This is a genomic window from Actinophytocola sp., from assembly GCF_036378875.1.
Lineage (GTDB): Bacteria > Actinomycetota > Actinomycetes > Mycobacteriales > Pseudonocardiaceae > Actinophytocola.
The window spans coordinates 1-115,343 of sequence record NZ_DASUVO010000032.1 but is presented as its reverse complement, the minus strand read 5'-3'; the positions used below and the strand labels follow the sequence as shown (position 1 = coordinate 115,343).

The 115,343-nt window shown below is 69.4% G+C and carries 100 protein-coding genes and 1 pseudogene (1 of these 101 running past the window's edge); 43 read left to right on the top strand and 58 right to left on the bottom strand.

What is annotated here, in order from left to right:
• A protein-coding gene (gene metX / locus VF106_RS09070; RefSeq protein WP_330839153.1) for a homoserine O-acetyltransferase MetX crosses the window boundary here: on the bottom strand, positions 1–633 show its 5' portion. 558 nt of this gene lie to the left of the window's left edge; 633 of the gene's 1,191 nt are visible here — the first part of the coding sequence; its start codon is at positions 631–633; its stop codon lies off the left edge, out of view.
• Between the two features lie 97 nt (positions 634–730).
• Here metX and VF106_RS09065 point away from each other — a divergent pair, with 97 nt between their 5' ends.
• The 4 genes from VF106_RS09065 to VF106_RS09050 all read left to right on the top strand — a co-directional run bounded on the left by VF106_RS09065 (position 731) and on the right by VF106_RS09050 (position 5,535).
• Positions 731–1,288 (top strand): OsmC family protein, encoded by a 558-nt coding sequence (locus tag VF106_RS09065; protein WP_330839152.1) that lies wholly within the window; start codon positions 731–733, stop codon positions 1,286–1,288.
• 5 nt (positions 1,289–1,293) lie between these two features.
• Positions 1,294–2,553, top strand: a complete 1,260-nt coding sequence (locus VF106_RS09060; protein WP_330839151.1) for an NAD(P)-binding domain-containing protein — start codon at positions 1,294–1,296, stop codon at positions 2,551–2,553.
• 108 nt (positions 2,554–2,661) lie between these two features.
• Positions 2,662–3,672: a LacI family DNA-binding transcriptional regulator gene (locus VF106_RS09055; protein ID WP_330839150.1), complete on the top strand. Its 1,011-nt coding sequence runs from the start codon at positions 2,662–2,664 to the stop codon at positions 3,670–3,672.
• 33 nt (positions 3,673–3,705) lie between these two features.
• The gene (locus VF106_RS09050; RefSeq protein ID WP_330839149.1) at positions 3,706–5,535 is read left to right on the top strand and encodes an RICIN domain-containing protein; all 1,830 of its coding nucleotides are present in this window, start codon (positions 3,706–3,708) and stop codon (positions 5,533–5,535) included.
• 11 nt (positions 5,536–5,546) lie between these two features.
• Here the strand turns inward: VF106_RS09050 and VF106_RS09045 are convergent, their stop codons facing one another.
• The 5 genes and pseudogenes from VF106_RS09045 to VF106_RS09020 form a co-directional block, all read right to left on the bottom strand.
• The gene (locus VF106_RS09045; RefSeq protein ID WP_330839148.1) at positions 5,547–7,088 is read right to left on the bottom strand and encodes a trypsin-like serine protease; all 1,542 of its coding nucleotides are present in this window, start codon (positions 7,086–7,088) and stop codon (positions 5,547–5,549) included.
• Between the two features lie 71 nt (positions 7,089–7,159).
• Complete coding sequence (locus tag VF106_RS09040) at positions 7,160–7,633, bottom strand: hypothetical protein (protein ID WP_330839147.1); 474 nt, start codon at positions 7,631–7,633, stop codon at positions 7,160–7,162.
• Positions 7,630–9,041 (bottom strand): annotated as a pseudogene (locus VF106_RS09030) (ATP-binding protein). Before VF106_RS09030 ends, VF106_RS09040 begins: the two are co-directional and overlap by 4 nt.
• On the bottom strand, positions 9,038–9,727 hold the full coding sequence (locus VF106_RS09025) for a response regulator (RefSeq protein ID WP_330839144.1): 690 nt from the start codon (positions 9,725–9,727) through the stop codon (positions 9,038–9,040). The pseudogene VF106_RS09030 and the gene VF106_RS09025 overlap by 4 nt, the downstream one beginning before the upstream one ends.
• A gap of 47 nt (positions 9,728–9,774) precedes the next feature.
• Positions 9,775–10,956: a hypothetical protein gene (locus VF106_RS09020; protein ID WP_330839143.1), complete on the bottom strand. Its 1,182-nt coding sequence runs from the start codon at positions 10,954–10,956 to the stop codon at positions 9,775–9,777.
• A 68-nt stretch (positions 10,957–11,024) separates the two neighbouring features.
• Here VF106_RS09020 and VF106_RS09015 point away from each other — a divergent pair, with 68 nt between their 5' ends.
• The gene (locus VF106_RS09015) at positions 11,025–12,593 is read left to right on the top strand and encodes a DUF1593 domain-containing protein (protein WP_330839142.1); all 1,569 of its coding nucleotides are present in this window, start codon (positions 11,025–11,027) and stop codon (positions 12,591–12,593) included.
• Positions 12,594–12,597: 4 nt separating this feature from the next.
• On the opposite strand, the gene VF106_RS09010 is transcribed toward VF106_RS09015, so the two are convergent.
• Positions 12,598–13,353 carry a cytochrome P450 gene (locus VF106_RS09010; RefSeq protein WP_524535851.1) on the bottom strand — a complete coding sequence of 252 codons (756 nt, stop codon included), beginning with the start codon at positions 13,351–13,353 and terminating at the stop codon, positions 12,598–12,600.
• Between VF106_RS09010 and VF106_RS09005 the strand changes: the two genes are divergently transcribed.
• Positions 13,309–13,803: an ATP-binding cassette domain-containing protein gene (locus VF106_RS09005; protein ID WP_330839141.1), complete on the top strand. Its 495-nt coding sequence runs from the start codon at positions 13,309–13,311 to the stop codon at positions 13,801–13,803. The genes VF106_RS09010 and VF106_RS09005 overlap by 45 nt on opposite strands.
• Here VF106_RS09005 and VF106_RS09000 read toward each other — a convergent pair.
• Positions 13,798–14,418, bottom strand: a complete 621-nt coding sequence (locus tag VF106_RS09000) for a maleylpyruvate isomerase family mycothiol-dependent enzyme (RefSeq protein ID WP_330839140.1) — start codon at positions 14,416–14,418, stop codon at positions 13,798–13,800. The genes VF106_RS09005 and VF106_RS09000 overlap by 6 nt on opposite strands.
• 75 nt (positions 14,419–14,493) lie before the next feature.
• Here VF106_RS09000 and VF106_RS08995 point away from each other — a divergent pair, with 75 nt between their 5' ends.
• Both VF106_RS08995 and VF106_RS08990 read left to right on the top strand, forming a co-directional pair.
• Entirely contained in the window at positions 14,494–14,931 is a 438-nt protein-coding gene (locus tag VF106_RS08995; protein WP_330839139.1) for a MarR family winged helix-turn-helix transcriptional regulator, read from the top strand.
• A 132-nt stretch (positions 14,932–15,063) separates the two neighbouring features.
• Positions 15,064–16,902 carry an alpha-L-fucosidase gene (locus VF106_RS08990; protein WP_330839138.1) on the top strand — a complete coding sequence of 613 codons (1,839 nt, stop codon included), beginning with the start codon at positions 15,064–15,066 and terminating at the stop codon, positions 16,900–16,902.
• Here VF106_RS08990 and VF106_RS08985 read toward each other — a convergent pair whose 3' ends face one another.
• The 6 genes from VF106_RS08985 to mobA all read right to left on the bottom strand — a co-directional run bounded on the left by VF106_RS08985 (position 16,903) and on the right by mobA (position 27,721).
• On the bottom strand, positions 16,903–18,801 hold the full coding sequence (locus tag VF106_RS08985) for a molybdopterin biosynthesis protein (protein ID WP_330839137.1): 1,899 nt from the start codon (positions 18,799–18,801) through the stop codon (positions 16,903–16,905).
• Positions 18,798–20,018 carry a molybdopterin molybdotransferase MoeA gene (locus VF106_RS08980; RefSeq protein ID WP_330839136.1) on the bottom strand — a complete coding sequence of 407 codons (1,221 nt, stop codon included), beginning with the start codon at positions 20,016–20,018 and terminating at the stop codon, positions 18,798–18,800. The genes VF106_RS08985 and VF106_RS08980 overlap by 4 nt, the downstream gene beginning before the upstream one ends.
• Positions 20,015–21,760, bottom strand: a complete 1,746-nt coding sequence (locus VF106_RS08975; protein ID WP_330839135.1) for an NAD(P)H-dependent oxidoreductase subunit E — start codon at positions 21,758–21,760, stop codon at positions 20,015–20,017. Before VF106_RS08975 ends, VF106_RS08980 begins: the two co-directional genes overlap by 4 nt.
• 281 nt (positions 21,761–22,041) lie before the next feature.
• A complete protein-coding gene (gene fdhF, locus VF106_RS08970; protein ID WP_330839134.1) occupies positions 22,042–24,990 on the bottom strand; it encodes a formate dehydrogenase subunit alpha in 2,949 nt (982 codons plus the stop codon).
• Positions 24,991–25,062: 72 nt separating this feature from the next.
• Complete coding sequence (locus VF106_RS08965; RefSeq protein ID WP_330839133.1) at positions 25,063–26,859, bottom strand: aldehyde ferredoxin oxidoreductase family protein; 1,797 nt, start codon at positions 26,857–26,859, stop codon at positions 25,063–25,065.
• Positions 26,860–26,875: 16 nt separating this feature from the next.
• Positions 26,876–27,721 (bottom strand): molybdenum cofactor guanylyltransferase, encoded by an 846-nt coding sequence (mobA, locus tag VF106_RS08960; protein WP_330839132.1) that lies wholly within the window; start codon positions 27,719–27,721, stop codon positions 26,876–26,878.
• Between the two features lie 298 nt (positions 27,722–28,019).
• Here mobA and VF106_RS08955 point away from each other — a divergent pair, with 298 nt between their 5' ends.
• The 3 genes from VF106_RS08955 to VF106_RS08945 are packed head-to-tail and all read left to right on the top strand — an operon-like array spanning position 28,020 to position 29,958.
• Complete coding sequence (locus VF106_RS08955; protein WP_330839131.1) at positions 28,020–28,766, top strand: hypothetical protein; 747 nt, start codon at positions 28,020–28,022, stop codon at positions 28,764–28,766.
• 53 nt (positions 28,767–28,819) lie between these two features.
• A complete protein-coding gene (locus VF106_RS08950; RefSeq protein WP_330839130.1) occupies positions 28,820–29,401 on the top strand; it encodes a dienelactone hydrolase family protein in 582 nt (193 codons plus the stop codon).
• Positions 29,401–29,958, top strand: a complete 558-nt coding sequence (locus VF106_RS08945) for a GNAT family N-acetyltransferase (protein WP_330839129.1) — start codon at positions 29,401–29,403, stop codon at positions 29,956–29,958. Before VF106_RS08950 ends, VF106_RS08945 begins: the two co-directional genes overlap by 1 nt.
• A 12-nt stretch (positions 29,959–29,970) precedes the next feature.
• Here the strand turns inward: VF106_RS08945 and VF106_RS08940 are convergent, their stop codons facing one another.
• A complete protein-coding gene (locus tag VF106_RS08940) occupies positions 29,971–32,199 on the bottom strand; it encodes an ATP-binding protein (protein WP_330839128.1) in 2,229 nt (742 codons plus the stop codon).
• Between the two features lie 164 nt (positions 32,200–32,363).
• On the opposite strand from VF106_RS08940, the gene VF106_RS08935 reads away from it, so the two are divergent.
• Positions 32,364–32,816 carry a carboxymuconolactone decarboxylase family protein gene (locus tag VF106_RS08935; protein WP_330839127.1) on the top strand — a complete coding sequence of 151 codons (453 nt, stop codon included), beginning with the start codon at positions 32,364–32,366 and terminating at the stop codon, positions 32,814–32,816.
• Between the two features lie 23 nt (positions 32,817–32,839).
• Positions 32,840–33,268 carry an iron chaperone gene (locus VF106_RS08930; protein ID WP_330839126.1) on the top strand — a complete coding sequence of 143 codons (429 nt, stop codon included), beginning with the start codon at positions 32,840–32,842 and terminating at the stop codon, positions 33,266–33,268.
• 16 nt (positions 33,269–33,284) lie between these two features.
• Here VF106_RS08930 and VF106_RS08925 read toward each other — a convergent pair whose 3' ends face one another.
• From VF106_RS08925 to VF106_RS08910, 4 genes are read right to left on the bottom strand one after another with little or no spacing between them, the layout of a single operon-like run.
• On the bottom strand, positions 33,285–34,433 hold the full coding sequence (locus VF106_RS08925; protein ID WP_330839125.1) for an NAD(P)/FAD-dependent oxidoreductase: 1,149 nt from the start codon (positions 34,431–34,433) through the stop codon (positions 33,285–33,287).
• A 59-nt stretch (positions 34,434–34,492) separates the two neighbouring features.
• Positions 34,493–35,335, bottom strand: a complete 843-nt coding sequence (gene sigJ / locus VF106_RS08920) for an RNA polymerase sigma factor SigJ (RefSeq protein WP_330839124.1) — start codon at positions 35,333–35,335, stop codon at positions 34,493–34,495.
• Between the two features lie 15 nt (positions 35,336–35,350).
• Positions 35,351–36,244 carry a M56 family metallopeptidase gene (locus tag VF106_RS08915; protein ID WP_330839123.1) on the bottom strand — a complete coding sequence of 298 codons (894 nt, stop codon included), beginning with the start codon at positions 36,242–36,244 and terminating at the stop codon, positions 35,351–35,353.
• Complete coding sequence (locus tag VF106_RS08910; RefSeq protein WP_330839191.1) at positions 36,241–36,606, bottom strand: BlaI/MecI/CopY family transcriptional regulator; 366 nt, start codon at positions 36,604–36,606, stop codon at positions 36,241–36,243. The genes VF106_RS08915 and VF106_RS08910 overlap by 4 nt, the downstream gene beginning before the upstream one ends.
• 82 nt (positions 36,607–36,688) lie before the next feature.
• Here VF106_RS08910 and VF106_RS08905 point away from each other — a divergent pair, with 82 nt between their 5' ends.
• Positions 36,689–37,846, top strand: a complete 1,158-nt coding sequence (locus VF106_RS08905) for an MFS transporter (protein ID WP_330839122.1) — start codon at positions 36,689–36,691, stop codon at positions 37,844–37,846.
• Here VF106_RS08905 and VF106_RS08900 read toward each other — a convergent pair whose 3' ends face one another.
• On the bottom strand, positions 37,847–38,452 hold the full coding sequence (locus VF106_RS08900; RefSeq protein WP_330839121.1) for a CGNR zinc finger domain-containing protein: 606 nt from the start codon (positions 38,450–38,452) through the stop codon (positions 37,847–37,849).
• 97 nt (positions 38,453–38,549) lie between these two features.
• On the opposite strand from VF106_RS08900, the gene VF106_RS08895 reads away from it, so the two are divergent.
• The 3 genes from VF106_RS08895 to VF106_RS08885 are packed head-to-tail and all read left to right on the top strand — an operon-like array spanning position 38,550 to position 40,384.
• Positions 38,550–38,999: a VOC family protein gene (locus VF106_RS08895; RefSeq protein WP_330839120.1), complete on the top strand. Its 450-nt coding sequence runs from the start codon at positions 38,550–38,552 to the stop codon at positions 38,997–38,999.
• Between the two features lie 24 nt (positions 39,000–39,023).
• Positions 39,024–39,932 carry a pyridoxamine 5'-phosphate oxidase family protein gene (locus VF106_RS08890; RefSeq protein WP_330839119.1) on the top strand — a complete coding sequence of 303 codons (909 nt, stop codon included), beginning with the start codon at positions 39,024–39,026 and terminating at the stop codon, positions 39,930–39,932.
• On the top strand, positions 39,929–40,384 hold the full coding sequence (locus VF106_RS08885; protein WP_330839118.1) for a nuclear transport factor 2 family protein: 456 nt from the start codon (positions 39,929–39,931) through the stop codon (positions 40,382–40,384). The genes VF106_RS08890 and VF106_RS08885 overlap by 4 nt, the downstream gene beginning before the upstream one ends.
• Before the next feature lie 332 nt (positions 40,385–40,716).
• On the opposite strand, the gene VF106_RS08880 is transcribed toward VF106_RS08885, so the two are convergent.
• On the bottom strand, positions 40,717–42,249 hold the full coding sequence (locus VF106_RS08880; protein ID WP_330839190.1) for an FAD-dependent monooxygenase: 1,533 nt from the start codon (positions 42,247–42,249) through the stop codon (positions 40,717–40,719).
• Between the two features lie 73 nt (positions 42,250–42,322).
• Here VF106_RS08880 and VF106_RS08875 point away from each other — a divergent pair, with 73 nt between their 5' ends.
• The 4 genes from VF106_RS08875 (at position 42,323) to VF106_RS08860 (ending at position 47,158) form a co-directional block, all read left to right on the top strand.
• On the top strand, positions 42,323–42,904 hold the full coding sequence (locus VF106_RS08875; RefSeq protein WP_330839117.1) for a TetR/AcrR family transcriptional regulator: 582 nt from the start codon (positions 42,323–42,325) through the stop codon (positions 42,902–42,904).
• A 138-nt stretch (positions 42,905–43,042) separates the two neighbouring features.
• Positions 43,043–43,903 carry a hypothetical protein gene (locus VF106_RS08870; protein WP_330839116.1) on the top strand — a complete coding sequence of 287 codons (861 nt, stop codon included), beginning with the start codon at positions 43,043–43,045 and terminating at the stop codon, positions 43,901–43,903.
• A complete protein-coding gene (locus tag VF106_RS08865) occupies positions 43,900–44,880 on the top strand; it encodes a hypothetical protein (RefSeq protein WP_330839115.1) in 981 nt (326 codons plus the stop codon). The genes VF106_RS08870 and VF106_RS08865 overlap by 4 nt, the downstream gene beginning before the upstream one ends.
• Before the next feature lie 4 nt (positions 44,881–44,884).
• Positions 44,885–47,158 carry a hypothetical protein gene (locus VF106_RS08860; RefSeq protein ID WP_330839114.1) on the top strand — a complete coding sequence of 758 codons (2,274 nt, stop codon included), beginning with the start codon at positions 44,885–44,887 and terminating at the stop codon, positions 47,156–47,158.
• Here the strand turns inward: VF106_RS08860 and VF106_RS08855 are convergent.
• The 4 genes from VF106_RS08855 to VF106_RS08840 all read right to left on the bottom strand — a co-directional run bounded on the left by VF106_RS08855 (position 47,100) and on the right by VF106_RS08840 (position 53,363).
• Positions 47,100–48,305: a cation:proton antiporter gene (locus VF106_RS08855; RefSeq protein ID WP_330839113.1), complete on the bottom strand. Its 1,206-nt coding sequence runs from the start codon at positions 48,303–48,305 to the stop codon at positions 47,100–47,102. The two genes, VF106_RS08860 and VF106_RS08855, sit on opposite strands and share 59 nt — an antisense overlap.
• Before the next feature lie 84 nt (positions 48,306–48,389).
• Positions 48,390–49,421, bottom strand: a complete 1,032-nt coding sequence (locus VF106_RS08850) for a hypothetical protein (protein ID WP_330839112.1) — start codon at positions 49,419–49,421, stop codon at positions 48,390–48,392.
• Positions 49,418–53,137, bottom strand: coding sequence for an FxSxx-COOH system tetratricopeptide repeat protein (fxsT, locus tag VF106_RS08845; protein ID WP_330839111.1), 3,720 nt, complete (start codon positions 53,135–53,137; stop codon positions 49,418–49,420). The genes VF106_RS08850 and fxsT overlap by 4 nt, the downstream gene beginning before the upstream one ends.
• A 46-nt stretch (positions 53,138–53,183) precedes the next feature.
• Positions 53,184–53,363 (bottom strand): FxSxx-COOH-like cyclophane-containing RiPP peptide, encoded by a 180-nt coding sequence (locus VF106_RS08840; protein WP_330839110.1) that lies wholly within the window; start codon positions 53,361–53,363, stop codon positions 53,184–53,186.
• 172 nt (positions 53,364–53,535) lie between these two features.
• Between VF106_RS08840 and VF106_RS08835 the strand changes: the two genes are divergently transcribed.
• The 5 genes from VF106_RS08835 to VF106_RS08815 all read left to right on the top strand — a co-directional run bounded on the left by VF106_RS08835 (position 53,536) and on the right by VF106_RS08815 (position 57,623).
• Positions 53,536–54,702, top strand: coding sequence for an FxsB family cyclophane-forming radical SAM/SPASM peptide maturase (locus VF106_RS08835; protein ID WP_330839109.1), 1,167 nt, complete (start codon positions 53,536–53,538; stop codon positions 54,700–54,702).
• Positions 54,699–55,958: an aKG-HExxH-type peptide beta-hydroxylase gene (locus VF106_RS08830; protein ID WP_330839108.1), complete on the top strand. Its 1,260-nt coding sequence runs from the start codon at positions 54,699–54,701 to the stop codon at positions 55,956–55,958. The genes VF106_RS08835 and VF106_RS08830 overlap by 4 nt, the downstream gene beginning before the upstream one ends.
• 99 nt (positions 55,959–56,057) lie before the next feature.
• The gene (locus VF106_RS08825) at positions 56,058–56,573 is read left to right on the top strand and encodes a hypothetical protein (RefSeq protein ID WP_330839107.1); all 516 of its coding nucleotides are present in this window, start codon (positions 56,058–56,060) and stop codon (positions 56,571–56,573) included.
• A 96-nt stretch (positions 56,574–56,669) separates the two neighbouring features.
• Complete coding sequence (locus VF106_RS08820) at positions 56,670–57,131, top strand: MarR family winged helix-turn-helix transcriptional regulator (protein ID WP_330839106.1); 462 nt, start codon at positions 56,670–56,672, stop codon at positions 57,129–57,131.
• A gap of 69 nt (positions 57,132–57,200) precedes the next feature.
• On the top strand, positions 57,201–57,623 hold the full coding sequence (locus VF106_RS08815) for a DUF6069 family protein (RefSeq protein WP_330839105.1): 423 nt from the start codon (positions 57,201–57,203) through the stop codon (positions 57,621–57,623).
• Here VF106_RS08815 and VF106_RS08810 read toward each other — a convergent pair.
• The 8 genes from VF106_RS08810 to VF106_RS08775 are packed head-to-tail and all read right to left on the bottom strand — an operon-like array spanning position 57,620 to position 70,041.
• Positions 57,620–58,438 carry an MBL fold metallo-hydrolase gene (locus VF106_RS08810; RefSeq protein WP_330839104.1) on the bottom strand — a complete coding sequence of 273 codons (819 nt, stop codon included), beginning with the start codon at positions 58,436–58,438 and terminating at the stop codon, positions 57,620–57,622. The genes VF106_RS08815 and VF106_RS08810 overlap by 4 nt on opposite strands.
• A 24-nt stretch (positions 58,439–58,462) precedes the next feature.
• Positions 58,463–60,376 carry a glycoside hydrolase family 127 protein gene (locus VF106_RS08805; RefSeq protein WP_330839103.1) on the bottom strand — a complete coding sequence of 638 codons (1,914 nt, stop codon included), beginning with the start codon at positions 60,374–60,376 and terminating at the stop codon, positions 58,463–58,465.
• Complete coding sequence (locus tag VF106_RS08800) at positions 60,373–62,373, bottom strand: TIM-barrel domain-containing protein (protein WP_330839102.1); 2,001 nt, start codon at positions 62,371–62,373, stop codon at positions 60,373–60,375. The genes VF106_RS08805 and VF106_RS08800 overlap by 4 nt, the downstream gene beginning before the upstream one ends.
• A gap of 1 nt (position 62,374) precedes the next feature.
• Complete coding sequence (locus tag VF106_RS08795; protein ID WP_330839101.1) at positions 62,375–63,193, bottom strand: carbohydrate ABC transporter permease; 819 nt, start codon at positions 63,191–63,193, stop codon at positions 62,375–62,377.
• Positions 63,190–64,152 (bottom strand): carbohydrate ABC transporter permease, encoded by a 963-nt coding sequence (locus tag VF106_RS08790; protein ID WP_330839100.1) that lies wholly within the window; start codon positions 64,150–64,152, stop codon positions 63,190–63,192. The genes VF106_RS08795 and VF106_RS08790 overlap by 4 nt, the downstream gene beginning before the upstream one ends.
• Position 64,153: 1 nt before the next feature.
• On the bottom strand, positions 64,154–65,392 hold the full coding sequence (locus VF106_RS08785; RefSeq protein WP_330839099.1) for a sugar ABC transporter substrate-binding protein: 1,239 nt from the start codon (positions 65,390–65,392) through the stop codon (positions 64,154–64,156).
• A 16-nt stretch (positions 65,393–65,408) separates the two neighbouring features.
• The gene (locus tag VF106_RS08780; protein WP_330839098.1) at positions 65,409–66,458 is read right to left on the bottom strand and encodes a LacI family DNA-binding transcriptional regulator; all 1,050 of its coding nucleotides are present in this window, start codon (positions 66,456–66,458) and stop codon (positions 65,409–65,411) included.
• Between the two features lies 1 nt (position 66,459).
• Entirely contained in the window at positions 66,460–70,041 is a 3,582-nt protein-coding gene (locus tag VF106_RS08775) for a LamG-like jellyroll fold domain-containing protein (protein WP_330839097.1), read from the bottom strand.
• A 254-nt stretch (positions 70,042–70,295) separates the two neighbouring features.
• Between VF106_RS08775 and VF106_RS08770 the strand changes: the two genes are divergently transcribed.
• On the top strand, positions 70,296–71,243 hold the full coding sequence (locus VF106_RS08770) for a GNAT family N-acetyltransferase (RefSeq protein ID WP_330839096.1): 948 nt from the start codon (positions 70,296–70,298) through the stop codon (positions 71,241–71,243).
• Between the two features lie 7 nt (positions 71,244–71,250).
• On the opposite strand, the gene VF106_RS08765 is transcribed toward VF106_RS08770, so the two are convergent.
• The gene (locus tag VF106_RS08765; RefSeq protein WP_330839095.1) at positions 71,251–72,087 is read right to left on the bottom strand and encodes a M23 family metallopeptidase; all 837 of its coding nucleotides are present in this window, start codon (positions 72,085–72,087) and stop codon (positions 71,251–71,253) included.
• Positions 72,088–72,309: 222 nt separating this feature from the next.
• Between VF106_RS08765 and VF106_RS08760 the strand changes: the two genes are divergently transcribed.
• Positions 72,310–72,681: a hypothetical protein gene (locus tag VF106_RS08760; RefSeq protein ID WP_330839094.1), complete on the top strand. Its 372-nt coding sequence runs from the start codon at positions 72,310–72,312 to the stop codon at positions 72,679–72,681.
• Between the two features lie 41 nt (positions 72,682–72,722).
• Here the strand turns inward: VF106_RS08760 and VF106_RS08755 are convergent, their stop codons facing one another.
• Positions 72,723–72,980: an amphi-Trp domain-containing protein gene (locus VF106_RS08755; RefSeq protein WP_330839189.1), complete on the bottom strand. Its 258-nt coding sequence runs from the start codon at positions 72,978–72,980 to the stop codon at positions 72,723–72,725.
• A 164-nt stretch (positions 72,981–73,144) separates the two neighbouring features.
• Here VF106_RS08755 and VF106_RS08750 point away from each other — a divergent pair, with 164 nt between their 5' ends.
• Positions 73,145–74,797: a peroxidase family protein gene (locus VF106_RS08750; RefSeq protein WP_330839093.1), complete on the top strand. Its 1,653-nt coding sequence runs from the start codon at positions 73,145–73,147 to the stop codon at positions 74,795–74,797.
• Between the two features lie 94 nt (positions 74,798–74,891).
• Entirely contained in the window at positions 74,892–76,100 is a 1,209-nt protein-coding gene (locus VF106_RS08745) for a sialidase family protein (protein WP_330839092.1), read from the top strand.
• 21 nt (positions 76,101–76,121) lie between these two features.
• Here VF106_RS08745 and VF106_RS08740 read toward each other — a convergent pair whose 3' ends face one another.
• The 5 genes from VF106_RS08740 to VF106_RS08720 form a co-directional block, all read right to left on the bottom strand.
• A complete protein-coding gene (locus VF106_RS08740) occupies positions 76,122–77,849 on the bottom strand; it encodes a tetratricopeptide repeat protein (protein ID WP_330839091.1) in 1,728 nt (575 codons plus the stop codon).
• A 79-nt stretch (positions 77,850–77,928) separates the two neighbouring features.
• The gene (locus VF106_RS08735) at positions 77,929–78,372 is read right to left on the bottom strand and encodes an SRPBCC family protein (RefSeq protein WP_330839090.1); all 444 of its coding nucleotides are present in this window, start codon (positions 78,370–78,372) and stop codon (positions 77,929–77,931) included.
• A gap of 2 nt (positions 78,373–78,374) precedes the next feature.
• Complete coding sequence (locus tag VF106_RS08730) at positions 78,375–78,722, bottom strand: ArsR/SmtB family transcription factor (RefSeq protein ID WP_330839089.1); 348 nt, start codon at positions 78,720–78,722, stop codon at positions 78,375–78,377.
• Between the two features lie 73 nt (positions 78,723–78,795).
• Positions 78,796–79,254: an SRPBCC domain-containing protein gene (locus tag VF106_RS08725; RefSeq protein WP_330839088.1), complete on the bottom strand. Its 459-nt coding sequence runs from the start codon at positions 79,252–79,254 to the stop codon at positions 78,796–78,798.
• 129 nt (positions 79,255–79,383) lie between these two features.
• Positions 79,384–80,154 (bottom strand): class I SAM-dependent methyltransferase, encoded by a 771-nt coding sequence (locus VF106_RS08720; RefSeq protein WP_330839087.1) that lies wholly within the window; start codon positions 80,152–80,154, stop codon positions 79,384–79,386.
• 101 nt (positions 80,155–80,255) lie between these two features.
• Here VF106_RS08720 and VF106_RS08715 point away from each other — a divergent pair, with 101 nt between their 5' ends.
• From VF106_RS08715 to VF106_RS08700, 4 genes are all read left to right on the top strand, one after another.
• Entirely contained in the window at positions 80,256–82,592 is a 2,337-nt protein-coding gene (locus tag VF106_RS08715; RefSeq protein ID WP_330839086.1) for a CDP-alcohol phosphatidyltransferase family protein, read from the top strand.
• A complete protein-coding gene (locus VF106_RS08710; protein WP_330839085.1) occupies positions 82,589–83,293 on the top strand; it encodes a creatininase family protein in 705 nt (234 codons plus the stop codon). The genes VF106_RS08715 and VF106_RS08710 overlap by 4 nt, the downstream gene beginning before the upstream one ends.
• A gap of 149 nt (positions 83,294–83,442) precedes the next feature.
• Positions 83,443–84,021, top strand: coding sequence for an RNA polymerase sigma factor (locus VF106_RS08705; RefSeq protein ID WP_330839084.1), 579 nt, complete (start codon positions 83,443–83,445; stop codon positions 84,019–84,021).
• A 1-nt stretch (position 84,022) separates the two neighbouring features.
• Positions 84,023–84,982: a CU044_5270 family protein gene (locus tag VF106_RS08700; RefSeq protein WP_330839083.1), complete on the top strand. Its 960-nt coding sequence runs from the start codon at positions 84,023–84,025 to the stop codon at positions 84,980–84,982.
• Positions 84,983–85,071: 89 nt separating this feature from the next.
• Here the strand turns inward: VF106_RS08700 and ribA are convergent, their stop codons facing one another.
• The 6 genes from ribA to VF106_RS08670 form a co-directional block, all read right to left on the bottom strand.
• Complete coding sequence (gene ribA / locus VF106_RS08695) at positions 85,072–85,701, bottom strand: GTP cyclohydrolase II (protein ID WP_330839082.1); 630 nt, start codon at positions 85,699–85,701, stop codon at positions 85,072–85,074.
• Positions 85,698–86,648 (bottom strand): lysylphosphatidylglycerol synthase transmembrane domain-containing protein, encoded by a 951-nt coding sequence (locus tag VF106_RS08690; protein ID WP_330839081.1) that lies wholly within the window; start codon positions 86,646–86,648, stop codon positions 85,698–85,700. Before VF106_RS08690 ends, ribA begins: the two co-directional genes overlap by 4 nt.
• Complete coding sequence (locus VF106_RS08685; protein WP_330839080.1) at positions 86,645–87,682, bottom strand: glycosyltransferase family 4 protein; 1,038 nt, start codon at positions 87,680–87,682, stop codon at positions 86,645–86,647. Before VF106_RS08685 ends, VF106_RS08690 begins: the two co-directional genes overlap by 4 nt.
• Positions 87,679–88,077 (bottom strand): 6-pyruvoyl trahydropterin synthase family protein, encoded by a 399-nt coding sequence (locus VF106_RS08680; protein WP_330839079.1) that lies wholly within the window; start codon positions 88,075–88,077, stop codon positions 87,679–87,681. Before VF106_RS08680 ends, VF106_RS08685 begins: the two co-directional genes overlap by 4 nt.
• A gap of 21 nt (positions 88,078–88,098) precedes the next feature.
• A complete protein-coding gene (locus VF106_RS08675) occupies positions 88,099–89,064 on the bottom strand; it encodes a zinc-dependent alcohol dehydrogenase (protein ID WP_330839078.1) in 966 nt (321 codons plus the stop codon).
• Positions 89,065–89,235: 171 nt separating this feature from the next.
• A complete protein-coding gene (locus tag VF106_RS08670; protein WP_330839077.1) occupies positions 89,236–89,391 on the bottom strand; it encodes a hypothetical protein in 156 nt (51 codons plus the stop codon).
• A 17-nt stretch (positions 89,392–89,408) separates the two neighbouring features.
• Here VF106_RS08670 and VF106_RS08665 point away from each other — a divergent pair, with 17 nt between their 5' ends.
• The 3 genes from VF106_RS08665 (at position 89,409) to VF106_RS08655 (ending at position 92,638) form a co-directional block, all read left to right on the top strand.
• On the top strand, positions 89,409–90,026 hold the full coding sequence (locus VF106_RS08665; protein WP_330839076.1) for a hypothetical protein: 618 nt from the start codon (positions 89,409–89,411) through the stop codon (positions 90,024–90,026).
• Positions 90,027–90,262: 236 nt separating this feature from the next.
• On the top strand, positions 90,263–91,642 hold the full coding sequence (locus tag VF106_RS08660) for a glycoside hydrolase family 10 protein (protein ID WP_330839075.1): 1,380 nt from the start codon (positions 90,263–90,265) through the stop codon (positions 91,640–91,642).
• A gap of 162 nt (positions 91,643–91,804) precedes the next feature.
• Positions 91,805–92,638 (top strand): alpha/beta fold hydrolase, encoded by an 834-nt coding sequence (locus VF106_RS08655; RefSeq protein WP_330839074.1) that lies wholly within the window; start codon positions 91,805–91,807, stop codon positions 92,636–92,638.
• Positions 92,639–92,706: 68 nt separating this feature from the next.
• Here the strand turns inward: VF106_RS08655 and VF106_RS08650 are convergent, their stop codons facing one another.
• From VF106_RS08650 to VF106_RS08640, 3 genes are all read right to left on the bottom strand, one after another.
• The gene (locus VF106_RS08650) at positions 92,707–93,351 is read right to left on the bottom strand and encodes a lytic polysaccharide monooxygenase (protein ID WP_330839073.1); all 645 of its coding nucleotides are present in this window, start codon (positions 93,349–93,351) and stop codon (positions 92,707–92,709) included.
• Positions 93,352–93,382: 31 nt separating this feature from the next.
• A complete protein-coding gene (locus VF106_RS08645; protein ID WP_330839072.1) occupies positions 93,383–94,771 on the bottom strand; it encodes a glycoside hydrolase family 6 protein in 1,389 nt (462 codons plus the stop codon).
• A 344-nt stretch (positions 94,772–95,115) separates the two neighbouring features.
• Positions 95,116–96,051, bottom strand: a complete 936-nt coding sequence (locus VF106_RS08640) for a glycoside hydrolase family 6 protein (protein WP_330839071.1) — start codon at positions 96,049–96,051, stop codon at positions 95,116–95,118.
• A 269-nt stretch (positions 96,052–96,320) separates the two neighbouring features.
• Here VF106_RS08640 and VF106_RS08635 point away from each other — a divergent pair, with 269 nt between their 5' ends.
• The gene (locus tag VF106_RS08635; RefSeq protein ID WP_330839070.1) at positions 96,321–97,352 is read left to right on the top strand and encodes a LacI family DNA-binding transcriptional regulator; all 1,032 of its coding nucleotides are present in this window, start codon (positions 96,321–96,323) and stop codon (positions 97,350–97,352) included.
• A 338-nt stretch (positions 97,353–97,690) separates the two neighbouring features.
• Here the strand turns inward: VF106_RS08635 and VF106_RS08630 are convergent, their stop codons facing one another.
• Positions 97,691–100,261, bottom strand: a complete 2,571-nt coding sequence (locus tag VF106_RS08630) for a glycoside hydrolase family 9 protein (RefSeq protein ID WP_330839069.1) — start codon at positions 100,259–100,261, stop codon at positions 97,691–97,693.
• Between the two features lie 240 nt (positions 100,262–100,501).
• Between VF106_RS08630 and VF106_RS08625 the strand changes: the two genes are divergently transcribed.
• Entirely contained in the window at positions 100,502–101,551 is a 1,050-nt protein-coding gene (locus tag VF106_RS08625) for a lytic polysaccharide monooxygenase auxiliary activity family 9 protein (RefSeq protein ID WP_330839068.1), read from the top strand.
• 57 nt (positions 101,552–101,608) lie between these two features.
• Here the strand turns inward: VF106_RS08625 and VF106_RS08620 are convergent, their stop codons facing one another.
• A complete protein-coding gene (locus tag VF106_RS08620; RefSeq protein ID WP_330839067.1) occupies positions 101,609–102,151 on the bottom strand; it encodes a hypothetical protein in 543 nt (180 codons plus the stop codon).
• A 159-nt stretch (positions 102,152–102,310) separates the two neighbouring features.
• Between VF106_RS08620 and VF106_RS08615 the strand changes: the two genes are divergently transcribed.
• The 4 genes from VF106_RS08615 (at position 102,311) to VF106_RS08600 (ending at position 106,191) form a co-directional block, all read left to right on the top strand.
• Complete coding sequence (locus VF106_RS08615; RefSeq protein WP_330839066.1) at positions 102,311–104,269, top strand: glycoside hydrolase family 9 protein; 1,959 nt, start codon at positions 102,311–102,313, stop codon at positions 104,267–104,269.
• A gap of 251 nt (positions 104,270–104,520) precedes the next feature.
• Entirely contained in the window at positions 104,521–105,276 is a 756-nt protein-coding gene (locus VF106_RS08610) for an SDR family oxidoreductase (protein WP_330839065.1), read from the top strand.
• Entirely contained in the window at positions 105,273–105,665 is a 393-nt protein-coding gene (locus VF106_RS08605; RefSeq protein WP_330839064.1) for a sigma factor, read from the top strand. The genes VF106_RS08610 and VF106_RS08605 overlap by 4 nt, the downstream gene beginning before the upstream one ends.
• 13 nt (positions 105,666–105,678) lie before the next feature.
• Entirely contained in the window at positions 105,679–106,191 is a 513-nt protein-coding gene (locus tag VF106_RS08600; RefSeq protein ID WP_330839063.1) for a sigma-70 family RNA polymerase sigma factor family protein, read from the top strand.
• Positions 106,192–106,552: 361 nt separating this feature from the next.
• Here VF106_RS08600 and VF106_RS08595 read toward each other — a convergent pair whose 3' ends face one another.
• From VF106_RS08595 to VF106_RS08565, 7 genes are all read right to left on the bottom strand, one after another.
• Positions 106,553–107,572 carry a LacI family DNA-binding transcriptional regulator gene (locus tag VF106_RS08595; protein ID WP_330839062.1) on the bottom strand — a complete coding sequence of 340 codons (1,020 nt, stop codon included), beginning with the start codon at positions 107,570–107,572 and terminating at the stop codon, positions 106,553–106,555.
• Positions 107,569–108,468, bottom strand: coding sequence for an ABC transporter ATP-binding protein (locus VF106_RS08590; RefSeq protein ID WP_330839061.1), 900 nt, complete (start codon positions 108,466–108,468; stop codon positions 107,569–107,571). The genes VF106_RS08595 and VF106_RS08590 overlap by 4 nt, the downstream gene beginning before the upstream one ends.
• Positions 108,469–108,586: 118 nt before the next feature.
• A complete protein-coding gene (locus tag VF106_RS08585) occupies positions 108,587–109,540 on the bottom strand; it encodes an ABC transporter ATP-binding protein (protein ID WP_330839060.1) in 954 nt (317 codons plus the stop codon).
• Entirely contained in the window at positions 109,540–110,496 is a 957-nt protein-coding gene (locus VF106_RS08580; protein WP_330839059.1) for an ABC transporter permease, read from the bottom strand. Before VF106_RS08580 ends, VF106_RS08585 begins: the two co-directional genes overlap by 1 nt.
• Positions 110,496–111,482, bottom strand: coding sequence for an ABC transporter permease (locus VF106_RS08575; protein ID WP_330839058.1), 987 nt, complete (start codon positions 111,480–111,482; stop codon positions 110,496–110,498). Before VF106_RS08575 ends, VF106_RS08580 begins: the two co-directional genes overlap by 1 nt.
• 7 nt (positions 111,483–111,489) lie before the next feature.
• Positions 111,490–113,211 carry an ABC transporter substrate-binding protein gene (locus VF106_RS08570; protein ID WP_330839057.1) on the bottom strand — a complete coding sequence of 574 codons (1,722 nt, stop codon included), beginning with the start codon at positions 113,209–113,211 and terminating at the stop codon, positions 111,490–111,492.
• Positions 113,212–113,225: 14 nt separating this feature from the next.
• Positions 113,226–115,130, bottom strand: coding sequence for a glycoside hydrolase 5 family protein (locus VF106_RS08565; protein WP_330839056.1), 1,905 nt, complete (start codon positions 115,128–115,130; stop codon positions 113,226–113,228).
• Between the last annotated feature and the right edge of the window lie 213 nt (positions 115,131–115,343).

The window sequence follows — 115,343 nt, the reverse complement described above, 5'->3', positions numbered from 1 at the left end:
CCACGCCATGCCTTGTGGGTGGAGGGCGTGGGTGCTGGCGATCACCACGATCGAGTCCACCTGATCGGGGTACAGGATCGCCCATTCGAGGGCCTGCATCCCGCCGAGCGAGCCGCCGGCCACCGCCGCCAGCCGCTCGATGCCCAGCGCGTCGAGGAACGCGCGTTGGGCGCGGACCATGTCCGCCACCGTGATCACCGGGAAGTCCGGACCGTACGGCCCGCCGGTCGCGGGGTCGGTCGACGACGGCCCCGTCGTGCCTCGACAGCCGCCGAGCAGGTTCGTGGACACGACGAAGAACCGGTCGGTGTCGAACGCCTTGCCGGGACCGATCATCCCGTCCCACCAGCCGAGTGTCTGGCCGGCCGCGCCGTCACGGTCCTCGGCGGCGAAGCCGTCGCGCGTGCTCGCTTCCGGCTGTGCCGAGGAGAAACCGGCCGCGTGGGCATCGCCGCTGAGCGCGTGACAGACCAGTATGACGTTGTCGCGCTTGGGCGAGAGCGTGCCGTAGGTTTCGTACGCGACACGAACCGGATGGAGCTCTCGACCGCAGTCGAGCCGCACCGGCTCCGGCAGGTCGAGGTATCGCGTCTCCACCTGGCCTACCGAACCGGCCACCAGCGTCGACACCATGGGCCGCATCATAGCCAGAACGACCTGCGGCGCGACCGGGAGCAACGGACATCTCGGACTCTGAGACGCAGGTCAGAGGGGGTGTACGGTCCGTCGCATGACGACGATCGACGGCATCGACAACGGGGTCAACGTCCAGGCGCTGCTCGACGCACGAGAGGCGCTCAAGGCCGCCCCCGAGGCCGCCCAGTTCACCTGGCGCTCGACCACCCGGTGGGAGAACGGCGTGCACAGCACGACGACGGTCAAGGACTTCGCCGGACTCGGCGCGGAACAGAGCCACAAGGCCTCCTCGACGTTCACCGCCGACCACCCCGAGGTGTTCGCGGCGGAGGACCACGGCATCACGCCGATCGAGTACCTGCTCGTCGGCCTGGGGAGTTGCCTGACGGCTGGCGTCGCGTCCGTCGCGCAGAACCGAGGGATCCAGCTGCGCTCGGTCGAGGCCAGGATCGAGGGCGCGCACGACATCCGCGGGATCCTCGGCGCCGACAGCGACGTCCGCAACGGCTACAACGGCATCAAGGTGACGTTCAACATCGACGCCGACGCGTCCAAAGAGGACATCGAGGCGCTGGTCGCCCAGTCGCAGAAGCGTTCCGCCGTGTTCGACGCGCTGACCAACCCCACGGACGTCACCGTCGAGGTCGCCTGAGTTCCTTGGCGCACACCACCACGGTCGTCATCGGCGCGGGCCACGCCGGCCTGGCCGCGAGCCACTTCCTGTCCGAGCGGGCGATCGACCACGTCGTGCTCGAACGCGGCGAGGTGGCGAACTCCTGGCGCCGTGAACGCTGGGACTCGCTGCGGCTGCTCACACCCAACTGGCAGAGCCGATTACCGGGCCACCGTTACGAGGGCCCGGATCCCGACGGCTACATGACGATGGGCGAGGTGGTCGAGTTCATCGACCGCTTCGCCGCGCTCTCGGACGCTCCTGTCCGCACGGGCACCGCCGTCACGTCGGTGCGGCGCACCGACGACGGGTACCACGTGACGACCGACGACGGTTCACTTACGTGCCGGACGGTGGTCATCGCGAGCGGAGCGTGCAACCAGCCGGCCGTGCCGGGAATGCGGGAGGCGGTGCCCGCCGCCGTCGAGCAGGTCACGCCGCTCACCTACCGCGGTCCCGATCAGCTACCCGACGGCGGCGTGCTCGTCGTCGGCGCCTCGGCGAGCGGTGTGCAGCTGGCGGCCGAGCTGCGCCGCTCAGGCCGGCCGGTGATCCTCTCCACGGGGGAACACGTGCGGCTGCCGCGCACCTACCGCGGCCGCGACGTGTTGTGGTGGATGGACGCCTCGGGTGTGTGGGACCAGCGGTACGACGAGGTGCCCGACCTCCCCCGGGCCCGTCAGCTCGCCTCGCCACAGCTCGTCGGCGCCCCGGAGCGGGCGACTCTCGACCTGAACGCGCTCACCGCCATGGGCGTGGAGCTGGTCGGCCGTGCGGCGACCGTGCGGGACGGCGAGATGCTGTTCTCCGGCGGGCTCGGCAACGTCATCTCGCTGGCCGACCTCAAGATGGACCGCCTGCTGAACACCTTCGACGAGTGGGCCGCCGGCACCGACGCCGATGTCAAACCTCCCGAACGCTTCGAGCCGACCCGCGTGCCCGAGTCGAAGCGGTTGCGGCTGGACCTGCGCGGCGGGGAGATCCGAACCATCGTCTGGGCAACGGGTTACCGCCCGGACTACACCTGGCTGGATGTTCCTGTGGTCGACGGGAAAGGCCGGTTGAGCCACGACGGCGGCATCGTCGACAGCCCCGGGTTGTACGCACTGGGACTTCCCGTGCTGCGCCGCCGCAAGTCCACGTTCATCCACGGCATCGAGGACGACGCACGTGAGGTGGTCGACCACCTCGCCCGATACCTGGCAACGCTGTCGTCAGGACCCGATCGAATCGGTTCGACATAGCGGCGTGCCGAACATTGCGGCAATCAAAGGGCTAATTGACATGCACTGTGCGTGATCCTACGATGATGTCGAATCGATTCGCTACCGGAGGCTCGTGAGGAGCTCAAGGTGAACATCGGTGAGATCGCCCGCCGGGCTGGTGTGTCCCGCAGCACCGTCTCCTACGCGCTCACCGGAAAAAGGGCCGTGTCCGAGGTGACCCGGCAGCGGATCCAGGCGGTCATCGACGAGCTGGGGTACCGGCCCAACACCGCGGCCCGTGCGCTGCGGGAGGGGCGGACCCGCACACTCGGCCTGGTCATCCCGCCCGCGAGCCTGCGGCTGACCGACATGCAGCTTGGTTTCGTCGCCAGCGTCGTGGAGGCCGCCGCCAGGCTCGACCTCGACGTGCTGCTCTCCCCCTCCGGCGGGGAGCATGACCGGTCGTTCGAACGGATCGTCGGTGGCCGGCGGGTCGACGGCGTCATCCTCATGGAGATCCGCCTGGAGGACGACCGCGTCACCCGGCTACAGCAAGCCGGCCTGCCGTTCGTCACCATCGGCCACACCGCCCATCCGGACGGCACCTGCTGGGTCGACCTGGACTACGCGACGCTGGTCGCCCGGTGTGTGCACCACCTGGCCGACCTCGGGCACCGCCACCTTGCGCTGGTCAACCGGTCCGCCGAGCTGGTCGCCGCCGGGTACGGCCCGGCCCAGCGCGCGTCGACCGGCTTCACCGAGGCCGTCGGCCGGCGTGGCCTGACGGGCATCGACCTGTGCTGCGCCGACGACGCGCCAAGCGGGGAGACCTGCGCCGAACAGCTGCGTGCCGAGCACCCCGAGGTCACCGCCGTTGTCACGATCAACGAGGCGGCGCTGCCAGGCATCCAACGCGCCCTCGAACGGGCGAACCTTGTCGTGCCTCGAGACCTGTCCATCGCCGGTGTCGTGGCCCGGCACTGGGCCGAGGACTTCCGGCCACCGCTGACCGCCGCGGACGTTCCCACCGAGATGGGCGTCCACGCCGTCGACCTGCTCTCAGAACGCATCGCCACACCCGATGCCCCGGCCCGGCACCTACTGCTCACCCCGCCGATCTCCCTGCGGGACAGCACCGGCCCCGCGCCGGCCCGGTAAACCCTGCACCTTTGTCGAGGAGTGTGAACGACGATGTTCGCTCCGCAAGCTCCGCTCAACTGGCGGCGTGCCGCCGGCCTGCTCACCGTCGGCGCGCTGATCGCCGCGTCCCTGCTCACGATGTCCGCACCGGCGCGGGCCGCGGACGAGTCGATCACCGTCAACTTCTCCGTGGCGGGCGGCTCCCCCACCTACCGGGCGTCCGGGTGGATCTACGGCATGTCCGAGAACGCCGCCGCGCCCGCGGATCACTTCTATCGGGACGTCAGGTTCCGGTACATGCGTGCCGGCGGCGCCCAACTCGACAGCCCGGGCGGTTGGGTGTCGGGAAGGTACGACCGTCGGTGGAACGCGACCCGCGCCCAGCTGCTGCGTACCCGGTCGCTCGGCGGTGAGTTCATCCTGCTCATCCACGACCTGTGGGGCGCCGACGGCTTCCCGATCTCCCGCTTCCCCGGCGACAACGGCAACTGGACCGACTACGACAACTTCCTTACCCGCCTGATCAACGATGTGCGCGCCACCGGCGCACCGGTGCAGTGGGACCTGTGGAACGAACCGAACATCACCCTGTTCTGGAACCGCCCCCAGGCCCAGTACTTCGAACTGTGGCGACGGACCTACCAGCGCGTCCGGGCCGCGTTCCCCGGCCAGCTCATCGTCGGACCGAGCCACGCGGGCGTGCCCACCACGTCGGCAGGCTGGTGGACCCAGTACCTCGACTTCGTCCGCGCCAACAACGTCGTGCCCGACATCGTCAGCTGGCATGCCCTGCCGAGCGACCCGGTCGCCAACGTGGCCGCCGCCAACACCACCCTCGACGCACGGGGCATCCCGCATCCACGGCCCTACCAGATCAACGAGTACGGGGCCTCGAACGAACAGAACCCCGGTGACGGCTCCTGGTACATCGCGCGCCTGGAACGCGCAGGCGCCGACGGTCTGCGCGCCAACTGGGCGAGCGCGGGGAACCTGCACAACGACCTCGGCAATCTCCTCGTCCGCAACTCGGCGGGTCAGCACCAGCCGAAGGGCGAGTGGTGGGTCTACCGGTTCTACGGCTCGCAGTCCGGCCAGATCGCGTCCGTCACGCCCAGCCCGGCCTACGACGCGTTCGCGACGAAAGCCAGTGGGGTGGCGAAGATCCTCGTCGGTGGGGGCGGCACCACCGGCAACATCGCGGTCAACCTACAACGCCTGGACACCACGAGCGGCATCGTGGCGAACAACCAGATCCGCGTGATCGTCCAACGCATCCCCCACAACAACGGCGGCGCGGTCGGAGGCCCGGTCACCATCCAGAACTCCGTGGTGACCCTGTCCGGCAACGCCACGACCGTCAACCTGCCCCACACCAACGCGGACGACACCTTCACCATCACGCTCCAGCCGCCCTCGGACGGCGGGTTCCAGTCCGTCGCCGTCGCCCAGCACTCCCAGCAATGCCTGGACAACACCAACCTGAGCACAGCGGACGGCAACCAGCAACAGCAGTTCTACTGCGAGGGCGGCGACCAACAGCTGTGGAACTTCCGTCCGGTCGCCGGTGTCGCGGGCACCTACACCGTCGTCAACCAGCAGTCCGGGAAGTGCCTCGCCGTCACCGGCTCATCCACCGCCGACGGCACCCCGGTCACACAGTCCACATGCGACGGCGGCCTCAACCAACAGTTCGCCACGCGCAAGGTCACCTACTCGGGCAACGACACGCACGACTTCCAACTCCTCGCCCGCCACAGCGGAAAGTGCGTCGACGTGAGCACCATCTCCACCGCCGCGCGCGCACCCGTCCACCAGTGGACCTGCAACCCGCCCAACCAGAACAGCCCACTCAACCAGACCTGGCGCCTCTGGGGCCGCTGAAGCCCGACTTCTCAGTGTCGCCCGGTGGAAAGCGCACAGTCCCGGTTGGACAGATCCAGCTTCGACCCCTTGGTCAGACAGGCCGCGATCTGGTGAACCTGCTGGCCGTAGCCACGACCCTGCACTGACGTCACGGCCCCGTCCTGGCCAACCTCGCAGGGGTTGTTGTCGGTGCACTGTTCGCCGGCCTCGTTGTGGGTGTTGTGGATCCCCACGACTGTGGTGCCGTCGGGGGCCAGTAGCGCCGACCCGGACGTGCCGTGCCAGGGCGCGCAGTCGGCGCTCGTCGCGTAGCGGATCGAGTTGTCCTGTTGGTAGCCACCTTCGCGCAGGTGCGTGACCACGGCCTCGGCGGTGCAGTTCAAGCGGCGGCTGGTGAAGGCCATGGTCAGCGCGGCACCGGCGCGCACGGGGGTGGCGGTGAGCTGGAAGATCTTCGCGCCATCGGCCGTGAGCTGCGCGTAGGTCTTGTCCAAACGGTAGAGCGCGATGTCGGTGCCGGTCATCGTCGCGTACAGCAGTCGGTTCGCGCGGGCGGTGGCCTGCGGGTAGCCCTGACGGTCGGCGATCGGCACCTCGCGGTCCGCGGGCTGGTCCACCAGCGCGGTTCCGGGTGCCGGCCGCTGGCCCTGCACGCAGTGACCGTTGGTCAGCAACAGCGCGGGGTCCTTCGGTCGCGAAGCGGGAGCGCGGACCACCGAGCCCACACAGCCATACAGTTCCACCGCGCCTTCCACGTTCGGGACCGGGTCGTCGGCGGGCACGTTGGTGCCGTTGATGATGCCGTTGATCCAGCCGGCGTGCCTGGTGACATCGGTGTACAGCACCGGCTCGCCAGGACCGCTCGGGCCGCTGACCACACCGGCCAACGCCCACCGGTCGCCGTCGCGGATCAGCGCGGGACCGCCCGAGTCCATGTTGCTCGCGGCGACACTGCCGTCGCGGCTGCCGACGCACAACTCTCCGCTGGGCGCGGCCGACGAACAGGTCGAGATCGGCTGCACCACGGTGTCAGCCTCCCGCAACCGAGAGGGAAAACAGGATGGGTCGTTGCTGTCGTCGCAGGTCATGCCCCAACCCAGGATGCGGACGGGCGTGTTGTCCGGTGGCGTGGTCGCGGCGATGCGCACGGGTGTGGCCCGAACAGGGGTCCGCAGGTGCAGCAACGCCAGATCCTTACCCCAGAAACCACCGTCGTCGCCGCTGGTCGCCAGCCGGTAGTAATGGTCGACCTCGACGAGCGCGCCGCCGGACGTGGTGTCCAGTGAACCGATCCGGACCCGCCACCCACGCGGGACACCCACTTTCGCCCCGGTCGGGTTCTTGCCGGCGCAGTGGCTGGCGGTCAGTACCCATTGCGGTGCGAGGACCTCTACCCCACAGCCGTGTTTGTCCGGCCTGGGTGGCGCGGGAAAGGAGGGCTGGAACGAGCCCATGAAGGAGTAGGCCTGGGTCGACTCGGTGCCACCCACGATGGCCTGCGTCGGCGAGGCGACCATCAGTGCGGCCGGCAGCGCGAGCACGACACCGAGCAGTAGAGAACGGTTTCGCATGCGCCTCACGGTGCTCGGACGATGTCCGCGTTCCACGATCATCGTGTAACAGGTCCGGTACAGCGATCACGTCACCGGACGCACGCCTGGGGTTCGCGGCTCTGTCCCCCGCCCGTGACCGTGACCGACACCTGCCCGGGTGGGCTGTGGTCGGGGAACACCGCGACGACGGTGGTGCACGTGATCTGTTCGAGCGCGGCGGCGGACAGACCCGACACGTCACCGCCCAGCGTCACCAGGATCTCGGTCTCCGAGGACGTCACCGCAAGGGCGCCCATGTTCGCCGGAACGTCGCTGCCGAGCCCCTCCAGTCGCTCCTCGGGCGTCGGACCCGCCGCCAGCAACGTCAGCGTTTCGACCGGTGAGAGCTGTTGCCCGGTTGGTCGTAGCACCGGGGTGACGTCGCCGGCGGACAGCAGGTACAGCTCGGCCCCTTCAGCGGGCCCGCTCGGCGCCGGGATGCCCGTGATGACCCCGCTGGGGCGGACACCGCAACCGGCGACGAGAACAACGAGCACGACGCCGACGAGCCGCCCCCAGGTCACTGCTCGCTCCCGGAGTTCCTCGGCAGCCGCAGGGTGAACAAAGCTCCGCCCTCGGGACGGTTGTCCGCCACGAGACTCCCGAGGTGCAGGCGGGCGTTCTCCCATGCGATGGCGAGGCCGAGCCCGCTTCCCGCGGAGCGCGCCCTGGCCGTGTCGGCCTTGAAGAACCGGCTGAACACGTGGGGCAGGATCTGGTCGTCCATTCCCGGGCCCCGGTCACCGACTTCCACAGTGATCCAGTCCGGTTCCGCACGCAGTCGAACCGTGACCGGCGGCGCCCCGTGCCGGAGCGCGTTCCCGACGAGGTTCGCGACGATCACGTCCAGTCGGCGGGAGTCCAGGCGAGCAGCCACGTCCTGCGGCAGATCGAGCTCCACCGTTCCAGCCAGTTTCGGGACCGCAGAGTGGCGCGAACGGCCTCGCCGACGTCCACGTCGTCCAGGACGAGTGCCGCGGCACCGGAGTCGAACCGGCTGACCTCGACCAGATCGTCGACCAGCCTGGTCAGATTGCGTGTCTCCTGGCTGACCAGGCCGGCCGCCGTCCTGGTGTCCCCGGTCAGACCCGGCGCCTCCTCGTCCAGCACGTCGGCGACCGCGGTCATCGCCGCCAGCGGCGTGCGTAGCTCGTGTGACACGTCGGCCATGAAGCGCCGGGCATCGGCCTCCATCCTGCGCAGCTCGCCGACATGCCGTTCCAGCGACGCGGCGGTGTCGTTGAAGGTGGTCGCCACGTCCGCCAGTTCGTCGGAGCCGCGTACCGCCAACCGGGTCGTCAGGTGTCCTTCCCCCAGGCGTCTCGCGGCGCTGCCCAGTTCACGGACCGGGCGCAGCACTCCGTTCGCCGCGATCAGTGCCAGAGCCGTCGCGAGGACAAGGCAGAGCCCGCCGATCAGGAGCGCCATCATCGCGAGCCTGTCGATGCTCTGTTGTTCGGGAAGCAGGCTCCGGATGCTGTAGATCTCCAACCCGGACGGCGTCGACATCCCGTTCGGACGTGTCAGATCCAGGCGGGTGCCGATGACCAGGCTGGGCTCGCCGTCGTTGGTGACGCGTTGCCAGACGACGCGACCGTCACGCACCGCGCGGCGCAGTTCCGGCGGGACCGCGTCCGGACTCAGGCCGGTTCGCGAAGTCCGGTCGCCGTAGACGGCCATGGCGGTGTCGTACCGGTCGGAAAGGGAGCCGGCGATCTCGTCGAGCCGGGCCTGGCTCGGCGGCAGATCCCGCAGGGGGAACAGGTTTTCGAGCTGATCTGTCAGGTCTCCCACGGCCGTGTCATGAGACTGCCGCAGGATGACGTCGCGGGCCTGCAAATACAGTCCACTCGCGACTCCCGCCGCCGTGGTCGCGGCGAGCAGCACGAACGCGATCAGGAGCCGGCTTCGCAGACCCCCATGGCGATTCACAGGGGCCCGAACCGGTAGCCGAAGCCTCGTACCGTCTGCACGTAGACCGGCGAGGTCGCGTCGTCCTCGATTTTCGCGCGGAGTCGTTGGACGCACGCGTCGACCAGCCTGGAGTCCCCGAGATAGCCGTGCTCCCACACGGTTTCCAGCAGCTGCTGACGGCTCAGCACCCGCCCAGGAGCGCCGGACAGTTCGAGCAGCAGCCGTAACTCGGTCGGGCTCAGCCCGATCGCCGTTCCGTCCTTGCTGATCACCAGCCCGGCACGGTCGATGGTCAGATCACCGTGCCGTTCCAGCGCAGCCCTGCTGCCGACCGGCTGCCGCGCACCGGTTCGCCGCAGCACCGCACGGATGCGGGCCTCGAGAACCCTGGGCTGCACCGGCTTGACGACGTAGTCGTCGGCCCCCGCCTCCAGTCCCACGACGACGTCCATGTCGTCGTTGCGGGCGGTGAGCATGATGACCGGCAGGTCCCCCAACGCTCGGATTCGCCGGCACACCTCGAATCCATCCATCCCAGGCAGCATGAGATCGAGCACCACCACCTCGACAGCCGCCGCGACGATCCGGTCCAGCCCCTGCTCGCCGGTCTCCACCGCCTCCACCGCATGCCCCTGGCGAGTCAACGCCAGACGCAGACCAGCACGAACGGCCTGGTCGTCCTCGATCAACAACACGCGAGACATCTGTCCACTATGGCAGTGCGCGATGATTCGACGGCGGGTCCGCCTGGTCAGCCCGCTCGCCAGACAAACGCGTGGTTGTCGTCGTTGGCGGTGTTGGCGTTGCCGATGATCGTACCGGCGTCGTTGATGGCGTAGGCGATGCTGTAGGTGCCGCCGCGAAGGAGACCGAGGTTCGTGGCGGTGCCGTTCGACGCCCATCGGACCGCTCGGGTCGAGTTCAGGTCGCTGAACAGGTCCGAGTCGCCGACCACGGTGCCGTCCGCGTTCATGTCCCTGCCGAAGGACCGGTCGTACCGGGGCAGGGTGCCGAGATCGGTGACGGCGCCCGTTGGTGCCCAGCGCACGGCGTGCGGTTGGTTGCTGGTGCCCGCGTAGCCCGCGATCACGCCGTTGTCGTTGATCGCCATGTGGTAGCTCCAGTTGCCGCCGGGCAGATCGGCGAGCACGGTGATGGCGCCCGTCTGCGACCAGCGCACCGTGCGGAGTTCGTCGCTCGTGGATCCGTTCGCGTGGCCGACGACCACGCCGGCGTCGTTGATGTCCTCGGCGTACGAGTAGACACCGCCGCCGAGCAGATCGAGGACGGTGACCGTGCCGTCGGCGTTCCAGCGCGCGGCACGACGCTCGCCCGCGATCCTGACGTGTCCTGCGATGGCGCCGTGGTCGTTCACGGCCCACGCCACGCTTTCGGTGGCGCCGGGTGGCTGCGCCAGACCGGTGGCCGCACCGGTGCCGACGTCCCACCGCACGGCGTGGTCCTCGTAGACGTACTCACCGATCGACTTCCTGGAGTAGCCGACGACGGTGCCCGCGTTGTTCATGTCCCGGCTGATCGGGATGTGGTCGCCGGGCAACGGGAGCAACCTGGTGATGGCGCCGTTGGGGCCCCACCGCACCGGCTTCGCGTCGGAATCACCCCTGACCGCGCCAGAGTCGCCGATCTGGTAACCGGCGCTGGAGGAGTCACCGGGCAACGTACCCAGGTCGGTGATCACCCCGCGACTGTCCCACGTCACCGCGTGCCAGACGTTGGGACTCACGCCCGAGGTGCCGACGATCGTGCCGGCATTGTTGATGTCCTCGCCATTGCTGAAGGTGCCGCCGGGCAAGGTACCGAGATCGACGATTGTCGCCGCTGACGCGGCCGCCGGGACCGCGACGGCGAGCGCTCCGGTAATCCCGCCAGCCGTGACCACCGCAAGGAATCTTCGGATTCGTTGGTGCGACATGGATCCATGCTGCCGCACGTTCTCATTGCCGGACAACAGGATCTCCTACCTAGGGGTACTGTCGGTTCATGCGTCGATTCGCTCGGCCGACCGCCAGGCTCTTTCGTCAACGGCGTTGTCTCGCGGTTTTCGCCGCGCTCGCGGGGATCGCGGCGTCGATGATGGGTGGCACCGCGGCGGCGACACCGACGGATCATCCACGCGGCGGCGACAAGCCTCGCGTCATTCTCATGGCCGATCCGGAACTGGACGACCAGAACACGCTCATCCGCTATCTGCTGTACAGCAACGAGTTCAACACCCAGGGCCTGGTGTACTCCAGCAGCGGCGTGCACTGGGCCGGCGACGGGGCTGGCACGACCTGGTTCGTGCCGGGACGCGAGTACACCCGGTTCGGCCTGAACCTCTTTCCGTGCACGTCATGGCGGTGGAAACCGGGCGAGCGCTTCATCGACGACGCGATCGGCATCTACGCGAGCGTCTATCCCAACCTGCGGGCGCACGCTCAGGGCTACCCGACCCCGCGGGAGCTGCGGTCCAGGATCCTCACCGGCAACATCGAGTTCGACGGTGACATCTCCACGGACAGCCCCGGATCCGAGCTGATCAGGCGGACATTGCTGGACGACCGGCCCGGTCCCGTCTACCTGCTCACCGGAGCGGGCCAGAGCACGATCGCCAGGGCACTGAAGTCGATCAAGGATCAGTACCAGGGCACGCCGCGGTGGGATGCCATCTACCGGAAGGTGTCACAGAAGGCGATCATCCAGTCCTTCGGGGACCAGGACGACACCTACGCCAACTACATCGGGCCCAACTGGCCTGATGTGCGGTTCCGCCAGATGTCCACCAACGTCTGGGGCTACGGCGCCCGCGGCGCGGTACTCCCGGAGGACAGCGGGTACCTGTCCGCCGAGTGGACGAAGGCCAACGTGTCCGATGTCGGCCCGCTCGGCGGGTTCTACCGCGTCTGGGGCGATGGCAGGCAGATGGTCCCCGGTGACATCTTCGACCACTTCGGCTTCTCCGGTCTGACCACCGAACAGCTCAGGGCAATGGGCTACGTGGTCTGGACCCCTCCCCAACCGAAGGGCTCGTGGATCTCCGAGGGTGACACCTCGATCTTCATGAACCTGGTCGACAACGGTCTGCGCGGTCACCTCGACCCCAGCTACGGTGGCTGGGGCGGACGCAACGGCCCCGACACCGACCCGAGCGGCCAGCCGTCCACGAACTACGCGGCGAGCCGCTGGTTCGGCGCCGCCCAACAGGACTTCGCCGCCAGGCTCAAGTGGACGGTCACGCCGAAGTACAGCAGGGCGAACCACGAACCGACCGCCGAGGTGTCCGGACCGCTGAACCGGACCGTCGCCCGCGGCCAGTCGGTCGTCCTCAACGGACTCACGCGCGACCCGGACGGCGACCGGTTGGCCAGCACATGGTGGCAATACACCGATGCGGACACCTACCCTGGCACCGTCACGCTCACCCAGTCCTCACAAGCACACCGCTCGACCGCGAAGTTCCACGTTCCCCAGGACGCGGCACCCGGCCAGACGATCCACCTGATCCTGCAGACCACAGACAACGGCTCACTCACGTCCTACCAACGTGTCGTGCTCACCGTGACGGACTGAACGGTCACAACAGCACGGGCACGCTCTCGACCCCACCCGCGATCCTGTTGGTGCGGACCGCGATGTCGTCGACGTCGACGGCGAGCCGCATCGTCGGGAAACGGCGGAACAGCGCGGGAAACACGGTGCGCAACTCGATGCGGGCGAGGTTGGCGCCGATGCACACGTGCGCGCCGTGGCCGAAGGCGACGTGGATGTTGGGTGAGCGGTCCGGGTCGAACCCGTCAGGTTCGGTGAAGACGGACTCGTCCTGGTTCGCGGCGTCGACGGACACGAGCACCAGGTCACCGCGTGCGATGTGGACGCCGCCGATCTCGACGTCCTCGTGCGCGTACCGCAACAGTCCGCCGGCGCTGCTGGTGGCCGACAGACGCAGGATCTCCTCAACGGTCTGCTGCACCTGCCCGTCCGGGTCCGCCACGAACCGGTCGCGTCGGCGCAGGTCGCTGAGGAGGAACAGCACGCCGAGCGCGATACGGGTCGAGGTCGTCTCGTGGCCGGCGAACAGCAGGCCCATGGACAGCCGCGCCAGGTCCTCGTCGGTGAACGTGGGATCCTCGGCCTGCACGGCGACCATGTCGGAGATGACGTCCGGCTTGGGGCCCTTCCGCTTCGCCGCCGCCAACTCGGCCATATAGACCATGAACTCCCCCATCGCCAGCTGGCCGTCGGCGCCGCCGTCGAGCACGGCGATGCGTTCCGACAGCTGGCGGAAGTGGGCGCGGTCGGCGAAGGGAACCCCGAGCAGTTCACAGATCACCAGGTGCGCGACCGCGTCGCCGACCTCTTGCGCCGCGTCGGCCTGCCCGAGGACGCCGCCCGCCGCTACCCCGGCCAGTTCAGCGGCGGTCAGCGGCAGCGCATCGCCATCGCCAGAGCCATCGCCTGGCAACCAACGCTCATCGTCTGCGACGAACCGACCAGCGCGTTGGACGTCACCACCCAGGCCACCATCCTCGAACTCCTCGCCGAACTGCAACACACCCTCGGCTGCGCCTACCTGTTCATCACCCACGACCTCGCAGTCGTCAGGGAGTTCGCCGCGCGCACCGTCGTCCTGCGGCATGGACACATCGTCGAGGAGGGCGCCAGCACACAGGTCTGCGACCACCCACGCCACGAATACACCCAGCAACTGGTCGCGTCCGCCCCGGTCCCGGACCCGATCCTGCAGCGGCGCAGGCGAGAGCAACGGCTGGCCCGGTCATGACAGTGCTGTCACTCCGGCACCGGTCAGTTTGGACAGTGTCGCGGTACGGCCGGCCAGTAGCGGCAGCAGCGCCGCGATCGGCCCGCTGATCTCCGCGCCGTCGCCGACCGACCAGTCGACGTCGGTCGCCGTGAGCCGGAACCCGCGCAACCGCCTGCGTGGCCGGAACGGGAACCACATCCCCCACAGGTGGTCAGCCGATGCCAGCGCCGCGTCGAGCGCCATCGGATGGTCGCGCCCCAGCGGCACGGCGATGTCCTGTGTGTGCACCTGAACGTCCATCAACGCGTCGGCGAGCGTCTGCCCGGGCGCCAGCCGCCGGGACCCGACGTGCCGACGCAGATCGGCAACGAGCTGTTCGGTCGGCACGGTCGCCTTGCGGCGGGACGTGTTGTCCACCACCCGGTTGAAGCTGCCGCGAGCACGCGCGAACTCGACGATCGCCCCGCCGATCCCCATCTCGGGCCCGAGCGTGAGGTGCGCGGCGACCTCCCGAACCCGCCAACCCGCGCACAGCGAAGCGTGCTCCCACTCCGCCGGCGTGAGCGACTCCAGCAGACCGGCCGTCGCCGTCCGCTCACTGTCCAACGCCTGCCACATCGCCGCACGGTCCACGAAACGCCTCCGGTGGATTTGGTACGATCGACTGACTAATTTAATCAGAGAATCTGACTAAGTCAACGGAGTGCCATGCCCGACGACGAGCTCAACATCGGTCTGCTGCTGTTCATCCCGTACCGCTCGCTGGAGAGCAGGGTGTTCCAGGCGATCGCCGACGCGGGCTTCGACGACCTCACCCTCGCCCAGGCCAAACTGCTGCAACGCATCGACCCGGCCGGCAGCCGCCTGACAGCACTGGCCGCGTCGGCGCAGGTGACCAAGCAGACCGCCGGCTTCCTGGTCGACCAGCTGGAACGGGCCGGTTACGTGGAACGGGTCCCGGACCCCACCGACGCTCGCGCCCGCCTGGTCCGCCTCACCGATCGCGCGGCCACCGCCGTCCCTCTCGGCGCCAAGGTGATCGAGGAGATCGAGGCCGAGTGGACCGCACATCTCGGCCCTCGGCGGATGACCCAACTCCGCGACGCCCTGACCCGCCTCCGCGAGATCACCGACCCCTACCGCTGACATATCCATCCGATGAATCAAGGCATCGTTCCTCGCCAGGCCAAGACCTTTCCGCCTGTCTCGCTGTTTACATCGGATGTATGAGCCTTTACGGTGGGTGAGTGACTGTCGACCCCTCGTAGTGGAGGTGTCATGTTCCGTCGCTCCATCGGGAGTGCCCTGCTCGCCGCGGCCACGGCCGCCGTACTCGCAGGCGGCGTACCCGGTCCCTCCGGCGCCGCACCCGCGACCGACGATCTCCCCCGGCCCGCCGCCGGGCCAGGGACCAACCACGCGATCGACGACCCCTTCACCGCGACCAGGACACAGTGGTGGCGGGAAGATCGTTTCGGCATGTTCATCCACTTCGGCGTGTACTCCCACCTCGGCGGCGAGTACGCCCGTCCGGACGGCACGGTCTGCCAGGACGCGGAGTGGATCAAGCGCGACTGCGCGATCCCGGACGACGAGTACGAGCGGATCGCGAAACGGTTCAACCCGGCCGACTTCGACGCCGACGCGATCGCCCGCGCGGCGAAGGACGCAGGCCAGAAGTACATCGTGATCACGTCGAAGCACCACGACGGCTATGCGTTGTGGCCCACCAGGGTCAACCGGTGGAACCTGCGCGACCACTCGTCGTTCGACAAGCGCCGCGACATCTTCGCCGAGCTCAAGGCGGCGACCGAGCGGCACGGCATCAAGCTCGGCTTCTACTACTCGATCTGGGACTGGCACGACCCGGACTTCGCCGACCCCGCGACCTTCCCCCGCTACAAGAAGCGGATGTACGCCCAGCTCAAGGAACTCGTCGACCGGTACGACCCCTCGGTGTTCTGGTTCGACGGCGAGTGGAGCACCGACCGCCCCAACAACCCGTGGCAGACCCAGGACGGCGAGGGACTCGAGGCCTACGTCCGCACGCTCGACCCGAACATCGTGGTCAACAACCGGGTCGGCAAACGCCGCCTCGCCGACGGCGACACCGGCACACCAGAGCAGACCATCCCGACGACGCCGGTCACCGGGCAGCTGTGGGAGTCCTGCATGACGATCAACGGCTCCTGGGGCCACGCCGTGTGGGACAACCGGTGGAAGTCGCCGACCGACCTGACCCGCAACCTGATCTCGATCGCCAGCCGCAGCGGCAACTACCTGCTCAACGTCGGACCGGACGCCCGTGGTCGCATCCCGACCGAGGCAACGGACCGATTGCGCGCCATGGGCGACTGGCTGCGCCAGAACGGCCAGGGCGACGCGGTGTACGGCGCGGGCACGGCCGGCGTGGTGGCCGAACCGGCGTGGGGCGCGGTCAGCCGGCGCGGCGACACGCTGTACGCCTCGGTGTACCAGTGGCCGGGCGCGGGTGGCTCGCTGACCCTGAATGCCTTGTCCCCCTTCGAGATCACCGGCGCCCGGGTGCTCGGCAGCGACGCGCCGGTCGGCGTCACCCGCAGCGGCGACACGGTGACGATCACGCCGACCGGCGGCCCGACGAACCCGGTGGCCACGGTCGTCGCGATCGACGTGACCCCGCCCGCGGCGGCGCCACCCGGCACCGGCACCGGGCTCACCGCCGGGTTCTTCGCCAACCGCAACGGCGGCGGCACCCCGACGGTCAGCCGCGTCGTGCCGCAGGTCAACTTCAACTGGAAGTACACCGGGTCACCGGATCCGAAGATCCTCAGCTCCGGTTTCGCCGCTCGTTTCACCGGGTTCCTCGAACCCCGGAACACCGAGACCTACCAGCTCAGCACCCTCACCTCCAACACGGTTCGGCTCTGGATCAACGACCGGCTGGTGATCGACGACTGGGTCGAACACGGCCCGGTGATCCACTCGGTGTCACTCCCCCTCGTCGCCGGACAGCGCTACAAGATCCGGATGGACGTCAAGAAGGAGTCCAACGAGGCCGCGGCGAAGCTGCTGTGGTCCAGCCCCAACACGCCACAACAGGTGATCCCGACCGCTCAGCTCTACCCAGCCGGCTGATCACCGGATCCGCCTGCCGGTCTCCACGCACGAATAGCCGCCCAGGGCCTCGACCTGCTCACGGAAACGCTGCCTGCCGAGCAGTGTCCACAGTGGTGTTAGGCGGTCGTCGGTGAGGTCGTTTGTTCGCAGCACGAGGTCGTAGGGCTCTTGTGTGACAGGGACGAAGTCGAGGCCGAAGGCGCGGGCGGCCGCCAGGATCCCCATCCCGGTGTCCGCTCGGCCGGCCGCGACGGCGGCGGCCACCGCGAGGTGGGTGTGCTCCTCACGCGTGTAGCCGGGGACGTCGGCGGGGTCGATGCCGCGGCGGGCGAGTTCGTGGTCGAGGAGTACGCGGGTGCCGGCGCCGCGTTGGCGGTTCACGTACCGCAGGCCGGGGCGGGTGAGGTCGTCGATCTTCGCCAGTTCCAGCGGGTTGCCGGGGGCGACGATCAGGCCCTGGTCGCGGTGGACGAGGCGGATCACGGCGATGTCGGGGCCGAGCAGCTTGTCGACGTAGGGCAGCGTGTACTCGCCGGTCGCCGGGTCGAGCAGGTGTGAACCGGCGATGTGGCACAGACCGTCCCGAAGCGCGACCAGCCCGCCCAGTGAACCGACGTTCGACGAGGCCAGGGTGATGAGCGGGTCGTCGGCCCGCAACGCCGACGCGGCGAGGTCGAGCACGAGGTCGTGGGAGCCGATCGCGACGATCGTGCGGTCGATCTCGCCAAGGCCACGCAGCAGTTCGACCCGCACCTCCGCACCGGCGTGGTGTCCCTCCACTCCGGACGGCACGATCAGCAGCCCGTCCGCACGCACCAGGGACGTCAGCACACCCGCTCCTCGCGGCAACGGCGTCGCGACGACTCGATCACGCACCCGGCCGAGGCGTACCCGGACCCAGTCGTCCATGCCGATGGCGGAAGGAAGTTTGCGTGCCAGGTGTGCCGTGGTCGACGGACGTTCCCTCGGCGCCGCGCCTTCCAGCTCCGCGAGCAGCGGCGCGGCGAAGATGTCGAACGTGAGCGCCGCGGACACCGGGTAGCCGGGCACGCCGATCACCGGCGTGGCGTCGACCGCGCCGAGCACCACGGGGTGGCCGGGGCGGACGGCCACGCCGTGCACGGCGAGTGTGCCGGCGCCGGCGACCACGCGTGCGGTGTAGTCGTCGCGGCCCGCGCTGGAGCCCGCGATCAGCAGGACGAGGTCGGCGCCGGCGGCCGCGGCACGCAGCGCGGCGGTGATGGCGTCCGGGTCGTCGCGCACGATGTCGGTGACGCGGGCCTCGCAACCCACCTCGCGGGCCTGCGCGGCGAGCATCAACGAGTTGGTGTCCAGGATGTCGCCCGGGGCGAGGGACGCGCCGATGGGGCGGATCTCGTCGCCGGTCGGGATGACCGCCACGACCGGGGGCCGGCGCACCGCCAGTTCGACCACGCCGGCCGCCGCGCTGGCGGCGACGTCGACCGGTCGGAGGCGGTGCCCTTCCGGGAGCAGCAGCTCGGCGGCGCTGATGTCCTCGCCGATGGACCGGACATGCTGGTACGGCGGGACGGCGGCACGGATCTCGGCCGCCTCACCGACGCGGTGGACGTGCTCGCGCATGACCACCGCGTCGTAGCCGGCGGGCATCGGGTCGCCCGTGTCCACGACCTCGAAGTCGGTGAGCAGCACGGGCGTGGTCTCGGCGGCGCCCACCGTGTCGGCGGCACGGACCGCGATCCCGTCCATGCCGGCGGAGTCGAACGCGGGCGAGGACCGGCGCGCCCAAACGGGTTCGGCGGTCACCCGGCCGACCGCCTGGCCCACCGGCACCCGCACGACGTCCACGCGTGGCGGGCAGCCGGCCGCCGCGCGCGCCTCGCGCCAGGCGGTGTGGGCCGCCGCGGCGGGGACGTCGGACAAGAAAGGGCTGTTCATCGGTACAGCGTCACCTCGACCTCGGTGCCGGCGTCGAGCCCGGTCGCCGGTTCGGGCACGACCAGGTAGCCGTCGGCGCGGGTGAGCACGGACAGCAGCGCGGACGGACCGAACACCGGCTCGGCCACGCCGTCCCGCAGCTGGACCTGGACCACGTCGAGCCGGCCGGTGGCCGAGGCCAGGTCCCGGGACAGCCGGGCCAGGGTGCTCGGTGCTGGCGGCGGGTGCTCGCAGCCGGACAGCCGCCACAGCAACGGAATTCCGACCTGGCCGAACACGACCAGCGCGGACAGCGGGTTGCCTGGCAAGCCGATCAACGGGATGCCGCCGCAGTCCGCGAGAAGCGTCGGCTTGCCCGGCTTGATGGCGAGGCCGTGGCACCACACCGATCCGACCGCGGCGACCGCACCGGCGGTCTCGTCGCGAGCGCCGACCGACGAGCCGGCCGAGACGACCACGAGGTCGGCGGTGGGCAGCACCTCGGCGAGCTTGTCCTTCAACACACCCGGTTCGTCGCTGACGATGCCGGCGACGACCGGCTCGCCGCCTGCGTCGGTGACCAGGCCGGCCAACGCCGAGGCGGTCGCGTCCCGCACCTGCCCGGGTAAAAGCTCCACTGTGGATGGTGGGACGACCTCGTCGCCGGTGGAGATGATCACGACGCGCGGCCGGGCGTGCACGGCCACCGTCGTGACGCCGGCGGCGGCCAGCAACCCGAGATCGGGCGCGCGCAGCGGGCGACCGGCTGGCACGAGCGGCGCACCGGCGGTCACGTCCTCGTCGGCCCGGACGAGTCCGCTGCCGGGTGCGACCGGCCGCGTGATCTCGATGGTGCCGGGCATGGTCTCGGCGGTGTACTCGACCATCACCACGGCGTCCGCGCCGTCAGGCAGTACTCCCCCGGTCGGCATCGCGACGCACCCGCCGGCCCGGACCGCGACGTCCGGCGCCGCACCCATCGACACCGCGCCAAGAAGGTCCAGATAGGACGGCAGGCCGTCGGACGCGCCGTAGGTGTCGGCGGCCCGCACCGCGTATCCGTCCACAGTGGATTTCACAAAGCCCGGCAGCGGTGCCGGGGAGGCCACGGCGGCGGCGGGGACCCGGTGCAGCGCGTCGGCGAGCGGCACGTGCTCCACCGGCGTCCGGTGGTCAGGACGGAAACCCGCAAGGGCCTCGGCGACGGTGCGGGCGGTGAAGAACTCCCGGCCGGTCAACGATTCGGTTGCTCCTTGTCACCGTCGGGGCGCGGTTGCGGCCGGGCCGCGGCGCCGCCCTTGTCCAGGCCGAGGACCGACACCACGGGGCCGAGCGCGACCTGCCCGAGCCCACAGATCGACGTCTTGCGCATCGCTTCCTCCAGTCGCAGGACCTGCGTGCGCTGGGTGTCGTCGAGCGTGGAGGAACCCGTGTCCAGCTGCTCGCGTAACAGCGTGTGCGCCTTGGTGGACCCCACCCGGCAGGGCACGCACTTGCCGCAGGACTCGTTGCGGAAGAAGCGGAGCACGTTGGTCGCGGCCGCCAGCAGGTCGGTGCCCTCGGCCATCACGACGAGCGCGCCGGAGCCGAGCATGGTGCCGGCCTTGGCGAGCGTGCCGAAGTCGAGTTCGAGGTCCAGTTGGTCGGGGCCGATGAAGTTCGACGACGCGCCACCGGGCTGCACCGCGCCCACCGACGCGCCGCCCTCGACCCCGCCGGCGAGGTCGATGAGCGCGCGGACGGTGGTGCCCATGGGCACGCAGTACACGCCGGGGTTCGCGACGTGCCCGGACACGGCGAAGAACTTCCAGCCGACCGAGTCCCCCAACCCCTGGGCGCCCCACCACTCGGCGCCGCGTTGCAGGATCACCGGCACGTCGGCGAACGTCTCCACCGAGTTGATCAGCGTCGGCCGGCCGTGCAGGCCGTAGTTGCCGGGGAACGGCGGTTTGTTGCGCGGTTCGCCGCGGTGCCCCTCCATGCACTCCAGCAGCGCGGTCTCCTCACCGAGGATGTAGCCGCCGGGCGAGACGAAGATCTCCAGTTCGAGCCGTCGCCCGCTGCCGCAGGCGTCCGGCCCGATGACGCCGGCCGCGCGGAGGGCGTCGATCTCCGCGCGCAGCACGCGTTCCTCGGGCCCGTACTCGTGGCGGATGAACACCCAGCCCTGCTCGGCGCCCACCACGGCCATGCCGAGCAGCAGGCCTTCCAGGACGAGGTGTGGCTGGTCGGCGAGAATCTGGCGGTCCTTGAACGTGCCGGGCTCGGACTCGTCCGCGTTGCAGATCGCGTACTTGACCGGGTCGTCGGCGCCCGCGACCAGCTCCCACTTCTTGCCGGTGGGGAACCCGGCACCACCCATCCCCCGCAGCCCGGACTCGGAGAGCGTCGACACGACCTCCGACGCGCTCAGCTCGCCGGCGAGCAGTGCCCGCAGCGACGCGTACCGCTCCGACCCCCTCGGGTACGGGTCGTTGGGCCACGGCTCGGCGCGGGAAGCGGCAACAGCCTCGGCCACCCCGTCCCCACGGGCCGCGGCGACCAACGTGTCCACTTCGGACGCCGGGGCCGGGTGCTCGTTGACGTCCACGGCCGGGGCCACCTCGCAGCGGCCCAGACAGGACACCTCGACAAGCTCGACATCGGTGTCCTCGCCGTACTGCCGTTTGACCTCGGCGATCCGGTCCTCCCCGCCACGCAGCCAGCACGACAGGTCGTGGCACACGTGCAAGGCGACCTTGGGCGGCGGCGTGGTGCGGAAGTGCGGATAGAACGAGACAATGCCCTCGATCTCGTATCGCGGCCTACGCACCTCGCGGGCCAGCTCCTCCAACTCCTCGCGGGGCAGCCAGCCAAGACGGGCCTGGATCGCGTTGAGCGCGGGGATGAGGGACGGCCCGGGGAACTTGCCCGCCCGCGCCTCGACTCCCGGCACCCACCGGGCCCGGGCACCAGCAGCCCTTTCGGGACTCAGTGTCATATCACCGCTCCCAACCTCGCGCGCCCGACCGGCCGGAACTGTCGGTGCCCGTTGATAGCGTGACAACAGGGGTGACGGCGTCCCCGGGGAGCCGGCTGCCCTCCGGGATTTGCCTTCGCGATTCGCGGTCGCCCACGGTCATTCCATCGCTCCCAACCTCGCGCGCCCGACCGGTCGGAACTGTCGGTGCCCGTTGATAGCGTGACAACAGGGGTGACGGCGTCCCCGGGGAGCCGGCTGGCCTCCGGGATTTGCTTTCGCGATCCGCGGCTGTCCCACGGTCATTCCGGGGCTCCCAAGCTCGCCGGTTGTGTCACGTGTTCGGCACCCAGAGCCTCCACCTGCACCGCGCAGAACTTGAACTCGGGGATCTTGCCGAACGGGTCGATCTCGTCGATGGTCAGCAGGTTCGCCGCCGCCTCGCGGAAGTGGAACGGGATGAAGACGTTCCCCAACTGCTCGCGGTGGGAGATCCGCACCCGCAGCTCGATCACGCCTCGCCGGGACCGCACCCGCGCCAGCTCGCCGTGCGCGAGGCCGCGGTCGGCCGCGTCCTTGGGGTGCAGGTACACCTCGGCGATCGGCGCGATCGTGTCGAGCGCGAAGGAGCGGCGTGTCATCGACCCGGTGTGCCAGTGTTCCAGCAGCCGCCCGGTGTTGAGCACCAGCGGGTACTCCGCGTCCGGGAGTTCCTTGGCTGGCAACCACTGCGCGGGCACGAGGTGCGCGAGCCCGTCGTCGGTGTTGAACCGTTCGTCGAACAACACGATGGTGCCGTCGGAGTGGTCCGGGTCCTCGTTCGGGTACAGCTTCCCGGACAGGCCGAGGTTGTCGTGGCGAAGGTTCGCGTAGGACGGCATCAGCGCGACCATCTCGTCGAAGATCTCGCTCGGTGACGTGTACTGCCAGTCCAACCCGACGCGCTGGGCGATGTCCTGGATCACCTCCCAGTCCACACGAGCCTGGCCGGGCGGGTCCATCACCTTGCGGCCCAACTGGACGCGCCGGTCGGTGTTGGTGTAGCTGCCGTCCTTCTCCAGGTACGACGACGCGGGCAGGATGACGTCGGCGAACTCCGCGGTCTCGGTGAGGAAGATGTCCTGCACGACGAGGAAGTCCAGTGCTGCCAATGCCTTCCGGACCTTGTTGATGTTCGGGTCGGACAGGAACGGGTTCTCGCCCAGCATGTACATGCCGCGCACACCAACGGGTTTGAGCACCGACCCGATGATCTCGGTGACCGTGAGGCCGCGGTTGGGGTCGAGCGTCGCGTCCCAGGCCTGTTCGAACCGCAGGCGGGTCGTCTCCGCGTCCACGCCCTGATAGTCCGGGTAGAACATCGGGATCAGGCCCGCGTCCGACGCGCCCTGCACGTTGTTCTGTCCCCGCAAGGGATGCAGGCCGGCGCCAGGCTTGCCGACGTTACCGGTGATCGAGCACAGCGCGATCAGGCAGCGGGCGTTGTCGGTGCCGGTCGTGTGCTGCGAGATGCCCATGCCCCAGTAGATGACGCCGGCCTTCGCCTCACCCCACACTCGCGCGACCTCACGGATCAGGTCGGCGTCGACGCCGGTGATCTGCGCGGCCCGCTCGGGCGGGTAGTCGGCGACCGTGCGAGCCAGCTCGTCGTAGTTGGACACCCGCTCGGCGATGAACTCGCGGTCGATCAGCCCGAGGCGGATCACCTCGTGCATGATCCCGTTGTAGAACGCCACGTCCGTGCCCGGCTTGACCTGGCAGTAGTAGTCGGCGTGCTCGGCGACCGTGCTGGCGCGCGGGTCGACGTAGACGATCTTCGTGCCGCGGCGGCGGGCCTGCTTGAAGAACGAGCTTGCCACCGGGTGGTTCGCCGTCGGGTTGGAGCCGGTGATGATCACGACCTCGGCGTTGGCGACGTCGCCGTAGGTGGTGGACACCGCGCCGGAGCCGACGCCCTCGAACAACGCGGCGACCGACGACGCGTGGCACAGGCGCGTGCAGTGGTCGACGTTGTTGGTGTTGAACCCGGCGCGGATGAGCTTCTGGAAGAGGTAGGCCTCCTCGTTGGAGCACTTCGCCGAGCCGAATCCGGCGATCGCACCGGGCCCGAGCGTCGAATGGATCTCCTTGAGCCTGCTCGCGACGAGCGAGAGGGCCTCCTCCCAGGTCGCCTCGCGGAAGTGCGGCATGACCTCGTCGTAGTCGACGAGCCCGCCGGGCTTGCGGCGACCGTCGCGGCCCATCTTCTTGTCCCCGCGACCGCCGCCGCTGCGGTTGCCGCCCCCGACCCGACCCCGGTCGTTGTCGCCCCGGACATCCGAGGACAACGGACCCTTGGGATACGACTCCGCACGACGGATCAGCGGCACGGTCAGGCGTTGCGGCGAGGCCGCGTAGTCCCAGCCGTATCGGCCCTTCACGCACAGCCGGCTCTTCGACCCGGGCTGGTCACGCCCCTCGGCGAAGGAGATCGCGCCACGCTCGCGGTCGACGTAGTAGGTGAGCGCGCAACCGACACCGCAGTACGGGCAGACGCTGTCCACCGCGTCGAGCTGCTCGCGTGGCTGGATCGGGATGTTGTTGATGGGCTTGTTGGTCAGCGCGCCCGTCGGGCAGGCCTGCACGCACTCACCGCAGGTCACGCAGGAGCTCTGGCCCATCGGGTCGTTGAAGTCGAACGCGATGAGGGTCGAGTAGCCCTTGCCGGACCGGCCGATGACGTCGTTGCCCTGGATGTCGTCACAGGCGCGAACGCAGCGGTCACACAGGATGCACGCGTCGTGGTTGACCTCGATGACCGGGTTCGACAGGTCGACGCCCCGCCCGGAGCCGCAGGGCAGCTCGGTGGTCTCCTTGGCCACGTCGAACTGGTCGGCCAGCTCGAGCAACAGGTTGTCGCCGGTCTTGTTCTGCTTCGGGTCGTCCGCGCGGGCCGGCTGGTCGGCGATCAGCAGCTCGGTCAGCGTGGCGCGGTTGCGCTGGATCTCCTCGGTGTCGGTTTGGACGGTCATGCCGTCCTCGCACGGCCGCACACACGCGGCGGCGAGCACCCGGCCTCCGGTGTCGACGACGCACATGCGGCACACGCCGACCGGGTCGTAGCGTTCGTCGTGGCACAGGACCGGGATGTCGACGCCGGCCTGTTTGGCCGCGTCGTAGATCGTGGTGCCCTCCGGCACGGTCACCGAGCGGCCGTCGATCTCCGCCGTCACCGTCCGCACGGACGTATCCGGTTCCTCGAGAGTCGTCATCGTCGCTCCACCTCTCGGCATTGCATACAGCATACCGTTGCGGCTCTCGGCCTGTCAGACCCGACGCTATGCCTACAGGTGAAGATCCGCCAGATCCGCTGGTGCCACTCTGCCTTCCTCATCCAGACCGCGGGCCTCGTAGTAGCCGGCGACCATCGACCGCAGCCGGTCCGCGGTGAGCGAGACGACGCGCCCCGAGGAGAGTTCGAGTGGCGTCTCGAGCAGCCGGGTGGGCAGCGTGTCGTCGGCCGCGGTGGCGCCTTCGCGCAGGTTGAACGCCCGCTTGGCGCGGACGATCCTGCGCGCGGCGGTCCGCAGTTCGCCGGCGTCGATGTCCCAGCCGGTGACCAGAGCCAGCAGCCGCGACCACTCGGTGAACGGGTCGGTGAACACCCCGCGCAGGAACTTGCAGAGGATCATCGAGTCCATCACCGCGGCCTTGTCCTCGGTCTGGACCGCGGCGGCCACGTGCGCCGCGCCGCCCGCGAACCGGTCGAGGTCGCCGGACAGGTCCGCCTCGTACGCCCCGGAGCGGTTGTGGTCCGCGCCCCGTGCGTTGACCGCCAGGCCGAGCGCCATCGACTGCAGGCTGCGCGGCTCGTAGCCGGGCATCTCCAGGCCCTTGACCTGTGGGGCGAAGTCGATCGAGCCGTGTCCCACCCGTTCCGCGGCCCGCCGGGAGCCCTCGGCGAGCAGCTCCCCCAGCCCGGGAGTACGCGCCCCGATCTCGTCCAGCGCACGCAGCAGAGCCGCGCCGTCGCCGAACGTCAGCCACGGCTCGTCGATCAGTCCGCGCTCGACGCACTCCATGGCCCACGCGATCGTCCCGCCAGCGGAGATGGTGTCGATGCCGAGCTCGTCGCACCGCGCGCTGGCGGCGAACACGTCATCGGGGTCGGACACCCCGCACAGCGGGCCGAGCGCGAAGACGTTCTCGTACTCCATGCGCTGGCTACCGCCGCCCTTGCGGGCGTAGATGTGCTCGCAGCCGATCGAGCAGGAGGCACAGCTGTTGCGGGCGACGCCACGCAGCTCGTGCAGTTCCTCGGCAGCGAGCCGGGGCGCGTCCTCGAAGGTCGCCGCGGTGAAGTTACGGGTCGGCAGCGTGCTGACCGCGTTGAACGCCAACAGGTTCGCGAGCGTGCCCAGCTCGCGGTACTTCGCGGTGGCCGGCCCGAAGCTACGACTACGCAGGTCCTTCGCGGCGGCGAGCACCCGGGCGTGGTCGGCGACGTCGACCTTGGTGGCCGCCTTCACGAGCACCGCCTTGACGTTCTTGGCGCCGAGCACCGCGCCGAGGCCACCGCGACCGGCGTGCCGGCCGTCGTGGCTGATGGTCGCGTACCGCACGCCCCGTTCCCCCGCAGGCCCGATCGCGGCGGTGCGCCAGCCGCGGCCGAACCGCTCCTTGACCTGGGCCTCCGCGTCGGCGGCTGACAGCCCCGCGAGTTCGGGCGCTGGTTCGAGCCGTGGTCCGTCGCCGTCGATCAGCAGGACGGACAGCGCGTCGGCATGTCCTCGGACGACGATCGCGTCGTGGCCGGTGAGCTTGCCGGCGATGGCGAACTGGCTGGACGCGAGCGCGTCGGTGAGCAGCCCGGTCAGCGGCGACTTCGCCACGACCGCGAACTTGGCGCTCGTGGTCAGCGGCGTGCCGACGAGCGAGGAGAACACGAACGCGAGCGGCGCCTCCGGCGCGAGCGGGTTCACCAACGGCGGCGCGAGCCGGTGCATGAGCCACGTGCCGAGCCCGACCCCGCCCAGATAGGCCCGCAGGACCCGGTCATCCAGTGGGAGCGGGACGCCGGTCGCGTGGTCCCCGCGCACGTCCACGACGAGCGCCTGCCCGAAGAAACCACCTGGCGCCATACGTCGACTGTATGCCCTACCCGCCCGCGTCCGCCGACAGGAAGGCGACGGTGTCCCCCGCGACCAGCGGCAACCGGCCGTCCTTGGTCACCTGGTCCCCGTTCAGAGCGGCCACAACGTGTCGATCCAGCGTCAGTCCGACCGCCTCCGCCGCGGCGCCGATCGTGGCGGCACGCACGGTGCGCGGTCGTTGCCCACCGCCCTTGGCCAGGACACCGAACCGCTCGACCACGACCTCGGGCGGTTCCCGGTCCCGGGCGGACCGGAACTCCTCCGGGGTGTTGACGTTCACCACGGACTCCAGGTCCGGGTCGTACTTCGCGAGCGTGGCGTCCGCCAGGAGGGCGTCGTCGTCCAGCTGGGTCACCGCGCAGTGCTTGAAGATCATCCCGGGCCGCTGGTTCCCCTGCGCCAACAGGTCCGCGACCAGTCCGGCGATCCTCGTCCGGTAGGCGGCGGCCAACGGCTGCCGAAACCCGCGCGCCACCGGCAGCACGACCTCCACGTCCGCGGTGAGCGCGGCCAACACCCGCCGGACATAGGCCGGATGCAGGAACGGCAGATCGGTGGAGCACACGAAGGCGGCCTCGGCGCGGTCCTCGACGGCCGCCAACCCGGCCGCCAGCCCCTGCATCGGACCGAGCCCTTCAACCGGGTCCTCGACGACCGCGACACCGGCCGGTAGCTCGGGCAGCTCCTGCCCCGGCGCGGACACGACCACGACCGGGCCGTCGACAGCCCGGCCGAGCACAGCGGCCGCCCGGTACAGCAGGGTCGAGCCGTGCCACTCCAGCCCGGCCTTCGACGCACCCATCCGCGAGGAACGTCCACCCGCGAGCACCACACCCGCCGCACTGCCCATCCTCCCGATGGTAGTCAGGCTCTGTCGACCTGATGCCGCGCGGCTTCCTCACCAGCGGGTCCAACCCCGGTGGTTCTTTTCCTGACTTCCCTTCCAAGTCGACAGGAATATCCGTCAGCCGGTAACCGTAATGCGGCGTCGGCTCGGACAGATACCTCGGGTGGCACGAGATCCACTGGAAGGGAGATTTCGTGACTGAAAACCCCCCGCCGGTCCGGCCGCCGAAGCCTCGGTGGTATTCCGCGTCCTGGTGGGCGAGTATCGCCACGGTGGCGGCCGCCGTGATCGCGTTCGGCGCGTGGTGGTTTCCGCGGTCATCGGACGATCCACCGCCCAGTCCGCCGCCGACGAGCACGCCTCGGCGACCGGCCCGGTCGAAGGACCGTTGTCGGTGGCCGTGTTGGCGGGCTGGGACGATACCGAATGTCCGACGCGTTTCTTCCTCCCCCAGGATGTCGACGAGCTCGGCTCGGACATACCTCTTCCGGACGAGTACGCCTTCGATGAGGCCTACGAGGCGTACATGAACTCGTTCAGTGCCTGGGTCACGTCAGCCGGCGGGTGGCAGGCGAAGAACAGCGTTCGGTTCTCCGTCGAGGGCAATCTGAGCAGGGCGACCATTCTCACGGGAATCCGGGTCAACCTCGTTTCCCGCGCGGCGTTGACGAGCAGGACGGTGGTGTCCATCGGCCAGTGCGGCGCACCGGCTCCACCGCGTTACTTCAGCGTGGATCTCGCGCCGACACCTCCACGCGTGCGGGCGCTACCGGGCGAGGAAATGGACGACGAAGGCAATTTCGTGCCTGTCGACGCGGTCGACTTCCCGTTCACCGTCTCGGAAACCGACCCGGAGATCTTCGACCTGAAGGTCGAGCCCGGACCGGTGTGCGACTGTCAGTGGACCGCGACTCTTTCCTACGTACAGGCGGGCCGGTCCTACACGACCACGATCGACGATGGCGGCAAACCCTTCCACGCGGTACCGACCGATGACGTCCCCGAGTACACGGTCATCAACGGCTACCTGGAGCGTGTCGAAAAGTAGGCGGCCAACTCCGTCGCTCGACGCTGTTAGGGTTCGTTCGCGTCGGGTCTCCAGTGGAGGTTGGTATGGCCGAGGTTGTCCTGTTCCATCACGCTTTGGGGCTCACGCCCGGAATAACCGCCTTCGCGGACGAACTGCGAGCGGCAGGCCATACCGTGCACACACCGGACCTCTTCGAGGGCAACACGTTCGCGACCCTCGAGGAGGGCGTGGCCCACGCCCAGCAGGTCGGCTTCGGTGAGGTGATCGAACGCGGCACACGGGCGGTCGACGAGCTACCCACCGACGTGGTCTACGCCGGGTTCTCGATCGGCGTGCTCCCGGCGCAGAAGCTGGCGCAGACCCGGCCCAGCGCGCGGGGTGCGCTGCTGTACTACTCGTGCGTTCCGGTCACGGAGTTCGGTCCTACCTGGCCCGACGACGTGCCGGTCCAGGTGCACGGCATGGACGCCGACCCGATCTTCGTCGACGAGGGCGACCTCGACGCGGCCAAGGCGCTCGTCGCGTCGGCAAAGGACGCCGAACTGTTCCTCTACCCCGGCGACCAGCACTACTTCGCCGACCGCACACTCCCGTCCTACGACGCCGACGCGGCCGCCCTGCTGCTGGACCGCACACTGGCGTTCCTGCGGTGATGCACACCAATCCGCTCGACGAGACGACCTGGCCCGACTTCGCCGAGTTGGTCGAGCGGCACAACGGCGTGTTCGGCGGGTGCTGGTGCATGTCGTTCCACGCGGAGGGCAAGGAACGCACGGAACGACGGTCCACCAAGGAAACCCGCGTCCGGGAAGGCCGAGCACACGCGGCGCTCGTGTACGACGGACCGAAATGTGTTGGCTGGTGCCAGTTCGGACCGACCGACGAACTGCCGCGCATCAAACACCAACGCGCCTACCTCGCGTCGCTCGACGTCCTGCCGGACTGGCGGATCACGTGTTTCTTCGTCGACCGCGGACACCGCCGCGGCGGCGTAGCCTCGACCGCACTCGACGGCGCACTACGGGAGATCGCCCGCCTCGGCGGCGGGACCGTCGAGAGCTATCCCGAGGACGCCGCCGACCGCTCGGTGTCCTCGTCGTTCCTCTACAACGGCACAGTGGCCATGTTCGAACGCCACGGCTTCGAACGAACCCGCCAGCTGGGCAAGAACCACTGGGTGGTCACCAGAACCGTAGCGGCAGCTGAATGATCCCTGCTCTCGCTAACTCTCCATCATGGCCTCACTGGCCGCGCGTGCGCGCTTTTCGTCGTGTGGGCGGCCCAGCTCTCGCGCGATCGTGACAACCCGGTCGAGCAGGGCTAGCGCCTCGTCGTGGCGGCCCGCCGCGCGGCAGGTCTCGGCGTAGGTGTGCAGGAAGTCGATCTCCATCTGCACCTCGGCCAGCGGTTCCAGCAGTTCGAAGGCGCGCCGGTGGTGTTCGAGCGCCTGCTGGGCCTGCCCCATGACGCGCAGTGCCACACCGAGATAGTTGTGGCACCACGCCTGGTTGTGTCGAAGGTCGTTCTGCTCCGCCAGCCGCAGCGCCTCGTGCAGCGCGCGCAGTGACTCCGTGGAGTCCGTCGAGGCGAGCGCGACGCCGAGGGTGACCAGTCCGGTGATCCTGGCGGGTCCGTCGGCCAGTGCGAGGGATGCCCTGGCGAGTTCAGCCGCTTCGCCGTGTCCGCCGAGGTGGAGTGTCACCCAGCCGTCGAAGGCCAGCGCCTGTGACTGTCCGGCGCGGTGCTCGACCTTCTCGAACAGTTCGCGGGCCAGGCGGAACTGGGCCTGTGCCGCTTCGAGGTCGCCGAGATCCCGGCGCACGAAGCCGATCCGCAAAGCCAGACCGGCGGCGAGGGCGGTGTCGTCCGGCTCGGCCTGTTCGTAGGCGGTGAGTGCCTCGGCGAGGCGTCCGGCGGCGGCCTTGGCGAAGCCGAGGTCCGAGAGCAACGCGGCCCGTTGCTGGTCGCGGCCGAGGCGTCCCGCGGCGGCCGCGGCGGCGTCGAGCAGGCGTACCTGGTCGTCGGTGCCGCGGTGGCGGAAGAACCAGACCCGCATGGACTGCGGCAGTTCGGCCACGACCTCGTCCATGCCGAGCCGCACGGCGGCGTCGAAACAGGCGATCAGGTTGACGTACTCGAGGTCGAACCAGGCCATGGCCTTCGCCGGATCGCCCGGCTCCGGAGCGCTTCGATGCGGTGAGGGCAACGTCCGGTCGTGGGCGACCGCCTGTGCCAGGTAGTGGCTCAGGACCCGGCGCAGAGCGGCGTCGGCCAGTGGTTCCTCGTCGGCGGCGAGGTCCGCGGCGTACCGCCGGATCAGGTCGTGCATCCGGTACCGCCCCGGCGAAGGCTCCTGGACCAGGTGGGCGTCGACCAGTTCCTCGAGCACCGCGTCGGGTGGCATGTCCGCGAGCGCACCCGCCACCGCGGCGTCGAAGTCGGCGCCGGGCAGCACACCCAGCAGCCGGAACATACGGCGCTGGTCGGAGTCGAGCTGCTGGAGCGACATGCCGAACACGGAGTCGAAGCGGCCGACGTTGTCGCGCAGCCGCTCGGCCAACACCGCGACCGTCCAACCTGGACGGTGACGAAGCCTGGCACCCGCCATCCGCAACGCCAGCGGGAGCCCGCCGCACTGCCGCAGTACCTGGCCGATCGCGTCGTCGTCGGCGAGGGTGAGCCCGGCGGCCCGGCCGAACAGATGCGCCGCGGCGTCGTCGGCGAGTGGGGCCACAGAGACGGGCGGCACCCCGTCCAGGCTGACCAGCCGCGATCGGCTGGTGACCAGGACCGCGGACTTCCCCGCGCCGGGCAGGAGTGGACGCACCTGCTCCGCGTCGACCGCGTTGTCGAGCACGACGAGCGCCCGTCGGCGGGACAGCTCCGAGCGCCAGAGCGCCGCGCGTTCGTCGGCGCCCGCCGGGAGATGGGTGATGTCCAACGCGCCCAGCAACCGGGCCAGCGCGACCTGGGGCTCCAGCGGCTCCTGGCCGGGGGTGAAGCCGTGCAGGTCGAGGTAGAGCCCGCCGTCCGGATACATCGGCGCGACCCGGTGTGCCACGTGGACGGCCAGGCTGGTCTTGCCGACGCCGCCCATGCCGTCGATCGCGACCGCGCCCGCGGTGCGCAGCAGCTCTTCGACCAGCGCGTACTCCGCCTCCCGGCCGGTGAAGTCGATCAGGTCGGCCGGCAGGTCGTTGCGACGTGGCGCCGGCGCGGCGCCGGCTTTGGCCGCCTCGGTCCACATCGCGCGCAGTGGCCGGGGGTCGCGGCCCACGACCCGGCACAGCGCCACGACTGCCTCCCACGGCGGCACGAGCCGACCGGTCAGGTAGCGGGACAGCGACGAACTGCTCAGCCCCGCCTTGGTGGCGAGAGCACGCAGGCTGAGCCCGCTCAGCTCCTTGATCCGGGCGAGCTGGGCGACCAGGCGTTCCTGGGGGCTTGACACGTGCGTCACGGTAGCCGTCCCAGCCCACGCGAACGGATCGGTGCCGTGTTGGCGCTGGTAGAGCCCGTTTCGGCTGTCCCACGGTGTCCCACGGACCGCGCGGGGACGGACGCGCCGATGGTCGGATTGCTCCTGTCAGGAACACGACGACGAGGGAGAAAGCGATGGCGACCGAGCGGATGCCGAACCCGGCGGTCCTGGTCCCCGGGGCGATGGCGGCACTGGCGGCCGTCGACGAGGCCGTCGCCGGCGCCGGGTTGGACGCCAAGCTGCTGGCGCTGACCCACCTGCGAGCCAGCCAGATCAACGGCAGCGGCCCATGCGTGACCGGCGGTGCCCACCAGGCCCACCAGCACGGCGCGACCGCGGACCAGGTACATGCCGTCGCCGCCTGGCGGGAGACGCCCTACTTCGGTGACGACGAGCGTGCCGCGCTGGCCCTCACCGAGGCCGTGACCCGGCTCGCGGACCGTCCGGACCCGGTGCCGGACCAGGTGTGGGACATGGCCGCCAAGCACTTCGACCAGAAGGAGCTTGCCGCGCTGCTGCTCAACATCGCGATCACCAACGCCGTCAACCGCCTCAGCACGTCGACCCGCCAGCAGGCGGGCGAGTAACACGCCACGGAGAGGGAAAGACCATGTCAACCACGAAGAAGTACGACGGTTTCACCGAGGACGAGCGCGACGCGATGAAGCAGCGTGCCAAGGAACTGAAGGCTCGGCGGGGCGCGAAGGCCGACACCGAGGGCGACGTGCTCGCGAAGATCGCCGAGATGTCGGAGACCGACCGCGTGCTCGCCGAGCGGGTGCACGCGGTGATCAAGGCCTACGCGCCGGAGCTCACGTCGAAGCTGTGGTACGGGATGCCCGCGTACGCCCGCGACGGCAAGATCGTCTGCCACTTCCAGCCCGCGGCGAAGTTCAAGTCCCGGTACGCCACACTCGGCTTCAGCGACGAGGCGAACCTCGACAAGGGCGTCATGTGGCCGACCTCGTTCGCGCTGACCCAGCTGACCGCCGACGACGAGGCGAAGCTCGGCGCGCTGGTGAAGAAGGCGGTCAGCTGAGTCGTGGCCCCGGGGTTCACGCGGCGGCGTCCCCCGCATCCCGAGGGAAGAAGGGCAGTTCGAGGTAGACCCGGTCGGCGGCGGCGAGGATCGTCCCGGCGTCGTCGACCGGCGGGTGGATGTGCTGGTTGATCCGCTTCTTGACGGCCGCCCCGTCGGCGCCGGAGGCCATCACCCTGCGGTCCCAGCCCCGGGTGAAGATCGCGCCGGCGGCGCCAAGGTCCAGGCAGGTGACGTACGGGCCGGGGGTGAAGTCGCGCAACGGCACGCCGAGCAGCTCGGCGGCCGCGTTGTACCCGGCGACCTTGCCGAGTGGGGTGGCGTGTTGGCAGGCCTGCATGACCGTGTGCTCGGCGTCGAACGCCGCCGCGGCCGTGTCCCCGGCGACGAACACGTCGGGAAGGGCGCGCAGCTGGTTGTCCACCGGCACCCGGCCGAGGTGGTCGAGGTGGTCCGAGATCTGCCGGGTGAGCCCGCTCGCCCTCATCCCCACCGACCAGACCACCGCGTCCGCCTCGACCCTGGTGCCGTCGGACAGGACGGCGTAACCGTCGCCGACCTCCGTCACGGTCGTCATGAGGCGCCGGTCGATGCCCAGTTCGTCCAGTGCCGCCTCGATCTCCGCACGCGGGCCCGGGCCGAGCTGGTGTCCGACCACCTCCGACCGATCCACCAGCAGTACCCGGCCCCGGGCGGCCAGCGCGGTCGCGGCCTCCAGACCGACGAACCCGGCGCCGACGACCACGGCGGAGTAGTTCTCCCGATCACGCAGATGGTCGGTGAGCCGCCGGGCCCCGTCCAGGGTGTCGATGTCGAAGAGTCGTTCGGCTCCGGGCAGGCCCTGGGGCTGAACGAGGGTGCTGCCGGCCGCCAGCACCAGGCGGTCGTAGCCGATCTCCGCACCGTCGGCCACCACCACACGTCGGTCGGTGTCGATCGTGCTCACCGAGGCCCGCACGTGCTCGACGTCGATCGGGCCGAGGATCCTGCTCAGCTCCACCGTGGCCAGGTCCGGGTCCGGCTCGTACAGGCGGGGCCGCAGCACCAGGTGCTCGTTCGGTGCGATGAGCGTGATGCGCAGGTCCGCGTCCCCGCGTGCCAGGGCCGCGCCCGCCGCGCTCCACACGCCCGCGAAACCGCCTCCGATGATCACAACGTGTGCCACTGTCTCGTCCTCTCCACCCTCCTGGACCGGAGGATTCGCAGGGAGACAAGACAGCCCGGTCAGATGTGACCGAACTTCTCGGGATTGGCCAGTCGCCGCCACGCCGTGATCCGACCGTCGGCGATCTCCACGGTGTCGAGCCAGACCAGCTCGCCGCCACGGTAGGTCGCCATTGCCGGGTACCCGTTCACCTCGATGATCCGGAACGCGTCGGGCCGCCTGAGCTCGATCTGCCGGACCGCCAGCTTGGCGATCGTCTCGGCGCCATGGACCGGCCTGCGTGCGGCGGTCACCTTGCCGCCGCCGTCGGCGACGTAGACGGCGTCGGGATGCAACAGCTCGACGAGCCTCGCCATGTCCCCCGCGTCGGCGGCCGCCTTGAAAGCCTCGAGCACGCGTTCGGTCTCCGCTCTGGACGCGCGTGGTCGCTCCTCGACCGCGGCGACCCGCGCTCGCGCGCGGGAAGCGAGCTTGCGGCTGGCGGCGGGCGTGCCGCCGAGCACCTCGGCGATCTGGTCGAACGGGAGGTCGAAGACGTCGTGCAGGACCAGCGCGACGCGTTCGGCCGGGGTGAGCGTCTCCATGACGACCAGCATCGCGGTGCTCACCGACTCGTCCATGAGCACGCGGTCGGCGACGTCAGGCCCGGTCAGCAACGGTTCTGGCAGCCATGGCCCGACATAGGACTCACGCCGGACGCGTGCCGACTTCAGCACGTTGTATGACATCCGGGCGGCCACCGTCACCAGCCAGGCGCGCAAGTCCCGCACCTGCGACAGGTCGGCTGAGGAGGCCCGCAACCAGACCTCCTGCGTCACGTCCTCGGCCTCCGCGACGGAGCCGAGAATCCGGTACGCCGCCCCGAAAACGGCGGGACGATGCGATTCCCAGTCGGTCACCATGCCCGTCTCCTTCGGTCAGACGACCAGGAAGCTCAGTGGGGTCGACACCAACACGACCCCACTGACCAGTGCCAGCCAGCGCACCCACAGCGACAGCGGGTCCAGGCCGCGGCTGAGCCGGGAAAGTCGTGCTTCGACGGTGCCGTCGACGATGCCGATCGCACCCGGGGGCGGGCTGACGGCCGTGCGGCTGAACCTGCGCAACGCTTGGGCGAGCGATCCGGCGCTCTGGTCCCGGCACGCACCCTCATCGGCACGCATCTCCACCAGCAGGGCCACGGCCTCGTCGGCCACTGTCGCGAGACGGCTCCTCGGCACCAGGCGCCGCAGCGCGGTGAACGGCAACAGCACCAGGTCATGCCGCTCGCGGGCGTGTGTCTGTTCGTGGGCCAGCACCGCCGCGAGCTCCTGCTTCGACAACGTCGACAGCGCGCCGGAGCTGAGCACGACCCGGGCGCGCAGGCCGGGCAGGCAGTAGGCCACGGTCAGCGGGTGGTCGAGGATCAGCACCCCGGGCAGCCCAGAGTCCTCACGGGCGACCAGCGACAGCATGTCGCGGTGCCGGCGCCGGATGCGGAGCACCCGCACCCATGACCACGCCAGTGTCACCACCATCCCGACCGCCAACGCGAAGCCGGCGATCAGAGCGACCGCGTGCGGCACGGTGAAGCCCGCCGCCGGACGGCCCTCCAGCCAATGGGCGAGCGCCGACGGGATGTCCCTCCCGTACGGCCCCAGGCCGATCGCGAACGCGGCCCCGACCGCACACAGCACCCACGTGAGCATCAGCATCTGCCACAACAGGATCCCGATCCGCGGCGAACGCCACAGCCAGCGCGCCCGTGCGAGCGGTCGCACCAACAGCATGCACAGGACCAGGGTGACCAACAGATGCACCGCGGCGTTCATGCCGGGCCTGTGTCGTCGCGCTGCTTCAGGGCCTCGCTGAGCACCTCGACCTCCGGCTCACTCACCGACATCGCGAACCGGGTCAGTGCGGCCGACCGGTCACCGGTGAGGTCGAGCGCGTCCAGCATCAGCTGCGCGATGTAACCCTCCCGGTTGGACACCGCCTCGTACCGCCAGGCGCGGCCGTCCCGCTGGCGCCGCACCACCTTCTTCTTCTCGAGGCGGTCGAGCACGGTCATCACGGTGGTGTAGGCGAGGTCCCGGGCCGCGAGCGCATCGACGACGTCCCGAACGAGGACCGGCACACCGCGGTCCCACAGGACCTCCATGACCGTTCGTTCCAGTTCGCCCAGCCTGCCCACCACGACATCCTCCAGACACGCGCGTTCCGCCGGCCCCAGATACTACAACGTGTAGTAATCTCCCCGGGGCTGCCGAGAGGAGGTGGGTCCGATTTCTGGAACGCGAGCGCAGCTCGCCCTGTACGCCACGGTGTTCGTCGACCTGCTCGGCTTCACGCTGGTCCTGCCGTCGTTGCCGTTCCGCGTCACCGATCTGGGCGGCGACGCGTTCTGGCTCGGCGTCGTGCTGACGAGCTACTCGCTGTGCCAGGCGGTCGCGGCCCCCGTGCTCGGCCGGCTCGCGGACCGGTACGGACGGCGCAGGCTGCTCCTGCTCAGCCTGGCCGGCTCGACGGCGTCACTGGCACTGATGGGCTTCGCGGGCTCCCTGTGGCTGCTGCTCACGGCCCGGGCGGTGGCCGGCTTGTGCGGCGGCAGCATCGGTGTGGCGCAGGCGTTCGCGGCCGACCTCGCGGGCCCGGCCGGCCGCACCCAGGCCATGGGTCGGGTGGGTGCCGCCATCGGGCTCGCGTTCACGATCGGACCGGCTCTCGGCGCCCTCGCCGCTCCCCTGGGTTTCGCCGGCACCGCACTGATCGGCGCCGGTATCGCGGCGGCCAACCTCGTCGCCGCCGCGGTGGTCCTACCGCCGGGCAGAGCGGGCGCCCCGCGACGGCCGAGGGCAGGCCGCCGAGTAGCGCCATGGCCACTGCTCGCCGCCGGTTTCGCCACGATGGCCGCGTTCGTCGGCATGGAGACAACCGTTGCCTACCTCGCCGCCGCCCGCTTCGACGCGGGTCCCGCGCTGGTCGGCGTGCTCCTTGCCGCCGCGGGTCTCGTACTGACCGTGATGCAGGGCTTTCTGGTGGCCCCGGCAGCACGCCGGTGGGGCGAGACGAGGGTCGGCACCGCCGGCGCGGCGCTCATGGCCGGCGGGCTGCTCGCCATGCCGTTCCTGGCGGAGCTCCCGTTCGTCGCGGCCGTACTCGTGGTGTCGGCCGGCAACGGCCTGGTCACCGTGGCGGCGGCAAGCCTGTTCGCCGCGGCCGGCCCGCCGGAGGAAACCGGCGCCCGCATGGGCCAGGGCCAGTCGGCGGCCTCAGCCGCCCGGGCGGCCAGCCCACTGGCCGCGGGCGCACTCTTCGACATGGCCATGCTTGGGCCATACCTGCTGGGAGCGGCACTGTCCGCCGGCGTGGCCGCCGTCATGGCGGCGACGACAGCACGCAGCCCGGAGTACGCGAACCACACCGACAGCTGATCAGATGGGTTCTGTTGGGCGTTGCGTCTTGGCGTAGTGGCGGGCGGCCCGGGCGCGGTTGCCGCAGCCGGCTGAGCACCAGGCTCGGCGGGGGTTCTCGCGGATGAAGTAGAGCCGGCACCCGGGGCCGTGGCAGGCACGCAGTTCGTGTCGCAACGGACCGGTGAACAGGTCGATGGCGTCCTCGGCCACCGCGGCGAGTACCGCGCCGACCGGCCGGCCGTCGGTGCACACGGTGGCGTGCGGTTCCGGGTCGGTCCGCAGCTCGCGCCACCACGGCGTGTCGCGTGCGCTTCGGTTCAACGCGGCGACGGCGTCCGGGTCGGCGTCGCGGTGCTCGACCACCACGGCGGCCAGCGACCTGATCGCGTCGCGGAGTTCCCGTGCGCGGGTGAGGTCGTGGTCGGTCACGCCCCCGATGTCCTCGTCGGTCAGGGGCAGCGCGTGCCGCGTGCGGGTGTCGCGTAGCCAGGCGGCCAGGTGTTCCCGCGTTTGGAGACCGTCGTGGGGGTGACCACGCACCGCGTAGGCGGTGTTGCCCAGCTCGATCGGCAGCGGCTCGCCCAGCAGCGGGGCGCCTCCGTCGGCGAGGCCGGCCACGTTCATGTTTCTAACGATAGCGCGGGCTTGATCTCGTTAGAAACCTGTGCCAAGGTTCTAATGGTTCAAGCATGGTCAAATCGTTAGAACTTGGAGGATCTCCATGGGCAAGCCGGCTTTGCGGACCGGGCACATCGGGTTGAACGTGACCGACCTGGGGCGTTCAATCGCCTTCTATCGCACGGTGTTCGACTTCGACGTGCTCGGCGAGCAGACCGAGGGCGACCGCCGATACGCCTTCCTCGGACGAGACGGCGCGTTGGTCGTGACCTTGTGGGAGCAGAGCGGCGGCCGGTTCGCCACCGACCTGCCGGGCCTGCACCACCTGTCGTTCGAGGTCCCGGACATCGAGGCGGTCCACCGCGCGGAGACGACACTGCGGGACCTCGGCGTGGCGTTGGTCCACGACGGGATCGTGCCGCACGGCGAGGGCGCGTCCTCCGGTGGCGTGTTCTTCACCGATCCGGACGGCGTGCGTCTGGAGATCTACGCGCCAACCGGGGCCGAGTCGGCGAAGGCACCCACGGGCTCCCCGACCTGCGGTTTCTTCTGATCGGTCGAGTGGCGGAGGTGCACGATGTATCACGAAGGCGAACGTGCGGTGCAGCGCCGCGCTGGGGTGGCCGCCGACGAATGGGGTTCGGCCCGTGTGGGGGCGACCATCCCTCCCGTGGCGGCGAAGTTCCTTGCCCAGCAACGGATGATGGTGATCGGAGCGGCCACGCCCGGTGGTGCGGTGTGGGCGAGCCTGCTCACCGGACCACCGGGATTCATCACCACCTCCGGTGACCGCACCGTCGTGGCGGCCGCACTGCCAGGCGCGGGCGACCCCCTTGCCGGTTTGTTCGAGTCCGAACGGGACATCGGCCTCCTCGCGATCGAACCAGCCCGCCGGCGCCGGATGCGGATCAACGGCAGGGCCCACGCCAACAACGGCAGACTGACCGTCCACACCGAACAGGTGTACGCGAACTGCCCGAAGTACATACAGGTCCGAACCCCTCACGGTGACGGCCCCACAGCGGTGTCGGCGCGGCGCGCGCCAGTGCTCACCGACGAGCAGCAGCGCTGGATCGCCGCCGCCGACACGTTCTTCATCACCTCGCACGCGGCCGGGCTGGGCGTCGACACGTCCCACCGCGGCGGCAACCCCGGCTTCGTGACGGTGACGGGGAACCGCCGGCTCAGCTGGCCCGACTACACCGGCAACTCGATGTACATGACGTTGGGCAACCTCGACCTCGACCCCCGCGCCGGCCTGCTGTTCCTCGACTGGGAGCGCGGCCACACACTGCAGCTCACCGGCCGCGCACACGCCGACTGGGACCCGGGCCGAGCCACGGAGGTGCCGGGGGCACAGCGGATGGTCGACTTCGAGGTCGACCAGGTCGTCCAGATCGACGAGGCCAGCCCCCTGCGCTGGTCGTTCGGCGAGTACTCCCGGTTCAATCCGTCACCGGGACCTGTCGCGAAGGAGCACACATGACCCGGCCACCTCTGCCACCGTTCACCGCCGAGACCGCGCGGATGAAGGTGCAGGCCGCCGAAGACGCCTGGAACACCCGTGACCCACAGCGGGTGGCACTCGCCTACACACCGGACTCGGTATGGCGCAACCGCGACGAGTTCCTCACGGGACGGGACGAGATCATCACGTTCCTCACCCGCAAGTGGGAGAAGGAACTCGACTACGCACTCCGCAAGGACCTCTGGGCATTCACCGAGAACCGAATCGCCGTACGATTCCAGTACGAATGCCGCGACGCCGCTGGACAGTGGTGGCGCAGCTACGGCAACGAACAGTGGGAGTTCGACACCGAGGGCCTGATGCGCCGCCGTGAAGCCAGCATCAACGACCTCCGCATCACCGCAGACCAACGCCGCATCTTCGGCACCCGTCCCACCAGCGAGCACGGCACACCGCTCCCACTCGCCTGACGCATGCCCTTTCGTCGTCGGCTGCCGGCGGTGCTGTGTCATCCGCTGGCGTAGGTTGGTTGCGTTCTACGACCGCCGAAGTGGTTGCCCTGCATGGGTGGTCGGGGGCGATCGACGCCGTGCCTCGCCGGCAGTTCACGAGTGGTGTGCGTAGGCGCGGCGAGGCACGGCAACGGGCCATGTGGTCACCTTGGCTACCCGGCGAGGGTTGGGGGAAGGTCGGGGTCGCCTACAGGTTCCGGTTCGTAAGGGATGCGGAAACCGTTCTTGGCGACCCAGACCAACCCGAGACCGTCCGGGTCTGCCTCGACTCGCCACCCGCCGTGAAGCGTTCAGCCCGGGCTGAACCAGCGGGCGAGGGCGGCTTTCAGGCCATCAGGGTCCGCCCCTGCCCAGGCGACATAACCATCGGGGCGGATGAGTAGTGCGGGTGCCGGAGCGTCGTCGGCGGTTGCGGTTACCCGGCGCACGCGGTCGCTCCACGGTTCGGCGATCGCGGCGAGGGAGTGCTCGCCGGTGAGGTCGAGTAGCAGAGGGCGGGCGTCGTGCAGAAGCTCGGCGAGGCGTCGGGGGTGGCCGTCGTTGGTGGTCAGGTCAAGGGGTGGCACGAACCAGCCCGTTGGGGCGGCGGGGTTCTCCTCGCCCATGTCGTAGCGAACGTCGGCGCCTGCCATCAGTGCGGCGATCGTTCGCACGTTCTCGGGACGCCCCAGTAGTTCCCCGAAGAGCTGGCGTAGGGCGGTGACGTCGCCTCCGGGTGCCATGAGCGCGGTCCTGTCCGCCTGGGTGGCCATGAACACGCGTTCGCCGCTTGCGTGGCGTTCGGTTTCGTAGCTGTCCAGTAGGCTTTCCGAGGCCCATCCCCGCAGTGTGGCGGCGAGTTTCCAGGCCAGGTTGGTCGCGTCCTGCAGTCCCAGGTTCAGTGTTGGCCCGTGGCTGACATGCGCGGCGTCGCCGGCGATGAAGACTCGACCGGCGCGGTAGCGGTCAGCGAGTCGCGTGTTCCGGCCGCATGTGCGGCGAAGCAATGTGGGCGCACCCTCGGGCGGCGGGGTCAGGGGCAGGCGCACTCCGATGACCCGTTCGATGCTGTCCTCCATTTCGGACAGTGTCATCGGGACACCCGGGCCGGGGAAATCGCCTGCCGGGTCATGTTTCCATTCGACCGTGTTGACGAGCGGCCGCTCCGGATCGTGCGCCAGGAGCGTGAAGACGCCATGGTCGGTGCGATGGAAGTGCGCCGGGATCTCGCCGTGGCCGTCGATCGCGACACGGCCACGCGGCGCGACACGGAACCGGTCGCTCGGTCCGATCAACGCCCACCGCTCCACGACGTTGTCGTCGCGGACGCCGGGGAAGGCGATTCCCGCCTGTTTCCTGATCGGACTGTGGCTGCCGTCGCAGCCGACGAGGTACCGGGCGGTGAAGGTCGTCTCGGTGCCGTCGCAACCGCGTGCCACGACGTCGACCTGATCGTCGGTTTGGCTGTATGACTGGACTTCCCAACCGCGCCGGACATCCGCGCCGAGTTCGGTCGCGCGCTCGGTGAGCACACGTTCGAGATGGCGCTGGGCGACCGGCAGGAGGTACATCGGGTTCTCGTCGCCGAGGACGCGCAGCGGCAGCGGCAGACCGCCGAAGAAGAACCCGGGTGCGGGCTCCGGCGCTCCCCGGCCCCCGCACCGCTCGAAGAGGCCGCGGTTGTCGAACAGCCGCACGACCTGGCCGGCAAGGCCGTGCGCCTTGTCCGCCAGGTCCGGTTCCGGCCGTTGTTCCAGCACCAGCGGCTGGACCCCCGCGAGGCGAAGCTCGCTGGCGAGGAAGAGACCGACCGGTCCACCGCCGACGATGATGACGTCGAACATCACTGATGCCGCCTTAAGATACACGGATGTTTCTAACGGACGGCACCGTATCCAGTCGGGATAAGATACGCAAGTGAATCTCAAGTCACGTCGACGCGGCCCCGCGCTCGAGGACGCGATCCTCGACGCCGCGTGGGACGTGCTGGTCGAGCAGGGCTACCACGGCTTCACCTACGAGGCGGTCGCCGCCCGCGCCGGGACGAGCCGGCCCGTGCTCTACCGACGCTGGCCGCAGCGCGACGACCTGCTGCTGGCCACCATCACGAAGTTCCGGCGGTCACAGCAGGTCGAAGTGCCCGACACCGGCAGCCTCCGCGACGACGCGATCGGCTTCCTGCGCAACGCCGACGCCGGCCTCACGCACATGATCACGCTGATCAGCGTGCAGCTGATGGACTACTTCCGCGACACCGGCACCAACTTCAGCGAACTGCGCGACACCCTCGGCGCACCGGGCCGACCGGCGCCCCTGGAGATGATCGTCGCCCGCGCGGTCGAACGTGGCGAACTGCCCGACGTGCCGCGCTCGTCCCGCGTGGTGAACCTGCCCTTCGACCTGTTCCGCCACGACGTGCTCATGACACTGCGCGCGTTGCCCGACGAGTCGATCGTCGAGATCGTGGACGAAGTCTGGCTGCCACTGCTGGCGACATAGCACCACGAAATCGACACGGAATCCCGAGAAGTCGACGTGAACCGGAATTGCCGGGCCGATAAAATGCTGAGCGGAAACGTAACGACGCTTACACGGTCAGCGAAGTGACGACCGGGCGCAATGGCGGAAGGGGGGCTCGTGGCGGGTGCTGGTGGGCTCACGGCGTTGCGCCGGTTGTGGTCCACTGGCGTACGGCGGTGGGTGATCATCTCCGCGCTGGCGATCGCGTTGGCGCTGGTCGTGGGACTGCCGACGCTGGGCACCTCGCAGGGGACCCGGGACGCGCGGGACGTTTTCTGTCTGCAGCCGAGCGAGCAGGGCGCTCTCGCCGACGCGGCGGTGTCCCTCGGCGTCGCTCGGCAGGGCAGCACGAAGAACCGGGTCCTGGTGGGGGACGACGCCGTGTCGGTGTTCGACTGGCGGGACGAGCACAACGACGACTTCGTCCGCGCCTGTGACGCGTTGGCGGCGATGCGCGGGAAGTCAGCGACGGGAACGTCCGTCAACAGCATCGTGTTGCCACTGTTGACCGTCGTGCTCACGTCCGCGCTGACCTTCGCCAGCACCCGGCGGCAGAACAGAACCACCCGAGGGCAGGCCGACGCCGGCGAACTGCGCACCGCGGTAGCCGCCTACAGCAGCGCCGCCAACGAGTACCTCGACAGTGTGGTTTCCTTGCCCTCCGGTCCCGCCACCGAGATGGAAGCGGCGCGGGAGGTGCTGGTCGGACGCCTGGGCGCAGTCGTCGAGCGGGAACCCGACTGGCTCGCCGTGCGGGACGTCGTCGACCTGCTGCGACACGGGGAACTGGGCCCAGTGCTGGATTCCGAGCTTCGAGACATCAAGGCCGCCGGGCCGCGCGGGCGGAGAATCGCGGAAACGCGTGCTCGGATCAGGGAAGTGTCCACCATCGGGTTTCTCGTCGCGGACGCGCTCGCCGAGCACGGCGGGGTGGACGGCCGGTTGACCCGGCCGCTCGCGGAAGGTGCGCGGCCGTGAGCGAGCCGGGGCCGGACGGCGGAAACACCAGGCAGATCAACCCGTTTCTCATTCCCGGCCGCGAGGACGCGCCCATGAGCGCGCTGTGCCCGTGGCGGGAGAGCTCACACGCGGATCTCTACATCGAGATCGACAACTACGCCCCCGCGTTCGCCGACTTCCAGGCCCAGTTCACCACGCCGTCGTTGCTGATGGAGAACTCGCGCCTCGCGCTCGTCACCGGTGACTCCGGCTGCGGGAAATCGGCTCTGCGTAACCAGTGTGCGTACTGGTTGTCAGACCAGCTGGCCGCGAACGGAATGCGGGGCGAGATCATCGACCTGTCCCGCGCCATCGACCTCGCGGACCGGAAGAACTCGGTCATCGACATCAACAAGCGGATCACCCACGTGGCCACCACGCTCGTCCAGCGCATGGCCAGACTCGATCTCATCGACGCGGAAACCAGGGACGCGTTGGCGAAGCTGCCGAGCCCCGAACTGGTCTACGCGGACCTCGGCACCGCCATGGACGGCAAAGGGCGGCCCGATGTCGTCCTGATCCTCCTGCTGCCCTCGGCGGACCTCCAGAGTGAGATCGAACAGTACGCCACGATGCCCGCGCCGCGGGTCATGTTCTTCGCCGAGTCGTCCTACGTCGGCTCGCACCAGGTCACCTCGATCGGCGGCGGCAACGATGTCGAGGTGCCTCCCGCGACGATGACGGTCGGCGAGCTGAGCGCCGAGGACATCCGACTGTTCATCGAGACCCGTTATGAACAGCGCAGAAACGACGGTGTCTTTCCTCGGTTGGACGATGACGTCATGGATCTGTTGACGTCGACCAGGAAGACTTCCGTCGCGATGTTGCAGGACACGATGACCGGGTTGTACAACCATGCCCGACGGTCTCCCGACAATTACACGATCGAGGCGACGATTAGCGCTCATGACTTAACTCGTTATAGCCTCCACAAAATCAGGTCCATGATGGGATGAAGCAATGACCGGAAACGGCAGCCGGTACGCTGGCAACCCGTTCTCGCCGCTGTCCGTGGCCATCACCACGGACACGGTGTCAGAGGACCCGACGATCGAGACCGCTGCCGTGCGCAGAGCGGAAAGCCTGCTCAAGGAGTACCTCGGGGCCTCGGCGCTTGCCGGCGCCGGCAACGTGCTCGCGGTCTCCGGCGAACACGGGACCGGCAAAACCCATCTGGGCATGCGGCTCGTCCGTGTCGCGAAGGCCGCGGACCCGCCGGCCAACGCGATGTACCTCGACGTCGCCTCGGACCGGTTCACCGGGCTGTACAGCCGTTTCATCCGCAAGCTGGGCCGGGACGGCGTGCGTGCGCGGGTCAACGACTTCTACGCCGACGTGGTCGCCGACTCGCTCGCCACCGGCACCACCATGGACATCGCCACGCTGGTGCGTAACCGCGAGGTCGCGCCGGACAAGGTCGTCGGCGGTTACCAGATGATGGAGAGCGCGCTGCTGCGTCAGGTCGCCGAGAGCCTGAACGAGGAACTGGGGACCATCACCGAGGACCCCGCGTACGGCATCGCCCTCACACTGCTGCTGCGCCCCGGCTACGACGACGCCGTGTGGGACTGGCTCAACGGCAGCGCCCCGCACGCGGCACTGGTCGAACGCGGCATCACCAACCGCATCGACGACGAGGTCTCCGCGCTGGACGCGATGGGTGTGTTCGCGCTGTTGCACGGCCGCAAGGGCCGGCGGTTCGTCCTGGTCATCGACGAGATCGACAAGATCCTGACCGGCAGACCCATCGAGATGGCGGTCAGCAAGGCACTCCAGCGCCTGCTGCAGGTCTTCCAGCAGGCTGGCGCGTTCCTCGTGCTCAGCGGGCTGCCCGAGTTCCGCCGGGCGCTCGACGAGGACGTCCGCGAACGCCTCGGCGAGACCGTCACGATGCCGCCGCTGTCCGCCGTCGACGTCATCGCGTTCATCGACCGTGCCCAGCAGGGCGAACCCGACCTGCCCGACGTCGAGTTCCAGCCGGCGGCCGTCGAGCGCATGGTCCGCCTGGTCAACGGCAACCCCCGGCAGATCTTCAACCTCTGCCACGCCCTCTACCGCACCGCCGTCGAGGAGTCGCGGCCCGTCGACACCGTGATGGTCGAGGACGAGGTGCGGGGCCAGGCCAGCGACGTGACACTGGCGGAGGTGTCGGCCGCGGTCCGGGACCTGCTCAACCGGGCGAGAATCCCGTACTTTCCCGGGCTCCACTTCGGCACCCGCAACTCGCGCGCGGACTTCTGGATCGAGACCGGCCGGGACTCGGGTTTCGCGATCATCGTGGTGGACTCGGTGTTCACCGGCGGTCTCGAGGGGTTGCGTTCGCGGTTGGACGCCGTGCGTACGGCACGCAGGGCCGTCGAGGTGGTGCTGGTGGTGGCGAACGTCCTCGATCCCGACGCCGCGGCCGAACTCACCACGCATGTCGTCGACCGGCCCGTGCTCTACGACCGGCGGTCGTTCGCCGAGGCGCTCCAGCCGATCCTGCGCTCGCTGGCCGAGCGGTTCACCAATCTCGGCGGCACCAACGCGCTGCCCGCGATCCGCGAGTGGCTGGTCCGCATCGACATGGACAACAGCACCACCCATCAGATGATGGAGCGGCTGGGTCGCGAGATCGACCGGCTCACCGAGGACACCGCGGTGCAGCTGGCGACGTTGCGCGACCGGGTGAACGTCGTCAACCTGACCGCGCCAGCCGACCCAGCCGAGGAGTCGGGACGCGGTTTCCCCGCGTCCGTCGCGCAGCTGTTCCACGACGCGCTCGCGACACTGGACCGTTTCGGTCACCCGGACGCGTTGTTCGACCGCGTCTACACCCGCGCCGAGGACTCCAGCGACCACTACCGCCGCGTCACCCAGCTGCTCAACCGCCTCGCGGCGACCGGGGTGTACGAGGCCGCCGGCACACTGTCGATGCTGCGCCGCTGGATCGTGGCGTTCTCCACCGCGGCCGCGAGCTGGTACGTGACCGAGGGGCGGGACGCGCGGGAGGCCGGTCCAGCTCGCAGCCGGTTCGACGCGCTGTGCCGGACCTACGAGCGGGTTGCCGAAACCATGCCGATCAGCCGGATGACGCCGCTGTTCCGGCTGGTGGCCGAGGGCGAGTTGGAAGGCACGGGTGGCCGCGTCGCCGACCGCACGATCCAGGAGCGGGTCACCGAGTTCACGGAACAGTTCAGAGCTTTGGGCGTGCAGGTTCGGCGGACAGTGCTCGCCGAGCTCTCGTCGCCCTGATGTTCATGTGCGCGGCCACCATTACCCAAACCGGCACTGGCACCGGCACCGGCGCCTGCTTCTCCAGCCGCGTCACGACCGCGCTACCCACGCCGTAGAGCACGTTCGTCACCACGATCGCCGGTGCGATGACCGCTACCGCGCCAGGAAAGTCGGGTTCCAGCACCAGCGCGAGCACGATCGCGGTCAGCCCGTTCTGTTGGCTGAGCGCGAGGTAGAGCCGGTCGAACCGGCCCCGTCCCCTGGAGAGCAGCCCACCGGCCAGCATCTGCGCCACATACGCGGCGATGCCCAGCACAACACCCTTCACGACCGTGCCCGCGGTCAGCAACTCGGTCGTGCCGGCCAGCACCACCCCGAGCGCGCCCGTCGCGACCAGCAACGCACCGAACACGAACCCGGTCGCCGTGCGCCGCCACGCCAGGTACGGGCGGAAGAACAACCCGATCAGCGCGATCCCCAGCATCAGCGACTGGCTCACCCCGAACACCGCGTACACGAGCGCGACCACGGCGACCGCGACCTGCCCGGCCCTGGCCACGAGGTCGGCCTTGGCGAGCCGCGAGGGCAGGCCGGTGCGCCGCGCCACCCACCACACCGCGTAGGCGGCGCAGGCGAAGAGGAGGTTCAGCGCCAGGTCGACGACGAACGCGGCCGCGGGCGAGGTGACCGCGTCGGCCGACGAGCCGATTCCCGCTGCCCGCAACGCGAACATCGACAGGTACACCGTGAGCAGCACGGTCACCGGGTCGTCGAACGCGGCCCACGCGTTCAGCACCGCGCGGGTCGACGATGACATGTGCCGGCGCCGCTGTGCCGAGGCGACCGCGAGCGGGTCGATCTGGGCCACCGCGACACCGAGCACGAGGCTGGCGGGTTCCGGGTACAGCACCAGCATGACCGCGGCGATGAACACGACTTTCGCCATGACGCCGATCGACAGCGCGAGCAGCACGGTCCTGCGGTTGCTCCGCAGCTCACCGACGTCGATGTCCCTTGTGCTGCCGTACAACCCGATGGCCAGCAACGCCAGGATGAAGTAGTGGTAGGCCGGGGTCAGGTAGACGTCGTCGACATGGAGGGCACGACCGCCGAGCCAGCTGGCGCCCAGTACCGCTACCAGTAGCGCGCCTCTGCTGAGGGCCATCGCGCGTCCCCACGTTCGAAATCCGTGGGCACGATTCTAACCGCCGCGACGAATCAGCCGACAGAGCCGGCCGTCCCCATTTTCTCACTCGGTGGGGTGGAACTTTCCGCATTCCGCGGCGAGCTGGGCCATGCGGAGATCCATGTGACGCACGCGTGGCTGGTGCAGCGTCACGCCAACGAGGTACACCCGGCTGGTGACCCGGAAGTAGTACACCGCACCCTGTTCGACGTCGAGGACGACGCGCTTGAGCCGGCCATTCAGCATGTGTGCGCTGACGCGGGCGAGCCGGGTGCGAATCCCGGCGAGTTGTTTGCAGAGTTCCCGGTAATACCGGCGCCGGTACTCCGGCGTGACCGGTCCGGGGAAGTACATGCTCAACGCGGGGTGTTCGAACACGTCGGCGAGGAAAACCGTTTCGTCGTCGACACAGTACGCGACCAGATGCAGTGCGGGTGCGCTGAGCGCGGACAGGCAGGCGTCTTCGATCTCACGTGGGAGACGGCTGCGGCGCCGGTCGACGTGCGGCTCGATCGACCGGGTGTCCTCGGCGGGATCGGCCTCCGACTCCGTCTCGTAGCCGCCCGGGTTCTGGCTCGGCAGGCCGACGTGGTCACGCAGGTTCCTGACCAGTCCGGCGAGTGTGCGGTCGACGCTGTTCGACTCGTCGATGTAGTCGTGGAGGCCGGTGTAGGTCACGGCGACCACGAACTGTGCGCGCACCACGAGATCGCAGACGATCTCCGCGTCGTCGGTCCGCAGCACCGTGCGGATGAGCGTGCCGGTGTGCGCGCGCAGGAGCCGCTCGTTCAGCCGCTCGAACTCGCCGCACAGCTGCCGACCGAGCCTGCGCAGCCCTGGCCGCGCCTCGGTGTGTGTGTCCGGCGGCGCGTGGTCCGCGTCGTCGAACACGTCCAGCGCGAAGTCCAGTACGCGGTCGGTGTAGTACGCCAGGTGATGTAGCCCGACCGTGTCGGCGACCGCCCGCGCGCAGATGCCGAGTAGCGCTCGCTCGCGCGGATCGTCGATGTGCCCGCCGACATGCGCGGTGATGTCCGGTACCCGACTGCCCGCCGCCATCTCGGCCCCCATCACGTGTCTCCGGTCGTCACTCATGGCATCGAGATGTCGAGATCGAGCGTGCGCACGCCAACGCTCCGGTCCCCCGCGCTGATCTGTCGCGCGTTCGTCGAGGCGATGTCGAGGTAGTAGTGGTGGCCTGGCAGGAAGTCGGCGCACGCCCGGCTCGCGCCGGCCGCCGCGGTGCGTGCCTGTTCGTGCCGGCCTGCGGCGGACAGCACGACGGCGTGGTTGACCTGGGCCGCGAGCGTCAGCGGATGACCCGGCCCCAGATGCTCGGTGAGCACCCGCAGGCCCTCGTCGCTCGGTGCGAGTGCCTCCGAGGGCCGGCTGTCGGCCATGAGCGCGACGGCCAGCATCGCGCGGCAGACCGCGGGGTGCGGGTGGGCGTCCGTGATGCCGGGCAGGCGGGACAGCACGTCGAGGCATTCGGTGATGGCGGTGACGGCGTGGCCGGCCGCCCCGGTCGCCCGGTGCGCGTTGGCGTAGCTGAGCTTGCACGCGACGACCTGGAGGTGCTCGTCACCGAACAGGTCCCGCAACGCGACGAGTGCCTCTCCGTTGCGGCCCCTGGCCATCGTGGTGTCGCGGTGCGGGTCGAGGCGCTCGCTGATCGACCGCAGCCACGTCACCAGCGGGCTCGCCTGCGACGGCGGCGGTTTCATGGCCGACGCCAGCTCGTGTGCTCGGGTGAAGGTGGCGACGGAACGGTCGAAAAGTCCCATGGCCCGCTGGTACACCCCGAGGTTCGCGAGCGCCTGCCAGTTGTGCGGGTCGTCGGGACCGAACAGCCGGTCGCGCCGCGCGCAGTGCGCCTCGCCCTCCGCGAGGGCGGTGGCGATGTCACCCGCGTGGAAACGGGACACGGCAAGGTTGTTCTCCGCGAGGAGCGTCTGCGGGTGGTCCTCACCGAAGGCCGCGCGTAGCCCGTCGAGGGTGACGATGTCCTCGTCCATCGCGTCCTCGAGCCGGCCGAGCGCACGCAGGTCCGCGCCGAGCCCACGCGCGGTCAGCAGGGACCGGTAGTGGGCGCGGCCCTGGTGCCTGCGCTGCATGTCCAGTGCCGCGCTGTCCAGCCGCAGCGCCATGTCGTACTGGCCGAGCGCGCGGTACAGGTTGGCGAGCTGGCCCGCGAGCATGCACACGTACGGGTCGGTTTTGGTGTGTGCGGCCAGCCACCGGTCGTAGAGCTGTCGGGCGGGCGCGAGCGCGACCTCCCAGACGTCGGGCTCGAACGTGCGGTACAGGTACCTGGTCTGGTTGACCAGCCAGTGGCGGACGTCGGTGTCGGCGCTGTCCTGCGCGCCGGTCGACATGACGTGCCGGTTCAGCTCGGCGTACCGGCCCATCGTGGTCGGCTGGTCCTCCTCCTGCTCGGTCGGCGCGTAGTTGGCGAGGGCACGCAGGACGTGCTCGCGCAGGATCGGGGCGAACGCCGCCGGCAGCTGGTCCTGGAGCGCCCTGCGGACCACGCGATGCACGATCAGCGTCCGCGTGCGGCCCCAGTCGACCCGGAACAGGCCGATGCGGGCGCCTGCCGCGATGAGCACGTCGATCTCGGCGGCGTCGACGGCGAGCGGCACGGCGTCGCGGCCGCCCACCCTGATCAGCTCCCGCCGGACCGCCTTGGAACGCAACAGCCCGAGGCTCACGCCCTCGGGCGACAGCAGCGCGCAGAACTGCGCCAGGAGGAGCGTGAGCCGTCCGCTCTCGCTCACGGTCAGGCTCTCGGACATGACCGCGAGCACCCTGGCCACCGCGTTCGGCCCGGCCGACGGGCTGCCGAGCCGCGCGACGAACGTGTCGACCACCGTGCGCGTCTCGGCCGTGGCGAGCTGCGGGTTCACCTCGTCGGTGCGGATCACCTCGGTGAGCCAGGCCGCCGACAGCTCCATGGCGAGCGGGCTGTACCCGACCGCCGCGGCGAGGTCGTGGAGCTTGCCGGTGTCGGTGAGCTGTGGCAGGCGCCCGGCGAGGAGCGCCGCGTTGTCCCGCTCGGGCAACGGGGACACGACGAAGTCACCGGCGTCCTCACCGGTGGCCGTGGTGATGAGCACGTGGCAGCGGCCGGGCGGCGGGAGCAGGTCGGCGTACGCCTCGGGGAGGTCGCCGTCGTCGAAGACCAGCAGCCACCGCTTCCCGACGAGGTCAGAGCCGAGCAGCGCGAGCGGTCCAGGGACGTCCTCGTCGGTGACCTCGCGCAGCGCGCGGCCGAGCGCGACGATGCTGGCGAGCACGGACACCCGGTCGTGCGCGGAGATCCACCACACGACGGCGTACGCGTTGGCGTAGCGGCAGGCGTACTCGCGGGCCAGCGCGGTCTTGCCGACGCCCGGTGCGCCGGTCAGCCGAACCGGGGCGCCGTCGCCGTACAGCAGCCGGTCGCGCAGCCGCTCTAGCTCGTCCGCACGCCCCACGTGGGCGTTGTGGGCCGGCGGGATGTGGAGGATGTCCGGCGCCTCGGCCGGGTGCCGCACGGCGAGGGGCGGCGCGTCGTCCGCGGCCGCCGGCCTGAGCCCGAAGTACCCGTGGAGCCTGGCGGCCGCCACCACCGGGTCGAGCCCGGCGAGCCGCAGCGTCGCCATGCCCGGCAGGGACGGCACCGCGTCGTCGACGATCACCTGGGTGGCGGTCGCGGCGCGTGCCGCGGCCGCCTGGAACTCGGCGGTCGCCTCGGCCTCGTCGCTGCCGACCACCACCAGTTCCGGTGCCGGTGACTCGTCCAGCCACGCCGCGTTGGTGCGAAGCGTGCCGACCTCGGCGCCCGCGGCCCGCAGGTGTGCGGTGATCCAGTCCGCCCACAGGCGGTCGGCCGGGGTGTTGGCGACGAGGAACCGCGGCGGTGAGCCCGCGTCGGCGAACCCGGTGGCCCGCCGGTAGCGCGCGAAGACGGCCGCCGGCAGCTCGCCGAGCCCCGTCACCGCGTCGAACGTGACCGCGGCCGCGAGCGCGGCGTAGGCGGGCACGACGTCCGGCACGTCCAGGAACAGGGCGAGCACCGGGGTCGACGGGGCGATGTCGGGCACCGACAGAACCCCGCCGGGCCGCGGGTTGTCCGCCAGCAGTTCGGCGAAGTGCGTGTCCGCGTCCTCGCCGGGGCCTGCGGACAGACGCAACGGGACGACCTGGATGCCGCCCGGCGCGCGTCGGTGGAGCGACCGGCCGATGCGGTCCGCCTGGCGCAGCGTCGCGACCCGGTGGGAGAAGCACACGACGGCGGCGTCGCACATCGTGGCGACCGAGTTGAAGATCGCCTTGGTCTCCTCGTCGGACTGCTCGCGCAGCGACGGCGCGTTGATCAGCACGTAGTCGTACGGCGAGTGGACGAACGAGTCGCGCAGGCGGTCGGCGTCGCCCCGGCGGGCCGCGGCCAGCCACCGCCGCGGTTCGAGCTCGGACCGCTCGAGCGTGAGCACGTCGATCATGCCCTGCCCGGCCGGCAGCGTGAACCGGTCGAGAGTGGAGTCCCTCGGCGAGGTCCAGCTGAAGGTGATGGCGTACTCGCGTTCCAGTTTCGCGCCGGCCAGCTCGCGCAACGCGCCCTGTTCCGCCGCGAACGGGGCGAGGTACTCGGCCACCCGGTAAACCGCTTCCGGCAGGTCGAGAACCAGGACGGACCGGTCGTTGCTGGCCAGCAGGCAGGCCAGGTTCGCAATCGCGCCTGCCCGGTCGACCGCGTCGTCCGCGGACACGAACGCCACGAGTATCGCCTGCCGCCTCGGCTCCACCGCCGCACTTTGTTGACTGGTCATCACTACTCAGGTTGCCATCGGTCGGCGGAGGATTACAGGCGTGGGCTTAAAGGGCGTTCTGGAACATGGAGAACAGGCGTGCCTCGGAATCCGGCGCGAGCAACGCGCGGCGGAGCGTCTCGCGTAACACGTTGTCGGGCAAGGCCGCGACCTGGTCCAGCGACAGGGCGGTGACGTCGACGAGATCGGAGACAAGATCGGACTCGATTTCCGGAACATGGTCCACCTAGCCGCCTCCGGCAGATTATCGTCACTCCTCGTGGCGAAGCAGGTCGGTATCATATCAACACAGACGCGGTGCGGACCTTCGCCAGGACCGCGGGTGGTGTTTCTTGTCATCAATTTGTCCATCCGCTGACGGCCCACGCGCGCCATGGTTTGTTCGGGGAGGTGCGATCATGGGCCCAGCCCGCGATGAGACTTTGCAGCCGTTGCGACAGTTCGTGCTGAAGATCCACAGTCGGTGCAATTTGTCCTGCGATTATTGTTATGTGTACACAATGGCGGACCAGGGTTGGCGTACCCGCCCGCGCGTGCTTTCCCGGGAACTGCGCGAACAGGCGGCCGCGCGAATCGCCGAACACGCGCACCGCCACGACCTGCCCGAGGTGCGGATCGTGCTCCACGGCGGCGAACCGCTGCTGGCCGGCACGGCAGCCATCGCCGACTGCGTCCACACCCTCCGTGCCGCGCTCGGCGACCGCACGCACGCGCTGATCACGGTGCAGACCAACGGAACCCTGCTCACGGAGCGCCGCGTGCGGCCACTCGCGGACCTGGGCGTCCGCTTCAGCGTGAGTTTCGACGGCGTCCCCACGAGCCTGGACCGCCGCCGCGACCATCGCGGGCGCGGCAGTCACGATCTTGTCCTCGCCGGGCTGCGTACCCTGCGGGAACCCCGTCTGCGCGACCACTTCGCCGGCATCCTCGCCACGATCGACCTCGCGGCCGACCCGGTCGAGACGTACGAGGCGCTGGTCGCGCAGGCGCCGCCGACGGTGGATTTCCTTCTGCCGCACGGGAACTGGACCACGCCGCCGCCCGGCCGCGTGCCAGGCCGCCCGGCCACCCCGTACGGCGACTGGCTGGTCGCGGTGTTCGACCGCTGGTACCACGCACCGGCGCGGGAGACCTCGGTTCGCATGTTCGACGAGATCATCCGCGGGGTGTTCGGCGGCACGCCGGAGGTGGAAGGGCTCGGGCTCGCGGCGCCCGCCATGGCCGTCGTGGAGACCGACGGCGCGATCGAGCTGTCCGACACGCTCCGCTCGACCTACCCCGGCGCGGCCAGCACGGGCCTGGACGTGTGGCGGCATTCGTTCGACGCGGCGCTGCGGCTGCCCGCGATGCGTGCGCAACGCCTTGGCGCGCGGGGACTTCCGGCGGCCTGCCGCGGCTGCGGGGTGCGCAGGGTGTGCGGCGGCGGGCTGCGTGCGCACCGCTACCGGGCCGGCGCGGGCTTCGACAACCCGTCGGTGTTCTGCCCCGATCTCCTGCGGTTGATCCGGCACATCCGGGACGTGCTGGCACACGACGTCGCCGCGATGCTCGGGCCGGCCCGATGACCGACGTGTCACGGCTTCGGTTGTCCGCGCAGGAGTTCGCCGAGCTGGCCTCGGGTGGCGGCGACGCGGCGGTCGTCGAGCGGCTGCGTGTCGCGAACCGCAGCAGAACGTTGCTGGCCATCGCGTTCCTCGCCACCGAGACCGCGCACGCGAGCCACCCGGACACGGACGTCGTCGAGCGGGCCTACCGGGTGCTGACCGAGGCACGCGAACACGACCAGGACGCGGTGTGGCACGTGGTCGACGAGCCGGAGGTGACGCTGTGGGCGGTCGGCGCGGCGCGGGAGCTGGTGCACGGCGGCACCCGGTTCCCGCCCGCGCTGCTGGCGAACGTCGCCGCGGCCGCGGCCGTGCGTGCCGGTGTCGACGCCGACCTGCCCGCGCCGGACTCGTCGCGGTTGCCGCTGCCGTCGCTGGGCACCGTGACGACCGGTGGTCTCCAGATCCGCGTTCGGCCCGACGGCGTCCATGTCGGCGCGGTCCGGCTACCGGCGGACTTCCGGACGCCGGCGCCGGGTTGGGCACCGCTCGCGACCGCGCGACTTGGCACCAGGACCGTGACGTTCGACCGGTGGCTGCTCACCGCGCCTCCGGCACCGTTCGACACCGACGTGCTGACCTCGACGGACGCGGACGCGTGGAGCCGCGTGCTGTCCGGTGCCGTCGACCTGCTCGGCAAGCACGGCGTGGCCGACTCGATCGTCGCGGCGGTCCGCACGATCACCCCACTGCGCCAGTCGGGCACCGTGCCAGCGAGCGCGACGCTGTCCGACGCGTTCGGGTCCGTGCTGATGTCGCTGCCGCCGGACGCCCGCTCGGCCGCGCTGGCGCTGGTGCACGAGGTCCAGCACGCCAAGCTCACCGTCGTGCTGGACCTGTTCCCACTGCTGGAAACCAGTTCGGCGCAGCGGTTCTACGCCCCGTGGCGCACGGACCCGAGGCCGCTGCTCGGCCTGCTGCACGGCGCGTACGCGTACGTCGGCGTGGTCGGCTTCTGGCGGCGCCAACGCATGCTCGACACCGAGGCGGCCGACGTGCACGAGGCGGAGGTCGAGTTCGCCCGCTGGCTGACCGCCACCGAGGAAACCGTCGCGATGCTCGTCGAGCGCCCCGAGCTGACCGACCAGGGCCGCGCTCTCGTCGCCGGCATGGCCGCGACCCTCACCGGGTGGGCCGATGAACCCGTCTCCCCCACGGCCCGCGCCGAGGCTGAACGACTGCGCCTGGCACACCGCACCCGCTGGCAGAGGGCTTGATCCACATCGCCGTAGGCCGCCATGCTGGTCACAGGCACCAAGCGGTTTCCATGCCTTCAGCGGGAGGGGTCCCCGGCACCACGGTCTAGCCTCACTCGCGTGAGTGAGGCTGAACTGGGTCCCGTACGGGGGACGTATCCGACCGACAATCGGCGCCGCGGCTGGATCGCGACGATCCTGCTCCTGGTCGGCGTGCCCGTCACCGCTCTCGCTGTGGTGTTCTGGGTGGCTGTCGAGGACATGAGCGGGAAGACCCCGCAGACCGGCGGTGATCCGCTGCTGTTGCCGAGCGCCGTGGTCGGGCTCGGCGTTGGCCTGCTGCTCATGGGTGTCTGGACGGGCATCTGGTACCTCACCCACCGCGGCGAGGTCTTCGAGCTGCGCGACAACGGTGTGCGGTATTCGCGATCCGGCCGCGCGCAGAGCATCACGTGGGCGGACATCGACCGCGTTTCGATCAGGCCTGGCAAGGACACCGCCCTCGCCCGATGGGTCGGCGGCGACGTCAACTGCACCATCCACCTCGCCGGAGGCGGGAAGGTCACCATCACCGGCCTCACCGAGGGCGCCGGGGAACTCGTCGAGCACGTCGAGACCGCGACCGCGCGACCCTGACCTCAGGGATCGTTCCCGCTGGAGGTGCCAAGCAGGGACCTTCGGCCCACGGTGCACCTGGCGAGGGCCGGTCGTGCCTCGCCGTATCGTTGGCTGGTGGATGGGACCCGATGGTTGACCGAGCGTGAGCAGCAGGTGTGGCGACGGTTCGTGGGCGTGCTCACCTGGGTGCCCACCGAGCTGGAGGCACAGCTGCAACGCGACGCCGACCTGACCCACTTCGGCTACTGGGTGCTGGCCATGCTGTCCGAGAGGCCGGGGCGGGCAGTGCGCATGAGCGACCTGGCGGCCATGGTGGACAGTTCGCAGTCACGGCTGTCGCACGTCGTCGGCAAGCTCGAGCGACAGGGCTGGGTGCGCCGGGAACGCGCCACAGAGGACGGACGCGGCAACGTCGCCGTGCTCACCGACGTCGGCCTCGACAAGCTGCGGGCCAGCGCCCCTGGACACGTGGCGGCCGTGCGCGCCTTGGTGTTCGACGTGCTCACGCCGGCGCAGCTCGAGGCCCTCGACGGCATCTGCGACGCGATCCTGACGAAGGTCCGCGCCACCCACTAGAGCTTGAACCTTCAAGTACCTTCGCCTACGGTGACTTGTACTTGAAGCTTCAAGCAGAAGGAGACCATGGTGAGCGCCAAAGCCGTCACCCGTCCCACCGTCCTCTGGATCGCAGGCGGGGTGGCGGTTGCCGCCGTCGCGGCCGTCGCGGCCAACGCGCTGATCTCGCTCCTGGCCCAGGCAGTCGGGGCGTCGGACCAGTTCCAGCCGTTGCAGCCGAGCGCCTACGTGTTCCTGACGGTGGTCGGCGTACTGGCTGGCGCCGCGGGCTGGGCCGCGGTGCGCCGGTGGTCACGCCGTCCCGCGGCGGTGCTGCGCACGCTGGTGCCGGTCGTGGTCGCCGTCTCGCTGCTGCCCGACCTCGCCCTGCTGTTCACCGACGCGCAGCCGAACACCAGCGTCCTGGCCGTGATCGCACTGATGCTGATGCACGTGGCGACCGCGGCCGTCGCGGTGCCGATCTTCGCGCGGGTGCTGCCGCTCGACAGTTAGGCGCCGTCGTCAAGCGCGAAACGCAGGTACCGTTCCGCGGAACGACGCACCGCGCCCGCGCCGTCGGTGGTGACCACCCGTCCCCAGAACGCGCCGTAGATGCGTTCGAAGGCGAACGGCTCGATCACACTGAGCGCGCGGCGGATGGTGCGCGGTCGCTCCGGGATGAAGTTGGGCACGCTGTACATGAAGCTGACCCATCGCCGGTCCATCACGACCATGAAGATGTCGCCACTGAACAGCGCGCCTCGCCCCTCGGGGTCGTCACTCCAGTGCAGCACGGTGCCACCGGCGAAATGCGTGCCCGCGTTGATCAGCGTCAGGCCAGACGCGATCTGCTGGGTGTCGCCCGTCCAGTACCTGATCAACGGGTCGGGCCTGGCGACCCAGTCACGGTCGGCGGCGTGGACGTACACCGGGGCGTCGAACCGGCGGCCCCACTCGGTCATCACGCCGTAGAAGTGCGGATGACTGACGGCGACCGCGCTGACCCCGCCCAGCTTCTCGATCTCGGCGACAAGTTCGTCGTCGAGGTAGCCGAAGCAGTCCCACAGCACGTTGCCCGACGGTGAGCGGATCAGAAGCGCACGCTGGCCGACGCCCACCGACGGCACCGCACCGACCCCGAACACGCCGGGGCCCTCCTCGTCGATCCGACCCCGATGGCCACCGGCACTCAACTCGGACAGCGTGGTCCACTGCTGGCCTTCCCAACCGACGTACTGCCGCTCGTCCAGACAAATAGGACAGTCGGCACGCGGTGCCCCGTATTGCAGACCGCAGGTGCGGCAGATCGGAAGGTCGTTGCCAGTCATGACTTCGACCCTACCCGGCGTTGATCAAGGTAGGTCTGGCTCGGCATGAACCGGCAGCCACACGCGCATCGCCGCCGGGCCGCGTTCCGCCCAGCGGTGGTACGGGATCAGTGGCAGTTCGGTCGACGCCAGGCCACGGGTGCCAGCCGAGGCAGGGGCATACGGCCATGGCTCAGCCGGCGCGGGGTCGGTCATGGCGTGCACCGTCACCGTGCCGTCCCGTTCGGACGGTGAGACGCGGGCGTCGACCCGTACGTCGTCGAGCGTGGCTCCCGGGGGTAGGTCGAGCGACTCCGCGCACAGGACCAGCGGTCCGCGTTCGACCGCGACGCAGCCACGGACCGCGTCGATGCGGTGGTCGGGCCACGTGAACCTCGGCGTCATCGGCAGCGTCAGCTCGATCGTCTCGCCGGTCACCAGTTCCCGGTCGATCACCGCGAACCCCGGCGTCACGGTCGAACAGCGGCCGCCCTCGGCCAGCTCCGCGCCGGTCGCCCACGGCGGCACCCGCAGCCGCAGGGTGACCGGGCCGGACGGCGCCCGGGTGATCCGCACCGACACGTGCCCGTTGTCGGGATATGCCGTCGTCACCTCGATGGCGAGGCCGCCCGGGGCCTCGATGTGTGCGCTCGCGTACTGCAGGAGCGTCAGCTCCCGCTCCCCCACCGTCGCGACGTGGGTGTGCCATGCGGCGAGGGTGCGGGCGACGTTGGTCGGGCAGCACGACACGTCGAACCACGCCGCCCTGACGCCGCCTTCCGCGCGTGGGTTCACCTCGCTGTCGTCGGCGACCGCGCCGGCGGTTCGCTGGTGCAGCGGGTTCGCGTAGAAGAACGCGCGGCCGTCCGCGCGCGGCGACGCGGCCAGGACGTTGAAGAACGTGCGCTCCATCAGGTCCGCGTACCGCACGTCGCCCGTCGCGAGGAACAGCCGCCACGACACCATGACCGACGCGATACCCGCGCACGTCTCGCAGTAGGCGCGGTCCGGCGGCAGCTCCCAGTCCTCGCCGAACCCCTCGTCCTGGTGCCGCGACCCCATCCCGCCGGTCAGGTAGGTGCGCCGCGCCACCGCGTTCGTCCACTGCCGCTCGACCGCGGCCAGCAGCTCCGGGTCGTCGCGTTCGACCGCCACGTCCACGGCCGCGGCCGTCAGGTACAGCGCGCGCACCGCGTGACCCCGCCACGTCGACGCCTCCCGGATCGGCGTGTCGTCCTGGAAGTACGCGCGGCCGAGCGAGATGTCCCGCAGCGTGCCGTGCCCCCGCCGGTCGAGGAACAGCCGCGCCTGCTCCAGGTACCGGTCCTCGCCGAGCGCGCGGCCGAACTCCGCGAGCCCCACCTCGATCTCGGGATGTCCGCAGATTCCCTGGTTCCCGTCCGGCCCGAACGTGGCGCACACGTGGTCCGCCGCGCACTGGGCGATCGCCACCAACTCGTCGGCGCCGGTCGTGCGGAGCCGCGCGACCGCCGCCTGCAACAGATGACCCACGCAGTACAGCTCGTGGCCCATCTCGAGATCGCTGTACCGCGGCGGCTGGTCCGCGTGGCCGAAGGCCGTGTTGAGGTAGCCGTCGACGTCCTGTGCCCGGCCGATCCGTGCGGTCAGCCGGCGTACGGCCTCGTCGGCGGCCGGGTCACCGGAACGGCCGTGTTCCCACGCGTACGCCTCGACCAGCTTGTAGACCTCGGAGTCCGAAAAGGACCAGCCGGGGCGGTCGGGTCCCGTCGTCCCGTCGGCGACGCGATCGAAGTTGGCGAGCCAGCCGAGCTTCTCCATCCACTCCTCGCAGTGCCGCAGCGTCGCGGCGGCGTTGGCGTCCTGCAGCCGTGCCCAGAACCCGCCGGTGAGCACGACATCGGTGAGTCCGAGCGGGCGTTGCCGCCCCCGGCTCGGCATGACCGGGCTCCCCAGAGTCCTGATGTCCTCGACCGTCACGCGTTCTCCCCCATCGGTACGTCGGCGCCCGCGCGGACGAACACGGGGATCCGCTCGATCGGTGCGGCCACGACCACCGTCGTGGCGCCCACGTGCTCGACGCCGGTCGCGGTGTCCACCCAGGAACCCGGCGGCAGGTACACCTCTCGCTCCCGCACGCCGGGTTCGGTGATCGGCGCGACGAGCACGTCCGGGCCGAACAGGAACTCGTCGTCGACCGTCCACGATGGACCATCAGCGGGGAAGTCCACGAAGAGCGGGCGCATCGGCGGCAGGCCGGTCCGCGCGGCCACCCGCATCTGCTCGTGGATGTAGGGCCGCAGCCGTTCCCGGAGCCGCAGCAGGCCGGCGATGATCTCGGACGCCTCCTCACCGAAGGACCAGACCTCGTTGGGCCCGCCGGTCTGCGCGTACGACGTGGGCGTGCGGGGCTCGCGGTCGCCGTGCAGCCGGAACAGCGGGCAGAAAACGCCGAACTGGAACCAGCGCACCATCAGCTCCCGGTACGCCGGGTCGCGTGCGTCGCCACCGTGGAAGCCACCGATGTCCGTTGTCCACCAAGGGATCCCGGAGATCGCGATGTTCAACCCGGCGCGGACCTGTTGGCGCAGCGAGGTCCAGGTCGCCGGGATGTCACCCGACCACACCGCCGCGCCGTAACGTTGCGCGCCCGCCCACGCCGACCGGCACAACAGCACCGTCGGCTCCTGACCCGCCGCCGCCATGCCCTCGGCGAACAACCGGGCGTTGTCCCTCGGGTACACGCACGCGACCTCGGCGCCCGGCCCGGCGTACAGGGTGAGGTTGCCGGGGTGGGCCGGGTTCAACTCCGGCTCGGACGCGTCGAGCCAGAACACGCGGATGCCGAGATCGAGGTAGTTGCGCCGCACGAGATCCCACACGTACTCGCGCGTGCGCGGGTTGGTCGGGTCGTAGAACGCGACGGGCATCGGCGCGGTCATGCCCTTGTCCTGAATGGTCTGGTGGAACTCCACGCCCTGGTCGCTGCCGACGAGCAGGCCACGGTCGCGGTAGTCGGCGAAGTGCGCCGACAGCGGGGACACGGTCGGCCAGATCGACACCATCAGCTCGACACCCATGTCGGCCAGCTCGGCGACCATCGCGCGGGGATCCGGCCACTCGGCGGGGTCGAACCGGTAGTCGCCCATGGCAGACCAGTGGAAGTAGTCGGCGACGATCACCGACAGCGGCAGCCCGCGGCGCCGGTGCTCCCGTGCGACCGCCAGCAACTCCTCCTGGTCGCGGTAGCGCAGCTTGGACTGCCAGAAGCCGCTCGCCCACGCCGGCAGCTCCGGCACGTGCCCGGTCGCGTCGGCATAGCGGGCGAGGATCTCCGCCGGTGTGCCCGCGGTGATCCAGTAGTCGATCTCCCGTGCCTGCCCGGCGAACCAGCGGGTCGCGTTGTCCGCGAACTCCACCCGCCCGACCGCCGGGACGTTCCACAGCAGACCGTAGCCGCGGTTCGACAGTACAAACGGGATCGACACCTCGCCGTTGCGCTGCACCAGATCCAGCGCGAGACCCTTGAGGTCGAGCCGGCCGTGCGTGCGTTGCCCCAACCCGTACAGCTTCTCCCCGTCGTAGGCACCGAACTGCTGGTGGACCTCGTACGCGCCGGACCGGTTGCCGGCGAACACCCGCGCACCGGGCAGCCAGAAGTGTTCACGCTGCTCGGCGAGCAGTTCCTCGCCCGTGCTGGTGCGGGTGAACGTCAACAACGGTTCGGGGTAGGCGGCGGCCCGGTTCAGGTCGACGGTCACAGTCAGCTCGCCGTGGACGAGCGTGGCCTGGCCGTCGCCGACCTTCACGACGGGCGGCTCCCACGCGGGCCGCTCGTCGAGCGCGCCGTGGCTCTCGGCCGGGATCCGGTAAGGCGCCGCTCGCACCCGAACGCTGTCGGCGCCCCACGCCTCGATGGTCAGCACCTCGTGGCGGTGCCGGACCTCGAGGCCGGCGTCCAGCAGTTGGAAGTCCATGTCAGTCCTTAATGGCGCCAGCGGTGACGCCGCCCGCGACATAGCGTTGCGCCACGACGAGAAGCACCGCGGCCGGCACCGACGCGACGGCGGCGGTCGCCATGATCGAGTTCCATTCGGTGGTGTTGTTGCCGATGTAGGCGTAAATGCCGAGGGTGACGGGCACCGCGTCACCGTTGCGGTCCAGGGTGGACGCGAACACGAAGTCCGACCACGCCCACAGGAACGCGAACAGCGACACGGTCAGCACGGCGTTGCGGCTCACCGGGAGCACGACGGAGATGAACGTACGCCACGTGGTGGCACCGTCGATCTTCGCCGCCTGGACCAGCTCCTCCGGAATGCCGGACATGAACGCGCGGAACACGAGCACACCGAACGGCACGGCGATCGTCGAGTCGGCGACGATCAGGCCCCACACGGAGTTGAGCCAGCCGAGCCGAACGTAGATGGCGTAGAACCCGATGGCCATCACGACGCTCGGGATCATCTGCGCCACCAGCAGCAGGAAGTTCAGCGTGCCGCCGCCACGGGGCCGCAGCTTGGCGAGCGCGTATCCAGCCGGCGCGGAGATCACCAGGGTCAGCGCCACACAGCCCAGCCCGATCAGCAGGCTCGTGCCGAGCGCGGGCAGCTGGTCGTTGAGCACGTTCACATAGCCGTCGAACGTCGGATTCCACGGGAAGACGTGCGGTGGATTCGCCCGCAGGTCCTTGGTCTGCGTGAGTGAGACGTTCACGATCCAGTACACCGGGAAGAGCATGAGGGCCACGAAAACCAGTCCCAAGACGGTCTTCCACCAGGTCCGTCGTCCGGTCATGACTGCTCCTGCCGGCGTTGCAGGTACAGGTACAACCCACCGAACGCGAGCGCGATCACGATGAGCAGGTTGCCGATCGTGGCGGCCGGAGAGAAGTCGGGCTGACCGGTGCCGAACGCCTCGCGGTAGGACCACACGGCGAGCGTCGTCGACGCGTCACCTGGCCCGCCGGTCGTCATGATCCACACGACGTCCACGACCTTCAACGTGTAGATGAACCCGAGCAGCAACGTGATCGCAGAGACGGGGCGCAGCATGGGGACGGTGACGCGCCAGAACTGCTGCCACGCGCCTGCCCCGTCGATGGCCGCGGCCTCGTACAGGTTGTCCGGGATGTTGCGTAGTCCTGAGTAGAGGATCACGAGGTTGAACGGGACGCCGAGCCAGATGTTGGCGATGATCACCGAGGTGAGCGCCCAGTCCGGTGAGGTCAACCAGTTGATCTGGCCGATACCGAACGCCTCGAGCACCGAGTTCACGATGCCGTGGTCGCTGTTGAGCAGCCACGACCACGTCGAGCCCGACACGATCAGCGGCAGCAGCCACGGCACCAGGAACAGCGCGCGCAGCAGCCCGGACAGCCGGAAGTGGTTGCGGAAGAACACCGCGAGCCCGAGCCCGATGGCGTACTGCGCCGCGATCGAGATGAACGTGAACAACGCGGTGTTCCACAGCGCCGGGAGGAACTCGTCCGAGCCGATGATGTCGGCGTAGTTGGCGAGACCGACGAACTCGGCGTTGCCGAGCACGAACGCGCGTGCCGTGTAGTCGTGCAGGCTCAGCTCGATGTTCCGGTACAGCGGGTACGCGTAGAAGATCAGCAGGTACGCGATCAACGGCGCGAGGAACGCCAGCGCCGCCCACTGTGTCGGACGCGGACGCCGGACCCGCCGTGTCGGTACGGGCGACGGGGTCTCCGCCGCCCGCACCGACGCGACCCGTTCGGTGGCCACAGCCATGTCAGCTGGTTGCCTTCTGGGCATCGGTCTGCGCCTTGCTCAACGCGTCCTTGGCGCTCGCCGAGCCGGACAGCGCGTTCTGCACCGCCGTCCACAGTGCCTCGGAGATGTGCGGGTAGTCGGTGCCGAGGTTGTCACTCGTTCGGCCCTTGGCACTGCGCACCGCCTCGACCCACGGCTGCAGTTCCGGGTGCTCGGCCAGCAGCTGGTCCTGGCCTTCCTTGGTTGGCGGGATGTAGTAGGCGAACGTGTTGGCGGTCTCGACCATGCCGTCGGCCGTGGTCATGCAGTCCACGATCTTCTTGGTGACCTTGTAGCGTCCGGTGTCCTTCTGCACGGGTGCGGTGATGAACTCGCCGCCGGTCGGGGTCGGGGCGACACCGCCGTCCTTGCCGGGGATCTGGATGACGCCGGACGGGAAGTCGGCCTTCGCCGCGCTGTCGACCTGCCACGTGCCGTTGACCGCGAACCCGAAGTCGCCGGTGAGGAACTCCTCCCAGGTGGTGTTCTGCGAGTTGTTGATCACGGAGTTCGGTGCGTAGCCGTTCTTCAGCCAGCCCTGCCACAGCTCCACCGCGGCGGTGGCCTCCGGCGAGTCGAGCTGGCGCAGGTCGGCGCCGGCGCCCCAGAACCACGGCAGGAACTGGAACGAGCCCTCCTCGGTGCCGATCGCGGCGAACGTGATGGCCTGGTGGCCGCTCGCCTTCACCTTGCTCAGCGCCGCGTCCAGCGATGCCCAGTCCTTGACCGACGCCGGGTCGACACCCGCGGCGTCGAGGATCTTCTTGTTGTAGTAGAGCGCGAGGGTGTTGGCACCGATGGGAATGCCGTAGGTCTTGTCGTCGACGACGCCGGCGGCCAGCAGGTTCTTGTCGATCCCACTGGTGTCCAGGCCGAGCTCGTCCACTGTGGTCAGCATCTCGGTGTCGGCCAGTGTGGACACCGCCGGGTTGTCGATGAGGATGACGTCCGGCGCGTTGCCCTCCTGTGCCGCGAGGAGCGACTGGTTGGTCAGCGCGGTGGTGTCGTAGGCGGTGCGCTTGATCGTGACGCCTGCCTTGTCGCCGCACGACTGGACCCGCTTGGCCCACGCGGAGTTCGCCTCGTGCTGCGGGTAGGGGTCCCACCACGTGTACGTGTCGGCGGACTGGTCGTTGTCGCCGCCAGAGGAGGAACAACCGGCCAGTGCGAGGGCTACGGCGCAGCCGAGGCTGACTAATGTGGACAGACGACGGTTCACGTGACGCTCCTTCGAGTCAGGATGTGGCGGGTGGGCGGGCGGTGCTGCCTCGGTCGACGAGCTCCGGTGGGATCAGCTCGACGACATCGGGCTCCGTGCGCAGGGTCGGTGAGGAGACGCGGCGGACGAGCTGACGCACGGCGAGCATGCCCAGCCGGTCCGGCGCGCTCTCGATGGAGGAGAACGGCAGGGAGAACATCCGGGCGAACTCGTCGGAGTAGCGCCCGATGACGGACAGGTCCTCTGGCGAACGCAGCCCCCGTGCGGTGAGCACGGAAGGCAGCGCGGCCGCGGCGGCCTCGTTGTTGAGCAGCAGACCGGTGGCCGCCGGGTGGGCGTCCAGCAGAGCGTTGAGGGTCCGGCCGATCTCCGGCTGACCCGACTCGCCGAACACCGCGTGCAGGCGGACATCCAGGTCCCGTGCTCGTTCCCGTGCGGCGTCGAGGAGTCGCCACACGTACGCGCCGCCCCGCTCGACCACGTGCTCCGGTTGGGACACCAGGATCAGCTCGCGGTGCCCGAGCTCGTGCATGTGGTCGACCATCAGCCGGCCGGCGCCCTCGAAGTCGAGGTCGAAGACGTCCACACCCGTGCAGTCGGCCGGTTTCCCCACGAGCGCGCCGGGTTGCGGCGCGGCACGCAGGATCGGCAGTCGGTCGTCGTCCTGCGCGACGTTCAGCAACACGACGCCGTCGACCATGCGGGAGGCGGAGATCCGCCGCAGCGCCTTGGCTCCGTCCGACTCGGTGACGAGGAGGGTGTCGTAACCCAGCTCGCGCGCGGTGTCGGAGACGCCGAGGATGTACTGCAGCATGGCGGGCGCGAACTCGTCGGAGTGGAACTGGGCGAGTAGCCCGATCACCATCGTCTGCGCGGTGGCCAGGGCCTTCGCGCCCGCGTTCGGGGTATAGCCCAGCTCCCGGGCCGCCTGGGCGACCCGTTGCCGGACCTCCAGGGAGATCGCCCGCTTGCCCGACAACGCGTACGATGCCGTGCTGCGGGAAACGCCGACCGCCCTGGCGATGTCTCCGATGGTGACGACGTTCTCGCCCTTCGGGGGTGCCATGTCACCGCTCCCGCGCGAACGGCACGATGGTGATCCGGTCGATGACCGGTGCCTCGTCGGACCGGAGCAGAACGCCTGGCCAGGTGTCCGACGCGTAGGTCGTGCCGTCGAAGTTCGGCAGCTCCTCGGAGGAGAACGCGATCGTGTTCGTGCCCCGGTTCAGTCGCAGGTAGACGGTCAGCTCCCAGAAGTTGTTCTCGTGGAACGAGTGCGGGAACGACACGCGCTCCGCGGCGCCGCCGTTGACCGAGATGTCCGCGTGCCTGGCGAGCGGGTCCGGGTTGTAGTGCGTGGCCTCGGACTGTTCCGGGTTGGCGTAACGGATCCGGACCGCGTGCACACCGGACTCGGCGGCCTTCACCTGGAAGGTCAGCGTGTTGCCGTTGCCGGGTCCGCCGCCGATGCCACGCACCGCCGCGTCGCCGCTTGCCAGCGACAGGGCGGCCACCTCGGCCGTGCCCGCCCGTTGCGCGTTCTCGGCCTCATAGGTGGTCGGCTTGAGAGTGCCGGTGGTCGGTGTCACGGTGATCCGGTCGACCAGCGTCCGGCGTGCCGCACCGGTGACGGTGACCTTGTTGATCCCGCCGGACAGCGAGACCGCCGCCTTGTCCGTCCTGCCGACGTCCTGCCCGTTGACCGCGAGCCTCGCCTGACCGCCGAGGGTGCCGACCTGGATCGTCGCCTCGGCGTCGACCGAGGAGTACACCCAGAACGTCGCGGTCTGGTCCTTGCCGAGTTCCGCCACGCCGGAGCCGGATGCCTTGGACTGGTTGTACACCGGCTTGCCACCGTCCAGCCAGGACAGTTCGGCCTCGTAGACCGCGGTGCGTGCCTTGGGGTTCGGCAGGGACAGGGTCAGTCGGTCGACGATGGTGTCGCCCTTGGTGGCACGGGTGCCGTCGAGGCTCTGCGCGGCGAGCGTGAGCGTGTGCTGGCCCTTGGTCAGCGTCACCGTCGTGTCGGCGTGGTCCCAGACCACCCACTTGTAGCCGAGCGGCAGGAAAAGCTCCTGTTCGGCCGCGCCGTCGACGCGGAGGAACACGTTCGTCGGCCCCTGCTCGCGCACCAGGTCGTAGGTGTTGAGGGAGTTCGCGAAAACGCTCAGGTCGTAGGTGCCGTCCTGCGGGACGTCGACGGTGAAGTCGAGCGTCACGTTCGAGCCGGTGCGCAGGCCGCCGACGTTGTACCGGCCGGAGGTGTAGAACTTCGAGACGTCCGACGGCGAGCCTTCCGGTCCGTTGCGGCTGTACCCGGTGCCGGTGTGGGCGGCGTCCTCGGCCTCGTACGACCCTTCCCACAGCTTGGGGGTCACCCCGGTGGCGCGGCCGCTGCCTTCTGGCGTCAGCACGATCTCGTACGCCGACGACTCCTGGATCCTCGGCAGGTCGCCGCCGAAGTCGAACACGACCGTGCCGTCCCGCACGTCCAGGGTCTTCTCGGCGATGAGCCGCGGCGGGCTCGAGTCACCGATCTGGCCGGTCCACGGGATCTCCCGGACCCAGGCGTGCACGCGGTCGCCGAACACGCTCGCCGGCACGTTGTCGAACTGGACGAAGCCGCGGCCGGTCGAGCCGCCGAACAGCGCCCGCGCCTGCTTCTTCGCCGGGTCGAGCGTCGCGACGCCCTGCAGCGAGTAGTTCTGACCCGGGAACGGCGGGTTCACCTTGACGGTGTGGCCGCTCATGCTGCCGTAGGCGTTGAACAGCCACCACTGCCCGTTGCCGCGGTTGGCCTGCACGGCGGAGTCGGACAGGTTGCCGTCGATGTTCCAGTACGCCATGTCGGCGTCCACCTTGGACTCCTCGATGGCCGACACCCACTGGATCATCTGGCCGGGCACCGAGGTGTGGTAGTTGAACGCGTACTCGTTGACGTTGATCGGCAAGGTCTTGCCGGGCAGCAGTTCCCGCTCCCACGCGCGGTAGCGGGCCACACTCGTCCGCACCTGCTCGGGGTGGCTCAGCTCGTGCCAGGTGATGATGTCGGGCAGCGTGCCGGCGTCGCGGGCGTGGATGAGGAAACCGCGCACCTGGTCGTAGAGGACGCTCGTGTTGGGACCGGCGATGCGCGCCTCCGGCATCTTGGTCTTGATGAGGCGGTAGACGTCGTCCCACGCGGCGAAGTAGTCGGCCGGGTTGTTCAGCCAGCTGATCTTGTTGTAGCTCCACTCGCCGGTGCCGAACATGTTGCCTTCCGGCTCGTTGAACGGCACGAACACGATGTTGTCGCGGTACTCCGGCGCGAGAGTCAGGACCTGGTCGACCTGGGTAGCGATCTTCTCCTTGTACAGCGCCATCTTCTCCGCCGGCGTGCTGCCCGGCCACTGGTACGGGAAGCCGCGGTGGATGTCGGTCATGTAGATGTACACGTCACCATTCGTGCTGTCGGCGAGCGGTTTGACGACCTCGAGCGCGTCGGCGCCCGGGTGCTGCGGGCCGTCCTGGGCCTTTGTGGACACCGTGCGCAGGTTCATGCCCTCGATGAGGTTGTTGGTCGGCACGCCCTGCCCGTACAGGCCGTAGAGGGTGCCGGACGCGCCGCCGTGGAACTCGCCCGTGTCCTGGGCCAGGTCCACGATCAGCTGGCCCTCGCGGACCACCGTCACGGTGGCGTGGACCGCTTGGCCCGCGGCGGTGCCGGTGACTGTGAACGTGCCCGGGGCCGCGTACTCGTCGGGGTCCACAGTGGACCACGTGATCGGCGCCTGGCGGTCGTAGCCGTCGGTGAACGTGGCCCGGACCCCGGCCGGCAGGGCGGGTGCGGTGCCGGTCGTCGTGCGGATGTCGAAACTGTCCTGTGTGAGCGTGACCGGTTGCGGCACCTGGCCGCCCACGCTTTCGGCGACCTGCGCCGCGGTCAGTGCCGCGCGGTACACGCGGAAGTCGTCGACCGCGCCGTCGAACAGCGGGTCCTGGTAGAAGGACTTGCCGAGGTAGCCAGAGAAGGTGGCGTTGTCGAGCAGCTCGCCCGCGGTGATCGTGGTCGGGGCCGACGCGACCGCGGCGCCGTCGAGGTAGGTGGTCACGCGGTCGGCCGTCGTGTCCAGGGTGACGGTGAGCGTTCGCCACACGTTCGCCGGCAGCGCGGCGTACCCGGTGACCTGCGCCTCTGCCCCGCCACCCCCGGTGGTGACCGCGGTGCGCAGCCGACCGTCCCCGTTGTACGGCGTGGAGAACAGGTACCGGTTGGTGTCCTTGCCCAGCGCGTAGATCCACTGCCATGGCGCGGTGGTGCCGTCCCAGCGAATCCGAACCGACACGGTCAGGTCGGTGGCGCCGGCCAGGACTTCCCTCGGCAGGCGAACGTACGCGCCGGTCGACGTGGGCGCCCCGCCAGGGAGGCTGATCGCCGGGCTGCCGTCCGCACCGTCCACGAGCCCGGCGGTCGCCCCGTTGACCAGCGTGCCGTTCAGCCCGTTGCCCGAGGAGTCGGTCACGACGCCGCTGGTCAGGTCGTCCGCGTCGAACGCGTAGTGGAGGTACGGCTCTGGCGGGGCGGCGGCCGCCGCCGTGGTCGAGACGCTCGTCGTGGCGGCGAGCGCGGCCACCGCCACGGCGGCGCGAGCCAGTCTCTTCGGCACCATCGTTGCTGCTCCTGAGGGTCGTGCGGGGTAGTGCTCCGGCACTGTCGAACCGGTTCGTCGAACCGGTTCGACAGTTGTGCGCGCGAAACCGGTGCCCATCCCTGACACCCGACTCGCGACGGTAAGCAAAGAGTGTGAACGCTAACACCCGGCATGGCAAGAGGCTGCCAAGATCACTTCAGGTGATCTGTTAGCGATAACAGCGCGCGATAATCCGTGGACACCCCGTGCGGCCGGACCGCACCCTGTTCGCCATGCCGGTCACACTGCCCGAGGGCTACAGCTGGCGCCGGGCCACACCGGCCGACGCCGAGGAGATCTTCACCCTGATCACCCGGTACAACACCGAGGTGCTCGGCTTCGGCGACAGCACGCTCGACGAGGTACGCGCCGACCTGATCGAGCCGGGCTTCGACCTGGCGACCGACAGCTGGCTGGTGCACGAACCGGGCGGCACGCTGACCGGGTTCGGCTGGGCGGTCGGCAAAGGCGACGGCAAGGAAACCGACGTCGACGTGATCAGCCGCGACCCCTCGGTGATCCCCTGGCTGTTCGACCAGGTGCTGGCGCGGGCCGCCGAGCTCGCCCGGGCCGGCGGGCACGCGACGGGTCTCGCCGACAAGGGCACCTACCGTGACGACACGATGATGCGCGAGGCGATGACAGCGGCCGGGTTCCGCTCCTCGACCGTCTTCCACCGGATGCGCGCCGATCACGACGGGGCGATGCCGGAGCCGACCGCGCCACCCGGCGTCACCCTCCGCACCGGTCCCGGGGACGACGAGTTCCTGCGGACCGCGCACACCGTGTTGAACGACTCCTTCGCCGACCACTACGGCTGGTTCGCCAAGTCCTTCGCCGACTGGCGGCAGACGCTCGAACAGGACAGCACGTTCGACTGGTCGATGCTGACCCTGGCCGAACTCGACGGCACCCCGGCCGGCGTCCTGATCGTCACCGACCAGTTCGTCGCGGACGAGAAGTGCGGGTACGTGGCGGACCTGGGTGTGCTGTCGGCGGCACGAGGCCGCGGCATCGCCAAGTTCCTGCTGCGCACCGCGTTCCGGAACGACCGCGCCGCCGGCCGTTCCGGAACGCTGCTTCATGTGGACACGAACAACACGACACCCGCGCTCGGCCTCTACGAGTCGGTCGGCATGCGTCCCGTGCTCGTGATCGACGTGTGGCGCCGCGAGGTGTAGACCCGCCTCAGTCGCAGTGCTCGAACGGGCTCGTGTACGTGCTGCTGCCGACCGAGCCGCCCCACCGCACGCACACGCCCGGCGCGCTCTTCTTCACCGGGCCGGCGTAGTAGCCGTAGTTGCCCGAGTCGGTCGTCCTGGTGCCACCCTCCGGCTCGAGGAACGCCGACACCGCCGTCGCGGTGCCGAGGTTGGTGGACTTGAGCGTCACGACGCAGTTGACGCCGGTGCCGGAGTTGTAGAGCAGGTGGACGGTGCCCCCGGTGAGGCTCGCCGAGTCGATGGTGCTGAAGCCGCTGCCGCAGACCTCTTCGGGCGAGTGCGGGTTGCCGCCGCAGTTGTTGGTGCTGGTGATGGCCTTCTTCTGGCCGAGGGAGACCGTCACGCCCTCGACTGTGGGGCTGGTGTCGATGGCGCCGCCGGAGGTGATCTGCTCGTAGTGCAGGTGTGGCGCGTAGTCGCCGCCGGTCCCGCCGACCGTGCCGATCGCCGTGCCCTGGCTCACCGACATCGAGGAGCCCGCGCCTCGCACCATGGTCGCGAGGTGCGCGTACCGGGTCTTGGTGCCGTCGCCGTGGGTGACGACCACGTAGTTCCCGTACGCCATGATGCCGACGTCGGACACCGCCAGTGTCGAGTAGAAGTTGGCGGTGCCACTCGCGGTGGCGCGGACGGTCTCGCCGGCGATCGCGTCGCTGCCGTAGTTCTGCCAGTCGATGGAGCCGGACGGGTTGTGGCCGGGCGACCAGTTGTTGGCGTAGAAGGTCTTGCCGCAGTTGAAGGGGCTCTTGTGCGCCGCCATGATGCCGATGTCGCCGGCCTGCGCCTGGGACGCGGTGGGCACGAAGGCGATCGTGAGTATCGCGGCGAGGGTGGCGAACAATCCCCTCGCGAACCTGCTGTATCGTCTCGTTCGCGCTGGTGCTGATGCCATGGCCAACCTCTTCTCCCGCGACGCCGACAGGTCTCCGCGGCCAGGTTGACAAAAGCGCGTACAAGATATGTACAAACGGCACGCGCCGTAGATCACAGCGCCGGACGTGTTGATCGCTTGTACTGTCCGGCCATGCCCGCTGCCACGAGTTCGCCCAACCGCGCCGGACTGGCATCCGCCCTGCGTTTTGTCACCGAGCTGGTCGCCTGGGTCGCGACGCCGTGGGCGCTTGCCGGTATGTCGTGGCTACTGGCCGCCGCGTCCTTGGTGGTGCTGGTCGGCCTGCCCACCGTGTTCGCCACGCCGGGCGACAAGCCACAGGTCATCGTTCCGGTCGCGGGCCCCTTGACCATCGCGCTGGTGGTACTGCAACTGGTGGCCGCCACCGTCTCGTCGTGGTTGGCGTGGCCTTGGGTGGCGGCCGTGGCCGTGTCGGTGTTGGTCGTCGCGACCGTCATCGCCGAGCTTCCTCGGTGGCGATGGCTCGCCACCGAGCGGCCCTGAGCTTCGCCCGTCCCAGCAGGCGAAACCCAGGGGCGCGACCGCTACACCACCGGCGCCTCGTCGTCATCGTCGTCGGTGGTGTCCAGCTTCCACTTCAGCTGGAACTCGATCTCCTCCTCGCCGTCGCCACGCTCGTGCTCGATCGAGAACTCCGCCCGCGCCGGGACGCGGATGCGCTCGCCCGCGATCTGGATGCGGAACGGGGTCTCGGACTCCAGTGCATCGGCGAGACGCCGTAGTTTGGCGACCACATCGGTGGTCGAGTAGAAGCGTTCGACATCCCTCGTCGCGTCGGCCACGTGATCCTCCTCGTCGGGCGCTGTCGGTGCGCCAAGCGTGAGCATTCAATCACCCATTCGGATCTGAGAAATTCCACCCCTTTGGCGTATCTGGCGCACTCATCATGGCTCCTTGTCGATGAGGCCGGCCTGCTGTGCCGGACGCATCTTGCATGGGGGAATGCATGAAAAAGCACGCGCGTGACAGTTTCTTCGTGGTCGGCGAAGGGGTGCTCGAGTTCGACCGAGAAGGTCGACCGAACGTACGGCGGCCACTGACCGGCGAGGAGCTCCGCCGGTTCCGGTTCTCCCGGCTCGGGCCGGAGGGACCACTGGTCGACGAGGCCACGAGAACCGCGCTCACCGAGGCCATCACCGTGCCCGGCGCCCAGCCGGACGCCCAGGTGCCGGCCGGTTTCACGTATCTCGGTCAGTTCGTCGACCACGACCTGACCATGGACCGCACCGAGGCGCTGCTCGGCGAGGACGTCACCCTCGACGAGCTGCTGCAGGGCCGGTCACCCGCGCTCGACCTGGACACCGTGTACGGCCGGGGGCCGAACGACCGCCAGGACCGGATCTTCTACCAGCGTGACGGCGTGAAGCTGAAGATCGGTCGGACGTCGGCGACGACGTTCCCGGACGACCGGGTGAACGTCGAGCTCGAGGGCTTCGACCTGCCGAGGGCCGGCGGCACGGTCGGCACCAGGGCGGACCGGCGCCGGCCGCTGATCCCGGACCTGCGCAACGACGAGAACCTCGCGGTGGCGCAGACGCACCTGGCGTTCATCCGTTTCCACAACCGGGTCGTTGAGGAGCACGCGCTCAGGGGCCTCGGCGGGCGACGCCTGTTCACCGTGGCCCGCGACGAGGTCGTGCGCCACTACCAGTGGATGCTGCGCACCGACTTCCTGCCGCGCATCGTCGATCCGGCGATCGTCACGGACGTGTTCACCAACGGCCGCCGGTTCTTCGAGGCGCCGGGCCGAGGACGTGGCCACGCCGGGCAGCCGCCGACGATGCCGCTCGAGTTCGCGGTCGCCGCGTACCGGCTGGGCCACAGCATGGTGCGGGGCGCCTACCAGTGGAACCGCGTGTTCAACAGCAACGGTCCCGGTCGGATCGCCACGCTGCTCCAGCTGTTCACGTTCACCGGCGTGTCCGGCAACTTCCAGCCCGGTTCCGGCGTGCCCGAGCTGGACGACCCCAACTCCGGCACGGTGGACACGCTGCCCACCAACTGGATCGCGGACTTCCGCCGGCTGTTCGACTTCACCGAGGCGGGCCGGCCGGACCTCGCGGTGCCCGCGGGCAGCGGGAACGTCGCCAAGCGCATCGACACGCTGCTCGTCGACCCGCTCGCCCAGCTGCCGGCCGGCACGTTCGCCGGTCGGGGCAGCGAGATCCCGCCGATCCAGCGCAACCTCGCGTTCCGCAACCTCACGCGCGCGAACATGGTGCACCTGGCCAGCGGGCAGCAGATGGCCAAGTTCCTCGGCGTCACCCCGTTGACGGAGACGCAGATCCTGGAAGGCAGCCAGGGTGCGGTCCTGACCGGCCTGACCGACGAGCAGCGCACCGCGGTGAGCGCCAACACTCCGTTGTGGTTCTACATTCTGCGCGAGGCGGAGTTCAACAACGGACTGCTGGGCGCGGTCGGCGGGCGGATCGTCGCCGAGGTCTTCCACCGCGCCATGGAGGGCAGCCGGACGTCGATCGTGCGTGACCCGTCCTGGCGTCCGACGCTCGGGCCGGACCGCGACACGTTCCGCATGACCGACCTGCTGCTGTTCGCGTTCGAGGGCAAGGCCGACCTGCTCAACCCTCTGGGCGACTGATCACCGGGTTCGCCGTGCTCGCGCGGGGCGAGCACGGCGAACCCGTCGGGTCAAGACTAACCAAATTGGCCTGTTGTGCGGTAATTATTGTCACATGAGTCGACTTCTCGCTGTCCTGCTGCCGCTGGTCGCTCTGCTCTTCGCCCCGACACCCGCGTTCGCCGCGGAGTCCCATTCGGAGCGGATCCTCTTCGACGGCGGTGGCAGCGAATCCCTGAACGGCCTCACCTACCACTCGTTCCGCATCCCCTCTCTGATCAGGACGAACAACGACACGCTCATCGCGTTCGTGGAGGGCCGCGCCGACGGCAACGGCGACTTCGGCAACATCAACCTCCTGTACAAGCGCTCGACGAACAACGGCGCCACGTGGTCGGGGCTCGACGAGGTGGTCGGGTCCGGGCTGGGCACGTGGGGCAACCCGACGGCCGTGGTGGACCGGTCGAACAACAAGATCTGGCTGTTCATGAACTACCAGCCGCCGGAGAGCGGCACGGTCAACTCGTGGGACGACCGGCAGGTGTGGGTCTCGTCGAGCACGGACGACGGCGTCAGCTGGTCCGCACCGGTGAACATGTCGTCGACGCTGAAGCCACGCACGTTGGCCTCCGGTGCGAGCTGGAACTGGGACGCGGTGGGCCCGGGCGTCGGCATCCAGACCACGTACCGCAACGCCGGCCGGCTCGTGATCCCCGCGCAGCACAGGAACATCTACAGCGACGACCACGGTGCGACGTGGAAGGTCGCGCTCCTGCGCACCACCTCCGGTGCCGCCATGGAGCAGACGGGTGAGTCGACCGTATTGGAACTGGCCGACGGCACGCTGTACCGCAACGACCGCGCGAGCACCCCGACGTGGGAGACGGCCAAACGCCGCTGGGTGGCCCGAGGGACGATCGAGTCGGGCTTCACGGCGTTCAGCCCGGCGAGCTGCCTGCTGGACCCGAAGAACGAGGCCTCGGTGATGCGCTACAACGCGGACGCGCCGGCACGGTTGACGCACCTGAACTCGGCGAGCACGGAGACGCGCACGAAGATGCGGATCCGGATGAGCGAGGACGAGGGCCGCACGTGGGCCTACAGCCGCCCGCTGTCGGACGCCCCGCTGCCCGGCGAAAGCGCCACCTACAAGGAAGGCGGCTACTCGAGCATCGTGAAGACGGCCGACTACCACGTGGGCGCCCTGGTGGAGGTGAACGAGAACACCGGGAGCAACAGCACCTCACACCGGTCGATCGCCTTCCGCAAGGTCAACCTGCCGTGGATCCAGGGCGGCGTCGACGACGCGAACTGCGCTGGATAACCCACCGCTGGCCGGCTTGGTTCATTGCTCGCCGTTGGTGGTTGCTGGGCCCGACCGACCCCGCCAGTCGTCCAGGGCGTCCTGGCTGGCGATGGTGTCGGGATGGTCGCGGCCCAGCACCCGTGTCTGATCCTGGACGAGTTCGGTGAATGCCTCGACGGCACCGGCCGCGTCCCCTGCCTTCCCGCGACAGTAGGCCAGGTTGTACCTCGCGGAGAAGGTTCGCGGGTGGTCAGGGCCCTGGACCCGTGCCCGGTCCGCCGCTAGTTCGGCGAATGCCTCGGCAGCGCCCGTGGGGTCCCCCGCCATCGCGCGCCACCGCGCCTGTTCGTGCCGACTGTCGAGAGTGCCGTTGTCGTCGGGGCCCAGCACCCGGTTCCGGTCGGAGACGAGTTCGGCGAACGCCGCCGCCGCTCCGGCGGCGTCTCCCGCCTCCCCGCGACATTTGCCGAGGAAGTGTCGTGCCTGCAAGGTTTTGGGATGGTCGTTGCCATAGACCGGTAGCTGATCTCTGACGAGTTCGGCCCAGGCCGCCTCAGCGCGGGACACGTCCCCGGAGAACGTCATCCACCACTGGATCAGTGTGTCCCTGCCATCGAGGCCCTCAGGGCTGTTGGGACCCAGCCGTCGCACCTTCTCGGCGAGCCGGAAGGCGGTGGGCAGTTGGCGCGCGATCTCTTGATTGCCAGCGTCGGCGCGCGCCCGCAAGTCGTTCAGGACGTGCTGTCCGCCCAGTAGCCCGACGATCTCGTCAGGGGCGGACGCCCGGCTTGTGACCGCCTTCTCCGGCGTACTGGGCTGCGCACGAAGCGCGGGAAGCTGGGAAAGGGTGGCGTGGATACGGGGAAGCGCGTCACGAAGCGGTTCGGATACGACGCTGGCCGCGGTGCTGATCGCGACGACTTTTCGGTACCGCTCCGCGAGGTCGTCCAGATAGCGGTGGACAGCCTGCTCCGGATTCCAGAAGGCCTCGTTCACGATGTGGACGCCGTTCTCCCCACTGTCGAAGATATTGCCGTTGCCATCCACGGAAACGAGGCCGGCTGGTAAATCGTCACGGCCTCGGGGAGATGCGGTGAGCCAGTCAGGGGCGGGCTGCCCTCTGGCGACCATCTCCCGGTCGATCGCCTGACGGACCACGTCGACCGTCTGCCGAAAACGGCGGATCTCGCCCTCGATCTGCTCGGCCACGGCGATGACGACGCGCTGTGGGAACACGACAGCCAGCGGCTCTGCCGTCACCTTCCGGTCGTCACCGTCGTACAGGATTTCCACGCGCAGCAGGTAGGCAACCATGTCGTGGATGACGGGCCGGGCCAGCCGGACCAGGAACCGGTCGGCTTCCCCTGGCCCGACCGTCTGGGCGAGACCGGCGGTGACCCGCGCGCCGGCGGCTGCCTCGGGGTCCGGGAGCGGGACGTCGTACGTCGCCGACACGTCCAAGGCCGCGCCGACGAACCCGGGTCCCGCGTCGTAGGGCATCGGCATTGACGTGTCGCCGAACCGGACCGCCTGGTGAACGTGCACGACCACCCGCTTGAGGACGGCCGGCAGACCTCCGGTGTTGCGAACCATGACATCGAGGACCGGTGGATCGTCCTTGTCGGACTTCGCGGGATCTGGTGGCCGGAACGACACGTCCACCAGCTCCACACGCGATTTACGCGGTCGGCGTGCGCGCAAAGCCGCCCATGCGGCGATAAGCGCGGCACCGACGCCACCACTCAACCCGACAATTGTGGTCCACACGGGGACGACGATAACTCGTGCCCGACGAAACACTAACGGGTGAATAACGCCGAGGAAATCGGCGATGTTCTCGCCGAGGTCAATGCCAGTCGCTCACCTTGACGTCGTCCGGGGCGGGGCGGCCGTGGCCGGTCTCCACAAGTTCCTTGAGGCTCAACAGGAACGTCGCCCACTTGGTGCTGCAGTGACCCATGAACTCGACCGGCTCGCGCCAGCCCGCGTGCTTGAACCGCACGATCGTGTACTCGTCGCGCTGGTCGAGGCGAAAATCGATCTCGGTGCCGAGCCATTCCTCCGGACCGCCGATGACACGCCACCGCACTCTGCCGGACGGGTCCAGCTCCAGTACCTCCATGTCGAAACCGCCGGCGTCGCCGAACCGGAACGCCAACTTCCCACCGACCTCGCTCGTGCCGACGGTGTCGGTGGTCCACCAGGCGGCAAGGCCCGCTGGTGTGGCCAACGCCCGGTACACCTCGTCGAGCGGGGCGACGACACCGATTCGGTGCAGAATGTCCAACATTGTCATTCTCCTTGGGTCCTGCGGGTTCGTTCGATCGTCTCGGCGAGCCGCTTGATGCGGCGGAGTCGGGCGTCCCAGGTGGCGCCGACCGCGGACAGTTGGGCGACGGCTCGGGCGAGTTGTGCCTCGTCGACCTGGTAGACACGCTCGCGACCGGCCGGCGCGGCATGCACCAGGCCGACCCGGTCCAGGACGGCCAGGTGTTTCGACACGGCCTGGCGGGTGACGGGTAGTCGCTCGCTCAGTGACGTGGCCGTGCCCGATCCCGTGGTCAGGAGCAGGTCGATCATGGTGCGCCGGATGGGGTCGCCGACCGCCGACCACAGCTCGTCGTCGACCGTCTGACTCACGACGACCCCTCGCAGGCTCGGTGTCGCCGCTCGCGGTCGCCCTGTGTCTGCCGATTCGCTCCGCAAGCTCCGCTCATGACGTGGAGACCAGCCGCGCGACGTAGGCGCCCAGCGCCGGGATGTAGTGGTCCCATCCGCTCTCGTGATCGTGGTACTGCTCCTCGAGTACGGCGATCTCCCAGCCCATCTCCCGGAACCCGGTCTCCGTCATGCGAATCCGGGTGCCCGTGCCCGTGGGGACCAGGTCGAAGGTGACGAACAGCGAGTCACCGCCTCGGTCAGGTTCCGCGTAGGCCCACCGGAAGGAGAACCGCTTCGGCGGGTCGACCTCGACGACGGAGAACCCGACGGTCGTCGTCTCGCCGGTCTCCGCGTTCCGCCACACGAGCTCGCCTGGTGCGCCCGCGACCGGCTCGAACCGAGCGTCGTCGGGCCACCACTCCCGCATGTGTTCTGGCTGACTGATCACCTCGAAGACCACCTCGGGTGACGCGTCGACCTCGATATCGCGTTCGATCGATCCGTACTCCATGCCCACCAGCCTTTCGCAACCTTTGGTTGCGTAAAGCTACAACAGTCCACACCCAACACGCAACCTTTGGTTGCACATCGGGGCAGCCGGTTCAGCGCGCACCCCCCGGGCGCGCTGAACCGGTTACCGTCAGGCCGGTAGGGCCAGCAGGTCCTCGTGGTGAACGATCACACGCAGGTCGCCGTCGAGCCGACGGCGCAGGTAGTCGTCCGCGAACGGGCGAAGATCCGGTTCCTGCTCGCACGCCGCGGACACCCAGCCGCGCAACCACTCGGCCGTCAGTTGCGCCCTGTCCGGCCCGAGACGCCATGGGCTCGGTCGTCTGTGGACTGTCGCACCGAGACGGATGAACGCCGTCGCCGTCGCCGCGACCGCTGAGGGGCCAAGCAGTGCCCGGCCTCCGACGGTGCGGCTCTGGTGAGCGTTGAAGGCGGCGGCCATGCGCTCGTCCAGCGGGTCGGCCGGGGTCAGCTCGACCCGGCCCACGACCGAGAGCGCGAACAACGCAGGGCACCGCGCCTTGACACAGGCGGTCGCCAACGCGGTCACCTCCGTCGACGTCAGGATGTCCAACAGTGCCGAGCCGGTCACGAGCGACGTGCCGGCCAGGTCCTCGGCGGTGATGGTCGTGATGTCCCGCAGGTCGGGCACGGCGCCGGGCACACTCGCGGCCGCCACCTTCAGCAGCACCGGGTCCTGGTCGGTCAGTACCCACTTCTGGGTACCGGGCAGCCGGGGCGACAACCACCTGGCCATCGAGCCGGTGCCGCTGCCGAGGTCCCGGACCACGAGGTCCGAGCTCGTCAACGACGTCCGCAGGGTGGTCAGCAGTTCGTCCGCACGGGACTCGGCGTCAGCGGGCTCGCGTAGCGCGAGCCATTCTGGGGAAAAGTCACTCATCGACAACTAACACGCGGTCCCCTGCCAGGCGGTTCAGAACCAAGGCGCACCGCCGTTCGTATGAGAGCTGTTGAGGGCGGAGACTGATCGTGGAGGACCCCGTGAGCACACCGACCACCCGGACACTGACCGTCGCCGCGATGGCACTCGCGGCGATGCTGGCCCTGTTGACCAGGGTGTCCGGTCTCGGGCCGCCGGGCTGGCTCGCGGCGCTCGCCTACGGGGTGGCCGGCTGGGCCGTGCTCACCGAGGCCATGCCCCGCTACGGCGTCAGCCGCTTCGGGCCGGCCGACCTCGTCACCCTCGTCAGGGCTGTGCTCGTGGGGGCGGTCACGGCGATGGTCGTCGACACCGGCCACCCCTCGGAGTCGGTCTGGGCGCTCGTGATCGTCGCGGGGCTGGCGCTCTCCACCGACGCCGTCGACGGCCGCGTGGCCCGGCGCACCGGCACCGTGTCGAAGTTCGGCGCTCGGTTCGACATGGAGGTCGACGCCTTCCTCATCCTGGTGTTGAGCGCTCACATCGCGACCCAGTTCGGCTGGTGGGTGCTCGCGATCGGCGGCATGCGGTACGTCTTCGTCGCCGCCGCGCGGATCTGGCCGTGGCTCGGGGCACCGCTGCCGACCCGACTCACCAGCAAGGCCGTCGCCGCCGCGCAGGGCATCGTGCTGACCGTGGTCATGCTCCTGCCCACCGTGCCCGGCACCATCCTCGTCGGTCTCGCGTTGTTGGCGCTCACCTGGTCCTTCGCACACGACGTCCGCTGGCTGCACCGCAACCGCGCCACCGCCCCCGCCGTGGCGACCGATGCCACGAAGACCGCACAGCAGCCCCGGATCCGCCGCCGCGTGTTCACCACGCTCGCCGGCGTGCTCGTCCTGTTCGCACTCCTCGCGCCGACCCACCTCAGCCAGCTCACGCCCGCCACGTTCGTGCGCATCCCCGTCGAGGGACTTCTCGTGGCCGGGCTCGTCCTGGTGCTGCCCACCCGGTCACGCCGGGTGGCCGCCGCGCTCGTCGGTGTCGGGCTCGCACTGGTCATGATCATGAAGCTGGTCGACATCGGCTTCCAGGAGACGCTGGGCCGGCAGTTCCACCCGGTGTACGACTGGACCGCGCTGCAGCCGGCCGTCGAGTTCGTCGAGGACTCGGTTGGCTCGTTCGCCTCGGTCGCCGCGGTGGTCGGCGCGATACTGCTGGTGCTCGGCGTGGTGGTGGCCATGGTGCTGGCGGTGCTGCGGCTGTCCACGGTCGCGGTGAGCCGGCGCAAGGTGACGACCCGCGGAATGGCCGCCCTCGGCGTGGTCTGGGTGGCGCTCGCGGTGATCGGCCAGCCGGTAGCGGCGAACTCCGCGGCCAACGAGGTGTTCGACGACATCCGCCAGGCCCGTGCCGACCTGCTCGACCCGGACGTGTTCGCCCAGCAGGCCGCCCACGACAAGTTCCGGTACGCGCCCGGCGACGAGCTCCTGAACGGGTTGCGCGGCAAGGACGTGCTACTCGTGTTCGTCGAGAGCTACGGCCGGGTCGCGGTGGAGAACCCCAACATCGCGCCCAGCGTCGACCGGGTCCTCGACGACGGCACCGAAGCGCTGCGGGCCGCGGGATTCGAGTCCCGCAGCGCGTTCACGACCTCCGCCACGTTCGGCGGCCTGAGCTGGCTCGCGCACGCGACGACGCAGTCCGGGCTGCGGGTCGACACCCAGCCGAGGTACGACGCGCTGGTGTCCAGCGAGCGGCTCACGCTCTCGGGCGCGTTCAGCCGCGCGGGCTGGCGCACCGTCGGCGTGTCCCCGTCGATCGTCCGGGACTGGCCGGAGGCGGAGTACTTCGGCTACGACAAGGCGTACGTCCGCGACAACGTCGGCTACAAAGGACCGAACTTCTCCTACGCCAAGATGCCCGACCAGTACACGATGTCCGCCCTCCACCGCAACGAGCTCGCGGCGGAGGACCGCAGACCGGTGATGGCCGAGATCGACCTCGTGTCGAGCCACATCCCGTGGACGCACCTGCCCCGGATGATCGACTGGGACACCGTGGGCGACGGCTCGATCTACGGCCCGATGCCGGCGCAGGGCAAGACGAAGGCGGAGGTGTGGCCCGACCCGGTGAAGGTCCGCGACGCCTACGCCGAGTCCATCCGGTACTCACTCACTACCCTGATCGAGTACATGACCAGGTACGGCGACAAGGACACGGTGATGGTCTTCCTCGGCGACCACCAGCCGGGCCCGTCCATCACGGGGGACACGACGATGCACGACGTGCCGATCACGCTCGTCGCCGGTGACCCCGCGGTCTTCGACAGCATCGGCAGCTGGGGCTGGGAGAAGGGGCTCAACCCGAGCCCGTCCGCCCCGGTGTTCCCGATGGAACAGTTCCGCGACCGCTTCCTGACCGCGTTCGGATCGGAGAAGGGGCACCCCGGCACATGACCCACCTGCTGCCGATGGGCACGTCCGAGGACGCGCGCGACCGGACGGTCGCCGTGCTCCCGGTCGGCAGCTTCGAACAACACGGTGACTTCCTGCCACTGGCGACGGACACGGTGATCGCGGTGACGATCGCCGAGGCCGTCGCCGCGGCTTATCCGGTGTTGCTGCTGCCCCCGGTGACGATCTCCTGTTCGCACGAGCACGCGGCATGGCCCGGCACGGTGAGCATCTCGGCGCCCACACTGCACGCGATCGTCCGTGACGTCGCGGACTCCTTGCGCCGCAATGGAATCAACAAACTGGCACTGGTGAACGGACACGGCGGCAACTACGTGCTCGGCAACGTCGTCCAGGAAGCCAGCGCGCGCGGCGAGCGCATGGCCCTGTTCCCGACCGAAGTGGACTGGCTGGCCGCGCGTGCGGCCGGTGGGGTCGAGACGGGACCGGACACGGACATGCACGCGGGCGAGCTGGAGACCTCCCTGCTACTGCACGCACATCCGGAGCTGGTCCCCGCGGACTACGCCACAAAGGACGAACGCGCCGACGAGCGGGACCACTTCCTCACGCTCGGTCTTGGCCCGTACACGAGGTCCGGAGTGATCGGCCACCCGTCACTGGCCACGGCAGCGAAAGGCGAGGGAGCGCTGGCCCACCTGGTCACCGCGTTCGCCGGAACACTCACCGCGCTCGACCGCTGACCACGTGATGGCGTACGACGTCACGGACGTGCGTCCGGTAATCGGCTGAGCCGCCGGGAGCGCGCGGAAATCGTAGGAACTCGATCTCGGGCATCGGGCAAAGACGGGTAGAGCCCATCCCCGAGAGGAGTCCCGATGCGAGGTTCCGGATGACAGCACTGCCGGTACGACCGGCCACGGAAGCCGGCGAGGTGGATGACGCCGCTGTCGTCGAACGGTCCTGGACGGACGCGGATGCCTTCGCGGTCATCTTCGACCGGTATGCGGTGACCGTGTACCGGTTCCTGGCTCGCCGGGTCGGCGGCCAGCTCGCCGACGATCTCACCGGTCAGACCATGCTTGTCGCGTTCGACCAGCGGCGGCGCTTCGATCTCAGTCAGCGCAGCGCGTTGCCGTGGCTGTACGGCATCGCCACCAACCTGCTGCACCGGCACACGAGAACCGAGGTGCGGCGGCACCGGGCGCTGGCCAAGGCCACGGCCGACACGACCCTGGAGGGTCACGATGAGCTGGTCACCGACCGGGTGACCGCGGCCGCCCAGCCGTTGGGTAGGGCGCTTGCACGGCTGTCCTCGACCGAGCGGGACATCGTGCTGCTCGTCGCCTGGGAGGACCTCTCCTACGAAGAGATCGCGCTGGCGCTGGACATTCCGGTCGGCACGGTCCGCTCTCGCCTGCATCGCGCCCGAACGAAGCTGCGTCGCGCGCTTCCCAAGGAGGACAACTGATATGGATGATCTCGAACTGCTGTCCCGGTTGCGCCCGGAGACCGAGGACCCCGATCCCCTGACGCTGACCAGGCACCGGATCGCGTTGATGAACCGCGCCACCGATCCGGGAGCGCGAGCGGTGGCGTGGCGCTGGCCGCGCATGGCCGGTGGCGCCGCCGTGGTGGCGGGGATCACCGCGGTCGGCTTGGTGGTTGGCCTGTCCGGTGGTCATGAGGTGTCCCCAGGGCCTGGCGCCGTGGCGAGTTCGGGTTCCGCGCCACCAGCCGCCTCGCCGACGAGGGCCGCGGTCGTGCTGCTGGCCAACGCCGCCGACGCCGCGGCCGACGCCCCCGCCGGCACCGGTGACTGGGCCTACACGAGCAGTGTCATCGTCATGAACGGCACCGGCACCAATACCCTCCGCTTGCAGGTCTGGGAGAAGACCGACGGCACGGACAGCCTGATCCGCGAAGACCGCGACGGCAAGGTCGAGGAGTTCAGGACCGGCGACAGCAGCGGCATGTTTCCGCTCTCGCTGCGCCACCCGACGTACGGCTACCTGGCCACCCTGCCGACCGACCCCACCGCGCTGCGCGATGAGATCTACCGGCAGGCACAGAACGAGATCGGCGAGACGGAGCCGACCGGCCAGCAGCTCTACACAGTGGACCAGTGGGCGTTCCTGCTGATCGGGGAGCTGGTGCGGCGCGCCGCACCGCCCGCGCTGAAGGCCGCGCTCTACCGTGTCGCGGCGACCATTCCCGACGTGGAGTACGTCGACGACACGACGGACGCGGCCGGCCGTCACGGGATCGGTGTCGCACATTCGGTCAACAACGGCGGTGACCGCACCATCCTGATCTTCGACCGGACCACCTACCAGGTCATGGGCATGGCGACCGAGGCTCACGACGGCGGCACGGGCTCCGAAGCCGTGCTCGCGACCGGACTCGTGGAGAACGCCGGGCAGACACCGTGACCAGGCACGCCGCCGCGGGTCCCTGGGGACCCGCGGCGGCGTGCGGAGAACCGACCGGACAGCGGAACGGCCGAAGCCGACCGCGCCTCCTACGCCAGGTGCGGGAGGAGATGGTCGAGCCGCTCCCGCTTGGTACGCAGGTACGGGAGGTTGTCATCGTTTGGCTGGACCAGCAGCGGCACCCGCTCCACGACGCGGATCCCGTTGCGTCGCAACGACTCCAGCTTGTCCGGGTTGTTCGACAGCAGGCGCACCTCCGAGACCCCGAGGTCGTGGAGGATCCGCGCGGCGACACCGAAGTCGCGTGCGTCGACCGGCAGGCCCAGCGCGAGGTTGGCCTCGACGGTGTCCATACCGTCCTCCTGCAGGCGCATCGCGGCGAGCTTGGCCAGCAGGCCGATGCCCCGTCCCTCGTGTCCCTTGAGGTAGATGATCACGCCGGCGCCCTCGGCGACGACCTTGCGCATCGCCGCAGCCAGCTGGTCTCCGCAGTCGCACCGTGTGGAGGCGAACACGTCACCGGTCAGGCACTCCGAGTGCAGGCGGGTCAGCGGTGCGGTGCCCGCGATCTCGCCGTACACGAGCGCGACCTGCTCGTGTCCCCACCGCGAGTCGAGGTAGCCCACCGCCTTGAACTCCCCGTGCGCAGTCGGCAGGCGGGTCTCCACCATCCGCTCGACGTGGGAAACGTCCGATCCGATGTCGGCCAGATCCGTCATGCCACCCTCTCTCGTTTGCGAACCAGTGCCCCATTCAGGGAGGCGCGGGAGAACGCTCCGAGCCTTCCCATCATGCCCCGGGGCACGAGCATCAGCGCGCCAGGCAGGCTCGCCACCAGTCCCAGCAACCCGTACGCCACCGCGGCGGTCAGGCCCTGAGCGGCCCCCAGCCCAGCCGCGGCGAACATCAACGCCGTCACACCTTCCCGGGGACCCCACCCGCCGACGTTCACCGGCAGCCCCATCGCCAGCAGCGCCACCAGCACAATTGGCAGCAGCTGCTCCGCCGGCAGCGTCACACCCGCCGCCCTCATGGCGATCAAGAACATCGTGATGTGCCCGGTGAGCGCCGCCGCCGACAGCAGCGCGACGCTCGGCCACATGTCCCTGGCCAGCAGGCCGGTGCGGATGTCGTCGACGGTGCGCCGCCAGCGCGAGCCGACGCCGATCCACCGCCGCGCGGCCAGGTACGCCACCGCCAGCCCAACGACCACGGTCACGAGCACCAGGCCGACATCGCGTCCCGGGCCGGCCAGCAGCACGGCCGTCCCGGCCACGACCACCACGACCTGCCCCGCAGTCCGCTCGAGCACCACGGCTCGCACGCCGGCGCCGACGTCACCTTCGGCGCGTCCGTGCTGGACGGCCCGCTGCACGTCGCCGAGCACACCGGCCGGCAGCACCCCGTTGAGGAACAGCGCGCGGTAGTAGTCAACGACCGCCTTCCCGAGCGGGAGACTCAGCCCGAGCCGGCGCGCCACCAGGCACCACCGCCACGCACACAGCACAGTGGTCACCAGCCCGATACCGAGCGCCGCGAGCACGTCGTTCGCGTCGAGTACCCGGAGACCGTCGACGAACCCGCCGGTGCCGAGCTTCCACATCAGCGCCGCGACGATCGCGACCCCGATGCCCAGCTTCAGCCAACCCCAGAACTTGCCCTTCATCGCAGTACCCCCGCGAGCCGTTTAGCCGCGGTAGGCCAGTCCTCGACTTCACGTGCCCGGGCTGCCTCCCGCAGCCGGTCGCGCAGCTCGGCTTCGGTGAGCCAGCGGCGCAGCGCCTCGGTGAGGGCGGACACGTCGTCGGGAGGCACGAGCATCCCCGGCGTGATCTTGTTGTTGACATCCCGACCGAGCGTGTAGGGCAGTGCGTCCACATTGGTGGTCAGCACCGGGACGCCCCGCACGAGCGCCTCGGTGACCACCATGCCGAACGTCTCACGACGGGACGGCAGCACCAACAGGTCGGTCCGGTTGAACGTCTGGTCGAGATCCTCGTCCGACAGCGGGCCGGCGAGGATCATCTTGTGTGTCAGGCCTAGCTTGTCGATCATTCCCTGGATCCGGCGGGCGTGGCCGGGGTCGCGGCGAAGCGACCCGACGCACACGCAGGTCCACGGCAGGTCCGCGAGGTTCGCGAGGGCTTCGGCGAGCACGTCGTGGCCCTTGCGCTGGGTGATCGACGCGACGCACAGCAGCCGGTTGCCGGACTCGGTGCCCGCGGCGAGCGGCGCCGGATCGGTGCCGGGTGGCGCCGTCCGCACTCGGCGCGGGTCGAGCCCGTGGTGCGCGATGGCACGCCGGGCGGCCCACTCGCTGGTCGCGACGACCGCGGTCGCCGCGCGCAGCACCTCACGCTCACGCCGGTCGAGCCCTGCGGCCCGCTCCTGCGGCACGCCGGTCTCGTCGGCGAGCTGCAGGTGCAGCAGGACGACCAGACGCAGGCGACGTGCGTGCGGCACCACGACCTCCGGCACCCCGCACGCCACGAGACCGTCGATCAGCACGACCGCCCCGTCGGGAATCTCGGTGAGCGTCTTCGACAGCGCGACCCGCGCCTTGGTGCTCGGGGTCGGCCAGCGGCCGGGCACGGCCACCTTGTCCAAACCGAGCAGATCGCACATGCGTCTGTCGTAGGTGTTGCCACCGCTCGCTACCGTGACGTCGTCGACGTCACCGGGCACAACGAAGACGGTCACAGTGACCGCCGGTAGCTGGCCCACGCCACATGGGATTCCTTCAGCGACACCGTGATCTCGCCGAGGCCGCGTCCACCCTCACCGAGCAGTCCCTTGTGGACACGTTCGGCGAGCCGGTCGGCGACGAACTTGGCGAGGAACTCGGTGGAGGTGTTGATGCCCTTGAACTCCTCGACCTCGTCGAGGTTGCGGTAGTTCAGCTCACCGAGCACGGCCTTGAGGGCCTCGGTCGCGAGTCCGATGTCGACCACGATGTTGTCCGCGTCCAGCTCCGCGCGGGAGAACGTGGCGTCCACCACGAAGGTGGCGCCGTGCAGCTGTTGCGCAGGGCCAAACACCTCTCCGGTGAAGCTGTGCGCGACCATCATGTGGTCGCGGACGGTGAGGCCGAACACCCGGCGCCTCCTACGGTCGGCTCAGTCGCTGTCGTACGTAACACGCAAGCAAAGCTCAGACGGTTCACGACTGATCAGGACAGGCAAAACCGCAGGTAGTTCGTCGAACCGGCACTCGGAGGTCACCAGAGCGTCGAAGGAGGGGTCGGCGAGCAGGTCCAGGGCGACCGCGAGTCGCTGGGCATAGGTACGTGGCCGGTTGGGCGACACGGTGCCGACCTGACTGCTACGGATGGTGAGCCTGCGCGAGTGAAACCACTCCCCAAGCGGCACGCCGACGCGCCGGTCCCCGTACCAGCTGAGCTCCACGCAGACCCCTTCCGGCCGCAGCAGTTCCAGCGCGCGGGCGAGCCCCTGCTCGGACGCGCTGGCGTGCACGACGAGGTCGCAGCCGTCCAACGCGTCGCCGGGCAGGGCGAAGTCCACTCCCAACGCGGCCGCGATCACCGCACGTGTGGGGTCGATGTCGACCAGTTGCACGCGGGCGGCGGGAATCCTGGCGAGGATCGCGGCCACGGCCGCGCCAACCATGCCGGCGCCGATCACCGCGATCCGGTCGCCGACCTGGGGAGCGGCGTCCCAGACCGCGTTGAGCGCGGTCTCCACGGTGCCGGCGAGCACGGCCCTGGCGGCGGGCACACGGTCGGGCACGACGGTCACCGCGCCGACCGGCACCACGTAACGAGTCTGATGTGGATAGAGGCAGAAGACGGTCCGGCCCGCCAGCTCGGTGGGTCCACTCTCGACAGTTCCGACGTTCAGGTACCCGTACTTCACCGGCGCCGGGAAGTCCCCTTCCTGGAACGGCGCGCGCATCACGTCGTGCTGGCTTTCCGGCACGCCGCCGCGGAACACGAGCGCCTCGGTGCCGCGGCTGACCGCGGAGAACATGGTGCGCACGCTCACCTCGCCGGGCCCGGCAACCGGTAGCTCGACGGGCCGGATCTCCCCGTGCCCGGGCTCTCGCAACCAGAACGCGCGCTCCATCACCCTCCACCTTCCACTCGAGAACGGCGATGACTGTGCCCATCGGGCTCCGCGCCGTACACGAGCAGGCCGTTGACCACGTTCACATAGAACACCGAACCCGAGCCGACCGCCGGGTGATGGTCGTGAGGAAGGTGAGCACCGCCGGGCGAGTGCCCGCGGGACAGCGCGCTAGTTCTTGGCCTCGTCGGCCACGCGGGCGTGCAGACGGGCGCGGATCTCGTCCGGCGTGTAGGCCCGCCGTTTGCGCTCGGCGCGGGCGATGGCCACCCCGGACGCGGCGACTCCCGCCAGTCCGGCCAATCCGACGATCTTCCACCAGCGCACGGGCCTAGGCTACCGGGGTGGCCGTTTCACTGGACGAGGCAGTCGAGCTGACCAGGACAGGCGACGTGTGGCTGTTCCGCGGCACCACCGCGGCCGACCGGACCATCCGGCTCACCACCAACAGCCCGGTCAACCATGTCGGCATGGCGGTGGTGATCGAGGACCTGCCACCGCTGATGTGGCACGCGGAGCTCGGCCGCTCGTTGCGGGACATGTGGACCGGCGGCCACCACCGCGGCGTGCAGCTGCACGACCTGCGCGAAGCCGTGGTCCAGTGGACCGGCAGGTACAAGCAGCGGGCGTGGCTGCGCCAGCTCGAGCCGCCCGCTGGCCGCGAGATGGAGGATGCCGCGCTGCGGGCCGTCGCGCGCCTCGACGGGACGCCGTTCCCGTCGACGGCCCGCCTGTTCGGCCGCTGGCTGTACGGCCGCGCGCCGCTCCCCCGCCGGCACACCACCGACGCGGCGCTGGAGACCGCGTACTGCGCCGAGGTCGTCGCGATCACCTATCAGACGATGGGCCTGCTGCCGGCCAAACGCCGTCCCAACTGGTACGACCCTGGCCGATTCTGGAGCGGTGACGAACTCCCGCTGCTCGGCGCGACACTGGGCACCGAGATCGCGGTCGAGACCTGACCGATAGTTTCACAAACTTTCGAAACTCGCCTACTGGCGTCGTTTCCGACGTGCAACGAATGCGCGGCTCAGCACGTCGAAACTTTCCGAAACTGTTCCGGAAATCGGTTGTTGACACAACTTTGCCCACACGCCGACAATCGGTGTAGCTGTAGCCGGTCGCGATTGAGTAATCGCTCAGCGTTGCGCGAAATCCAACTCAGGTTTGGTCTCATACAGCGAGGAAACGAACAGTCATGGTCACCAGATCCCTGCGAACCACTGCCAGGAGAGCCCTCGTGCTCGCCGCGGCGGGCGCCATGGCCGTCACCGGTGTGGTGGCGCTGTCCGGCACCGCGAACGCGGCCACCACGCTCGGCGCCTCCGCGGCGGAGCGCGGCGGCCGGTACTTCGGCGCCGCGGTCGCCGCCAACCATCTCGGCGAGGCGCGCTACTTCCAGACATGGACCACCGAGTTCAACGGCGCGACGCCGGAGAACGAGATGAAGTGGCAGACGATCGAGCCGAGCCGCAACCAGTTCAACTTCGCCCCCGCCAACCAGATCGTCACCCAGGCCCGCAGCCGGGGCATGAAGGTCCGCGGGCACACGCTGGTGTGGCACTCGCAGCTCGCCGGCTGGGTGAGCAGCCTGGACGCAACCAACCTCCGCTCGGCGATGAACAACCACATCAACCGGGTGATGGGCCAATGGCGTGGCCAGATCCACTCCTGGGACGTGGTCAACGAGGCGTTCGAGGAGAACGGCAGCCGGCGCCAGTCGGTGTTCCAGCAGCGGCTCGGCAACGGCTACATCGAGGAGGCGTTCCGCGCCGCCCGCACCGCCGACCCGAACGCCAAGCTCTGCTACAACGACTACAACACCGACGGCATCAACGCGAAGAGCAACGCGGTCTTCGCGCTGGTACAGGACTTCAGGAACCGCGGCGTCCCGATCGACTGCGTCGGCTTCCAGTCCCACTTCAACGGGGCGTCCCCGGTGCCGGGCAACTACCAGCAGAACCTGCAGCGCTTCGCCAACCTCGGCGTGGACGTGCAGATCACCGAGCTGGACATCGAGGGCTCGGGCACCGCACAGGCCAACAACTACCGCAACGTCGTGAACGCGTGCCTCGCGGTCTCCCGCTGCACCGGCATCACCGTGTGGGGCATCCCGGACCACTACTCGTGGCGCCCCAACGGAACCCCGTTGCTGTTCGACAGCAACTACAACAAGAAGGCCGCCTACACCGCCGTGTTGAACGCTCTCAACACCGGCCAGAGTGACCCGCCGCCCAACGACCCACCGCCCAACGACCCGCCACCGAACGACCCACCGCCGACCACCGGCGCGTGCGCGGCGACGGTGTCGACCAACCAGTGGACGGGCGGATTCGTCGGCAGCGTGCGGGTCACCGCGGGCTCGGCACAGGTCAACGCCTGGACGGTCACCGTCACGCTGCCGTCCGGCGCAACCCTGACCAGCGGTTGGAACGCCGACCGTAGCGGGAACACCGGCACCGTCCAGTTCACGAACGTTGGCTTCAACGGGTCCATCGCGCCTGGCCAGTCGGTCGACTTCGGCTACCAGGGCACCGGAACCGGCACGGGCGTCACGCCGACCTGCGCGGCGTCCTGACGGGGGAACTCGAGCGCGGTGCGTGCGGCCCCGAGGAGTCGCACGCACCGCGCCGTGTTGTCGCTCACACGCACCTGACGCCCGGAACAGGGCCGCGTGCACGCCGGTTGACCGGAGCATTGGAGAACCACCGTTCTCCACCGGGTCAGCAAAGGAACCACGATGCCGTTCATCACCGTCGGGACCGAGAACTCCACGAACATCGACGTGTACTACGAGGACCACGGCAGCGGGCAGCCGGTCGTCCTCATCCACGGCTACCCCCTCGACGGACACTCGTGGGAGAAGCAGAGTGCCGCCCTCCTGGCCGCCGGCTACCGCGTCATCACCTACGACCGCCGCGGCTTCGGTCAGTCGAGCCAGCCCACCACCGGCTACGACTACGACACCTTCGCCAACGACCTGAAGATCGTCCTGGACACGCTGGACCTCACCGACGTCGTGCTGGTCGGCTTCTCGATGGGCACCGGCGAGGTCGCGCGGTACGTGAGCACCTACGGCTCGACACGTGTGTCGAAGGTCGCGTTCCTCGCGTCGCTGGAGCCGTTCCTGCTCAGGACCGACGACAACCCGGACGGTGTGCCCCAGGAGGTCTTCGACGACATCCGTGCCGCCGTCACGGCCGATCGCTATGCCTACTTCACCGAGTTCTACAAGAACTTCTACAACACCGACGAGAACCTCGGCACGAGGTTGTCGGAGGAGGCGCTGCGCAACAGCTGGAACGTCGCGGCCGGCGCGTCGTGGTTCGCCTCGAGCGCCGCGGTGCCCACCTGGGTCACCGACTTCCGCGCCGACATCCCGAAGATCGACGTGCCCGCGCTGATCCTGCACGGCACCGCGGACAACATCCTGCCGATCGACGTCACGGGCCGCCGTTTCCACGAGCTGCTGCCGAAGGCGACCTACGTCGAGGTCGAGAACGCGCCACACGGTCTGCTGTGGACACACGCGGAGGACGTGAACGCCGCGCTCCTCGCCTTCCTCGCGGCCTGACCGAGAAGCCGGCGACGGCCACCTCCCCGAGAGAGAGCGGGGAGGTGGCCGTCTGTCCGGTGTGGAGCTCAGCCCGTGAAGTTGACGTCACTGCAGAAGTAGTACGTCTGGTCCATGTGGCTGGCCTTCCAGATCGTGTAGACGATGTGGCGGCCGGTGCGGGTACCCGCGTCCACCTGGATCAGCGTGTTCTGCTGCGGCGGCGTCTTGCCGACCTCCTTCACCAGCTGCAGGTCCGACCACCGAAGTGGTTGCGTGATCGGGTTGTAGCCCTGCCTGGTGATGTAGACCCGGTAGTAGTCCCCACCGTGGAACGCCTGGTCGTAGATGTTGACCGTGAAGTTCCTCGGCTTGTTCACGGCCTTCCAGTCGCCGACCGTGTCCATGGAGTTGTAGCGGTTGCCTTCCGTGTGGCCGGCACTGCACAGCTGCCCGTCCGGGATCGCCGCCTGGTGGTTGCCGGCGACACCGTTGCGGTACAGACCGTTCCAGTTCCACATGGCGTTGGCGTTGTCCTGCCATGCCTGGTGACACATCGGATCCAGGGTCGCCATGTTCGGATTGAGATGGTCGCTACCCCACCGCTGCCAGCAACCGTAGTTGCGGGACGGCGGATCGGTGGCGCTGCCGTGCGCCGAGGCGGACGGCACGAAACCGACCAGCAGGGCGGCCGCTGCCGAGAGCACGGCGACGGCACGTCGTCGGATGGACACCCCTACGCTCCTCTCAGTTCGTTGTGAGCGCTCACAACCGCGGGAAGGCGTTGCGCATGAGCTCCTGGAACTGGGCGGAGAACCAGTGACCGGACAGCGGCGAGTTGGGCAGCGCACCGGACATGTTGTTGTTGTTGCGCGGGTTGCCGGTGTAGGTCGGGTCGCACATCCGGTCGAAGCCCTTGCCTTCGTTGTTCGGGATGGCGGTGCTGGAACCGTCGGACTCACCCGGCGGCTTCATCCAGACGTAGGCGTCGATCCCCGCCGCGGGGTTGGCCCTGGGACGTTCGCCGAGGCCGGCACCGGACTGGTTGCACCAGTTGCCGAGGTGGATACGGCGGTCGATGCGCGACTGGTTCATGAAGGTGATCGGGTCGGTGGAGGTGCTGGCGGACGTGGGTCGCGCGGAGCCGCCCCAGCCGTTGCGGGAGGTGTCGATCAGCATGCCGATGTTGGCGTCGAAACACTGGCTGTCGGCCCGGGAGCGGAAGTCCTGGGCGAACGTGAGCTCGTCGACGTAGCGGTTCCAGTCGACCCAGCCACCGGAGACCTCACGCAGCGGCCGGCCGCTGATCACCGTGTTGGCGGTGAAGAACTGCTCCCGCAGGGCGCTGTAGTTGGCCGTGTTGGCGATGAAGCCCGTCACGTCCGACGGGGTCGCGCCCTGCGCGGTCGCTGCCTGGCACATGATCTGGACGGTCGCCCCGAAGTTGTCGTCCCAGCCGATCCAGCCGTGGTGCCCGGCGTCGATGTAGTTGTGCACGCTGGCGACGTCACCCAGCTTGTTCAACGCGTAACCGACACCGTTGACGTAGTTGCCGTTCGCCTTCATGGTGTCGCACTGCGGGGTCGCCGTCGGGCGCGGCGCGACGTTGGTGACCAGGTTGGGCAGCGAGTCGATCTCGATGACCGTCACGATCCGCAGGTTGGCGTAGGCCGGCCGCGCCAGGATCGCCGCGATCGCGTCGATGTACTGGGTCTTGTACCGGTCCAGCTCGGTCGGGCCCAGCTCGCCGTTGGACGCCAGCGCGGCGCAGTCACGACCGGGCAGGTTGTAGATGACCAGCTGGAACACCAGTGCCTGCGACCCGTTCGCCGAGTCCTGGCGCACCGCCTCGTCGAGGTGGGCGGCGAGGCCCCGGGCGCCCGAGGTACCGGCGATGGCCGCGATGCGGTCCATCCACACGCCGGTCGGCTGGTTGGCGATCCGACTACCGCCCGGCTCCGACCTGGCCCTCGCGGCCCAGTCGGGGTTCACGTACACCGTCGCCCCCGCGTACGGGTTGTCCACTCTCCGCACGGGAGCCGCGGACACGGCGGACGGAACGATGAACAAGGCCGCCGACGCGAGCGCGACGGTGGCCGCCAGGGCGCGAAGCACGCCTTTCCTCGGCGCACCTCGTGCGATGGCAGAACGCATGATGACTCCTTTGTCATGTGCCGTCTTGGGAGAATTTGGGAACGCTCCCAGTATCCCGACTGTAACGGTGCAGTCCGAGCGCGTGAAGCCCGTTCGGGCGAAGGCGGCGCGATGTCGACACGGACTGTGATTTTCTTACCGCTGCGGAGTGTCGCGGCCTACTCCGTTCAGGAGCCGTTCAGTGGCCGACCTGCGCCTACGCCAGCGGAACGCCGTCACGATGGGCTGTTCGGCCGGTGATCTTAGGCCATCCGTGGGAACTTCGACGAGCTGACGCGAACGTCACTGAAACGAAAATATCGGCGGGAGAAAATCTCCCGCCGATATATTCGTCGCTGGTCGGATCAACCGATGGCGAGCTCGTAGGCCCGTTGTGGCACGAACTGGCCCGCGCCCGCGATGCAGCCGTCGGCCTCGCCTGGCAGCTTCACCCACAGGAACGCGGCGATCTGCGCGTCACCGGTCTCGGTCGTGCTCGGCGTGCCGACCTTCCGGCCCGCCGGGTCGCACCACTCGTTCCCGAGGGGACCGTTGCCGTTACGGCTCGTGTCGATCACCGCGCGCAGGCGGCTGTCGCCGAGGGCGGAGAGGATGGCCTTCGCGTAGGTGACCTCGGCCGAGGTGGCCCGGTAGTTCGACACGTTCGTGGCGATGCCGTCGGCGCTGTTCGAGATGTCCGCGGCACGCAGCCGGGCAGCGGCCTCGCCCGGCGACAACCACGCGGAGTGTCCAATGTCGAAGAAGACCTTCGCCTGCGCGGAGCCGGCCTTGAGCCTCTTGCCCGCGTAGGCCATGGAACTCCTGGTTTCGGCCTGCTGCTGCGCGTTCTGGCAGTTGGTCATCAGCGGCAGCACGTCCGGTTCGAGCACGATGTAGGCCGGCCGGCCCTGCAGACCCGCCGCGACCTCGTCGACCCACGCCCGGTAGGCGGCGTGCGACGGCGCGCCGCCCGAGCTCGCCCCGCCGCAGTCGCGGTTCGGGATGTTGTAGACGACGAGGATCGGGATCTTGCCGGCCGCGGCCGCCGTCCCGACGAAGTCGCTGACCTGTGCACGCACCGTGCTCGTGTTCGTCGAGGTGTACCACCGGGGTTGGGGCACGTTCGCGATACGGTCACGGATCACCGCGGCGCGGCCGTCGTTCGGGTTGGCGGCGACCCAGCGGGCCGCGTTGGTCTGGGGGTCCACATAGAACACCGAGGGTGCGGCCGCCGCCGGGCTCACCGACGCGGTGACGCCGGCGAGCACACCGATCGCGACCACCCATTTCCTTAATACCATCCATGACTCCGAGAAAAATGTAGGAAGTTGGGATGGGAGCGTTCCCAAAAAGTGTTCCCCCAGTGTGCTGGGTCCGCCACGCCGAGTCAAGGAACGGACAGGTCTGGGAGGGTTCCCAGTATCATGGCGCCGAGATGCGGGAGCCCGCGGAGGAGCGGGCGGCGACTGACCGAGGAACGCGCGGCGGGGGCGGCACGTGACGAGGCGGGCGACGTCCTTCGCCGGCGACCAATTCGACACGGTGGGAGCTTGGATAGCGGGAGTGCGGCATGACGAGCATCAGTCGTCGTTCACGGGCGAGTGGGCGCCCAACCCTCGAACAGGTCGCGGTCGAGGCGAACGTCTCCCGTGGCACGGCGTCGCGAGTGGTCAACGGTTCGCTGGAGGTCAGCCCGTGGGCGCTGAAGGCGGTGCAGGACGCGATCCGCAAGCTCGGCTACGTGCCGAACCACGCGGCGCGCAGTCTCGTGACCCAGCGCAGTGACACCGTGTTGCTCGTGGTCTCGGAGTCCGAGGACCGCGTGTTCGGTGAGCCGTTCTTCGCGAGCCTCGTTCGCGGGCTCTCGCAGGAGCTGTCGAACACTCCCCTGCAGCTCAACCTGATGATGGCCAACACGGCGCGCCAGCACGGCCGCGTCGAGCAGCAGGTGCGCAACGGTCACGTCGACGGCGTGATCCTCATTTCCCTGCACGGCGACGACCCGCTGCCCAACAACCTGATGGCCGCGGGCGCACCGGTGGCGCTGAACGGACGCCCGATGTCGGAGGGCCCGGCGCCCTACGTCGACGCGGACAACGAGTCGGGTGCCCGCACCGCGACCGAGTACCTGTACAACCAGGGCCGCCGCCGCATCGCGACGATCACCGGCCCGCAGGACATGGCCGCGGGCGTCGACCGGCTGGCCGGCTACCGCGCCGCGCTGCGCGGCAAGCGCGGCGTGACCCGCCTGATCGCACAGGGTGACTTCGGCCAGGCCAGCGGCGAGGCCGCGACCCGCGAACTGCTCTCGAAGGACCCCGACCTCGACGCGATCTTCGCGGCCAGCGACCTGATGGCGGCGGGCGCCCTACGCGCCCTACGCGCCGCGGGCCGCCGCGTCCCGGACGACGTGGCGGTGATCGGCTTCGACGACTCCGAGGTGGCCCGGCACACCGACCCCACGCTCACCAGCGTGCGCCAGCCCATGCAACAGATGGGCCGCGAACTGGCGAAGCTGCTGATCAACCAGCTACGCGACCCGGAAACGGACCTGAGCCCGGTGATCCTGCCAACGGAACTGATCTGCCGAGAATCGGCCTGAGAATCGGCCGAGGGCTTGGCCTCCGGCCCCCGGTTCCACGCTACGGCACACCACCGACAAAACCCGGGGCCCGGCACCGAGGCTGTGGACACTTCGCGTGTCCAACACTCAGGACCCGCGTGTTCAACAGTGCGGACCGGTGAGTTCAACGGTGTGGACCGGTGAGTTCAACAAATCGTGGATGACCGATTTGTTGAACTCACGGGTCCGGTTCGTTGGACACGCGGGTCTCCGAGGTCGGACACGCGCGGGTTGTGGACAACCCGGGCTGGAACCGCGGGGAGTGTCGGTGCTGTGCCGTAGGCTGGAAAACGGGGGCCGGAGGCCGGCCCCCGTTTCTATGCCGTGCAGATGCTGCCGTTCACCGTGAACCTGGTCGGTGGGGTGTGTGGTCCGGTCTTGCTCGCGTTGAAGCCCACCGTCACCGTGCCGCCCGGCGGGATCGGACGCTGCCACGACTCGTTCTTCGCGGTCACGTCCCGGCCCGTCTGGGTCCACTTCGCCGACCAGCCGTTCGTCAGCTTCTCGTTGCCGTTGAACGCGAAGCGCAACGTCCAGCCGGACCACGCGGTGGTGCTGGTGTTCTTCAACGTCACCTGCGCCGCCACGCCGGACGGCCACGTGCTCGCCGTGTACGTCACCCGGCAGGCGCCCGCTGCCTCCGTCTGCTCCGCCGTCCAGTTCGCGAGCCACGCCAGCGCGGAGTTCCAGTTGACCGTGACCTCGTTGACCGAGTACGCCTCGACGTGGTCCACGAAGCACCGCTGCGGCGGGCAGCCCGTCAGCAGTCGCGCCGCCACCGGGTCCTGCAGCCAGCTGTTCGGGCCACCCGACAGCGCGCCGGGCGGTGCGATCGGCAGCGCCGGGTTCAGCTGGTTCGCCCAGAAGCGGTGGTGCACGTTGCGCACCGGCTGGTCGCCGTACCCGGACACGTACGAGCGGTTCACCGGGTTACGGCCGAGCAGGTAGTCCATCGCCGTGAAGGCGCCGTCGCGGTACTTCGGCTGCCGCGTGAAGTCGTACGCCAGCGCCAGCACCACGCCGTTGTTGGCGACAAGGCCGTTCGAACCCCACTCGTACCGGCCGTCCGTCGTGCGGTACGGCGCGGGATGACCGGACCGTGCCATGTTCGCCAGGTGTGTGTCCGCTGTGGACACAACCGTGGCCCTGATAGCGCTCACGTCCGCGGCCGGGAGGCTCGTCGGCACCAGTGACAGCGTGATGTCACCCAGCGGGCCCGTCGCCGCCCAGTCGAAGCCGCGGTCGTCGAGGCTCTCCCCGCCGTAGAGCGGATGGCCCGTCACGTCCGACCGGTACCGGCCGGTGGTCGCGAACAGCTCCGCGGCCGCCCAGTAGAACTCGTCCGACACGGTGCCGTCGCTGTAGGTGCCGCCGCCCTGGCCGTCGGCCGGGTCCGCGAGCACGTCCGGGTGCGCCTTCGCCGCGGCGTAGGCCTTCTCCGCCGCCGCCAGCGCACGCGCCGCGAACGCCGGGTCGTAGGACGCCCACAGCCGGGACGCCTGCGCGGCCGCGGCGGCCAGGTTCAGCGTCGCCGCCGTGCTCGGCGCGGACAGCCGCCGTGGCTGCGCGTCCTGGTGCGGCAACGTCGGCAGGCCGGTCCACTGCTGGTCGTGGATCTTGTGGTGCGCCATCCCGGCGAGCGGCTGGCCGTCGGGCACCTGCATGCTCAGCAGGAACTCGACCTCCCACCGCGCCTCGTCCAGCACGTCCGGCACGCGGTTGGCGCGTTCGGGGATCGCCAGCGTGCCGTCGGCGAGCGTGGCCGGGTCGCCGCGCAGCAACGTGCGCTCATACGCGTTCTGCAGCTGCCACGCCGAGATCCCGCCGTTCACCACGTACTTGCCGTGGTCGCCCGCGTCGTACCAGCCGCCGCGCACGTCGAGGGTGTACCCACACGCCAGGTCCGCACGGCACGGCACGTCGTCGTCGCCCTGGTTGGGTGCGACGTTCACATGCCCGGCGGGCCGCGCGTGTGCCGCGCCGACGTGCCGCTCCTCGATCGGCGTACCGCTGCGCTGGTGGTAGAAGAACGCGAGCGAGTCGTACCGCAACCGCGTCAACGCGGACGTGCTGATGTCGAACGGGAAACTCGTCTCCGCGCCCACCGTCAGCGTGTACCCGGCGCCGGGTGTCTCGTGCGCCGAGAAGTCGATGGTGTGAACGTTCTCACCCGACGCCGGGTCGAGGCCCACCGGAATGGTCCGGCCGTTCGCGACCGCGGCGCCCGCCGCGTTCTTCAGCGTCCACGCCACCGGCGTCGTCGACTCGGTGACCACGCTCGCCTGCTTCGGGAACCCCGGCACATAGCCGACCTGGTTCACCCGGAGCGGCGGGGCCGGCTCGAGACCGGGTGGCGGCTGCACGCCGCCGATGATCGACACGTTGTCCACGCACACCGTGTTGTCGAACGTCTGCCCACCGAGGTGGAACGTCAGCTGGCCGTGGCCGGCCGCCGGAAAGTCAAGGCCGGACTGGAATGTGAGCGTGAACGTCTGCCGCTCCGGCGTCAGCGCCGCGTCGAGGCGGGCGATCTGCCGGAAAGGTTCGACGGCCTCGCCGGCCACCGCCGCGATCTGCTGTGGCGACTCGGCCCGCGCGTCGAAGCGCACCGTGTAGGACTGGCCGGCCTCGAACGGCACACCGTTCTGCCCGACCAGCGCGTCCCAGCTGTTCACGGTGCCGCCGGTGACGTCGACGCACCACTCGCCGCCGGCCACCGCGCCGCTCGTGTTGGCGCTCGTCCACCACGGGTCCGCGGCGCCGGAGTCGAAGTTACCGTTAACAATCCGCTCGTACTCGACGTCCTGGGCGGTCGCCGTGGACGGCGCCCCCAGGGCCAGCACGAGAACGGCGGCCGGCATGGCACGCGACCATCTTCTGATCACCACGACGTGATCTCCCGTCTACACAAGATCGACTGATTGGGAGCGCTCCCACAATCTAGCGGCGAGGCACGGGACACGAAAGCCCATCACGCAGAATCACGGCAATTCATGAATTCTCACCCGGATGGACCAGCGCATTGGGCAAATCGTTGTGGTATCCACGCGGACTGTTCCCCGACCGCAATCGGACACGCTACCGTACCAGTTACTGGGAGCGCTCCCAGAGGCGAGAAAGAAGGCACGATGACACGAAGAAGGGCAACAACGGTGTTGGCCGCCGTCGCCATGCTGATGGCCGGCCTCGTGATCGCGACGTTCAACGCGCCCGCCGCGTCGGCACACGGCGCGATGATGACCCCCGGCAGCAGGACGTTCCTGTGCTGGCGGGACGGGCTGTCACAGCAGGGCAACATCGTCCCCAGGAACTCGGCGTGCGCGGGAGCCGTGGCGCAGAGCGGTGACAACTCGCTCTACAACTGGTTCTCCGTGCTCCGCTCCGACGGCGCAGGCCGCACCGAGGGCTTCGTCCCGGACGGCCAGCTCTGCTCCGGCGGCAACCCGAGCTTCGCCGGCTTCAACCGGGTCGGGAACTGGCCGCTCACCCACCTGACCTCGGGTGCGAACTTCACGTTCTCGTACAACAAGTGGGCCGCCCACCCCGGCTGGTTCTACCTGTACGTCACCGAGGACGGCTGGAACCCCAACCAGCCCCTGACGTGGGCCGACGTCGAGAACCAGCCGTTCCTGACCGCCGACCACCCCTCCGACAGCGGCCAGACGGGCTCCGTCGACGGGAAGTACGTGTGGACCGGCAACCTCCCGTCCGGCAAGACCGGCCGGCACATCATCTACTCGGTGTGGAAGCGCTCGGACAGCAACGAGACCTTCTACGGGTGCTCGGACGTCGTCTTCGACGGCGGCAACGGCGAGGTCACCGGCGTCGGCGTGGTCGACAGCCCACCGGACCCGAACCAGCCGCCGAACGGTGCCTGCACCGCTTCGTGGGCCTTCACGGGTAGCTGGAACGGCGGCTACCAGGCCGAGATCACGATCCGCAACCCCGGCACCACAACGCTTTCCGGCTGGCGGGTCGGCTGGGCCATCCCGAGCGGGACGACCATCAACAGCGTCTGGAACGGCACGCTGTCCACGGACAGCCTCCGCACCCAGGCCACGGTGACCAACGTGGGCTGGAACTCCTCGGTGCCACCGAACTCGACACGCACGTTCGGCCTGACGGCGAACGCGTCCGGTAGCCCGACCGCGCCGGCGCTCACCTGCTCGAGCCCGTAAGTCGCGAGCCTGCGACACCATTGAAGCGGCGGCTTCAGTGGCGTCTCGCGCGGTCTTTCAGTGGCCGTGCCCGTGTTCCGGGTTGGCGAACACACAGTCGGCCACGTCGGCGGGCACCTGTTTGACCTTCGGATCCACGTAGTCACACCGGAAGTAGTACAACCCGAGCCGGCTCACCCCGAGGAACCCGGCGGAGACCGCGAAGCCGTTGCCGAAGGCGAAGGTCGGGCCGTCGGCGAGCTCCCCCGCGGTCATCGCGTCGTGCCACGATTCCTGGAATTCGCGCTGCGCGTCGCCGGTGAACAGCAGCAGTCCGACCCTGGGGAATTCCGCCGACACCGAGCAGGTGGCCCATTCAGCGACATAGGGCTCGAAGCGCGCCGCGATGTCCGAGCCGACGAACCCGCGCAGGTCACCGAGGTCCTGCGTGGTCACGTCCGCGCATTCCCCTGCGGTGTCGCGCATCCAGTCGACCACCTCGTCCATTGTGACCAGTCGTTCGCCGATCGCGCCTGCGCCGCGCGTGGCCACGGGTTCGGCCGCGGCGCAGCCGGCCAACAGGCAGGCGGCGGCCGCGAATGTCGCCACGATGCGCTTCACACCATTCGCTCTACTCCGAAAAACACGGGTACACAACAGTTTTCCCACCGATGGCGGAATTGGCTCTTCCCATACCCGACACTCGGGCACTACAATTCTGGGAGCGCTCCCAGAGAGTCGATCTCACCGGGACCCCGCAGCCCTCGACGAGGAGGCTCCGTGCGCAACCGGCTTACCCTGCTCATGACGCTGGCACTCGCCGGCGCCGTGCTCGTCGCCCCCGCGGGCGCCACAACGGCCGCCGCGGCGCCCGCCTACAACTACGGCGAGGCGCTGCAGAAGGCGATCTGGTTCTACGACGCGCAGCGATCCGGCGTGGTGAGCGCTAACAACCGGGTCGGCTGGCGCGGGAGCTCCGGGCTCAACGACGGCCGCGACGTCGGCCTCGACCTGACCGGCGGGTTCTACGACGCTGGCGACCACGTCAAGTTCGGGCTTCCGTTCAGCGCCAGCATGACCATGCTCGCGTGGGGCGCGATCGAGGAGCGGGACGCCTACGTCCGGGCAGGGCAGCTCGCGCCGCTGCGCGCCAACCTGCGCTGGGGCATGGACTGGCTCATCAAGGCACACCCGCAGCCGCAGGTACTGTACGGGCAGGTCGGCCAGGGCGACGCCGACCATCGCTGGTGGGGGCCCGCCGAGGTGATGCCGATGGCGCGGCCAGCCTACAAAATAGACGCCAACTGCCCGGGTTCCGACCTCGCCGGCGAGTCTGCCGCCGCGATGGCCGCCTCCGCCATCGTCTTCTCGGACGACCCCGCCTACGCGAACACCCTGCTGACACACGCCAAGCAGCTGTACACGTTCGCCGACCAGCGACGCGGCCGCTACAGCGACTGCATCACCGACGCCGCGAACTTCTACCGCTCGTGGAGCGGGTACGTCGACGAGCTGGTGTGGGGCGCGATCTGGCTGTACCGCGCGACCGGCGACCCGACCTATCTCGCGAAGGCCGAGGCGGAGTACGCCAACCTGGCCAACGAGAACCAGACCACCACGAAGTCCTACCGGTGGACGATCGCGTGGGACGACAAGTCCTACGGCACGTACGTGTTGCTCGCCGAACTGACCGGCAAGGCCCAGTACTTCACCGACGCCAACCGCTGGTTGGACTTCTGGACGGTCGGCGTGAACGGCCAGCGCGTCCGCTACTCCCCCGGCGGACAGGCCCACCTCGACACGTGGGGCTCGCTGCGTTACGCGGCCAACACGGCGTTCGTCGCGCTGGTGCACAGCGAGAACGTCACCGACGCGACGCTGAAGGCGCGCTACCACGACTTCGGTGTCCGGCAGATCAACTACACGCTCGGCCAGAACCCCCGCAACGCCAGCTACATGGTCGGGTTCGGACAGAACCCGCCACGCAACCCGCACCACCGCACGGCACACGGCAGCTGGACCGACAACATCCAGCAGCCCGCGCAGAGCCGGCACGTGCTGTACGGGGCACTGGTCGGTGGGCCGGGCCAGCCCAACGACTCCTATGTGGACGACCGCCAGGACTTCGTGGCCAACGAGGTCGCCCTTGACTACAACGCCGCGTACACCGGCGCGCTCGCCAAGCTGTACGACGAGTTCGGCGGCACCCCGCTCGCGAACTTCCCGCCGGCCGAGACACCCGACGGGCCCGAGCTGTACGTGCAGGGCGCGGCGACGCAGCAGAGCCCGACGTTCACCGAAGTGAAGCTGTACGTGGTCAACACGTCGGCGTGGCCGGCACGCGCGCTGGCCGGTGGCAAGGTCCGGTACTACTTCACTGTGGACGGTGCCACGACACCGGCCCAGCTCACGGTCACCACGAACTACAACCAGTGCGGCGCGGCGTCCGCGCCCGTCCAGCACTCCGGCAACGTGTACTACGTCGAGGTGCCGTGCCCCGACGCGATCGCACCGGCCGGACAAAGCCAGCACCGCAGGGAGATCCAGGTCCGCGTGACGAGCGGGGGCACCTGGGATCCCACCAACGACTGGTCCTACAGCGGCCTGCCCTCGGGTGGCGCACAGCCCGCCACCACGTCACGCATCGTTCTCACCAGTGCCACTGGCGCCGTCCTGTGGGGTACTCCCCCCGGCGGCGCGGCCCCGCCGTCAGCGACCGGGAGTCCCTCCGGAAGCTGAACGGCCCAGGGCGGGTCGCCGGCCCGTGGCAACCGGCGACCCGCCCTGCTCGTACTTCCGCAGCGTCGCGGAGTTCCTACGGCGCCACGACCTGTGATCGCGCACATCGGCGTGCGTGACCACACGGCCCCGGTCCCGCCAGCCGCCGCTGGCGGGACCGGGCTACCCGTTGACCGCGTCCACATGTCACAGATGGCCCCTGCTGCCTCGTCTCGGGTTCGCGGACAGTTTCCCGAGAACGCGAGGACGAGATGAACGAACACATCACAGCGTTGGTCACCGGGGCGAACAAGGGGATCGGCCACGCGGCCGCCGAGCAGCTCGCCGCGCTGGGCATGACGGTCCTGATCGGTGCCAGAGACCCGCGGCGCGGCGAGGAGGCCGCCGCGGCGGTGCGCGCGGCGGGCGGCGACGTGGACGCGGTCACCCTGGACGTCACCGACCCGGTCACCATCCAGGCGGCCGCGACGCGGATCGAGGAGCGCTTCGGCCACCTCGACGTGCTGGTCAACAACGCCGGCATCACCGGCTCCGGGCAGGTCTCGCCCCAGGACGCCTATGATCAGGTTCCGAGCACCGTCGACCTGGACATGGTCCGGTCGGTGTTGGAAACCAACGTCGTCGGGGTGATCGCGGTGACCAACGCGATGCTGCCGCTGCTGCGGCGGTCGCCGGCGCCCCGCATCGTCAACGTCAGCAGCCACGCCGCGTCGCTGACCCTCACCAGCGATCCGGACGGTCCCTTCGCGGCACTGCTGCCGTCGGCCGCGTACACGCCGTCCAAGGCCGCGCTGTCCGCGTTGACCGTGCAGTACGCCAACGAGCTACGCAAGGACGGCATCCTCGTCAACGCCGCCGCCCCCGGCTTTGTCGCGACGGACAGCAACAATCACAGTGGGTTCCTCACACCAGCGCAGGGCGCCGCGGTCCTGGTGCGCCTGGCCACGCTCGGCGCGGACGGACCGACCGGCGGGTTCTTCAGCGCGGAAGGCCCGGTGCCCTGGTGACCGAGGAGTTCGAAGAGCTGCGGCCGCTGCTGTTCTCGATCGCCTACCGGATCCTCGGCAGCGTGAGCGAGGCCGAGGACGCCGTCCAGGAGACGTGGCTGCGTTTCGAAGCCTCCGCGACGCGGCCGACATCGACCAGGGCGTTCCTCTCGGCCGTGGTGACCCGGATCTCGATCGACGTGCTGCGCTCGGCGCGCGTCCGGCGCGAGGAGTACGTCGGGCCGTGGTTCCCAGAGCCCCTGCTCACCGACCCGTACCAGGACCCGGAGCGCTCCGCGGAGCTGGCCGACTCGCTGTCGATGGCGGCTCTGCTCCTGCTGGAACGGCTCACTCCGCTGGAGCGCGCGGTGTTCGTGCTGCGCGAGGTGTTCGGGGTTCGGCTTCGGTGAGGTCGCCTCGGCCGTGGGGCGGTCGGAGGCGGCGTGTCGCCAGCTCGCGGTGCGGGCGCGCCGCCACATGGACGCGGGCAGGCCCCGGTTCGAGGCCGACCGGCGCGAGCGCGAGGAACTCGCCGGACGGTTCTTCGACGCCTTCCGGGAAGGCGACGTCGACGGGCTGCGTGAACTCCTCGCCGGTGACGTGCAACTGGTCGGTGACGGCGGCGGAAAGGCGCCGCAATGGGCCTCCCGTTTCGTCGGCGCCGAGAACGTGGCCCGGGTGCTCGTCACACTCGTCGCGCCGTTCGTCCGGATCGGGGGCGTGGTGGCACCGCACCAGGTGAACGGCCAGCCAGGCGCGGTCTTCCGCGACCGGGACGGCAAGGTCGTCAACACGTGGGCGCTCGACATCCTCGACGGACGGATCCAGACGATCCGCACGGTGATCAACCCCGACAAGCTCGGGCACATGGGTCCGGTGGCGGACGCCTGGGCGGTCCTGCGCGAGACAACCCAGGCTCGCCAGGCCACGGACTGACGCCGCCGGCGGGAGCACGCCAACCGTTCGTGGGACTCGACCGGCAGGCAATCCGCACGTGCGGGCAACCAAACGGCGGGGCTACGGCGTTTACACACTGACCGGGGCGGCGACCGCTCCGGTGCTGTTCGTGTTTCTCCTGGAGGGTCGATGTTCCACAAAAGGGGTCTTGTCGGCGTGCTCGCGGCGTCCTTCGCCGCCGGTGTGTGGTTGTGCCGGGACCGGCGGACGCCGGGGTGGGCCGCCAACCCACCCAACGGAGGACGACGGCCGGACACCAGACAGATGCAGATCTCAGCTCGCTGAGCCCGGCGCGTCCTGGCTGTCGGGCGGCGTTCAGCCATCGCTACGCGGCAGTGTCTCAATCGGCCGGTCGGGCGGTGCTGCCGCGGACCACCAGGCGCGGCGGGGTGTCCTGCACCTCCGTCACCACCTCGCCGCCCAGCAGGGCCAACAGGTTCTCCGCGGCCTGGCGGCCGTACCCGGTGCTGTCCCGGCTCAGGGCCGTCAGCGGCGGGTGCGTGATCTCGCACAGCACGGAGTCGTCCCACGCCATGATGGACAGATCACCCGGTACCTCGACACCCATCTCGTGTGCCACCGAGACGCCGGCGACCGCCATCACGTCGTTGTCGTAGATGATCGCGGTCGGTGGGTCGGCCGCGCTCAGCAGCCGGCGGGTGGCCTGGGCGCCCGCCTCCGGGCTGTAGTCGGTGGGGATCGTCGACGACCACGCCAGGCCCAGCCGCTCGGCCGCGCCGTCGAAAGCGGAGGTGCGCATCTCGTCGTGCAGCATGCCGGGCACGCCGCCGATCCGCGCGATCCGCCGGTGTCGCAACGCGGCCAGGTACTCGACGACCATCACCATGGCGCCGGCGTCGTCGATCCACACGCCCGGCAGCGCGCCGTGGTGGCCAGGGCCGCCGACGACCATCGCCGGCAGGCGCAGCTCCTCGAGCACCGGCACCCTGCTGTCGTCAAGGCACAGGTCGATGAGGAACACGCCGTCGACACGGCGTTCCGCCCACCACCGGCGGTACGTGGCGATCTCGGCGTCGTGGTCGGGCACGACGTGCAGCAGTAACGCGGTCTGGCTCGACGCCATCGCGGTCTCCATGCCGGAGATCAGTCTCATGAAGAACGGCTCGACACCCAGCGTGCTCGCCGGGCGCGCCAGAACGAGGCCGAACGCGCCCGCCCGTGCGCCGGACAGCGCCTTGGCCGCGCTGTTGGGGTGCCACCCCATCTCCAGCGCCAGCCGCAGCACGCGCTGCCTCGTCGACTCCGACACGCCGGGCTGGCCGTTGAGGGCGTAGGACACGGCGCCCTTCGACAGTCCCGCCTTCTTGGCGACGTCGGCGATCGTTACCCGTCTGGTCACGCTACCCGTCCATTATGGACATCCGATGGGTCGAAGTGTGCCACGAAATGGCCCTCCTCGACCTCCTCGAGTGGCGCGTCACCCTCCTGTCCCACGCTTTCGGGCACCGGCAGGTCCTCCCACCTGGTGCCGAGCCGGGGCACCGAGGCCAGCAGCATACGTGTGTACGGATGGCGCGGGTCCCCGAAGACCTTCTCGGTGGTGCCCCGCTCGACGACCGCGCCTCGGCGCAGGATCACCGTCTGGTCGCTCAGGTAGTTGCCGAGCGACAGGTCGTGGGTGATGAACAGGACGGCCAGCCCACGCTCCTTGAGGTCGGCGAGCAGGTTCAGCACGTCGATCCGGGTGGACGCGTCCAGCATGCTGATGATCTCGTCGGCGACCAGCAGCTTGATGTCGAGCAGCAGCGCGCGGGCCACGAGCAGCCGCTGCAGCTGGCCGCCGGAGAGCTGGTGGGGGTACTTGCCGAGCACGAGGTCGGGGTTCAGGTTGACCGAGGCGACGGCCTCCGCCACCCGCTCGCGCCACTGTTCGTCCTTCATGTCCGGAAAGTACGACTGGCGGATCATGGCGAACACGCGGTCCGCGCGGAAGACCGGGTTGTAGGTACTGAACGGGTCCTGGAACACGCCCTGCGCGTGCCGGTAGTAACCCTTCAGCCCGGCCCCCCGCAACCCGGTGATGTCGGTGCCCTCGAAGGTGATCGCGCCGCTCGTGGGCTGGATCAGCCGCAAGATCATCCGACCGATCGTGGACTTGCCGCTGCCGCTCTCCCCGATCAGCGACACGACCTCGCCGGGCCGCAGCTCGAAGGTCACGTCGCGCACGGCACGCAACGACGTGCGCCCGAACGCACCGACCCGGTAGTTCTTGGAAACCCGCTCCAACTTCAACATCCGGCCGCCCTCTCGCCCGCTACGTGGCGCCGGAACGCTCCGCAGGCTCCGCTCCTCCGGCGCCCTCCGCGGGCTCGGTGGCGTCCTGAGTATTGATGATTCGCTCCGCAAGCTCCGCTCATGACGTCGCCTTCCAGCAGGCCACCTTGTGGTTCTCCGCGATCTCCACGAACGGCGGCTGCTCGGCGCACCTGTCGAACGCGAGCGGGCAGCGGTCGCGGAACCGGCAGCCGGGTGGAGGGTCGAGCAGGGCGGGTGGGCTGCCGGCGATCCCCGTCAACCTCTTGCCGTCGTACCGGATGCCCACCTCGGGCAGCGACGAGATCAGCAACTGCGTGTACGGGTGCTTCGGCGCGGAGACGAGCACCGGTGTCGGCGCCGTCTCGGCCAGCCGGCCCGCGTACATCACCGTGATCGTGTCGGCGATCTGGTAGACCAGCGACACGTCGTGCGTGATCACGATCATGCTGCGGACGAGCTCGTGGTCGCGAAAGGACGCCAGCGCCAGCGCGACCGCCCGCTGCGTCGAGACATCCAGTGCCGAGGTCACCTCGTCGGCGATCAGCAGCGACGGGTTCAGCAGCGTGGAGATCACCATCACCATGCGCTGCTTCATCCCGCCGGACAGCTCGATCGGGTACCGGTCGAGCACGCCGCGGTCGAGGCCGACGAGGTCGAGCCGGCGGTCCAGCTCCTCGCGCACGGTCGAGAACCTGATCTTCCGCGACTCGACCAGCTCGCGGATCATCTTGCCGATCTTGCGGGTCGGGTTCATCGCGCTCATCGCGTACTGCGGCACGATCGAGACGTCGGTGAACCGGAACCGGTTCATGGCGGCGGTGTCCCCGATGGGCAGATCGCCACCGTCCAATGTGACCGATCCCGCGACGTGCCGCATGCGACCGTCCATTCGGATGAGACTCTTGCCCAGCGTCGTCTTGCCGGAACCGGACTCGCCGACGAGCCCCATGATCTCGCCGTCCGCCACCGAGAACGTGACGCCGTCGAGCGCGTGCACGTCACCGCGCAGCGTCCGGTAGTGGACTTCGAGGTCCTCGACCCGAAGGCTCATCACGACTCCCGGAGCTTGGGGTTGAAGACCTCGTCGAGGCCAACGTTCATGATGTACATGGCACTGACGATCACGGTGATGCCGAGCCCCGGCGGGATGAACCACCACCACAGGCCGAGGTTCATCGCGCTCCACTGCTTGGCCTGGTTGAGCATCAGGCCGAGCGAGGTGCCGTCGGTCGGCCCGAGTCCGATGAAGTCCAGCGTCGCCGCGAACAGCACCGCGCCGCCGAACAGCAGGATGAACACCATGAACAGGTAGGACGCCATGTTGGGCGCGATCTCGCGGAAGATGATCCGGTGCACCGGCGCACCGGACAGCTTCGCGAGATCGACGAACTCCCTGGCCCGCAGGGAAAGCGTCTGTGCCCGCACCGCGCGGGCCACCCACGGCCAGTTGTACAGGCCGATGATGATCGCCTGGCTCGTGAGGCTCCGCACCTCGAGGTAGGCCACGACGACCATCAGCACCGCGAGCACCGGCAGCACGAGCACGATGTTCGTGACCATGTTGAGGATCTCGTCGAGCAGACCACCGCGGTACCCGGACGTGAAGCCGATGACCATGCCGAGCACACCCGAGATGAGCGCGGCGACCACCCCGACGAAGAACGTCGCGCGCAGGCCGTGCACGAACTGCGCGAACACGTCCTGGCCGAACGTGGTGGTGCCGAACAGCCACTCGCCCGACGGCGACGCGCTCGGCGGTCCCACGTACGCGAGCGGGTCGTCGCCGGTGAACAGCGGGCCGAGCAACCCCAGCAGCAGGAACACCAGCACGACAGCGAGCCCACCGAGGAGCTTCTTGTTGCGCCGCGCGAAGTAGAGCGCCTCCCGTCGCACCGGTGCCGTGTGGACGGTGGCCACGCCGGGCACGGTGGCCACCTCGGAGGTGGCGGCGCCGACCGGTGTCGGCTCGACGTCCGCGCCGACGGGGTCTGTGTTCTGTTGCGTCATCAGGCGCTCATCCCCACCCGCGTCCGCGGATCAACCAGCACGTAGACGATGTCGATGATGAAGTTCGCCACCAGGACACCGATGACGATGAACAGGAAGATGCCCTGCAGGAGGAACAGGTCGTTCGCGTTGATGGCCTGCAGCACCAGGTAACCGAGGCCCCGGTAGTCGAAGACGATCTCGGTGACGATCTGGCCACCGACGATCACCCCGAGCTGGAGCGCGAGACCGGTGACCTGCGGCAGCAACGCGTTGCGGAAGGCGTACCGGCGAACCAGCCGCTGCGGCGCGCCGAGCGCCCCGAGGTAGTTCGCGTAGTCCGCCTCCAGCTCGTAGATGACCAGGTTCCGCATGCCGATGGCCCAGCCGCCGAACATCACGAGGAACAGGGACAGGAACGGCAGGAACCAGTGGCTGATCAGGTCGTTGATGAACAGCCACGACCATTCCGGCTGCAGCGACGCGGAGAAGCTGCGGCCGACCGGGAAGATGCCGGCCACTTTTCCCAGCGCCCATGCCAACAGGATCGCGAGCCACATGTACGGCGTCGCGGTCAGCACGTACCAGACGGGTAGGACGGTGTTGTCCAGCACCTTCTTCCGTGCCGCGTACGCGCCGAACTTGTTGCCCGCCCACCAGCTCAGCAGGATGGCGGGCAACAGCAGCCCGAGCGTGTACGGCACGGCGGCGAGGATGATCGACCCGACGGGTTGGGGATACGCCCACAGGCTCGTCCCGAAGTTGCCCTGGAGCAGCTCACCCCAGAAGTTGAGGTACTGCTGCCAGATGGGCAGGTCGAAGCCGAACAGGTTGGTGTAGTACTCCCGCATGGCCGCGACCCCCGCCGGGTCCTGCAACCCGGCGCGCGACACCATGGTGCGCACCGGGTCGCCCGGCATGAAGCGCGGGATGATCCAGTTGATCGTCACGGCGACGAAGAACGTCAGGACGTAGATCCCGAGCTTCCTGCCGAAGTACCGTCCCATGGAGGTGTCACTGCTCCTCTGGCGCCGGCTTCAGCTCGGCCAGCATCTTGATCGCGCCCTTCTGCGGGTAGCCGCGCCACATGGTCGGCACGATCTGCCCACCGTCCGCCGACGGCCAGTTGGTCCACACCGCGTTGCTGTACTGCGCCCAGAGGCCGTTGTACCACAACGGAATCACCGGCTCCTCGGTCAGCTGGATACGCTGCAGCTGCGACATGAGCGCGCTCATGCCGGCCTGGTCGTCGACCTTCGTCCCGTCGAGTTGCGTGACGAGGTCCCATGCCTGCTGGTTCTCGTACCGGCCGTAGTTGATCGTGGTCTGGTTCTCGAGGACGGGCAGGCCGAAGATGTACTCGTAGTACCGCCACGGCGTGTCGTCCATCTGCCGGTCGTTGTTGAGGATCAGGTCGAACTGGCCTGACTCGCGCTGGTCCTGCACGACCTCGGCGGCCGGCGTCTCGGCGGTGAGCTGGATGCCCGCGGCCTTGGCGCTGTCCGCGATGACCCGCCCCGCCTCGTTCCAGTCCGTCCAGCCGGACGGGGTCGCGAGCTTCAGCGAGATCGGCGAACCGTCCTTGTTCTCCACGAACCCGTCACCGTTGGTGTCGCGGTAGCCCGCCTGGGACAGGAGCGTCTTGGCCTCGCCGGTGTCGTAGGTCGGACCCAGCTCGTCGACCACACCCTTGTCGATGTACTTGTCCCAGATGGGCAGCAGGCCGGTCGGGTCGGCCTTCTGCACGATGTTGTTGTACACCGAGTTCACGATCTTGTCGGTGTCGACGGAGAACGCGAGCGCGCGGCGGAAGGCCGGGTCGTTCAGCGGGGCCTTCGTGGTGTTCGGCACCAGCCAGGTGGTGTTGGCGGCCAGCATGTACGGCGCGTCCTTGTAGTACGTCTCCAGCTTGTAGCCGCCCTTGACCAGGGACGCGATGCCGGGGAGGAAGTTGTTGGACAGGTCGATCTCGCCCTGCAGCACCTGCCCGAGCGCGGCCTCGTTGCTCGAGTTGACGAGGTCGACGATGTACGTCGGCTTCATGTCCAGGTCGAGCTTGTCCTTGCCCCACCAGTTCTCGTTCTTCTTCCAGACCATGCGGTCCTGGTCGTGCGCCTCGACGAGGTACGGGCCGGAGCCGACCGGCTTGTCGAAGTTCGCGCCCTGCATGATGTCCTTCTCGGACCTGCCATCCCAGAGGTGCTTCGGCACGATCGGGTTGAAGTACACCCAGTTCGCCCACTGCTGGTAGTGCGGCTCGGAGAAGGTGACCTTCGTGGTCAGCTCGTCCACGGCCTCGACGGACTCGATGGAGCTGTACAGGGGGTTGTAGGGCACCGTCTTCATCTTGCCGAGGTTGATGGTGAACGCCACGTCCTCGGCGGTGATCGGCTCGTCGTCACTCCACTTGAGACCCTCGCGCAGCGTCACCTGGTAGGTCTTGTCGTCGACCCACTCGTCCTTCTCGGCGAGCCACGGCTCGTACTTGGACCCGAGCGGGTCGAAGAGGAACAGGGTCTCGTAGAGGAGCCCGACCGTGCCGGTCGCGTAGTCCCCCTGCCGGAACGGGTTCGCGTTGCTCGGCACGCCCCACTGCGAACCGCTGGTGAACAGGGTCTGGTTGCGCGGATAGGAGCCCGACCCAGCGCTCGCACCATCTCCTTCCGCACCCGTGCAGGCGGTGGCCACTAAGCCGACCGCGGCGAGCAGGACCAGAAAACGATTCCGTTTCCGCATGGCGCTCTCCTCGTTCAGGAATCCTTGAGTGCCAGCACCCGCACTCCGTACGGGCGCAACGTCACCTCGTCGACGGGCTCCCCCGCCGCGAGGTCGGTGAGCCGGCCCTCCGGGACCACCGGCTTCACCTCGAGTTCCTCCGCTGACTGGCTCACGAGCCAGACGAACCGCCTGCCGTCCCGGTGGCGAAGCTCGGCCGTGTGGACGAGCGGGTCGGCGACGGTCACCGGCCTCGACACGCCGGCCATGGCCCCCAGCGCGTCGTAGATCCGGTACGTGGGTTCGGGGTTGACGTGCGGCAGTGCCGCCGCCATGCCCTCCAGTGGGAACGTGCACAACACCAGGTGCCCCGTTCCGTGCTTTCGCCGCAGCAGCACGGGGTTTCCGTGCTGGTCCACGGCCATGACCTCCGCTTCGGTCGGTCGCACCGGCAGGTACGACCTGGCGTGGGAGTTGCCGCCCGCGCGGAAGGTGAGCGTGCTCCCCTCGGCGATCGAGCCGAACTCGGCGACGAACGTCACCGCGACCTCGTCGTCGGCGATGGGATCGACCAGCCCGTAACGCAACTGGTGCTCGACCCCGAACATCCCGTTCACGTCGGCGTGCCACAGCCCGCGCTGCACGGCGTGGTTGCCCGGACTGTAGGACACGTAGACGACCGCGCCGTTCTCCGCGAAGCTCGCGAGGTCCCGCCAGGCCGGCGCGGTGAGCTGCTTCGCGGACGGCACGAGGTAGAGCAACCGGTCGCCGGGCAGACCGTCCTGTTCACGTGCCGCACGCACCGGGAGATCGGCCTCCCGTGCCGCGACGTACGCCTGGCGCAGGACATCGAACACGTAGGTGTGGTCGCCGGACTGGGTGAACGGGTACGGATGCTCCAAATAGGACGGTACGACGAGCGCCGTCTCGGCGTCGGGTCGCGCGCACCTCGGCAGGTCGACGTGCGCGAGAACGCCCGCGAACTCACGGACCTCGCGCAGCGCCGGTTTCGGGGCGCCGGTCACGTCGGTGAGACCGAAGCGCATCTCGAACGCGTGATGGCGGTACGGGTCCTGTGTGTACAGGTTGTCGTAGTCGCTGTTGTTCCACCCGATCCAGCCGGTCGCGCCGGCGAGCAGCGAGTTGTGCAGGATCTGGCGGTAGTAGTGCGCGGCGTGCTCGCGGGACACGAACGCGTCCGTGACGCCGAACTCCTCGAGCACCACGGGTTTGCCGGCGAAACCGGACAGCTCGCAGATGAACGCGGCGGTCAGGTGCTGGCGCACGACGTCGTTCTCCATGCGGTACACGTGTGGCCCGACGAAGTCGGTGAGCGCGGCCAGCTCCCGCACGGAGAACCCGTTGTCGGCGCCGGTGATCTCCATGCCCCAGGCGCCGTCGCCGATCGACACCGGCTGGGTGCCGCCGCCGGCACGCACGGCCTGGACCATGAGCTGCGCCCACGGCGTGACCTTCTCCCTGGCCGCCGGCTCCCCGTAGATGGGCATCTCGTTGGAGATCAGCCAGCCGGCCACCGCGGGATGGTCGTGGAACCGGGCGGTCATCCGCTCGACGAACCACGCCTGCCGGGCGACCATCCACACGTCCCCGTACAGATCGCGGCCCTGTCGCCACGCGGGATCCCAGTTCTCGCCGGACATGTGCCCGACGATGAACGTCGGCACGGTCGCCATGCCGGCCTCGGTGTGCCGGTCGAGGAAGTCGGCGTACCGGTCGACCATCTCCTCGTCGATCCGGTCGGGCGCCGGGTGGAAGTCGGGCCAGTAGAAGAACGACCTCGTGAGGTTCATCCCGTGCTGGCTCAGTACGGCGAGCTCCCGCGCGATCAGGTCGGGGTCGTAGCTACGCCACATCAACGGTCCCCCGGAACGGGACCAGAAGTTGGCGCCGAGCCACGGCCGCCCGTCGTGCAGAAGCATCATCGCCTCCCGACACCCGAAACAACTGAACCGCGTAAGTTTCGGTTCAGTGATCGAGCTCTAGACGTCGCGGAGCTTACGACAGCCTTTGGCGCGATGACCAGACCTTGCAATGAACCGGTTCAGTAACGACGTCCAGGCAAGCGGGGCGACCAGCGGTTTTGGGAGCGCGAACGGCCGTGGGGCCGCCTCCGGTGTTCGACCGGAGACGGC

What these genes read in the sequence shown, in the direction of transcription:
- VF106_RS09065 (WP_330839152.1), top strand. Translation starts at nt 731, where the DNA reads ATGACGACGATCGACGGCATCGACAACGGGGTCAACGTCCAGGCGCTG.
- VF106_RS09050 (WP_330839149.1), top strand. Translation starts at nt 3,706, where the DNA reads ATGTTCGCTCCGCAAGCTCCGCTCAACTGGCGGCGTGCCGCCGGCCTG.
- VF106_RS09045 (WP_330839148.1), bottom strand. Translation starts at nt 7,088, where the DNA reads ATGCGAAACCGTTCTCTACTGCTCGGTGTCGTGCTCGCGCTGCCGGCC.
- VF106_RS09025 (WP_330839144.1), bottom strand. Translation starts at nt 9,727, where the DNA reads ATGTCTCGCGTGTTGTTGATCGAGGACGACCAGGCCGTTCGTGCTGGT.
- VF106_RS09020 (WP_330839143.1), bottom strand. Translation starts at nt 10,956, where the DNA reads ATGTCGCACCAACGAATCCGAAGATTCCTTGCGGTGGTCACGGCTGGC.
- VF106_RS09015 (WP_330839142.1), top strand. Translation starts at nt 11,025, where the DNA reads ATGCGTCGATTCGCTCGGCCGACCGCCAGGCTCTTTCGTCAACGGCGT.
- VF106_RS08995 (WP_330839139.1), top strand. Translation starts at nt 14,494, where the DNA reads ATGCCCGACGACGAGCTCAACATCGGTCTGCTGCTGTTCATCCCGTAC.
- VF106_RS08990 (WP_330839138.1), top strand. Translation starts at nt 15,064, where the DNA reads ATGTTCCGTCGCTCCATCGGGAGTGCCCTGCTCGCCGCGGCCACGGCC.
- VF106_RS08985 (WP_330839137.1), bottom strand. Translation starts at nt 18,801, where the DNA reads ATGAACAGCCCTTTCTTGTCCGACGTCCCCGCCGCGGCGGCCCACACC.
- VF106_RS08975 (WP_330839135.1), bottom strand. Translation starts at nt 21,760, where the DNA reads ATGACACTGAGTCCCGAAAGGGCTGCTGGTGCCCGGGCCCGGTGGGTG.
- fdhF (WP_330839134.1), bottom strand. Translation starts at nt 24,990, where the DNA reads ATGACGACTCTCGAGGAACCGGATACGTCCGTGCGGACGGTGACGGCG.
- VF106_RS08965 (WP_330839133.1), bottom strand. Translation starts at nt 26,859, where the DNA reads ATGGCGCCAGGTGGTTTCTTCGGGCAGGCGCTCGTCGTGGACGTGCGC.
- mobA (WP_330839132.1), bottom strand. Translation starts at nt 27,721, where the DNA reads ATGGGCAGTGCGGCGGGTGTGGTGCTCGCGGGTGGACGTTCCTCGCGG.
- VF106_RS08945 (WP_330839129.1), top strand. Translation starts at nt 29,401, where the DNA reads ATGCACACCAATCCGCTCGACGAGACGACCTGGCCCGACTTCGCCGAG.
- VF106_RS08935 (WP_330839127.1), top strand. Translation starts at nt 32,364, where the DNA reads ATGGCGACCGAGCGGATGCCGAACCCGGCGGTCCTGGTCCCCGGGGCG.
- VF106_RS08930 (WP_330839126.1), top strand. Translation starts at nt 32,840, where the DNA reads ATGTCAACCACGAAGAAGTACGACGGTTTCACCGAGGACGAGCGCGAC.
- sigJ (WP_330839124.1), bottom strand. Translation starts at nt 35,335, where the DNA reads ATGGTGACCGACTGGGAATCGCATCGTCCCGCCGTTTTCGGGGCGGCG.
- VF106_RS08915 (WP_330839123.1), bottom strand. Translation starts at nt 36,244, where the DNA reads ATGAACGCCGCGGTGCATCTGTTGGTCACCCTGGTCCTGTGCATGCTG.
- VF106_RS08900 (WP_330839121.1), bottom strand. Translation starts at nt 38,452, where the DNA reads ATGAACGTGGCCGGCCTCGCCGACGGAGGCGCCCCGCTGCTGGGCGAG.
- VF106_RS08895 (WP_330839120.1), top strand. Translation starts at nt 38,550, where the DNA reads ATGGGCAAGCCGGCTTTGCGGACCGGGCACATCGGGTTGAACGTGACC.
- VF106_RS08890 (WP_330839119.1), top strand. Translation starts at nt 39,024, where the DNA reads ATGTATCACGAAGGCGAACGTGCGGTGCAGCGCCGCGCTGGGGTGGCC.
- VF106_RS08885 (WP_330839118.1), top strand. Translation starts at nt 39,929, where the DNA reads ATGACCCGGCCACCTCTGCCACCGTTCACCGCCGAGACCGCGCGGATG.
- VF106_RS08880 (WP_330839190.1), bottom strand. Translation starts at nt 42,249, where the DNA reads ATGTTCGACGTCATCATCGTCGGCGGTGGACCGGTCGGTCTCTTCCTC.
- VF106_RS08860 (WP_330839114.1), top strand. Translation starts at nt 44,885, where the DNA reads ATGACCGGAAACGGCAGCCGGTACGCTGGCAACCCGTTCTCGCCGCTG.
- VF106_RS08855 (WP_330839113.1), bottom strand. Translation starts at nt 48,305, where the DNA reads ATGGCCCTCAGCAGAGGCGCGCTACTGGTAGCGGTACTGGGCGCCAGC.
- VF106_RS08850 (WP_330839112.1), bottom strand. Translation starts at nt 49,421, where the DNA reads ATGAGTGACGACCGGAGACACGTGATGGGGGCCGAGATGGCGGCGGGC.
- fxsT (WP_330839111.1), bottom strand. Translation starts at nt 53,137, where the DNA reads ATGACCAGTCAACAAAGTGCGGCGGTGGAGCCGAGGCGGCAGGCGATA.
- VF106_RS08835 (WP_330839109.1), top strand. Translation starts at nt 53,536, where the DNA reads ATGGGCCCAGCCCGCGATGAGACTTTGCAGCCGTTGCGACAGTTCGTG.
- VF106_RS08830 (WP_330839108.1), top strand. Translation starts at nt 54,699, where the DNA reads ATGACCGACGTGTCACGGCTTCGGTTGTCCGCGCAGGAGTTCGCCGAG.
- VF106_RS08810 (WP_330839104.1), bottom strand. Translation starts at nt 58,438, where the DNA reads ATGACTGGCAACGACCTTCCGATCTGCCGCACCTGCGGTCTGCAATAC.
- VF106_RS08800 (WP_330839102.1), bottom strand. Translation starts at nt 62,373, where the DNA reads ATGGACTTCCAACTGCTGGACGCCGGCCTCGAGGTCCGGCACCGCCAC.
- VF106_RS08795 (WP_330839101.1), bottom strand. Translation starts at nt 63,193, where the DNA reads ATGACCGGACGACGGACCTGGTGGAAGACCGTCTTGGGACTGGTTTTC.
- VF106_RS08790 (WP_330839100.1), bottom strand. Translation starts at nt 64,152, where the DNA reads ATGGCTGTGGCCACCGAACGGGTCGCGTCGGTGCGGGCGGCGGAGACC.
- VF106_RS08780 (WP_330839098.1), bottom strand. Translation starts at nt 66,458, where the DNA reads ATGGCACCCCCGAAGGGCGAGAACGTCGTCACCATCGGAGACATCGCC.
- VF106_RS08775 (WP_330839097.1), bottom strand. Translation starts at nt 70,041, where the DNA reads ATGGTGCCGAAGAGACTGGCTCGCGCCGCCGTGGCGGTGGCCGCGCTC.
- VF106_RS08770 (WP_330839096.1), top strand. Translation starts at nt 70,296, where the DNA reads ATGCCGGTCACACTGCCCGAGGGCTACAGCTGGCGCCGGGCCACACCG.
- VF106_RS08760 (WP_330839094.1), top strand. Translation starts at nt 72,310, where the DNA reads ATGCCCGCTGCCACGAGTTCGCCCAACCGCGCCGGACTGGCATCCGCC.
- VF106_RS08750 (WP_330839093.1), top strand. Translation starts at nt 73,145, where the DNA reads ATGAAAAAGCACGCGCGTGACAGTTTCTTCGTGGTCGGCGAAGGGGTG.
- VF106_RS08745 (WP_330839092.1), top strand. Translation starts at nt 74,892, where the DNA reads ATGAGTCGACTTCTCGCTGTCCTGCTGCCGCTGGTCGCTCTGCTCTTC.
- VF106_RS08735 (WP_330839090.1), bottom strand. Translation starts at nt 78,372, where the DNA reads ATGTTGGACATTCTGCACCGAATCGGTGTCGTCGCCCCGCTCGACGAG.
- VF106_RS08725 (WP_330839088.1), bottom strand. Translation starts at nt 79,254, where the DNA reads ATGGAGTACGGATCGATCGAACGCGATATCGAGGTCGACGCGTCACCC.
- VF106_RS08720 (WP_330839087.1), bottom strand. Translation starts at nt 80,154, where the DNA reads ATGAGTGACTTTTCCCCAGAATGGCTCGCGCTACGCGAGCCCGCTGAC.
- VF106_RS08710 (WP_330839085.1), top strand. Translation starts at nt 82,589, where the DNA reads ATGACCCACCTGCTGCCGATGGGCACGTCCGAGGACGCGCGCGACCGG.
- VF106_RS08705 (WP_330839084.1), top strand. Translation starts at nt 83,443, where the DNA reads ATGACAGCACTGCCGGTACGACCGGCCACGGAAGCCGGCGAGGTGGAT.
- VF106_RS08700 (WP_330839083.1), top strand. Translation starts at nt 84,023, where the DNA reads ATGGATGATCTCGAACTGCTGTCCCGGTTGCGCCCGGAGACCGAGGAC.
- ribA (WP_330839082.1), bottom strand. Translation starts at nt 85,701, where the DNA reads ATGACGGATCTGGCCGACATCGGATCGGACGTTTCCCACGTCGAGCGG.
- VF106_RS08690 (WP_330839081.1), bottom strand. Translation starts at nt 86,648, where the DNA reads ATGAAGGGCAAGTTCTGGGGTTGGCTGAAGCTGGGCATCGGGGTCGCG.
- VF106_RS08675 (WP_330839078.1), bottom strand. Translation starts at nt 89,064, where the DNA reads ATGGAGCGCGCGTTCTGGTTGCGAGAGCCCGGGCACGGGGAGATCCGG.
- VF106_RS08660 (WP_330839075.1), top strand. Translation starts at nt 90,263, where the DNA reads ATGGTCACCAGATCCCTGCGAACCACTGCCAGGAGAGCCCTCGTGCTC.
- VF106_RS08655 (WP_330839074.1), top strand. Translation starts at nt 91,805, where the DNA reads ATGCCGTTCATCACCGTCGGGACCGAGAACTCCACGAACATCGACGTG.
- VF106_RS08645 (WP_330839072.1), bottom strand. Translation starts at nt 94,771, where the DNA reads ATGCGTTCTGCCATCGCACGAGGTGCGCCGAGGAAAGGCGTGCTTCGC.
- VF106_RS08640 (WP_330839071.1), bottom strand. Translation starts at nt 96,051, where the DNA reads ATGGTATTAAGGAAATGGGTGGTCGCGATCGGTGTGCTCGCCGGCGTC.
- VF106_RS08635 (WP_330839070.1), top strand. Translation starts at nt 96,321, where the DNA reads ATGACGAGCATCAGTCGTCGTTCACGGGCGAGTGGGCGCCCAACCCTC.
- VF106_RS08625 (WP_330839068.1), top strand. Translation starts at nt 100,502, where the DNA reads ATGACACGAAGAAGGGCAACAACGGTGTTGGCCGCCGTCGCCATGCTG.
- VF106_RS08610 (WP_330839065.1), top strand. Translation starts at nt 104,521, where the DNA reads ATGAACGAACACATCACAGCGTTGGTCACCGGGGCGAACAAGGGGATC.
- VF106_RS08590 (WP_330839061.1), bottom strand. Translation starts at nt 108,468, where the DNA reads ATGTTGAAGTTGGAGCGGGTTTCCAAGAACTACCGGGTCGGTGCGTTC.
- VF106_RS08585 (WP_330839060.1), bottom strand. Translation starts at nt 109,540, where the DNA reads ATGAGCCTTCGGGTCGAGGACCTCGAAGTCCACTACCGGACGCTGCGC.
- VF106_RS08580 (WP_330839059.1), bottom strand. Translation starts at nt 110,496, where the DNA reads ATGACGCAACAGAACACAGACCCCGTCGGCGCGGACGTCGAGCCGACA.
- VF106_RS08575 (WP_330839058.1), bottom strand. Translation starts at nt 111,482, where the DNA reads ATGGGACGGTACTTCGGCAGGAAGCTCGGGATCTACGTCCTGACGTTC.
- VF106_RS08570 (WP_330839057.1), bottom strand. Translation starts at nt 113,211, where the DNA reads ATGCGGAAACGGAATCGTTTTCTGGTCCTGCTCGCCGCGGTCGGCTTA.
- VF106_RS08565 (WP_330839056.1), bottom strand. Translation starts at nt 115,130, where the DNA reads ATGCTTCTGCACGACGGGCGGCCGTGGCTCGGCGCCAACTTCTGGTCC.